Annotated in this window: 84 protein-coding genes and 4 tRNA genes (2 of these 88 running past the window's edge); 30 read left to right on the top strand and 58 right to left on the bottom strand. The window is 52.2% G+C overall.

The genetic code is table 11. The features are described from left to right. The 5 genes from PLF13_06960 to PLF13_06980 form a co-directional block, all read left to right on the top strand. Window positions 1-1295 carry the 3' portion of a C1 family peptidase gene (locus PLF13_06960; GenBank protein HOP07014.1) on the top strand. Its footprint begins 253 nt before the window's first position, so 1295 of the gene's 1548 nt are visible here — the last part of the coding sequence; the start codon falls outside the window, past its left edge; it ends in the stop codon at window positions 1293-1295. Between the two features lie 15 nt (window positions 1296-1310). Continuing rightward, window positions 1311-2678 (top strand): FAD-binding oxidoreductase, encoded by a 1368-nt coding sequence (locus PLF13_06965; GenBank protein HOP07015.1) that lies wholly within the window; start codon window positions 1311-1313, stop codon window positions 2676-2678. A gap of 142 nt (window positions 2679-2820) precedes the next feature. Beyond that, the gene (locus tag PLF13_06970) at window positions 2821-3531 is read left to right on the top strand and encodes a DUF1573 domain-containing protein (protein HOP07016.1); all 711 of its coding nucleotides are present in this window, start codon (window positions 2821-2823) and stop codon (window positions 3529-3531) included. Between the two features lie 48 nt (window positions 3532-3579). Then, window positions 3580-3783 carry a hypothetical protein gene (locus PLF13_06975; GenBank protein ID HOP07017.1) on the top strand — a complete coding sequence of 68 codons (204 nt, stop codon included), beginning with the start codon at window positions 3580-3582 and terminating at the stop codon, window positions 3781-3783. Between the two features lie 96 nt (window positions 3784-3879). Then, on the top strand, window positions 3880-4323 hold the full coding sequence (locus PLF13_06980) for a hypothetical protein (protein ID HOP07018.1): 444 nt from the start codon (window positions 3880-3882) through the stop codon (window positions 4321-4323). 80 nt (window positions 4324-4403) lie between these two features. Here the strand turns inward: PLF13_06980 and PLF13_06985 are convergent, their stop codons facing one another. The 9 genes from PLF13_06985 to PLF13_07025 all read right to left on the bottom strand — a co-directional run bounded on the left by PLF13_06985 (window position 4404) and on the right by PLF13_07025 (window position 17329). Further along, the gene (locus tag PLF13_06985) at window positions 4404-5822 is read right to left on the bottom strand and encodes a GWxTD domain-containing protein (GenBank protein ID HOP07019.1); all 1419 of its coding nucleotides are present in this window, start codon (window positions 5820-5822) and stop codon (window positions 4404-4406) included. 25 nt (window positions 5823-5847) lie between these two features. Then, window positions 5848-7194 (bottom strand): GWxTD domain-containing protein, encoded by a 1347-nt coding sequence (locus PLF13_06990; protein ID HOP07020.1) that lies wholly within the window; start codon window positions 7192-7194, stop codon window positions 5848-5850. Window positions 7195-7287: 93 nt separating this feature from the next. Further along, the gene (locus tag PLF13_06995) at window positions 7288-8541 is read right to left on the bottom strand and encodes an ABC transporter permease (protein HOP07021.1); all 1254 of its coding nucleotides are present in this window, start codon (window positions 8539-8541) and stop codon (window positions 7288-7290) included. 10 nt (window positions 8542-8551) lie between these two features. Further along, a complete protein-coding gene (locus PLF13_07000; GenBank protein HOP07022.1) occupies window positions 8552-9775 on the bottom strand; it encodes an ABC transporter permease in 1224 nt (407 codons plus the stop codon). A gap of 6 nt (window positions 9776-9781) precedes the next feature. Then, the gene (locus tag PLF13_07005; protein HOP07023.1) at window positions 9782-10483 is read right to left on the bottom strand and encodes an ABC transporter ATP-binding protein; all 702 of its coding nucleotides are present in this window, start codon (window positions 10481-10483) and stop codon (window positions 9782-9784) included. Further along, complete coding sequence (locus tag PLF13_07010) at window positions 10483-11814, bottom strand: efflux RND transporter periplasmic adaptor subunit (GenBank protein HOP07024.1); 1332 nt, start codon at window positions 11812-11814, stop codon at window positions 10483-10485. Before PLF13_07010 ends, PLF13_07005 begins: the two co-directional genes overlap by 1 nt. A 50-nt stretch (window positions 11815-11864) precedes the next feature. Next, the gene (locus PLF13_07015) at window positions 11865-13277 is read right to left on the bottom strand and encodes a TolC family protein (protein ID HOP07025.1); all 1413 of its coding nucleotides are present in this window, start codon (window positions 13275-13277) and stop codon (window positions 11865-11867) included. Between the two features lie 440 nt (window positions 13278-13717). Beyond that, entirely contained in the window at window positions 13718-15715 is a 1998-nt protein-coding gene (locus PLF13_07020; protein HOP07026.1) for a sodium-translocating pyrophosphatase, read from the bottom strand. Between the two features lie 186 nt (window positions 15716-15901). Continuing rightward, a complete protein-coding gene (locus tag PLF13_07025) occupies window positions 15902-17329 on the bottom strand; it encodes an anti-sigma factor (GenBank protein ID HOP07027.1) in 1428 nt (475 codons plus the stop codon). Between the two features lie 226 nt (window positions 17330-17555). Here PLF13_07025 and PLF13_07030 point away from each other — a divergent pair, with 226 nt between their 5' ends. From PLF13_07030 to PLF13_07045, 4 genes are all read left to right on the top strand, one after another. Beyond that, window positions 17556-19655 (top strand): tetratricopeptide repeat protein, encoded by a 2100-nt coding sequence (locus PLF13_07030; GenBank protein HOP07028.1) that lies wholly within the window; start codon window positions 17556-17558, stop codon window positions 19653-19655. An 11-nt stretch (window positions 19656-19666) separates the two neighbouring features. Then, window positions 19667-20008: a hypothetical protein gene (locus PLF13_07035; GenBank protein HOP07029.1), complete on the top strand. Its 342-nt coding sequence runs from the start codon at window positions 19667-19669 to the stop codon at window positions 20006-20008. Between the two features lie 148 nt (window positions 20009-20156). Continuing rightward, on the top strand, window positions 20157-22124 hold the full coding sequence (locus PLF13_07040) for a S9 family peptidase (GenBank protein ID HOP07030.1): 1968 nt from the start codon (window positions 20157-20159) through the stop codon (window positions 22122-22124). Between the two features lie 236 nt (window positions 22125-22360). Continuing rightward, entirely contained in the window at window positions 22361-22705 is a 345-nt protein-coding gene (locus PLF13_07045) for a PilZ domain-containing protein (protein HOP07031.1), read from the top strand. 138 nt (window positions 22706-22843) lie between these two features. Here PLF13_07045 and PLF13_07050 read toward each other — a convergent pair whose 3' ends face one another. Further along, a complete protein-coding gene (locus tag PLF13_07050; protein ID HOP07032.1) occupies window positions 22844-23317 on the bottom strand; it encodes an SPOR domain-containing protein in 474 nt (157 codons plus the stop codon). 198 nt (window positions 23318-23515) lie between these two features. Between PLF13_07050 and PLF13_07055 the strand changes: the two genes are divergently transcribed. After that, the gene (locus PLF13_07055; protein HOP07033.1) at window positions 23516-24502 is read left to right on the top strand and encodes a cysteine synthase family protein; all 987 of its coding nucleotides are present in this window, start codon (window positions 23516-23518) and stop codon (window positions 24500-24502) included. After that, entirely contained in the window at window positions 24499-25200 is a 702-nt protein-coding gene (locus PLF13_07060; protein ID HOP07034.1) for a DUF1573 domain-containing protein, read from the top strand. Before PLF13_07055 ends, PLF13_07060 begins: the two co-directional genes overlap by 4 nt. A 248-nt stretch (window positions 25201-25448) precedes the next feature. On the opposite strand, the gene PLF13_07065 is transcribed toward PLF13_07060, so the two are convergent. The 14 genes from PLF13_07065 to PLF13_07130 all read right to left on the bottom strand — a co-directional run bounded on the left by PLF13_07065 (window position 25449) and on the right by PLF13_07130 (window position 48322). Next, complete coding sequence (locus tag PLF13_07065; protein HOP07035.1) at window positions 25449-25637, bottom strand: 4Fe-4S binding protein; 189 nt, start codon at window positions 25635-25637, stop codon at window positions 25449-25451. A gap of 232 nt (window positions 25638-25869) precedes the next feature. Then, window positions 25870-30486, bottom strand: coding sequence for a dockerin type I domain-containing protein (locus PLF13_07070; protein HOP07036.1), 4617 nt, complete (start codon window positions 30484-30486; stop codon window positions 25870-25872). A gap of 260 nt (window positions 30487-30746) precedes the next feature. Beyond that, on the bottom strand, window positions 30747-32825 hold the full coding sequence (locus tag PLF13_07075) for a dockerin type I repeat-containing protein (protein HOP07037.1): 2079 nt from the start codon (window positions 32823-32825) through the stop codon (window positions 30747-30749). A 469-nt stretch (window positions 32826-33294) separates the two neighbouring features. Then, window positions 33295-35673, bottom strand: coding sequence for a T9SS type A sorting domain-containing protein (locus PLF13_07080; protein HOP07038.1), 2379 nt, complete (start codon window positions 35671-35673; stop codon window positions 33295-33297). Between the two features lie 165 nt (window positions 35674-35838). Continuing rightward, on the bottom strand, window positions 35839-38022 hold the full coding sequence (locus PLF13_07085; GenBank protein ID HOP07039.1) for a S8 family serine peptidase: 2184 nt from the start codon (window positions 38020-38022) through the stop codon (window positions 35839-35841). Next, window positions 38015-40732, bottom strand: coding sequence for a CHAT domain-containing protein (locus tag PLF13_07090; protein HOP07040.1), 2718 nt, complete (start codon window positions 40730-40732; stop codon window positions 38015-38017). The genes PLF13_07085 and PLF13_07090 overlap by 8 nt, the downstream gene beginning before the upstream one ends. Then, the gene (locus tag PLF13_07095) at window positions 40732-41319 is read right to left on the bottom strand and encodes a hypothetical protein (protein HOP07041.1); all 588 of its coding nucleotides are present in this window, start codon (window positions 41317-41319) and stop codon (window positions 40732-40734) included. Before PLF13_07095 ends, PLF13_07090 begins: the two co-directional genes overlap by 1 nt. Before the next feature lie 114 nt (window positions 41320-41433). Continuing rightward, window positions 41434-41979 (bottom strand): sigma-70 family RNA polymerase sigma factor, encoded by a 546-nt coding sequence (locus tag PLF13_07100; protein ID HOP07042.1) that lies wholly within the window; start codon window positions 41977-41979, stop codon window positions 41434-41436. Between the two features lie 299 nt (window positions 41980-42278). Next, window positions 42279-42350: transfer RNA gene (locus PLF13_07105), tRNA-Cys, on the bottom strand. Window positions 42351-42361: 11 nt separating this feature from the next. Beyond that, a tRNA-Gly gene (locus PLF13_07110) sits at window positions 42362-42434 on the bottom strand. A 118-nt stretch (window positions 42435-42552) separates the two neighbouring features. Further along, window positions 42553-44454, bottom strand: a complete 1902-nt coding sequence (locus PLF13_07115) for a hypothetical protein (protein HOP07043.1) — start codon at window positions 44452-44454, stop codon at window positions 42553-42555. Beyond that, window positions 44451-45911 (bottom strand): glycogen synthase GlgA, encoded by a 1461-nt coding sequence (glgA, locus tag PLF13_07120; protein ID HOP07044.1) that lies wholly within the window; start codon window positions 45909-45911, stop codon window positions 44451-44453. Before glgA ends, PLF13_07115 begins: the two co-directional genes overlap by 4 nt. After that, on the bottom strand, window positions 45911-46960 hold the full coding sequence (galT, locus tag PLF13_07125; protein HOP07045.1) for a galactose-1-phosphate uridylyltransferase: 1050 nt from the start codon (window positions 46958-46960) through the stop codon (window positions 45911-45913). The genes glgA and galT overlap by 1 nt, the downstream gene beginning before the upstream one ends. A 93-nt stretch (window positions 46961-47053) precedes the next feature. After that, window positions 47054-48322: a putative sugar nucleotidyl transferase gene (locus PLF13_07130; protein HOP07046.1), complete on the bottom strand. Its 1269-nt coding sequence runs from the start codon at window positions 48320-48322 to the stop codon at window positions 47054-47056. A 498-nt stretch (window positions 48323-48820) separates the two neighbouring features. Between PLF13_07130 and PLF13_07135 the strand changes: the two genes are divergently transcribed. Together PLF13_07135 and PLF13_07140 are read left to right on the top strand one after the other, a co-directional pair. After that, a complete protein-coding gene (locus PLF13_07135; GenBank protein ID HOP07047.1) occupies window positions 48821-49033 on the top strand; it encodes a hypothetical protein in 213 nt (70 codons plus the stop codon). A gap of 234 nt (window positions 49034-49267) precedes the next feature. Further along, complete coding sequence (locus PLF13_07140) at window positions 49268-50590, top strand: serpin family protein (protein ID HOP07048.1); 1323 nt, start codon at window positions 49268-49270, stop codon at window positions 50588-50590. A gap of 83 nt (window positions 50591-50673) precedes the next feature. Here the strand turns inward: PLF13_07140 and PLF13_07145 are convergent, their stop codons facing one another. After that, complete coding sequence (locus PLF13_07145) at window positions 50674-51531, bottom strand: SPFH domain-containing protein (GenBank protein ID HOP07049.1); 858 nt, start codon at window positions 51529-51531, stop codon at window positions 50674-50676. 303 nt (window positions 51532-51834) lie between these two features. On the opposite strand from PLF13_07145, the gene gdhA reads away from it, so the two are divergent. Together gdhA and PLF13_07155 are read left to right on the top strand one after the other, a co-directional pair. Next, window positions 51835-53175, top strand: a complete 1341-nt coding sequence (gene gdhA, locus PLF13_07150) for an NADP-specific glutamate dehydrogenase (GenBank protein HOP07050.1) — start codon at window positions 51835-51837, stop codon at window positions 53173-53175. Between the two features lie 118 nt (window positions 53176-53293). Then, the gene (locus PLF13_07155; GenBank protein ID HOP07051.1) at window positions 53294-56257 is read left to right on the top strand and encodes a PEP/pyruvate-binding domain-containing protein; all 2964 of its coding nucleotides are present in this window, start codon (window positions 53294-53296) and stop codon (window positions 56255-56257) included. A 58-nt stretch (window positions 56258-56315) separates the two neighbouring features. On the opposite strand, the gene PLF13_07160 is transcribed toward PLF13_07155, so the two are convergent. Then, window positions 56316-57833, bottom strand: a complete 1518-nt coding sequence (locus tag PLF13_07160; GenBank protein HOP07052.1) for a hypothetical protein — start codon at window positions 57831-57833, stop codon at window positions 56316-56318. Window positions 57834-58009: 176 nt separating this feature from the next. On the opposite strand from PLF13_07160, the gene PLF13_07165 reads away from it, so the two are divergent. Continuing rightward, window positions 58010-58897, top strand: coding sequence for a sulfite exporter TauE/SafE family protein (locus PLF13_07165; GenBank protein HOP07053.1), 888 nt, complete (start codon window positions 58010-58012; stop codon window positions 58895-58897). A gap of 64 nt (window positions 58898-58961) precedes the next feature. Here the strand turns inward: PLF13_07165 and PLF13_07170 are convergent, their stop codons facing one another. From PLF13_07170 to PLF13_07185, 4 genes are all read right to left on the bottom strand, one after another. Beyond that, entirely contained in the window at window positions 58962-59951 is a 990-nt protein-coding gene (locus PLF13_07170) for a PorV/PorQ family protein (GenBank protein ID HOP07054.1), read from the bottom strand. An 18-nt stretch (window positions 59952-59969) separates the two neighbouring features. Further along, the gene (locus PLF13_07175; protein HOP07055.1) at window positions 59970-62849 is read right to left on the bottom strand and encodes a hypothetical protein; all 2880 of its coding nucleotides are present in this window, start codon (window positions 62847-62849) and stop codon (window positions 59970-59972) included. Between the two features lie 112 nt (window positions 62850-62961). After that, window positions 62962-65928: a TonB-dependent receptor gene (locus PLF13_07180; GenBank protein HOP07056.1), complete on the bottom strand. Its 2967-nt coding sequence runs from the start codon at window positions 65926-65928 to the stop codon at window positions 62962-62964. Window positions 65929-66793: 865 nt separating this feature from the next. Continuing rightward, window positions 66794-66867, bottom strand: a tRNA-His gene (locus PLF13_07185). 166 nt (window positions 66868-67033) lie between these two features. On the opposite strand from PLF13_07185, the gene PLF13_07190 reads away from it, so the two are divergent. Next, window positions 67034-67684 carry a protein-L-isoaspartate(D-aspartate) O-methyltransferase gene (locus tag PLF13_07190; protein ID HOP07057.1) on the top strand — a complete coding sequence of 217 codons (651 nt, stop codon included), beginning with the start codon at window positions 67034-67036 and terminating at the stop codon, window positions 67682-67684. A gap of 3 nt (window positions 67685-67687) precedes the next feature. Here the strand turns inward: PLF13_07190 and PLF13_07195 are convergent, their stop codons facing one another. Both PLF13_07195 and PLF13_07200 read right to left on the bottom strand, forming a co-directional pair. Next, window positions 67688-68167, bottom strand: a complete 480-nt coding sequence (locus PLF13_07195; GenBank protein HOP07058.1) for an EVE domain-containing protein — start codon at window positions 68165-68167, stop codon at window positions 67688-67690. A gap of 7 nt (window positions 68168-68174) precedes the next feature. After that, on the bottom strand, window positions 68175-69416 hold the full coding sequence (locus PLF13_07200; protein HOP07059.1) for a DUF819 family protein: 1242 nt from the start codon (window positions 69414-69416) through the stop codon (window positions 68175-68177). A gap of 46 nt (window positions 69417-69462) precedes the next feature. On the opposite strand from PLF13_07200, the gene PLF13_07205 reads away from it, so the two are divergent. From PLF13_07205 to PLF13_07215, 3 genes are all read left to right on the top strand, one after another. Beyond that, window positions 69463-69969, top strand: coding sequence for a DUF2250 domain-containing protein (locus tag PLF13_07205; protein ID HOP07060.1), 507 nt, complete (start codon window positions 69463-69465; stop codon window positions 69967-69969). Between the two features lie 100 nt (window positions 69970-70069). Beyond that, window positions 70070-72760: a zinc-dependent metalloprotease gene (locus PLF13_07210; GenBank protein ID HOP07061.1), complete on the top strand. Its 2691-nt coding sequence runs from the start codon at window positions 70070-70072 to the stop codon at window positions 72758-72760. A gap of 99 nt (window positions 72761-72859) precedes the next feature. Further along, window positions 72860-73636, top strand: a complete 777-nt coding sequence (locus PLF13_07215; protein HOP07062.1) for a nitroreductase family protein — start codon at window positions 72860-72862, stop codon at window positions 73634-73636. Here PLF13_07215 and PLF13_07220 read toward each other — a convergent pair. Together PLF13_07220 and PLF13_07225 are read right to left on the bottom strand one after the other, a co-directional pair. Continuing rightward, complete coding sequence (locus PLF13_07220; GenBank protein HOP07063.1) at window positions 73607-74518, bottom strand: TIGR00730 family Rossman fold protein; 912 nt, start codon at window positions 74516-74518, stop codon at window positions 73607-73609. The genes PLF13_07215 and PLF13_07220 overlap by 30 nt on opposite strands. 39 nt (window positions 74519-74557) lie before the next feature. After that, on the bottom strand, window positions 74558-75706 hold the full coding sequence (locus PLF13_07225; protein HOP07064.1) for an ATP-dependent 6-phosphofructokinase: 1149 nt from the start codon (window positions 75704-75706) through the stop codon (window positions 74558-74560). 233 nt (window positions 75707-75939) lie between these two features. Between PLF13_07225 and glgP the strand changes: the two genes are divergently transcribed. From glgP to PLF13_07245, 4 genes are all read left to right on the top strand, one after another. Continuing rightward, window positions 75940-78504 (top strand): alpha-glucan family phosphorylase, encoded by a 2565-nt coding sequence (glgP, locus tag PLF13_07230; GenBank protein HOP07065.1) that lies wholly within the window; start codon window positions 75940-75942, stop codon window positions 78502-78504. Between the two features lie 231 nt (window positions 78505-78735). Continuing rightward, entirely contained in the window at window positions 78736-80241 is a 1506-nt protein-coding gene (locus PLF13_07235) for a pitrilysin family protein (protein ID HOP07066.1), read from the top strand. Window positions 80242-80261: 20 nt separating this feature from the next. Next, complete coding sequence (locus PLF13_07240; GenBank protein ID HOP07067.1) at window positions 80262-82400, top strand: pitrilysin family protein; 2139 nt, start codon at window positions 80262-80264, stop codon at window positions 82398-82400. A gap of 211 nt (window positions 82401-82611) precedes the next feature. After that, complete coding sequence (locus tag PLF13_07245; GenBank protein ID HOP07068.1) at window positions 82612-85002, top strand: S8 family serine peptidase; 2391 nt, start codon at window positions 82612-82614, stop codon at window positions 85000-85002. Window positions 85003-85099: 97 nt separating this feature from the next. On the opposite strand, the gene PLF13_07250 is transcribed toward PLF13_07245, so the two are convergent. Continuing rightward, the gene (locus PLF13_07250) at window positions 85100-85357 is read right to left on the bottom strand and encodes a hypothetical protein (GenBank protein HOP07069.1); all 258 of its coding nucleotides are present in this window, start codon (window positions 85355-85357) and stop codon (window positions 85100-85102) included. 235 nt (window positions 85358-85592) lie between these two features. Here PLF13_07250 and PLF13_07255 point away from each other — a divergent pair, with 235 nt between their 5' ends. Both PLF13_07255 and PLF13_07260 read left to right on the top strand, forming a co-directional pair. Then, window positions 85593-88187, top strand: coding sequence for a hypothetical protein (locus tag PLF13_07255; GenBank protein HOP07070.1), 2595 nt, complete (start codon window positions 85593-85595; stop codon window positions 88185-88187). A gap of 174 nt (window positions 88188-88361) precedes the next feature. Beyond that, complete coding sequence (locus tag PLF13_07260; protein HOP07071.1) at window positions 88362-91004, top strand: hypothetical protein; 2643 nt, start codon at window positions 88362-88364, stop codon at window positions 91002-91004. Here PLF13_07260 and PLF13_07265 read toward each other — a convergent pair. The 4 genes from PLF13_07265 to PLF13_07280 form a co-directional block, all read right to left on the bottom strand. After that, a complete protein-coding gene (locus tag PLF13_07265) occupies window positions 90991-92232 on the bottom strand; it encodes an MFS transporter (protein ID HOP07072.1) in 1242 nt (413 codons plus the stop codon). The genes PLF13_07260 and PLF13_07265 overlap by 14 nt on opposite strands. 64 nt (window positions 92233-92296) lie before the next feature. Beyond that, the gene (locus tag PLF13_07270; GenBank protein HOP07073.1) at window positions 92297-93466 is read right to left on the bottom strand and encodes a hypothetical protein; all 1170 of its coding nucleotides are present in this window, start codon (window positions 93464-93466) and stop codon (window positions 92297-92299) included. A gap of 183 nt (window positions 93467-93649) precedes the next feature. Continuing rightward, complete coding sequence (locus tag PLF13_07275; protein HOP07074.1) at window positions 93650-94147, bottom strand: chemotaxis protein CheW; 498 nt, start codon at window positions 94145-94147, stop codon at window positions 93650-93652. Window positions 94148-94413: 266 nt separating this feature from the next. Beyond that, entirely contained in the window at window positions 94414-95175 is a 762-nt protein-coding gene (locus tag PLF13_07280) for a DUF72 domain-containing protein (protein ID HOP07075.1), read from the bottom strand. Window positions 95176-95333: 158 nt separating this feature from the next. On the opposite strand from PLF13_07280, the gene PLF13_07285 reads away from it, so the two are divergent. Both PLF13_07285 and PLF13_07290 read left to right on the top strand, forming a co-directional pair. Then, on the top strand, window positions 95334-96470 hold the full coding sequence (locus PLF13_07285) for an aminopeptidase (GenBank protein ID HOP07076.1): 1137 nt from the start codon (window positions 95334-95336) through the stop codon (window positions 96468-96470). 23 nt (window positions 96471-96493) lie between these two features. Continuing rightward, a complete protein-coding gene (locus tag PLF13_07290; protein HOP07077.1) occupies window positions 96494-97030 on the top strand; it encodes a ferritin family protein in 537 nt (178 codons plus the stop codon). 16 nt (window positions 97031-97046) lie between these two features. On the opposite strand, the gene PLF13_07295 is transcribed toward PLF13_07290, so the two are convergent. From PLF13_07295 to PLF13_07360, 14 genes are all read right to left on the bottom strand, one after another. Next, on the bottom strand, window positions 97047-97973 hold the full coding sequence (locus PLF13_07295; GenBank protein ID HOP07078.1) for an EamA family transporter: 927 nt from the start codon (window positions 97971-97973) through the stop codon (window positions 97047-97049). Window positions 97974-98153: 180 nt separating this feature from the next. Next, window positions 98154-98933, bottom strand: coding sequence for an SDR family oxidoreductase (locus PLF13_07300; GenBank protein HOP07079.1), 780 nt, complete (start codon window positions 98931-98933; stop codon window positions 98154-98156). Continuing rightward, window positions 98933-100303, bottom strand: coding sequence for a dipeptidase (locus PLF13_07305; GenBank protein ID HOP07080.1), 1371 nt, complete (start codon window positions 100301-100303; stop codon window positions 98933-98935). The genes PLF13_07300 and PLF13_07305 overlap by 1 nt, the downstream gene beginning before the upstream one ends. Window positions 100304-100927: 624 nt before the next feature. Next, window positions 100928-101713, bottom strand: a complete 786-nt coding sequence (locus PLF13_07310) for an ABC transporter permease subunit (GenBank protein ID HOP07081.1) — start codon at window positions 101711-101713, stop codon at window positions 100928-100930. Next, a complete protein-coding gene (locus PLF13_07315; GenBank protein ID HOP07082.1) occupies window positions 101710-102645 on the bottom strand; it encodes an ABC transporter ATP-binding protein in 936 nt (311 codons plus the stop codon). Before PLF13_07315 ends, PLF13_07310 begins: the two co-directional genes overlap by 4 nt. Before the next feature lie 135 nt (window positions 102646-102780). Then, window positions 102781-102853: transfer RNA gene (locus PLF13_07320), tRNA-Thr, on the bottom strand. Window positions 102854-102910: 57 nt separating this feature from the next. Next, a complete protein-coding gene (gene cysS / locus PLF13_07325; GenBank protein ID HOP07083.1) occupies window positions 102911-104305 on the bottom strand; it encodes a cysteine--tRNA ligase in 1395 nt (464 codons plus the stop codon). A gap of 6 nt (window positions 104306-104311) precedes the next feature. Continuing rightward, entirely contained in the window at window positions 104312-105388 is a 1077-nt protein-coding gene (locus PLF13_07330) for a M42 family metallopeptidase (protein HOP07084.1), read from the bottom strand. Between the two features lie 121 nt (window positions 105389-105509). Continuing rightward, window positions 105510-106247, bottom strand: coding sequence for an HAD family hydrolase (locus PLF13_07335; GenBank protein HOP07085.1), 738 nt, complete (start codon window positions 106245-106247; stop codon window positions 105510-105512). 1 nt (window position 106248) lies between these two features. Beyond that, a complete protein-coding gene (locus PLF13_07340; GenBank protein ID HOP07086.1) occupies window positions 106249-107274 on the bottom strand; it encodes a D-alanine--D-alanine ligase in 1026 nt (341 codons plus the stop codon). After that, window positions 107271-107903 carry a DedA family protein gene (locus PLF13_07345; protein ID HOP07087.1) on the bottom strand — a complete coding sequence of 211 codons (633 nt, stop codon included), beginning with the start codon at window positions 107901-107903 and terminating at the stop codon, window positions 107271-107273. The genes PLF13_07340 and PLF13_07345 overlap by 4 nt, the downstream gene beginning before the upstream one ends. A gap of 10 nt (window positions 107904-107913) precedes the next feature. Beyond that, entirely contained in the window at window positions 107914-108402 is a 489-nt protein-coding gene (ispF, locus tag PLF13_07350; protein HOP07088.1) for a 2-C-methyl-D-erythritol 2,4-cyclodiphosphate synthase, read from the bottom strand. Next, complete coding sequence (ispD, locus tag PLF13_07355; protein ID HOP07089.1) at window positions 108395-109090, bottom strand: 2-C-methyl-D-erythritol 4-phosphate cytidylyltransferase; 696 nt, start codon at window positions 109088-109090, stop codon at window positions 108395-108397. Before ispD ends, ispF begins: the two co-directional genes overlap by 8 nt. A gap of 65 nt (window positions 109091-109155) precedes the next feature. Further along, entirely contained in the window at window positions 109156-109740 is a 585-nt protein-coding gene (locus PLF13_07360; GenBank protein ID HOP07090.1) for a heme NO-binding domain-containing protein, read from the bottom strand. A 713-nt stretch (window positions 109741-110453) separates the two neighbouring features. On the opposite strand from PLF13_07360, the gene PLF13_07365 reads away from it, so the two are divergent. Both PLF13_07365 and PLF13_07370 read left to right on the top strand, forming a co-directional pair. Beyond that, window positions 110454-111344: a DMT family transporter gene (locus PLF13_07365; GenBank protein HOP07091.1), complete on the top strand. Its 891-nt coding sequence runs from the start codon at window positions 110454-110456 to the stop codon at window positions 111342-111344. A gap of 527 nt (window positions 111345-111871) precedes the next feature. Beyond that, a complete protein-coding gene (locus tag PLF13_07370) occupies window positions 111872-112177 on the top strand; it encodes a hypothetical protein (GenBank protein ID HOP07092.1) in 306 nt (101 codons plus the stop codon). 127 nt (window positions 112178-112304) lie between these two features. On the opposite strand, the gene queA is transcribed toward PLF13_07370, so the two are convergent. The 5 genes in view from queA to PLF13_07395 are tightly spaced (at most 37 nt apart) and all read right to left on the bottom strand, a layout consistent with a single transcriptional unit that may run on beyond the window. Beyond that, the gene (gene queA, locus PLF13_07375; protein HOP07093.1) at window positions 112305-113342 is read right to left on the bottom strand and encodes a tRNA preQ1(34) S-adenosylmethionine ribosyltransferase-isomerase QueA; all 1038 of its coding nucleotides are present in this window, start codon (window positions 113340-113342) and stop codon (window positions 112305-112307) included. A gap of 37 nt (window positions 113343-113379) precedes the next feature. After that, a complete protein-coding gene (locus PLF13_07380; GenBank protein HOP07094.1) occupies window positions 113380-113661 on the bottom strand; it encodes a hypothetical protein in 282 nt (93 codons plus the stop codon). Window positions 113662-113663: 2 nt separating this feature from the next. Continuing rightward, window positions 113664-113900 (bottom strand): hypothetical protein, encoded by a 237-nt coding sequence (locus PLF13_07385; protein HOP07095.1) that lies wholly within the window; start codon window positions 113898-113900, stop codon window positions 113664-113666. 20 nt (window positions 113901-113920) lie between these two features. Further along, complete coding sequence (gene ruvB / locus PLF13_07390) at window positions 113921-114946, bottom strand: Holliday junction branch migration DNA helicase RuvB (protein HOP07096.1); 1026 nt, start codon at window positions 114944-114946, stop codon at window positions 113921-113923. Continuing rightward, window positions 114946-115343 carry the 3' portion of a helix-hairpin-helix domain-containing protein gene (locus tag PLF13_07395; protein HOP07097.1) on the bottom strand. It continues 247 nt past the right edge of the window, so 398 of the gene's 645 nt are visible here — the last part of the coding sequence; its start codon lies off the right edge, out of view; the stop codon is at window positions 114946-114948. The genes ruvB and PLF13_07395 overlap by 1 nt, the downstream gene beginning before the upstream one ends.

Consider the following 115343-nt stretch of genomic DNA (forward strand, 5'->3'; position numbering starts at 1 on the left):
TCACCAATCAGCAAGCCTCGGGTCGCTGCTGGATGTTCGCCGGACTTAACGTTATTACCCCTCCGATCCTCGATAAGCTCGACATCGAATCGTTCGAGCTTTCACAACCGTACCTCTCGTTCTACGATAAGCTCGAAAAGGCCAACTATTACCTTGAAGAGATTATCCGCCTGCGTGACCGGTCTTTGGATGATCGCGAGTTATCTCTCGATTTGGAGTATGCCTTTGGCGACGGTGGCTGGTTTCCAAATTTCTCAGGATTAATAAAGAAGTACGGGATCGTACCGCTTTCAGCCATGCCGGAAACGAAACAATCCTCCTCCACCGGAAGACTAAACGCCCTGACTACCTCTCTTCTGCGCGGTTTCGCTTCGGAACTTCGCCGGATGAACACCGAAGGTAAAAACGAGAAGCAACTCCGCTCCCGCAAAGAAGAAATGCTGGCTGATGTTTATAAGATGCTCGTTCTCAATTATGGTCAACCACCGGAGGAATTCGTTTTCCGCTACAAACAACCGGACCCCAAAAAGGATGATAAAAACGGAGAAGACGCTGAGGATACCGATTCCGTGACAGTCGAGGAGAGCAACGATACCGAAGCTGAAGGAGACGAAGAGACCACAGAGGACAAAGACGACAAAAAGGATGAGGATAAGAAGGATGTATACATCTCTGAAACTCATACCCCGCAGTCGTTCTACGACAAATATGTCGCGGAATCCATAAAAGACTATATTCTGATCTCCAACTGTCCCACCCAGGACTATGAACGGCTGTTTCTGCTTGAAGGAAGCCGTAATATCTGGGACGACAGTGACGTTACGGTTTTAAACATGCCGATCGAAAAACTCATGGATTACACCCATAAATCTCTTCTGGACAGCCAGGCAGTTTGGTTCGCCTGCGATGTCGACAAAGATAATTACGGCGACAGCGGCATTTTCAGAGCCGGCATCTATAACTATAACGATGTTTTTGATCTGGATTTCTCGCTGACTAAAGCCGAAATGATCGACTTCTGGGACATCTCCCCCAACCACGCCATGACCTTCATGGGCTTCGACACCTCCGACACCGAACAACCCACCAAATGGCTTGTCGAAAACAGTTGGGGCGCCAAAGCCGGACAAGGAGGCAATTGGTATATGTACAACGACTGGTTCAAGGAGTACGTCTTGATAGTCGTCATCGACAAGGCCCTCCTTTCCGATGAGGACCGCGCCCTGCTGGATCAGAAACCGATCCGGATCAAACCTTGGGAACCATTCTTTTTGTCCGCAAGAAATCTGGACTAGAGAGCCATATTAGCTATGACCGAAGATTTACTGAAACAACTTGAAGATATTTATGCCCCCGATCAGCGTTCGACTCGGGCCGACCAGTTAGAGGTTGTCTCTCATGATGAATCCACCCTCGCTCCCGTAAAGCCGTTGGTGGTAGTCTGGCCGAGCAATCCCGAACAGATTCAACGTACGATCCTCCTTTGCCGGGAATATAAAATCCCGGTCACCACCCGTGGAGCCGGATCTGCCCTGGAGGGTTCTACGATCCCCTCCGAAGGTGGCCTTGTGCTTGATGTCAGTCGCATGACAGAGATCGAGCAACTATGGCCTGACGATTTACAAGTCGCTGTACAACCGGGCATTATCTACGATGACTTAAACCGTATGTTGAAGAACGACGCCTTATTCTTCCCCCCTGCTCCAGGTGGTTCAGGCGATGTTGCCACGATCGGCGGCATGATCTCCACTAATGCTTCCGGTATTTACTCGGTCAAATACGGCGGTACTCGTGACTACATCCTGAAACTCAAAGTAGTCACCGGCGCCGGTGATATCATGGATATTGGTAGCCGGGCGATCAAACGATCCTCCGGCTATAATCTAGTTGACCTGATCTGCGGCTCGGAAGGAACCCTGGGGGTTGTCTGTTCGGCTACTCTGCGCCTGGCCGGCCTCCCGGAGGGCCGCCTTCAGACTGCATTCAGCTTCGAAAATGATGTCGCAGCCGCCAGAGCGGTTTCGGAAATGTGTCGGTACGGACTTGATTTAGCAGCCGTCGAGTTCTTAGACAGAGCACTTGTTCAAGCCCTCAACGCATTAAAAGATTATAACTTAGAAGAAAAACCTTGTCTGTTCCTTGAATTCCACGGGCCCGACGCCACGCTCACCGCGAACAACGAACTTGCAGCCGAGGTCTGCGCCGAACAGGGTGGTCAGCCGCTCACTCTTGGAGAGAGGCAGAATCCGTGGGAAATCAGACACTACGCGACCGATGCCATCAAACATCGGCGTCCGGGCTACTCGATCGTGCGTAACGATGTTGCCTTCCCTATCTCCTGTTTACCGGAAATGGTCGAATTCTGCCACCATTTAGGGGAGGAAGCAGGTCTGTTAATCCATACTTTTGGTCATGTCGGAATGGGACTCCTGCATGCGTTGATCCTGGCCAGATCCGACAACAACGAGGAATGGAAAAAAGCTCACGAGTTGAGCGACAGAATCATCCGACGTACGGTTGAACTGGACGGCACTGTTTCGGGAGAACACGGCATAGGCCTTGGGCACAAAAACCTGTTCGGTCTTGAACACGGCGAGTCGGTTAAGCTCATGCGCCGGATTAAGGCTCAGTTTGACCCCGATAATATCCTTAATCCCGGTAAAATTTTCGATATGTAGCCCATAACCGGACTTACCTCCTGAGCGTCCTTATATTGATATGGAGTAATAAGATGGCCTCTGCCTTGACGGGTTACGTTTTGATGGCTATATTATCCAATTAGACTGGAACGTAATTTCGACCGGAGAAATATAAGCCATTATGAAACTTGCTTTAGCCGTCACCTTGTTATTGCTCCTGGCAACATCGGTCCTGGCCGGTCCGGAGTTTGAGATAGCGAATAAAATTTTCGATTTCGGGACGGTATCACAGAATTCGCATGTTGTGCACTACTTTTGGTTCAAGTCGACCGGAGACGATACGGTGAAGATTGAGCGAATTGTAACCGGCTGTCATTGTACTCTGGCGGATTACGATCATGATGTCCTCCCCCCCGGTGATTCCATGCTGGTTGGAATTTCATGGGATCTTGATCGTCGTATCGGCTTTACAAGTCAGTACCCCCGCGTTTACCATAACGCTCCCCATAGTCCGACATCAATGACCATTAAAGCCCTTGCGGTACAAGCCGCTGACACGGCCCGACCGGTATCGGCTAAACCCTATAAAGCAGAATTATCCGTGGCAGAACCCATTGTAGTCGATTCGGTCATGATAAAACTACACAATTACCTCGACCATCTCCTGACAGTAACACAGATTTCCAGGGATGTCGCCTGGTGTTATGTAGATCTGCCGGATACCATCCCTGCCAATGGCGATGCCTGGATCAAGGTCAAGGTCAAGCCGGAGTATGCCGAAGAGGATTTTGTGGCCTCGGTAACATTCTCCATGGCGAAGGTGAAATCTAGCTCGGACAAGGATAAACCGACCATTATGACCATTCCGATACGGAGAAAGCATTATAACTAATTGGATAACAGGAATACCCACATATTACCGAAGGGATATTTTCATCCTATGAAACAGCTTGTTACTGCTATGGCCCTGACCCTCGTCCTGCTTCTGCTCGTGGGCCAGGTGCAGGCAGGTCCGTTGCTGACAGTTCCTGAGAAGTCGTTCGATTTCGGATATGTCCCCCAGAACGCCAAGATTTCTCATACATTCTGGTTGCACTCTTCCGGAGACGACACGCTTAAAATTGTCAGCGTTAAACCTGGCTGAGGCTGCACCCAAGCGCCTCTTGAAAAAGATGTGCTTGCTGTCGGTGACAGCACTCGGTTAGAAATTATCTTTAGTACCAAGACCTATCGGACCAGGGTGACCAAGCGCCCGCGCATCACCACCAACGAAGGTCAGGAAGCCAGCTTCGTAGAGATCACGGCCCAGGTTACGCCGCGTCCGGATTCGACGTATCCGATAATCATCGGTCCGTACAAGCTGGACCTCTCGCAATATACCGACAAGGTGATAAGCGAGAAGGAGTTCGAACTGCACAATATCTCCGACCAGGAGTTGCAGATTAAACTCATCGACTGGGCTCATGAGTATTTCAAAGTCGATATGCCCGAATCGATTAAACCGGATCAGACAGTGCGCGGCAAGATCGTTCTCAAAGACGCCGCCCTGGAGGAGAACTTCACCAAATCTCTGACTTTCGAAGTCAACGATCAGAAGAACACCCGGTATACGATTCCTGTAAAACGTACGGTGCGTAACGTCAATGTACCGGATAATAACGCCAGTACGAGTTCGCACCAATAAAGCATCTTGTTAGCAGTAACGCAGAAGAGGCCGCCCGATCAGGCGGCCTCTTTTTTTATTCCGATATTTGGCGTGCCCGTTCAATAACCCTGGACGTCAATTGTTCCTTCGCTGATCCATTGCTCCCATTCATCGCTATGTACCTCGGTAGTTACATTGGAATGAACGAGCTTGTAGTCTCCATCGCCGTAGGGATCTTCGAAAATGAAATAATGTCCTTGCTCGATATCGTAGTAATACCAGATCTGATAAGGATCAGCTACCTGGGGAGCCTGGACATCGACCAGATCATCATACTGGCCATAAATCATGTAAATTCTCCCCCGGCTCGACAACCAGCCGTCATCCATCTCCGGATTGGTTGAGAAGTACTGATTGCAGTATAAATAGCGCTCGGCCATCTGCTCTCGCATCGGCATTTCATCCGGTCCCTGACCACGTTCCCGTTCGGTCCAGAATTGGTCCATAAAATTCCGTTTGCCTACCCAGGAAAGATTGTTCAAAGTTCTTTTCTGATCCGGTGTCAACAGATAATTAGCCGATCTAATCCGTTCCTCGGGCAGCAGACGATCATAAGCACCGAAGCTTGGCTCCTCATTGTAAGCGGCCAGGAGTTTCTCGGGCGACACGATACGGAATGGTGAAACAGTGGTATCAGCCCGGTTGTTATCCATATCGAGTACACTCAAGCGAAGCCAGTACAGGGCATCGGGCCAGTCGGAGATATCAATCGGTTCGGTGATAACCAGAGAAGCACCCGGCTTAGCACCGGACCGCCCTCCCAACTCACGGTAAACCTCACGATCCTCGTCCAGAACGGTTAACTGCAGCAAATAACGACCGGAATCCGCTTCAGGGACGGTCAAACCGTAAACTTCAGCGTAGACATAAGCAGTAGTATCGTCCGTACCGTAAATCGACTTCGGATTGGGTATCACTTCATAACCATTCTTAATCAGGCGCGGATTGAGATTCGAGGTGGAATCCCCAACGTAATGAATACTGTAAGCCCATTGCGGTCCCCCGATAGTCACCGTGGTCTTCGGCGGGGGGACATAGATATAGTCAATCAGGTAGTCGCCTTTACGTCGGCTGACGGCGTCAATCACGGTTACTCTGGCGGAGTAGGTCCCCGGTGGAAGCAGCATGTTGATCTTATTGAACAGACGAATTCCTTCTATCTTCGCCTCTTCCGTGCTGTTCACGCGAACCGAGAAGTAAGTATACGCGGAATCTATTGCCTGCCCCATGGGATTGGCGATTCTAACCAGTGCCAGAACCCTTGATTCCAGTTGGTCCTTATCCTCTTCCGTGTGGAAAAACTCCAACTCGTGCCGCTTGATCGAGAAAGGGAACTCAACCAACACCACCGAATCCAGATTGGGATTGGGATAGGCTGTAGCTCCCGCATAAACAGTCATCTTGTTGGGATCATCTTCAGCCATAACCGCCATCGTAGTCATCACGCCGATCACGACAGCCAACCAAATGTATCGCATAAACTGCATCTTAATTTTGCTACTCCTAAAAATCCGGTTCCTGATTCAACCCGTCATAGGGATAAACGAGCCGGTAGTCACCGTCTCCGTTTCGATCGACAAATGTGAACTTCAGATATTGATTTCCTCGATAATAGTGCCATTCCTGATAAGGCATTCGGGACGGCATAAGCGGATAGTCATCGACCTGGTCCGGTTCTCCGTGTTTTACGTAAATGATTCCACGGTCGGTGGCCCAGCCCGGTTGCCCCATAAAGGCGAAATTACGGTTGGCTACCTGGATGCGTCGGAAGAACTCCAGTTTAATCTCATTTTCAGCCGTCCCCGGAGTCGGATCTCGCCCTTTCCAGAACTTGTCCATCAAACGAGCACGCTCTTCGTATGTACTCGCCTTTTCCAGTGAGTCCAACTCATGTGGTTCGGATATGAGTTCCAACAGACGCACGGCTTCTTTTATATCGTTACGCAGAAGACTCGCGAGCGACCAAACGACGTAGAAACTATGTTCCTCACTGTCAAGCTCACGATTCTTCTTCGTTGTATCCCTCAGACGGATTTCTACCGCGTATTCACCGGGGGTTAAATCGGCGATGGAAACTTCGCGCACCTGGCGCAGAAACGACTCGTCTACTTTCTCCGTGGCTGAGTCACGATACAACAACGCTCCATAACGGCGCCTGATAGCCGTCTCTACCAGTACTTCCTTGTGCTCTTCCTTTTCACCGGCGTACACCTCGAAGTAGAACAACACTCGGCTGTTTCCTTCATCACCGAATTCTCTGGTAAGAGATGGAATAATCGTAAATCGCCCCTTATCGAACGGCAACGGATTCTCCCCCGCCTGGCCGATAGCGGTAATCAATTCAATATCTGAAATTCTGGGGCGATTTAGTTTATACTCCCGGAGATTGACCTTCATCTCCTGCTTATGCGAGACATCCGCAATTTGGTCATGCAGGATCAGGTCTATTTCGTACTTGCCCTTCGGTAGGATGAAATTTACCTGGTTGGTGCGAAAATCCGATCCGGAACGAGTTCGTCTTTTGTTTTCAGCCGTTAGCTGCTTCTCTTCGGTAAATTCCTGAACCTGACGACCGTCATCGTCCTTAACCCGAATAGTTATATCGAACTCAGCTCGGTACTGACCGGCATACTCCTCCCAGGACAGAAGGTAGTTATAGTATTGGTAGTATACCTCGAGACGCAGCGTGTCAGGATGTCCGGCCATGAAACTACAGTAATCCATGAGCAAGCCCACTCTGGACGGCGCTTCAAGGCGATCGAACGAATCGACCTGTGCGTTGCCGGTCGTGATGAAAAAGCAACCGACCAACAAAGCGATAAGGATTATTTGTGACTTAATGAACCGCATGCTGTAATTTATAACCTGTTGCTACTTCAAACGTTTCAACTTAGGGGAATGTTTAGAGGAGGGCAAGAAAAAAGGGCCCTCAGGCCCTTTGTATCATTCGTAGCGAAGGGCTTCGATGGGATCCAGTCGAGCCGCCTTAAAGGCCGGATACACTCCTGATACCAAACCGACCGAGACTGATACCACAAAGCCGGTTACGATCCAGAAAAGCGACACCGAGATCGGGAAACCGGCCCAGGCGTTAATGCTCAGTCCCAGGATAATACCAAACAGTATCCCGATTACTCCACCGGCGCCGGACAACGTCATGGCCTCGGTCAAAAATTGCAACAGGATGTTGGAGCGCTTGGCTCCGATAGCTTTACGGACACCGATCTCGCGAGTACGCTCGGTTACCGATACCAGCATGATGTTCATTACCCCGATACCACCCACCATCAGACCGACCGAAGTAATCACAATCATGGCTATGTAAATGTACTTCGTTATGTTCTCAATCTGCTCTTTGAAAGTATCCTGCGTTGAAAGAGCGAAGTTGTTGTCCTTGTTGAAAGGTACGCTTCGATAGATTCGCAGTGCGCTGATGATCTGCTCTTTAGCTTCCTCAATCTGTTCTCGCGAAGCGGCCTTAACCGTCAGCGTCAGGGCTTCATCCCAGGGGTGAATTTTTTCGAAGGTACTGAGCGGTATGATCATCACATTGTTCTGGCTGTCTTCATCGAAATTCGACTCGACATGTTCCAGGACACCGATTACCTGGAACGGATTGCTGTTGATACGAACCTCTTTACCTACGGGAGCTTCATCTTCGAAGAGGTTCTGCGCCACTTTGTCACCCAACACGACCACTGATGCCCGGAATTCAATATCAACTTCAGAGATAAAGCGACCGGATTGTATTGACCTGTCCAAAACCCGCTGATAATCGGGCCAGGTTCCCAGATAGCGGGTGTTGGAAACCTTCTGGTTCTTGTATTTGATTACATTGCCGCCCGAAGCCCAGTAGTGGTTCTGAGGGGCGACACCGTCCACCGCGGGACAGGCTTCTTTTATCATTTTCGCTTCACCGGCCGTGAGAAAAGGTCGGTTGCGCTCTTCTTCGGTAAGATCATCCCAGTCGGTCCCCGGTGCGAAGCGATCGATGTAAATAATCGTAGTCGAGCCCATCGACTCGATCTCTTCTTCCATAGCGCCGTTCAATCCGTCAATGATCGAAGCAAGCCCGATAACCGATGCGACTCCGATCATAACACCCAGGATAGTTAATCCCGAGCGCAATTTGTTCATCCGCAGAGAGTCGAGCGCCATCTCGATTGCATCTTTTATCTCGGTTGGAGTCAGCAGCATATTCTTATACTCACTCGTAACTCAGAGCTTTGATAGGATCCAGCTTGGCCGCTCGCCAGGCCGGATAGATACCGAAAACCAGACCGATGCCGGTCGATATCACCAGTCCAAGCGTAATGGCTAGCCCCGACGGCGAAATGTCCATATCGATCATACTCACCAGGGACCGCGCTGCGAGGAAGCCGGCGACAATACCGACAATACCTCCCGACAAAGTCGTTACTAATGCCTCGAAAAGAAACTGCAGCAGAATGTGTCGACGTCTGGCGCCGATTGCTTTTCGGATACCTATCTCTCGAGTTCGCTCAGTAACTGAAACCATCATGATATTCATTACCACGATACCGCCGACCACTACCGATATGGATGAAATCCCTATGAGGCCGAAACGAAATATCTTCGTGAAAGCGTTCAGCGTCTCCAGAATGTTGTCGGCGGTATATATCTCGAAATCATCCGGTTTGTCGTAAGGGACATGGCGAATTGATCGCAAGACCTGACGAACCTGATCCATGGCATCGGGCAATGCCTCGACCGATACCGCTTTCACCGCGAACCGTAACCGCCAGTCGGGATTTCCGAACTGCTTGACATGAGCACTGAACGGAATAACTACGAAGTTGTCCTGGCTTTCTCCGAATAACGTCCCCTGTCGTTCGGCTACTCCGATAACCGTATATTTAACTCCATCGATACGGATATCTTTGCCGATCGGATCGTTGGGGCCGAACAGCTTCTCACGGATCAGGTCGCCGATGAACACTACCTGGCGACGATAAAGGTCATCCTCGGCAGAATGAAAACGACCTTGCGCCACTTCCATATCGACAATCTCGATCATTTCATGCGAAGCACCGGCAATCGCAACATCACGTACTCGCTCGCTGCCTCTACGAACTTCGGCCGATGAACTGGTGCGGGTCGACATCTTATCGCACAGTTCACAGCCGTCCCTGATTTCATCCGCCATATCAATAGTGAACGGCTTGCGTTTGATCATCTCGAGCCATTGTTCATGGGAAGTAATAACCCCACCGACACGAGTCACGATGAAGGTCGAGGGACCGAGCGAGGCCAGATCCTCTTCGATAGCCCCCATCATCCCCTCCAATGCCGAGATAATCGTCATCACCGAGGTAAATCCAACGACTACTCCGAGAAACGTCAATCCGGAACGCAGCTTATTGGCCCAGATGGCTTCGAAGGCTATTTTGAGAATCGAAATACCTATCATGGTAACTTACGCACTGACTCGGTGCGCTCCGTTGCGGATATCACTGTCAATTTCACCGTCGAGAATCGAGAGAACACGATGGGCATGATCGGCGATATCCCGCTCGTGCGTTACGAGAATTATGGTATTCCCCTGATTATGCAGGTCATTGAACAGCTTCATTATTTCCAAAGACGTCTTCGAATCAAGATTGCCGGTCGGTTCATCGGCAAGCAACAGCGAAGGTTTATTGACCAGGGCGCGAGCAACGGCAACACGCTGACGTTGTCCGCCCGAAAGCTCGTTCGGTTTATGCAGCATGCGGTCCCTCAGCTCCACCATCGCAAGAGCTTCCTCCGCCAGGCGCTGACGATCCCCCGCATTCGTGCCGTTGTAAATCAGGGGTAACTCGACATTATGTAAAGCGGTCGCTCGGGGCAGCAGGTTAAAAGTCTGAAAAACGAATCCTATCTCACGGTTTCGAATCGCCGCCAGGTCATCGTCGTTCATAGCGCTGACCGGTTTTCCGTTGAGAATGTATTCACCGGAAGTCGGAGTATCCAGACAGCCGATCAGATTCATCAGGGTCGATTTGCCCGAGCCGGACGGTCCCATGATCGCTACATATTCGCCCTTCTCGATGGTAATGGACACCCCCTTCAGGGCATGCACTTCCTCATTACCCATCTGGTAAGTTTTCCAAAGATCCCGGGTTTCGATCAGTGCCATCAGTCCTTGCCTTCCTCACCGGCACTAACTTCACCGACACGTGTTACCTTGACCTCATCGCCGTCCTTAATCGTTCTTAAAATCCGATAAGGACCGGTGACAACCGTATCAGACTCCGTCAGACCGTGCAGAATTTGAATGCGTCGTTTGTCTGCAATACCGGTTTCTATTGGAACGAATTTAGCCTGATTGTTGCACACCACGAAAACACCCTTGACTTCCTTACGCGTTTCATCACCCTTGCCGTGGTTCGTGGAATCATCCTGCGTTTCGATCTCAGCAGCATGTACGGCGTTGTCGGAAGTCTCCTTACTGAGGGGATCCTGCTCGTGAGCCTTCTGCAAAGAATCCATATCGTAATTGCGCATTACAACGGCGCTGTATGACACGGCCAGTACATTCTCTCCCGTAGCTGTCGTTATATCCACAGTAGCCGACATCCCGGGACGCAGCTTGACAACCGGATCGGTGAACACTACTCGGACAAGAAAATTGGTCGACTGGCTCTCCGTGCCGGAGTTCGACTGAATAGCCGTGTTGCCTATTTCGACTACCGTGCCGGCGAACACCGTATCGGGGAAAGCATCCACCTCAATATCAACCGGTTGATTCAACTCAACCTTGTTGATCTCGGTCTCGTCCACATCGACTTCCACCTCATAGATGTCGAGATCGGCAATCGTCATAAGTGTTTTGCCGGTCGTGTATCCTGTTTGAGCCGGGGCAATTTCTCCCACTTCACAATCGAGATAGGTAACCACACCGCTCATCGGCGCCACGATCTTAGCCTTGCTGAGATTATCGAGCTCCTGATCGAGACGAGCCCCGTACTGCTTCGCCTGAGCAAGACTCGCATCATAAGAGGACTTGGCGTTTTGATAAGCATACATCGCCGAATTATGCTCATTCTCAGAAGCAAGACCGGATGCAAAAAGACGCTTCATTCGCTCGAAATCTTCCGAGGCCTGATCCAGACTGGACTTATAACCCTCCAGACGAGCGTTGATCTCGCTCAGCATATAGCGGGCCTGATCGACATCGGCGCGCAACTGAACCGTGTCGAGAATCAACAACGGATCATTCAACATTACCCGGTCGCCTTCACGAACGAACAGGGCCCTTATCTCACCGGTCACCTCGGCCGTGATATCAACCTTGGTAGCCGGCTGGACGCGCCCTGAGGCCGACACGATCTCCGTCAAATCGCGGCGTTGCACGGTATCCGCTTGAACATCAACACCGGAACTGCGAGACAGACCGAGATTCAACCCGACCAACGTCGCGACAACAACCACCGCGAGCACGATAATTAGTAGTTTCTTCTTGGACATACTCTGGCTACCCCATACTCCTCAAATCTTCTTCTCTGCCTAATTGTCTCCTACATTTTGCCGGTAGCGTGCTCCAGGGCGGCCACCGCCAGATTGTAGTCGAACTCCGAACTTATCTTGGACATCTGGGCCTCCTTCAACGACACCTGAGCATCGAGCAAATCCAGAATCGTCGCTGCTCCCAGATTGTACTTTTCCTGTGTTATCTTCAGATCCTCTTCCGCCGCGGCTACATTCTCCTCGTTAACCTTCACCTGCTCGGAGGTCTTTTCGATCTCCAGGTACGCCTGCTTGATTTGCAGCGAAACGAGATGTTTCTCCTCGGTCAAAGCCGCCCGGGCATTATTCCTCGCGATCTTGGCACTGGCCACATTCCGCTCACGCGAAAAACCATCGAAGATGTTCATGCTTAAACCGAAGCCGAGCGTCCACGAGTTTGATTTACTGTTATACAAAACCGTATCACCGCTGGAGCCATCGGACCAGTTCAGATTGCCGTACGCTGAAAACGACGGGAGATAACTCATATGAGCGGCCCGCAGATCATGGCCGGTTTCGACTTCATATTTCTTCGCCGAAAGAAGAGTCGGTTGGTTATCCAGACCGTACTGAATGGCTTCATCCATCGTTCCGTCATACGAGCGTTGCATATAATCAGTGCTGAACTCTACGTCAGAGTGGGGATCAAGACCTACCGTATAAGCCAAATCAGCCTTGGAACTGGTTACCGAATTTTTCGCCTCAAGGAGACTCAGGCGGTCGTTGCCGTATTGCACCTTCTGTTTGAGAACATCGGACTTGGCCGCCGAACCGAGTTCGAAACGTGATTCGATCAGCTTTAACTGTTCCTTGCTGCGCTCGACGGCATCCTCCTGGACCGAGACATTCTCAACTGCCGCGAGATAAGCATAAAAAGCGCCCTTAACCTCATAGATAAGATCCTGCTCGGATGCGATCACGTTAAGACTGGCTCGCTGTGCGGCGGTTCGGGCTGAAAAGTAATCGAAGAAAGTCGCACCGCTGAGTGAGAGATTGGCGCTGAGACCGTATCCCTTGCTCGTACGCGACTGATCCGGCTGTTCCGAAACCATATCAACTAAATACAGAGAGTCGGTCGCCCGCTGTGCCAGCACTGGGAATTGTGTACCATCGACCTCAATCGTATCAACGAAATACTCGTAATCCGTGTATTCGTATGCATTATAGGGAACGCGAACTTCCTGATCTCGAGTTTCTCCTTTAGAATAGCTGTAAGAAGCACTCACATTAGGCAGGAACGATCCCAACGCCGCCAGGCGATTGGCCTTAGCCAGATCCTCACTGCCGCGCGCCGAGATAATCGATGAACGGTGCCTCAGGGCAAGTTCTATGCAATCGTCTAATGTCAACTTATCGGCCCCGAAAGCCGCCGCCCACGGGAGCAGGATTGCCACAACCATAGCTTTTACTAGTACCGATTTCATCTAGCAACTCCGTTATGTTCCATTGAATCTAACACCCGACGATTCACCCTCAATAGACCGGTAAATCGATCAGATGTTGCTTTGTTCATTCCGTTTTTCATTATTTGATATTACCGGGAATGCGATGGTTCTGATAAATACGACCGATAAATCGTTGTCTCTTTTCCTCTGCTTAGCTCCAAATCATCCATACCAGAACTAACGAAGGCTCAACACAAAAGTTTCATCAGCATAATCGTGATGAGTACCTTCCCGGCCTCGAATTATTCACCTTTATAGACAAAAAGGCAAGCTTGCGATTTTTTAAGGCGGTCGTATCATCACATATCAAGACCGCTCCCCGACAATGTAAGATTAATGACACGACTTCGATACAAAAAGAAACCGGGGTGACCGGTTGGCGATCACCCCGAAATCAACAAATTCTAAAAACTATATATCTAGTTAAACAGCGCCGGACCAACGACCAGCGAAACAATCGCCATCAGCTTGATCAGGATGTTCATCGACGGACCCGAGGTATCCTTGAAAGGATCGCCTACGGTGTCACCGACTACGGCCGCTTTATGGGCATCGGATCCCTTGCCTCCAAGCGCACCGGCTTCGATATACTTCTTGGCATTGTCCCAGGCGCCGCCGGCGTTGGCCATCATGAGAGCCATCATAACACCGGACATAGTGGCGCCGCCAAGGAAACCACCGAGAGCTTCCGGGCCAAGAATCAAGCCAACGATAATCGGAGCCAGAACGGCCGTGAGACCCGGAACCACCATCTGCTGTAAAGCGCCGGTAGTTGCAATGTGAACGCAGGTCTTGGTATCGGGCTTGGCTTTTCCTTCCATGAGACCCTTGATCTCACGGAACTGACGGCGGACTTCCTCTACCATCTTCTGGGCTGCTTTACCCACAGCAGTCATGGTCATAGCAGCGATAAAGAACGGCAACACACCACCGAGGAAGAAACCGAGAACGACACGAACGTTAAGCATGTTAATGCCGTTCAATCCGACCGCGGCGGAATAAGCGGAGAACAGCGCCAAAGCGGTCAAAGCCGCCGAACCAATGGCGAAACCTTTACCGATGGCCGCAGTAGTGTTTCCAAGAGAATCGAGACGGTCGGTAATCTTGCGAACTTCCGGACCAAGGCCGGACATTTCCGAGATACCACCGGCGTTGTCGGCGATCGGACCATAGGCGTCAACCGACATCGTAACACCGATCGTACCCAGCATACCGACACCGGCAATACCGATACCGTACAGGCCGGCGAAGCTGTAGCCAACGTAAATGGCGCCACAGATCACGATGATCGGCATCAGGCAGGATTCCATACCAACAGCCAGACCGTTGATGATATTGGTCGCCGCGCCCGTCTTCGAAGCTTCCGCAATTTTGCGGACAGGACCGGCCGCGGTGTAATATTCCGTCAGCAAACCCAGGATAATTCCAGCTACATTACCTCCGATAATAGCCCAGAATACATTGTGATCGATTCCGAGTTTATCAATGATAATCCAGGCAGCTACCAGCATAGCCACGGCGCCAACGTAGGTGACGAGGCGGAGAGTTGCGGCCGGATTCATCTTGGAGAATAAACGGACCGAGAGAACACCGAGCATCGAAGCCAAAGCTCCAAAAGCGGCGATCATGATCGGTAGTTGCATATAAGCGTCGCGCGCTTCGGCAATCTTGGCCTCGATACCGACACCGGTAATCGTTGCAGCGATTGCCATCGTGGCAATGATGGAGCCGACATAAGACTCAAACAAGTCCGCTCCCATACCGGCGGTGTCACCGACGTTGTCGCCGACGTTGTCGGCAATCACGGCGGGATTGCGCGGATCGTCTTCAGGAATACCGGCCTCTACCTTACCGACCAGGTCGGCGCCGACGTCGGCAGCCTTGGTATAGATACCGCCGCCGACACGAGCGAACAACGCGATCGATGACGCACCCATCGCGAAGCCGTTGATGATCGACTGTGATTCGGGATCACCGAAAAAGAAATAGGCGATACCCACACCGATAAGACCGAGTGAGGCAACCGACATACCCATCACCGCACCACCCGAGAAGGCTATCGAGAGAGCTGCCGGCTGACCTAGATCCTTGGCCGCCGCACAGGTACGGACGTTGGCTCGAGTTGCGGCTTTCATCCCGATAAAACCGGCCAGCATCGAACAAATCGCACCGCCTAAAAACGCATAAGCTGTCTTTGGCTGAACCTTCCAGGCCAGCAAAGCGAACACGATAACGATGAAAATGACCAGAATCGAGTACTCACGTTTCAGGAAAACCATGGCGCCGTCGTGAATAACCTCAGAAATCTCCTTCATGAGGTCGGTGCCGGTCGGTTTGCTCCTGATCCAGAAGAACAGCGCCAGAGCGAAAATAAACCCTACCACTCCGATCAGCGCTGCTAACAAACCAGTATCCATGAACAGTTACTCCTGTTTATGTATATGTGACCGTTAAAGTTAGTTGCTAATCTCAATGCCTCTGCAAATCTCGCTGAATATATCGGCTCCCCCACACGTTGGCAAGTGAAATCTTTCACCAGCCCTATCAACCAAGAAAAAGGCCGACCCCCACCGGGGTCGGCCAAAAGCAGGATAATAATCCGTTTAATATCTCTCTATCTCTACCTTAATCCTTGGCATGCCCGTCAGGTCTGACTCAACCTGTTTGAACATGTTCGTCATCGCAAAACTCTGGGTATCGTTTTGAACCTGATTGATAGAATCCGGCAGAGCCGCAATCATCGCTATGAGCGGGAAGTTAGTAGTACCCGAAACACGGTTGTTCGGTTCCAGCGAAATGAACACGGTACCGTGCGGGCCATTATTATCAGGCACCAGTGTCAACGGAGCGGTAGCGGCGTTAGGCAGATTCTGCAGGAAATCCTCACCCGGATACGGCGGAACATGGTTGTTCAATGAATACGGATTACTTTCATCGGGCAAGAAGACATCGGTAAACCGGCCGGTGCTGATCAATCCGCCGTCAATTCCGTGAATAAGGGAATCATAGGGATTGTTGTAGCTCAACCAGGCCGGGCGAGTGAAGGTGCCCAGTGAGGCTTGTCCAACCGATGAAGCCAGGACCCAGCCCTCATACTTCCAACCATAAGCGCTCATATCATAGAGCATCTGGGCTATTTGAATATGGTCAAAGTAAATGATCGGACGATAATTAGCCGTTTCGAAATCAATTTCCAGTCGTGTAGTCAGCCAATAGGCCTTGTTCGTATTAGGATCAATCGAGTCGGGACTATTAGCATAAGCTATATGCTCTTCCGGATCATAAAGGACTCGGACCTGCTGCATGGAATCCAAACCAAAGTGACGGTAGATTGTATCCGGCCGTATGTTGTAGATGTTGGTAACCGACGTACGCATGGCATCATCACCCAACGTGTCAAGATACACTGTGTCGATAGTAAAATCCTGAATCGATAAAGTGTCCTCAATCTCCGAAGAGTCACGGTATACCGAGTTAAACCAGAGAGCGCTGCCCTGATATTCAGTCGGTTGTGAACCGATATCGGACGTAACCATCATGTGATAATAAGTTACGGCCGATCCTGAGGTATCGCCGGTTGAATGTGGGAAACTCAGAATAATCGGATCATACCAGACATCCTGAATCGTGTCCATCAGCATGACCGGTCCCATATCATCGTCGGTCCCATCGGTACGCTGTACCGTAACTGCAAGGACAGCATAGTTATAAATATCGTCGTCAATAACGAACCGGTTGGACTCTTCCCTGACAGCGCCCGAGGCATCGTAGTAGGTCCCGGTCGCAAAGTCGTAGCCAAACTGCTCGATGCTATGACCGCCGGAGAGACCCTCGCTGCTGGACTCATCGACTACCCACAATTCATAGATCATCCCGTCCGGGTTGGTGGGCAGACGTTCTGCATCAAGGTAAAGAACCGTCTGAGTTTTCTCCAGCATGATGTCGTCGGGCTGGCTGCAGCCCCACCAGAGAGTAATTCCTACACAGATGACAACAGCCACAAACAGAGCTTTTATCGGGCGCTTCAACATTAACTTAATCCTCCTGCCATTTTCCTATGCGGCACCAATGCTCAAAATCACAAGTGCCAAATATAGCGACCCTTTTCCGGGGGTGTCAAGCCTTTTCAAGCCATTATTTCGTAGCTAATTACAACCACTTACCAGACGTCTCCAGCCCCCCGCCTGTCTAAAGAAAAAAGCTCATAACGTCGATATCATAGATAAAATAGTCATAACCTGAAACGGGAAAACTACCTTGCATATATGCCAGTACTGCAACGCCGAAATAGCGGATGAAGATGCCCGATTTTGCCCTAACTGCGGGCAAGCTCTGCATCAATCCGCGACCAACAGCGATGAACAGGCAGACGACCTGGATTTCGTTGTCAGCGAGGCCCCGATGAGCGATCCCACTTTTGTGGGAAGTGAACCATCGAAGCCGTCATTTGAGGAAGACCTCGGCATTGAGTCGAATTCCAATCTGATGGAGCAGGAAGCTGCTTCCCTGGCCGGAGAGAATGACCTGGGAGCAACTTCTAATAACTTCATGGAGCCGATCGGTGAATCCGAGCCACCTCTCCCCCCGCCCCCGGAGCCAATCGAAGAACCGAAAGCCATAGAACAGGTGGAGCAACCGCAATCCGTAAAAGAAGAAACGGGTAACTATCTCAGTGCCGACGAGAAAGAACAACTGATTAAGAAGTTGGCTGAAGGCACCTTGCCGACACCACCTCTCGCTCCCAAACCTGTAGCCGAGCCCATGACTGCAACGGCATCCGGGCAATCGACTCAGTCAAATGAGGTCGACATTAATCCTCTTCCTGATTCAGTGGCTGACCTGCCGGCACCGCAGATATCAGAACGTGGACGTGGGGTTGCCTATTTTTACCGGAACTATGTTCAGATAATCGGAAGCCAGACCATTCATGCCGGTGATGATATAACCCTGGCGGACCGCACTTATGAATTGAAACCGAAGAAAATAGACAGCAAGGTATTGATCGGATCGGCCGCCGGTGTCCTGGCCCTTTTGCTGATTGTCATTATTTCTCAGTTTGTGGCCGTAGATACCGGACAGGGACAAATTTTCGGTGTTGTCCTGGATGATGCCGGGCGACCGTATGTCCAGGGAGCAACCGTCCGCCTGGCCGAACTCGGGAAATCCATCAGAACGAATCCACAGGGTGTGTTCATATTCGAAGACGTACCAGCCGGTACTCATCAACTCGAATACCGAGTCGACGGTGCGGTAGTTGGGACTGACTATGCTACCGTAGTTAACAACGAGTCATCTTTGCTGGTCCTCCATCCGACCGAGGAAACCGTAGAGATGCCGTCCGAAGAAACCAGGCCCCAAGCTCAAATACCGTCATCCGAGAACCGGGCTGATATGTCTGCTCCCCAAAGCAGTCAGCCCAAATCAAGCAACCAATCATCGAGTGACTCCGGCCGGAAAAAATCCAAATCGAAGACCGACACCTATGCCAAGCTAAGTCTCCAGACCAACGTCGAAGGAGCTCGGTTGAAACTTAACGGCGACATCATCGGAGCCGGCAATATGACCTTCTCGAAACTCAGTCCCGGGACCTACAGCTACGTCGTGGATGCTCAGGGCTACAATCCCTCGACAGGGACAATCACCCTTAAAGCAGGTCAGACCGAAGCTTTGATTCTCGATTTACAGACAATGTCCCAGGAACAGCTTCGCAACAATTACACGGCACAGGATTTCTATGTTGCCGGCCAGAACGCGGCGCGAGAAGGCAATTTTACCCAGGCAGTCACCGACTTCAGCAACGCCGTCACCAAGGACGCTAATTTTGCCGATGCTTACAAGGCTCGGGCCGGCCTGCAGCAGAAACAGGGGAATAATCAGCAGGCATATAATGACTACGTACGAGCCGGGAAGTGTTATCTGGCTCAGCGTAATGCAAATGATGCAATCTCGGCCTACAACAGCGCCATAGAAATCGATCCCGGTTCAATCGACGCTTATCTCGGTCGCGGTGATGTATACCTCGCAATGGGGCAGCAAATCGCCGCCTTGGCCGATTTCGATATGGCCGTGGATATCAACGATGACAATCCTCGAGGACATTATGGTCTGGGGCGCGCCAGGTTCGATCAGGGAAATTACAAAAAAGCAGCCAAGCATTTCGATAAAGCACGAGATCTGGATCCCTCGAATGCGTACGTTTATCAATACCTGATGCTCTCCTATGCGGCCATGGATGATGAAAAGAAAGTCAAGAAAAGCTTCGAGAAGTTCCGTGAGATCGCAACCAACGAACAGATCGAAGAAATTCTGACCAGTAGCGAATATAGTTCGGTATCGGAAATTATACAGAACAACTGATGAGGTTATCGATGACCACCAAGCTCAACTGTTGGGAGTTCAAGAATTGTGGACGGGAAAAGGGCGGGCTGTTGGTGGATTTATTAGGTGAATGCCCGGTCGCTTCGGCTATGAAATACGATGGACAGAACGGCGGCATCGGCGGCGGTCGAACCTGCTGGATGGCCGGCGGTAACGCCTGCCACGAACAAATTGGCAGCGCCGGGTCCACCACCAAATGTCAGAACTGCGACTTTTACCTGCGAGTAGTTTACGAGGAACAGGAGCAGATCTGTCATCGTTTCTTCGGAAGATCGAAACCGGTAGTCCCATCACGGGAATACCGACGCAAGCTCACGACGGTTATGCGTTGACGAGCTTCAAGATCATCATATATCTATCAATGACTTACGACCACCGCGCAGGCGACGACAGACTTTTGTCGCTTGCGCGGTGAACCTTTTCGGCCTATTTTCGTCAATTACTACTGAGAGAGTTAATACACCTGCCATAGGAGGCTTCATGATTCCTCGTAAGTCACATTTATTGTTATGTCTGATCATTATCGCACTGATGCCTACAATCCTCAGTTGCGGCCACCGTGCCGACCAGTCAACCAGCGATGAACCGGGAACGGTTGCTTCGCTCCTCACGGAAGCAGAATACATTCCCGATATCGCCACCTTCCTGCAAATCGGCGGCAACTCTCCGGCCGGTTTAAGCTGGGACGGCAGGGATGTTTATATACGGAATTCAATGTCCGGAGCAAGCCAGATTTACCGTATTAATGAGCACGGCTGGCCCTACCAGTTAACCACCTTTGAAGACGGTGTCGACTTTTTCGTTCTCTCACACGGCGGGCAACTGGCTATCGTCGGCGCCTCCGTGGGTGGCAGCGAGCAATCACAGCTTTATCTCATGGATACCCGCACCGGGCGTATAAAGCAAATCACCTTCTTCGAGAAGGTACAAATTGGTTCGGTGATCTGGACTCCCGACGATAAAGCGATCTACTACCGCTCCAACGAAGAAAATAAACGCGACTTCTTCATCTACAAAATGGACATCATATCCGGCGAATCCAATCTGGTTTTCAGCGATACCACACTAGGCAGCGGCTACAACTACGTAGTGGACCTTTCGCAGGATGGAACCAGAATGATCCTGGGCAAGGCCCTTGGCAACTTCAAGAATCACCTCTTCCTGCTCGATCTCACCTCCGGCGAATACGAACAAATCACTCATGGTGACGACAGTGTTACTTATTACGGTGCGGTTATCCTTCCGGACGACGAGACAATCTGGCTGACTTGTAACGATAACGAAGACGGCATGCACCGCCTCGCCACGATGAAGCTCGGTGAAGAGAATATCCACTGGGTGGATGAATCCTGGAACGAGCCCAAATGGGAAGTGGAATCGTTCGGATTTTCTCGCGATTTCAAATACCTCCTCGTGACCTGGAACATGGACGGATATGTCAAACCCAAGCTGATCGAATTCGAGACTCGTAAAGAACTCCCGACACCCGATCTTGAAGGCATATTCAGCGGCGGCTATATGGATCGGCACGGCGATGTTGTCTTTTCTTATTCGGGACCGACCTACGCCCCCGATGTCTGGCGCTGGAATCCATTTTCGAAAGAACTCACACAGTTGACCTATTCCATCTACGCCGGAATCGATCGCACGATATTCACCGATCCGGAGTTGATTCATTATAAGAGCTTTGATGAACTCGAAATCCCGGCGTTCCTTTATTTACCGCCGAATTATAAAAAGGGTTCACCGATCCCGTTCATCGTCAATGCGCACGGTGGTCCGGAAGGCCAATACCAGCCATATTTCCAGCGCAACATTCAGTATTTCCTGCTTAACGGTTATGGCATTTTCGCCCCCAATCCACGCGGTTCTTCGGGCTACGGCAAGGAATACATGAACCTTGACAATTATAAGCTGCGCAAGAACTCTCTTAAGGACTACAAAGCCGGAGTTGACTGGCTCATTAAGAACGGCTACACCAAACAGGGGATGATCGGCATTCGAGGCGGATCCTACGGCGGTTATGTCGTAGCCGGTATGATTACCGAATATCCGAAACTATTCAATGCCGCGGTCGATGATGTCGGAATCGTTAATTTCGAAACATTTCTCGAAAACACCAGTGATTATCGACGGGCGCTGCGCGAAGCCGAATACGGCCCCTTGACCGATCGAGAATTCCTGCGTTCCATTTCCCCTATTCACAAGGCACACCTGATTGAGACACCGCTGCTCGTCATACACGGCACCAACGATCCCCGCGTCCCGATCGGTGAGGCTCGCCAGATCATCGCCGCCATCCAAAAACGCGGCGGCGAAGTCGATTCTCTGATTTTCCAAAACGAGGGACACGGCACCGGCAAACGCGACAATACTATTATTGAATACCGGAAACAGGTAGAGTTCTTTGACAAGTACCTGAAAGACGGTAAAACCGTTAAAGATTGATTATCATCGAAGAGAACATTCAGGCGGGAGCCGTAATCGGCTTCCGCCTTTTTCCTGGCAATATGACCCTCCCAACTACCCTCAGGCGGGTCTTCTTAACACAGTTATTTTTCGTCACGGCTAGATAAGCGAACTTCACGGTCAACCTCCGCCACTGGCTTTAGCCGCGATCTTTCCGATATATTAAATAGGGACATTTTCGATCCGCTGATGCGGATTGTAAAAGGAGGACTTATATGCAAAACTCTCGCAGCCGTCGTCGCCGGCACCCTTTGACCTATTTCCCGGTAACGGACGTACAGTCCGGTGAGGTTCTGGGACGGGTGGTAGATTTCACCACCGAAGGTTTCCGGCTGTTGTGCAATGAGGTTATTGACCCGGACCGAAGATTTGATCTGAGAATGGAATTGCCCATATCAGTGCAGGGAGCTTCGGAAGTAGTCTGCCGGGCTCAATCAATCTGGTGCGGGCGGGATATCAACCCGGAATACTTCGCAGCCGGATTCGCCATAGAACCGTTGTCGCTGCCGGATCGTCGCCGTTTGGAGCATTTACAACTCTGCCATTGCTTTCAGGACTGAGAAGCTCTTCTCTGCGATATTCGTACGGTCGCATTCATACCGAAATACATCAAAATATAAAGGCCGAGCTTATTATGCCCGGCCTTGACATGTATCTTTTTGACTTCAGAAGTTATTACTTCTTACCGAGACTTCCGATTACTCACCCAAATTGCCTACCCACGCCGGTACTGAGTACTTATCGATAACTTCTTCCTGAAGTGCTTTCGCCTGAGAATAACCGTCGAACTTGCCCAGACGCACCCGATAATACGTCTGGCCATCCAACATAAATGTGGTCACAAACGCTTCATACCCACGGCTCGTGTACTTCTTCTTCAGGTATTGAGCATAAGTCATGTCTTCGCACGAGGCTACCTGAACGGTATAACCGGTTCCGGTAACGATATCGGCCTGATAGGTCGTTTCCTCTTCCGGAGTTGCGGAATAGTCCATAGCCGGTTTGGGGCTGGTCGTATCGGAAACCACCTCCTGAACCGGAGTGGTATCAACCGGTTGTTCCTGAGCCATCATTTCTTGCTCAAGTTTCTCGGCTTCTTCCTTTTTATCGGCGCAGGCCAATGTCAGGGCAAGCAACGCAAAGACGACTATTATTGTCTTCCAGAAATACATTCAACCTCCAAGCTCGCTGTCTCCACGCCCTCCGGAGTCACACACCGTGCCGACGGGAGAATCCAACCATAACTCTTTGTGTTTTTATAACCGAACCGGCGATAAAGTGTCAACATAAAATCTACCGAACCTTATCCGAACAAAAACGTTGAAAAGCTGCGAATGATTGCGTACAATGCGGCTTTACGAGGAGCACCTATGGCAATGTACGAGAATGTCTTGGATCTGGTTGGTCATACCCCCCTGGTTCGACTGAGAACAGGCATACCTGAAAACGGTCCCCGGGCTTATGTGAAACTGGAATTTTACAACCCTACCGGTTCGGTTAAAGATCGCATGACTGCTTATGTTTTGCAAAAAGCTGTCCGGGAAGGTAAAATCAAACCGGGCGATACCGTCATCGACAATACCTCGGGTAACACCGGTTCGGCCCTGGCGATGGCCGCCAGCGTGCTCGGGGTACACGCGATAGTCACGACACCGATTAAAACCTCCAAAGAAAAAATAGATCTGATGAGATCATTCGGCGCCGAGGTCATCGTTACCCCGGAAGCGCCACACGATGATCCGCACAGTTTCTATGCCGTCGCACGCCGTATGGCTCGTGAGCACGGCTATTTTGATCTGGATCAATACGACAGTCAGGATAACGTTGAAGCACATTACTATCTTACCGGCCCGGAATTATGGAACGACACCGGCGGTAAGATCACTCACTTCGTATGCGGTATCGGTACCGGCGGTACTTTTTCAGGCGCGGCGCGATATCTCAAAGAGCAAAATCCTGAGGTGGTGGCCGTAGCGGTAGACCCTGAAGGATCGGTATTCGCCGGGATGTATCACGGCGATACGAATCCACCGTCGGAACCGTATAAAATAGAAGGAATCGGTTCCGATGTCCCGACTAAGGCTATGCACATGAAATATGTAGATCGCCTGATCACGGTTTCGGATGCGGATGCTTTCAATCGTGCTCGACGCATTAGCAGTGAAGAGGGAATCTCCGGTGGCGGATCTTCGGGAGCCGTAGCCTGCGCTATGGAACAGATTGCGGCAGAAGTCGGACCGGAAGCGCTTATTATCGGGATATTCGCAGACGGAGGTATTAAATACCTCAGCAAATGCTATAATGACGAATGGATGAGAGAAATGGGTTTTCTGCCCCAAGAGGAGTTTAGCAAGTGAGCGGAATCAGACAGAGAGCCGTTGGGGCCGCAATGATCCTGCTGATGACAGCAGCCACGTTAACGGCTCAAGACGCCGGTCGCCTGACCTATAGTGAGCAGGTATTTGATTTTGGCCATGTAGCCATTGAATTTCGAATTTTCCGCACCTATTCGCTGGTTAACGAAACCGATAAAGAAATCCGAATCACGAGTGTCGATGCTTCATGCGATTGCTCCGCAGTAGGATTATCCGATTCAACCGTAGCACCGGGTGATACCGTCTACTTCTATCTGGATTTTAATACCCGAGATGCTTACGGACCGGTAACCAGGTCATTTACGGTATTTCTTGACAATGCCCCCCGCCCTGAGTTCAAGTTCTACTACGTAAGCGATATCGGCGTTTGGCTTAAAGGCATCAAACCGGATCCGGTGTCGGTCTTCTTTCTCCCCGGTCGTACAGAGCAGGAGGTTGTCATAGCCAATCCGCTTTACCAAAAATTGTCAGTTCAGTTGACCGAACAAGCATCGGATTTCTTCGATGTGGATATTACCAAAGATGTTGCAAAACGGGGTGAGAACCTCAGGATAAAGGTGTATCCACAAGCGGATCTGAAACCCGGGACACACTACAGCAGCTTCACCTTGTCGGTTTCCGGTGAAGGTCTGCAAAAGCCGGTTCCCCTGACTATTCCCGTGAAAATAGTTAAGTACTGATCAACTTTCGCGCAGATCTGCCGATAAGATAAAAAGCTTGACAAGACAATACTTGTTAGGTTAAGTGAACCGATAACGAGGGTGACTCTCTGCTGTCCCTGGGTAGTTTCCTAGCCCCCTCTACCCAACCAGACGAGCACCCTCTTTTTTACCCCCCACAAGACTGCTAACCGATTCACTGAAAATGATATATAAAATGAAAAGGCCACCCCGTCAGGAGTGGCCTTTATTATCATTTTCGACTGTTCTTAGTCGGCTTTCTCAATGCAATCTACCGGGCAAACTTCCTGGCAGTGTGAACCATTCGGCTGATCCTCACACTCGTTGCAGGTATCCGGGTTGATCGTATAGATGTCGCCTTCTTCGATAGAAGAAGTCGGGCACTCCGGCAGACAAAGTCCGCAGGCTGTGCATTCATCGGTAATCTTCATCGCCATGTTATTGTCTCCTCAATATAACGGTTATCACATCCGTTTGGTTTGCCAATATATACGTTTGAACTAATTGCACAAGAGAATAATTATCTCAAAACAGATTCCAATCATGCGAGATAACCCTCTACCCGATCATCACTTAAAAGGCAAACCAGTTCGGTTTTTTCACCCGGCCGCCTTATGAAGGATAAGGCAGCCGGGTTTGAGGTATTGAGGAACAATCCCTGGTCAGGTGCTACGGACACGGAACAGGAGCCGGTCCATTCTGGAACATGTAGGATACCAGCCAGACCAGGTCACTTATATCAGGCACGTCGCTCCCCGCCGAGCCGTTAATGTTAGCTTCAGCCATACAGGGCGGCGGCGGACCTCCCTGGAACATATAGGTCACCAGGTAAACCAGATCGGCTATATCGGGGCCGCTCCCACTATGGTTAATATCACCACGGATTTGACAGCAGTCCGGTGGTTCGATAATGGTGGATATGATATCGGCGCGGACACCATCGACGTGATAGGCAACAACTGTCCCGGAGTCGACGCCATCGATCCATTCCAGATCAATCCAGTCGCACGAATCGATATATCCGTTACCGTTGTCTATCCAGCCGACGATCGTCATGCGGTTCAACTGGCTCGGATAGACCTGGAACCACCAACTTCCAATTGGAGAATTCAGGTAGTTGTACATCGGACTCACTCGCATGTAGTCAAACAGCAGAGTGTCGGTTCCGTCGAACAATTCGATCGTGGTGGTGGCATCCTCGATATGCTTCCAGATCGTCGAATCGGTCATATCGATACCGCGCATCATGATCGTGTCGCAATAGTCAAGAATGCCGGTGCCGTTGTCGCGCCACTCCTCGATCCGCCAGAGATCGTCGAGATTCGGCCAGAGTTCCTTCCATTCCGAACCGACCGGATCGGAGCCCAACTCCCAATCATTGAGGTTATGGTCGTATTCATCCCCCACAACCGGAAGCGGAGTGGAAACAACGTCCGTATCGACTCCTGTTACCTGCCAACTTACGGCCGTGCCGGACGGCAGACTCTGCATCAGAATGTTGTCGCCAACCGCAACCGGACCGGCTCCCGTTCCCGAGGTATAAACCAGGCAGTATTTCTCACAATAGGTCGGATAGACCTCGTGCCAGAACGTACCAATGGCATCCGTGGCACTCAACGTGTCGATCCGGTCAACATACATAGTTGCCGCCTGCACGGCATTGTACAGAGTCAGCGTGGTCGTTACCCGCTCCACGTGCTCGATGCTGTGGAAATACGGCGCCGACAGATATGAAAAATCAACCGTATCGCACCAACTCAAAGTTCCGTCACTGTTGTCAATCCAGTTGATGATCGACCAGTTTTGACAGTAATCCGGCCACAGCTCGTGCCATTGTGTGCCGGTCGGATCACCGCCTGAATATCCGTCCGTATTATGGCGAACCACTCCCAGGGTATGATCGGGCGCTGCCGGAATACAAACCGGCGGATTGACACAAGTACACGACACCGGCGCCGGCCCGCCTGAGTACAGGTTGTCGATCAGGTACAAAACATCGCGGTAGTCGATGCAACAATCACCGTTCACATCGGCGTTGGCCGGTGTCGGCGGAGCCGAACCACCCAGGTAGAGATAGTTAACCAGGAAGGTGATGTCGGAGATATCGATCGCGCCACTTCCATTGACATCCCCCGGCATTTGATAATCGCAGGTATCGCACGGATTCGGCATACAACTCGTTCCGGATCCCTGGAAATCGTGACCGGCATTGACGCAGGTCAGTGAATCGGTTTCATAACAGGCTCCCGTAGTCGGATCACAGCAAGCGCCGGTTTCGGAACCGGAGGAATCGGGACAAATGATCACGGCATACTCGATGATCGTATGAATCGTCCCGCCCTGCGGTGGTATCGGATCGATTGATGGATCAAAGGGATTCAGTCCATAAAACACCGGCACATTACCCGAGTTGACGGGATAACCGGCCAGTTCCGTAACGAATACCAGGCCGGTCACCGGCTGGCAGGTATTGGTCACTACTTGATAGCGGTCGTGGTAAATAGTGCCGTGCGGTCCGGAAATGTAATAAGCATCATTATGAACACTGGAACCGTGCGCTGATCCGGCCGGGGGTTCGCCCTCGTGCATATCGAAATATGGGTCGCTGATACAGAGGAACGAGTCGGCGATATCGGAACAAGTCCCTGCTACGGTCACATAGTGTCCGCCTATGCGCTCGCAAGATCCCGGCGATATTTCTTCCCAGAAACCAAGCAGCAGGATTACATCCTGACTGATCAGAACTTCCTCTCGGATCTGGTCGAAACCGAACTCAGGATCAATCGGCATCACCCGGATATTGTAACGCCCCGTAAGACCGGTGCTGTCGATCCAGTCCTGGGCTCCTTGCGCCAGATCGAATACATTCGTGCCCGATCCGGAAGTATTGGTCCGGCAATAGATAGCCAGTGAGTCAACGAACGGAATGACATTATTGGTGTCATGGTCGTCCCAACCACCGGTTGGATCATAACTCACAACCAACGGATAGCCGTCGTTGGCGGCGGGATTGCCCGGTCCCGGCCAGAACGGACGCGGATCAACCGGACTCGGCTCAAATTTCGAATCGAACCACCAGAGGCAATTAGCCAAAGCGACCGGTCCGCAATGACTCCATCCACCGTATGTCGGATCGGTCCATGAATTCTGTTTCTGATCGAAATCGGGCATGCCGTTCGGAGCGTAGTCTCCATACGGTGATTTGTAATAGTCACAGGTATCGATCACCGTGTCGGGACATATCACGAAAGCATACTCAATAATCGTCCACACCGTTCCGCCGCTCCAGGGAGCCCAGTCGCGGACGTTGTTCATACCTCCGAAGTTGGTCAACATCGTGGAAGTGGTCGGGTAGTTCAGGACTTCCACCGCCTGGGTGAAACCCGGGAACAAGGTACTGGTGCAATAGTAAGGATCGTGCTGAATTTGCCCGTGCGGCCCGCTGATGTTGTCGGCATCGTTGTGAATCGTACCGCCGTGGGCCGATCCTGCCGGAGGTTCGCCTTCTAGCGCATCCATCCACGGATCGGAGATGCAAATCTGAGTTTGGGTCGTGCATACTCCGGCCGTTGTTATATAATGCCAGCCGATCGGATTCAGATTTGCCCCAAAGTCCTCGTAGAAACCGAGCAGCAGAATAACGTCCTGACAGTCGAGCACCTCTTTCTTGATGTAGTCAAAGGTAGGCGCAACTACGATTGTATCCCGGAACTTACCGGTCAGCCCCTTGGCCGCCAGGTAGGTTCGCAAGCCGTTCTGCATATCCCACAGAGCCGTGCCGCCGATGCCGCCGTTGCCGTTGGTGTTAACGTAGTTGGCGGCCAGATCGTTTATCAACCACCAGACGTTGTTGGTGTCATGGTCATCCCAATTGAGGGAAGGATCGTACGAGTTGACCAACGGGTAGTTGTCGTTGTGGATGTGACTCGAAGCCGGCCAGAACGGTCGCGGGTCCACCGGTAACGGTTCGAATTTGGAATCGAACCACCAGAGGCAGTTGGCCAAGGCAGCCGGACCGTCATGGGACCAATTCCCTTGTCCATCGATGAAACCGTTTTGCTTCATGTCGAAATCCGGCATCCCCTGCGGCGCGTAATCACCGTAAGGTGACTTGTAGTATTCACAGGTATCACCACCGCCGGTTATGACGAAGGACAGGTCAAGTGAGATCGGGTCACGGGTCGCGCAAATGTGAGTAATCTCTCCGAAGGGAATGTCGAAGTTATATCCCCGAACATCGACCGAGACCCAAACCGGATTATACTCGAGTATCTCCCAGGGAAACTCGTAATGTCCCGCCTCTACCATACCGGCGTAGACAATCGCTCGTCCGATGAAAGGATCAGCTCCCGGCAAAGGAGGTTCTTCCTCGTTCGGCCAGGTTTCCAGCGACCAGTTTATCGCCACCTCAATGTAACTCTCCTGCCCAGGGTCCATGGGGACGATATCGTACATCAGGAAAATCTCTTTCCAGCGCAACGTGTCGAGAGGATGATCATAGAACCAGACATTCCACCATTCTTCCTCCGGATAGTAATACCAACCGTTGCCGTAAGCTCCCCCGCCATAGCCTTGAATGAACTGGCCGGTAGGGTCAATGGTGATCTGAAAGGGATTTATGGTGGTATCGGCCGTAGCCGGCTCATACATATCAACCCAGCTCAGATCACCCCATTCAGCCCAAACCGCATCATCATTCCAGTGGTTCAGGGTTGATTTCCATCCCCACCAGGTGGAAGTTGGGTCCTGAACGACGGCTGATATATTCAACCAGTAGATCGTTCCGGAATCCTGATGGAACCAGTCCTCACGCGGGAGAATCACATTGTATTGATAGTAGGCGACATGATCCTCAGAGATAACTACACCCGTCAACGGATCATACCAGCCCTCGGCGGTCGGTGGGTCGATCGGGACTATCGCCCATTCATAGATCTCCCATTCGCGTAAGGTCTCCCCCGGCATGCTGTAACCGTCCGGATTCTGTTCGGCCGGAATATCGGCATGAAGACTCAAGACGAAATGATCGATCACTCCCTCCTGACCTCCCATCCAGGCTCCCCAGAAATGAACATCCTTGATCCAGCCGGTTTCTGAGCACATGAAATCATCGGCCAGAATCAACGGTTGTGTCGCATTCACTGCCCAGCCGGTTTCATCCGGCAGTTGCGGGTAGTGCATTTTGTGGCTATCCCCCGGTTGCCAATCGGCCAGCACTGTTGCCATAGCCAGAATTACTACGGCGCCTGCGACGACAGCCCCACACACAGAGATTCTCCTGAACATGAGCATACTCCTCCTGCTCCCCAGGGTTAGTTATTCAAATGTCATAATAAAAAAACTCCATCAGCCGATCTGGCAGGGAGTTAATCAAGGGTGCTTCGGCCGAAGTTCTCAGCGCTTTAATAATGTCTCGATTAGGACTATAAAAATATACCAACCGACCTTAAGCAGGTCAAGAAGTTTTGTATCAATCATATTAAATGAGCCGCATTGCCGGGCAATGCGACTCCTCTGAATAGATTATTCCGAAGCAGACAATAGAACTACCACGGGCACGAGCATGGCGGTGGTGGTGCGAAGCCCTGGAACATGTAACCCACTAGATAAACCAGGTCGGAGATATCGATTCCTTCTCCTCCCCCGATGCCCCATGCTTCCTCCATGCACGGCGGTTCCGGACCACCGTTAAACATATAATTGACCAGATATACTAAATCGGCAATATCCGGTCCGGTTCCGGAATGATTAACATCACCGACCAAAACGCAACAGGAGGGACTCTCCTCGTCCTGGACAAGCGCTCCGGTATCAAGCGTAAGAACTCGTAATTCTCTGACTCCCAACGAGTCCGGGCCATCCAGGTGCTGCATGAGAACCCGTTGTCCTACAGCAAAGAAGGTTATTGGGAAATCATACCAGTAAACCAACTCATAGGTCGGGCCACTCTCGGGGAATGCTTCAACCCACAATGATCCCCATGGATTAAAAATGCTGTAAACGTTGCCATGTGTGCTGCCGTATGCTGACATATACACCGTGTCACCACTCCCGACATCTTCAAACACAGCGGCCGTCCGCATCTGCACCACTTTATGATGAGACATCCGCAGCATGGGATCGAGCACGCTGATCGTATCGAGAGCGCTCAGATTCCCATCTCCGTCCTGATCCACAAAGCATTGTATCGTATAGTAGAGCTTAATGGCATCACCCCAATCGTCCCAAACGGTGCCGATCGGATTGCCGTCACCGGGCTGATAGGTGCCAATATTGCACCAGACATCCCCCGCTCCACTGGGAACCGGGTCCGTGAAACAGATTTGAGGCTCCTGGCAGGTACATTCAACCAACGATTGCGGGAGATCATAATAGAGATATTGCCAGATCATGAACAAGTCGTACGAATCGATGCAACAGTCACCGCTGGCGTCGGCGTTGGCCATGTTTTCCGGCTCCGAACCGTCCAGGTACAAATACTGCGCCAGATAGGTTACATCGCCGATGTCGATCGAGCCGTCGTTGTCAACATCGCCGGGATATTGCCACAGGCAGGTGTCGCACGGATTTGGATCGCAGGAAACACCGGCCCCGGCGAAAGTACCCCCGGCGGCCACACAATCATCCCCCGTAGCCTGATAGCATAGATAGGTCTCCGCCTCACAGCAAGCCCCTAACTCAGGACCGTACGGACTGCCGTTTATGACAAAAGCCACATTGAGCGATTGCCCTTCTGATTTTGGCGGATAGTCGGGACAGGTATTCCAGGGATAATATCCCTGCCAGCACGACAGGTCTATCGCATTGATAACACAGTCACCGTTGCAATCGGCACAAGGGTAAAACAGGGGATCGGTACCGGGTACGGGATCACATTCCGGCGCCGGCCCGCCATACTCATACCAACTCGCGAAGTAAACTACATCCGAGATATTGACTGTGCCGTCTCCGTTCATATCTCCATGCATATAGTCCCAGATCGCCGGCGGCTCGTAAATATCCTGCCAATACGTAGGCAAGTCTATCGGCCAGACGGCATCGTCGTTCCAATGATTTTCAGTAGATACCCACCCCCATTGATACGTATCGTTCTGATCGACCCAAACCGAGACTACGAGCCAGTAGACAGTCCCTTCTTCCTGCCAATACCAGTCGGCCTGATCGAAGAAGAAGTTATATTGAAAATACCCGATATGATCGTCGGCATAATACGCGGCGGAAACAGGATCGTACCAGCCCTGAGCATTCGTCAGGTCTTCGATCTCAGCCACGATAAACGTAGCGGTGGTCTTCGACCATAGCAGATTGCCCGGCATACTGAATCCGGTCGGGCTCTCTTCGGCGGGGATATCATCGTAGATACTCAGGGTAAACGAATCAATCGTCGTCTCCAGTCCACCCATCCAGGCGCCCCATAAATGAATGTCCTTCACATACCCCGACTCAGAGCACATCCAGTCGTCGGCGATGGCATTAGGTGAGGTGGCATTGACTGCCCAACCTGTTTCGTTCGGCAGTTGCGGATAGTGCATCTTGTGGCCATCCTCCGGAACCCAGTCCGCCCGGAGCGATGCGCCCGTCAAGAGCATCAATGCCAGTGCTATTGTTGCAAACCTGTTAAACATCCTAATCCTCCTTGACCTTGCGGCCGCCATTCCGTTCGTCCTCTACGTATCACATCAAACCACTCACTATGCTCCCTCCAAAGGCTGTCCATGCCCGTTCTTTCGTATGAGCACAGCATGCCTGAAACGTGTTCTTATACGTAACCGTAAAAAGGCTTGTAATACGACCGTGAATTTAACCGAAAAAACGTAGAGTTAGTGGCTACAGTTAGAAGATAACATTCTCCCCTCGAAGCGTCAAGTCATAACTGTTCAATCGCTTACGAAAGGCATGTCGGCTCACTAATGAGGATATTGAAAATTTCCACCAAGGGAGATAAGCTCCCTCTTCTCGCTATACCAACCACACATAATCTTCCAGAGATTTCTTTGTTCGGTTGAGCTAATGTAAACGAATGTACGCATACCTAACAAAAAGGACAGGTCGGAGAACCGACCTGTCCTTCAAGGAAGAGGGATGTCATCACAGCTATTTCATGAGGACCATTTTTCGCGTTTGCGTAAAGCTGTCGGTGCTCAGGCGATAGAAGTAGATGCCACTGGCATAACCGTCACCATCGAATTGGACGTCGTGCGTACCCGCATCGAGCACCTCGTTAACCAACACTTCAACCGACTGCCCCAGAATGTTGACCACTTCGAGTTTGACATGTGAACTCTGAGGCAGCGAGAAGGGAATCGATGTGACCGGGTTGAACGGGTTCGGATAGTTCTGAGAAAGCCCGAAACCCTCCGGAACCGGAGCACCCTTAGCCGCCAGTGTCACCTGATTGGTAACACGATGCTCATCGCAAGCCAGGGCATCGACAATTTCACATTCACCGGGAATAGTCAGGATCTCATGGGTCCCGGCATCGATTACTTCTGAACCGTCAAGGTCGGCCAACCCCAGACTGTAGAGCCCGCGACCGGTCCCACCCAGGACATCGAGACCGGCATTGACCAACAAACGGGCCGAAGCCTGATCGCCGCCGACCAAATCAAGCTGAAGACCGCGAATCGCCACATCGGACGACATCGTGATAATTGTCTGCTCGCCGTCGAACTCGGACGAAAGGGTTACCTCTCCCTGACGCACTTTGGCCGCACCGGAAACGGCACATGCGAACTCCAACTCAGGACCACCATTGAAGAAATAATCCACCATGTGAATCAGGTCGGAGATATCCACGTCGGCACAATCACCGTTGACATCACAAGCGGAGATATATGCCGGGGCGATACCGTCCTGGAACATATACGTTACCATAAAGACAACATCAGCGATATCCAGCCGGCCGCTGTTGTCAATATCGCCCGGCGTGTACATACGCTGACCGATTGTGAAGCTGTACGGGCCACCCCATCCGGGTACGACCGGCGTATGGCCGTCAAAGAACATCCGGGTACTGCCGGCCTGACCGAACACACCGTTGTCGAGTACGATGGTCTTCCCCACATCGGCGGCATCGAACGGTCCCACCGTCAACGCCCAGGCGCCGCCGGTATAATCAGGCGGTAAAGCACCATTCTGAGTGGTCATGGAAAAACACCCAAAGCGATCAGGCCAGGTCTGTTCCGTCTGAGCCAACGGCCAGAAGCCATGAACGTCGGACAAATCACCGATGATATTCACGGAAACGGTATCGGGAATCGTTGCACCGTCAGGTGAGGTAACCGAAAAACCGGCTGCCATCATCAGGAAATTGCCGCTGGTGTTGTTGGTCACACCGATGTAGAACGTTACCGGTTCACCGGTGGCGACCGTATTGGGATCGATCAAACCATGCGCACTGTCCAGTTGCAGGAAACCACCCGTACCGATCTGGTCGAGCCCATCGTACTCGCACGGCTGGGGACCACCCTCGAAAATGTAATCCCACATATAAGCGAGGTCACCGACATCGACTCCCGCATACTGATCCACATCGGCCGCTTGCGGCTGCGTAAGGGTCGCGCCGGGTACGTGTACGTAATTGGTAAACTGAACAATATCGGTGATATTCGTAGTACCGTCTCCGTTGACGTCACCGCACACCCATTCCGGTTCAAGAGCCGGGTCTACGATCTCGAATACTCTGTCTAATCCGAAGACAATCGGGGCGTACGGCAATACGAAGGAGCTGCTGTAAGCATAGTAGGCGTTCTGACCCAACTCACCGAACTCCGTCTGCTCGATGTAGAACGTTTTTCCGACATCTTCAGATCCGAACGGGCCGATGGTGAAACTGGCCACAGTGTAGTTGCCGTCGTATTCGATACCGTCAGTGGGATTGCACTGAAAACGACCGGTCACTCCGAACATATTGCCGTCAGCAAGAACATCGACTCCCAGACAGGCGTCCGCGAACGGCGCCCCGAAAGCGGTATAGGCAGTCGGATTATTTACGGTCACGGTAAGGCCGTTATCGCTGACTAAATCCAAACCGACAGCGAATCCGAAAATGTTTCTCTCGATGTTGGTGTTCCAGACATTTACGGTTACGGTAATCTCGGTATTTATCGGCAGCTTCACACCGTATCCGGGCAGAATATCGGAAACACCCAACATGATCACGCCCTGAGAGAATAAAGTGTCACCGTACGATGAACCATAACAGGGGGCCCAGGTCCCCATATTGACATAACGATACAGATGCAGATAATCACCGTAGTCGACACCGGTACGGTGGTCCACCGCCGCGGCATCGAGCCATGCCTGTGAAGGAGCAGGCATCACCCCGGTTACATAGTCGTACACAGCGGCGACGTCCTGATCGTTGACGATGCCGTTGTTGTCCACATCACCGCACATCTGCGACCATACTGAGGCTCCCCCCAGCAGTACCAGGGTTAGCAGAACGGCGGTCCAGCTCCGTGCTTGTCTCATACTTCTTCTCCTTACTTCTGTCTCTTCGCGGCGGCGTGTCGCACTCACATTGCGACTCTCAGCAAAGCGACGAACTTAATGACTGTCGGTTGTCTGCCATTAAGTGACCAGGAGCCGATCATAAGTACCTGACCGGCTCTTTATATTGGAGAAGATTAATGATTTTCAGGGAGAGACTACCTGTGAACAGCCGTAAACCGGCTCCGGGCCATCACCGAAGAAATACTGCACCAGGAAGGTCAGGTCGGCGATGTCTATCGGACCACAGGATCCGTTCACATCGCACGATTGTACGTTAACCGGAAGCGGACCACCGTGAAACATGTACTGCACCAGGTATAAGATATCGTCTATGGTTAACTCACTATCACCATTGACATCACCGGGAGTGTATGACGTCTCTCCGATCACAAACACATACGGTCCCGGCCAACGGGGCGAAAAACGGTTCGTGCCGTTTGCGGTCCATTCCCAGGTCCCGGCATTTCCGAACGAACTGGAATCGAGGATTATCGTCTTGCCCACATCGTTCTCGTCGAACGCTCCAATCATAATCTCGTATATATCACCTGACGTGCCGGACGGTGTTACGGGAAAAGCCCAACTGAACGCCCCCATGGTTTCGAGCGTGTCGTATGAAGCTCCGATGCAAGACAACTCGTGCGCCGTTGCGAACTCACGATCGATGCCAAAGAACGCCCGGTTAGCCGGAACGTCGTAAACCGTGCCGTTGTAAGTAGCCTGCCTGGCACTCCAGGTGGCGCCGTCGGGGGACCACAGATGGAATCCGTTTGAGAAATACCTGACACCATCCGCCTGGTCAATACTGGCCCTGATCCGGAAGGTGACAGGTACTCCGACGGCGAGAGTGCAAGGACGGAGTTGCCCTTCGACCTCATTCAACCAAACGTCACCGCTGACCTCGAATACGGGCGCTTCGGGTCGATCACAAGGCGGTATCCCGCCCTCGAACATGTACTGCCAGAGATGGGCTACATCGTTGGACGTAATACCGGGGTCGCTGTCGACATCGGCCGCGGATAAATATAACGGCGTGATCTGTTCCTGGCTGGTGTCGTAAAAACAGATGTAGGACATCAACGAAACCACATCGGCGATATCACATCCGCCGTCGCCGTCGACATCACCGCACACGACCGGATCGTAAACCAGTGAGGCCGCGATGTCGATCAGACCCGAGCCAAGCATACCGGCCAGGCCGGGATTGAGATCGTCGATATTGACCGCACTGGCGTTAATCGCTGTCGCCACATGATACGAACTCAGGTCGGGTCTGGCCGCAATTATCAGGGCCGCCTGCCCCGCCACCACCGGCGCAGCAAAACTGGTACCGGACCAACGAGCGTAGAGATCGTCGTTAAATGTCGAGATCAGATCTACTCCCGGCGCACATACGGAGATATAACTGCCGTAACAGGAAAAGTCAGCCTTGACAAAATTGGAATCCACCGCCGCTACCGCTACCGTGCCGTAATCGTAAGCAGGATAGTGTCGCCGACTGTCACCGCCGTTCCCGGCTGCGACGATTGTCACACAGCCAACTCGCAAACAATACGCCACAGCATTTCTGATGGCGGTATGATAACCGGTCATAACCTGACTGAGATTGATTACCCGGCAGCCGTCGTCGGCCGCTTGTTTCATCGCTTCGGCTACTACATAACCATTGCTCAGCCCGTGAATATCGGATACTCGGTAAGCATAAATCTGTGCCCCCGGAGCCACGCAATGAATCACTCCGGCGATAAATGTACCGTGACCGGAGTTTTCACCTCCCGGCTCATCGAACGCCACAGAATCAGCGTCAACATAATCATAAACCGATACTACGGAGCCTTCCAGTCCGGGATGTGTGAAATCCACCCCACCGTCGATCACGGCCACTTTCACTCCTGCTCCGGTAGAAACAGTATGCACCCCGGACAGATCGAGACTCGAAAGAGGGCCTTGTGTTATGTACAACTCCTGATCGATGTCGTCCGAGACCGGCAACGATCCCTGTACCGCCTGCATCGGATCGGTCATGTAGTTGGGATGACAGGTTCGGACACCGGTCCGGGATTCGATTTCCGACGAAAGAACGAGCAGATCGGAACCGGCGGGCGCATTGACCAGGTACATATTGAGATTCGGCAAATACTGAGCCGTGGAAGTACCGTAGGCATCGTGAATGCACCCGATATCATAGCCGTCGTACATCTCGATTACCAGATGCTCCGGATCATACAACTGGGCCGATATCGGCGTCGCCCACAACACTAACAGAAGTATCAGCAACCCGGCCGAGAGCAACGTTCTATGATTTCGTTTCACTCTGGCTTCAGTCATTATCATTATCTCCTCTGCAAGCACCAAATATACCAAACGCCGCCCAATGATAAGCCGACCGAAATCGTCGGCGCGTAGCCCGGCGGGCCGATCTCACCGCCTCGAGAATCGACTCGCCTGTAAAAAGACGACTGTAGAATTCCTTCATCCAAAATCCCGTTGAACGATCATCAACCGCCCAGAGACCGGCCAGCACGTTTCGGGCCCCCATCTCGAGCAATGACCGCACCAATCCCGAGGATTCTTCCCCCGGTAAATACGACTGCACGCCGGTACGACAGGCCGCCAGGGTAACCAGGTCAACCCGGTGATTGAACAATCTGAAATCGGCCGCAAAGAGAGGACCGTCATCGAGCAGCAACGATGAATAGAACGGATTATCGCGTCGTAAACGGGCATGACCACTGTAATGTAAAATTCGACTTTCTCCTTCAGCGGGCCAGTCAGTCCGGTGCGCTGGATTGTACACCTTCAGATTGTTACCGGCCAGTTTCCTGAGGACCGCGATATCTTCATCCACACCGAGGAGATCATCCGCACGACCTACCAGCACTTCAACTCGTTCCGAGTCGACCTGTAATCGCGCGGCACGCCGGTGATGACGAAGGCTCGGGGCGAGAACCAGGTGATATCGCTCCGATAATACTTCCCCCCCGATTCTTATCGCCGGCCACGGCAAATCGGCCAACTGACCGGTCGGGAGAATCAACACCGATCCGGTATTTTTAGGAATCTCCAACGGCTCCCATAACCAGCCGCCGAGAGCATCAAACAGTTCATCTTCTTCCCGGTACGATTTACGATTCGAATCGAATAATTGTTGCGACAACAAAGTTTGCCACCAACCGACATATTCACCCAGGCGACGGCGTCCCATTACATAGCGGTGAACCGCTACTTCTCCATTGTGATGTACGAACGCTATCAGGTCATCCAGATCAAGATGAAACTGGACGATCGTCATGTATCGTGATTCTGATCGGAAAAGTTCGATCAGCCGCTCTATGCTTTCACCCTGGGTTAAAGGTCGAGATTCTATCTCCGCCAGGTTCCGTCGCACCTCTCGCTCCAGGTTGATCAAAGCTCTGTCGCTCTCAATCGTGCCGAGAACACGCTGTCCTGAGCCTCGTTCGATAACCGAGGCCAGGGCGGTTACCTGCTGCGCCAGATCGGTTAGTTTTTCGCGAGCCCGATCTCGCAATTCAAGGGCTTCAGAATTTCCGGCCAGCGGCGCCCAAAGACCGGCGGTATTGAAACGCTCCGACCAGGCGGAAGCCGCGGCAGGATTCTTGTCAATAGAGTTAACGACCAATCGCTGATACGGCTCGGTCCGCCCCTTCAGAAAAGCCGCTCTCATCTCTACCGGCGGCAACATGGCTCTGACCTCGTCCAGAACATCGGCGGCTCGCGTCCAGTGAGATCGAGCCTGCGACCAGTGATTGCGACGCGCCTCCCGATCACCCAGCGCTGTCTCCCAATGAGCCATCAGATAGGGGATCGTTCTGACTGAAGCGTTTTTCCTGAGTCTCCGACAGGCTGCCTCCTCATGCTCCGGATAAATCATAAGCGTTAGATCACAAACAGCCTCCCAGACAGGCAGTTGCGTAAGGCGGAACTGATCACGAGCCCGAGCCAGACACCGAACTTTATCAACCCCTTGCACCATTAGCGCCTCAGTGAATTGGGTAGTCGCTGTAAAGGGTCGATTATTTTCATGGCGGAATCCCTTGGTCGCTCGCTTCAAAGCCGTTCGTGCCGTCCGCGTATGACCGGTTGCATAGGCGGCTTTAGCCAGGAATAAAGCAGCCTTAGCTGCTTCATAAGTCATTTTCAAACGGGTTGCACAACGCTCGGCCTTTTCGGCGGCATCGCGGGCATCGGTCATGAGATTAAGACCTATAAATGCCTCCGCTCGGTCCAGATCGCACAAGACTCGTCCTCGCGGTTGACCGTGCCGACGATAAGCATCATCACACTCAGCCAATAATTTAAGCGAACCATGATAATCACCACGCAGCATCGCCAGCCAGGCTCTGCCGTAACGGGCTTCATTCGCATAAAGATCGTAAGTCAGATCAATAAATATCTTCTCGGCCGACTCGTAGAGGCTTTGCGCCCGGTCGAACTCGATCAGTTGTACCAGCGTGTTCGCCTCGTTGTATTGACAGAGCCCCAGCACCAGCTTTTCCCCCACCCTGGCCATATGTTCACCGGCCCGATGATAATGGTGTTGCGCCTGGCGATGCTTGTCCTGGCGATGCAGCAAATTGGCGAAATTAACCCGCGTTTTCTCCATTTCCGTGATCGCCCCATGACGGCGGAATGTCGCCATTGAAAGACGGCTGTATCGGCGGGCCTGCTCGAAATCACCTAAATACATGTAGATGTCGATAAGAATGCGATCAATCCCCGCCCGGATCAACGGCTTGTTGTATGCCAGTCGGCGAGCCTGAAGATAAGCCCTCAGAGCATCGGTTGTTCGGGTTGCCACATGCAGCGCCCAACCGAGTGCTCGATAAGCGGCTAGTTGCACCGGTTGATCCTGCTTTTCGGCAATCTGTACGAACCGGCGTGCGATTTTTATCGCCTCCCTTGTCGACCGCTGCACGACCGCATGCACTTCCTTGCGACAAGCTTCCGCCAGTTCGGCCGGATCACAACCATCCGGAATCTTACCGGTACGCAGGAATTTTGCTGCTTCTTCCTTCATTATCTCACAGCGCCTCTCCAACTAATCGCCGGACATCGATAACGCTCTCCCGGTGTGATCAATTCGATGGAACGCGGTGGCTGAAGATCGCTCCAGACGAACATGCAATGTTCACCTGAGGCGATTTTACGCCGTCCCACTCTGAGAATATACGCCGTCCGGTCGAACTCTTCTCCCCCGAACAGACGAGCGGACATCTGCCAGCCTTCGGTATAACGTTGAGCCACCAGTTCGAGTGTGAACGTACCGAACGACAACCGCAACCGTCGCTCGCCGCCCTGGTCGATATCGCGCAGGGCCATCGCCGAGACCTCGGACCAGGAGTCATGGGCAATCCGACCGCGCTTGACGGGAAGCCCCACTGTCGGTTGCTCCAGTGCCGGGATCGCCGCACAACGGGCGACCAGATCACCATCGGCCGGTTCCTGAACCAGCTCCCGGTAAGGCTTCGTTTCCTGCAGCAGTTCGTACAATTCACGACACTCGGGACAGGATTTCAGGTGCTTACTTAATTTATTACTACCGGAACGAGCAGCACGAATCAAGTCGTCACGATCGGGGTGGCTGTTATTTTTCTTCTCTTTCATTACATCTCCGGGATGCCGGTTCCCAAGGCAACCATAAACAAGTTTTCCAAACCGCCTGATTCTATCGATAACCACCTCTGTATTAGGTGGCCGAAGACGTCTCTCAAGTACGCGCTATATTTCATAATCCTCCAGTATCATCCTGAGTTTTTCGAGACACCGGGAGCGGGTCGGTCCCAGGCTGTTGAGCGGAATGCCCAGGCGCTCGGCAATATCACGGTAGGATATTTCATCCGACTCGAAAAACAGCGCCCACATCAGGTCTCGACAGCGTCGATCCAGATTCTCAATCGCCAGTCTAACCTGTCCGGCTCGCTGGAGTCTCTCGATATCAAGATCAGGGGATGGAGTCTCTTCCGGCTGGCGGCATTCACGCCAACGCCGTTCTTCGGCGGCAGTGGATTTGAGCATTCGTTGTGATCGTCGTACCGCCACTCTGATCAACCAGCCCGGCAGCGCGATCGGCTCCTTCAACGACTCCCTCTGACGATAGAGCGATAACCAGGTGTATTGAACACAATCCTCGGCATCGGCCTGATCCAGGCCGTTGCGACGAGCCACCGCCATAACCAGCGGCGTGAGTAACTCGACGAGTTGCCGCCAGGCATCACGGTCACCGTCTAAAACACGGATCCAAAGATGCTCAAGATTGTCGTTCAATGGCTCTCCAAAGTAACTCAATCTCTTCCTTCTGATAACTCAGAGAGCATAGTATGGCGATCAGAGTTCGGCTTTCGTCGACCCCTAATAATTAATTTAAGGGTTTTGGTATTTTTCGCAACTCTTTATACGGCAACAAAATAAATAGTGCAATTTCTCGCCTCCGGATGTACTTAAGAACAACTCAGGTGGCACTTAAATTCAAGAGGGAGTATCTTCCGAACAATATCCGATTACTCTTCCCATGGGAAAAACGCCGCTTGACGGTTAGAATTATGCAGGAGGCGGGCATAAAAAAAAGGCGGCTTCCGGATTCGAACCGGAGAATGGAGGTTTTGCAGACCTCTGCCTTACCACTTGGCTAAGCCGCCTACGAAAAAAAAGCGGGAAACGAGACTCGAACTCGCGACAGCCACCTTGGCAAGGTGGTGCTCTACCAACTGAGCTATTCCCGCTTTTTCAAATGCAAAGCGCGGGTATTATATGTCGCCGCCCTGAGTTTGTCAACTCGTTATTTACACAAATGTTATCGGACGATTACGGTGCTAACTTGAAAGCTTCAATTGGCTTGCGTCAGTACCCGCCTATCCGCTCAAGGAAGCGTTGGCGCATGACTCTGGCGTCTTCATGAACCTTGGGAACCAGCCAGGGAACCAGCTTATTCAACCAGCGATCATGAATCGCAGCTCTTGCCGTGTCCCCTTGAACGTAGGTTATCAGATACATGTCACGGTGTGCTTCGTAAACCAGAGAATCACGAGCGATGATTCCGTTCAGCGCCGCGACCGCTTGTTCGGTCTGATTGGTTCGGATCAAACTGAAAGCCCGTTGGTAAAGCAGGTATATGTACGGCGGGGGGGGCGATATTTCAATCGCACGATCGTACTCTTCGATTGCCTTGGAATCCTGTCCGGCCACATAATAATCCAGCCCCTTCTTGTAGTGCTGGACATATTCGACCGGGTAAGTCGGCCGCAACTCCCCTTCTATCGGGCGAACCTTTTTAAACACAGCCGACAGTGATCCGAGACGGTCTTCATCGCTTGCCCGATAAAACCATCCCACGGAACGGTACGAATCGAGAAACTGCGGATAGAGACAAAGCGCTCTTTCAGCCGGCGCCGAGGGCTTGATACCGGTCGAGAAAAGAATATAATCGGGTGCTCTTTCGAGGATGTATTTCGAATTATGATTACGTTCCTTCCAGGTGGTGGTCATGCCCGGGATGGGTTCCTCGGCATGGCGGGCGATGGTCGAGTCGGTCAGACCAACCATATCTATTATATCATGACCCAGGAGCTTATAACCGAAGATCCCGATCGTCGGAAGCGCTACCGAGAAATTGGTCGAATCGGCGGCGGCCATATTGTCGGCCATGAAGTTCATTTTACGCGTGAATTTCTTCTCATAATAAGCGAACTGATGAACCGTCGCCCGGGGCATGTAAACCGTCAGGCCGATCAATACCACAGTCATTACGAAGACAACAAGTAAACGGGTGTTGCGTGCCAGGTCGACCGTAAACTCGGCAATGATCAAAACCGTCAGCAGGGCATATACCCCGAATAGCGGCAGGAAGAACCGATGCACTTTAAGCACGTCGCCTCCGACCAGAGCGATGTACAGCGTATATAGCACCGCGAACAACCATACGACCCGGGCTGAGGCAGATAATCGCTTATAGAGTAACAGGGGGGCCAGCAAAGTGAGTCCAAAGAATCCATAATGCTTCAGGAATTCCCAGACATATTCGAAACCGCTGACAAAATTCTCAATACGGAATCCCGTCTTGGCATAAAACGGATTCGGCAGGATCGAGCCGTAGTAAGCCAGCTTAAAACCTACGAACGGCAACGAGAGCACGAGAGCGACAAGAGCACAAAGCCCGGTGAAGCGCGGCAAACGGCGAGTGCCTATTACTTCCACCAGGATAAGCAAGCCGGTCACCAGAGCGCCTTCCGGCCGGAGCCATACGGCCAAAGTCAACGTCCAGATAAGCAGCCAATTGCGCGTCAGATAGAAATACAGCGAGAGCATCGCCATAAACGCGAACGCGGCCGTTTCCAATCCGGCCGGCGACCAATAAGCCAGGGACATATTGGCTCCGACCAACAACGTTGCCAGCGCCGCATACCAGTTATTGTCTTCGTCAACCACCCGCCGGGTAATGGCAAAGGTCAATCCGATGATCCCCGCTCCGAACAAAAGACCGGTCAGGCGCGATGCGAGAATGTACCCCTCATGGAGAAATCCCCAAAGCGCCATGTAGATCACCCAGCCGAAATTGGTAATCCCCTCCACCCTCTCGCCTATATTAAACACCAGCCCATGGCCGTTCAGCAGATTGGCCACATAGCGATAGGAGATATAGGCGTCATCCTGGATGAAGTCGATCGAGTGAGCAAAATAAAGATAGATCGCCACGGCCGGTAATACCGGCCACCACTCGATTATGGCTGCGTGATTTTTCCTCACTGATCTTTTAGCGAGCGAAACAGCTCAATATACCCCGCAACCGCCCGGCCCCAGGAATAATCCTGGCGCATGCCGTTCTTCATCAGACCGGTCCACAGTCGGCGTCGTGAATAGGTGTGGACCATCTTTTCAATCGCCTCCAGCATCGCTTCCGGAGATTCTTCATTGAAGATAAAACCGGTACCGGTGCCTCTCTCAGGATTGAACGGTTCGATTGTATCGGCCAGGCCGCCGACGTGATTGACAATTGGCACCGTGCCGTATTTGAGTGAATACATTTGATTCAATCCACAGGGCTCGAACAACGACGGCATCAGGAAAGCATCGGCGCCGGCTTCGATCTGATGAGCGATTTTCTCATCGTGCTTCAGATATACCCGGACTTTATCCGGATATTGCTCCTGAAGCATCGTCAGCAGTTTATGATATTTCTCTTCTCCGGTGCCAAGAGCAATAAACTGAATATCCATAGCCATCATACGGTCGGCGGCTTCGGCGATAAGGTCCAAACCTTTCTGCTGAACCAGACGGGCGATCATGCCGATTAACGGCGCATACTCCCGAACCGGCAAACCGGCGGCGTTGAGAAGTTCGACTTTCGTCATTCGCTTGCCGGCCAGATTGTTGATATGATAGCGATATGGGATATTCTTATCCCGAGACGGTGACCAAACGGAATAGTCTACCCCGTTAAGGATCCCCGACAGGTCATCCTTGCGATTTACCAGCACACCTTCGAGACCGCAACCAAATTTACCGGTTTGAATCTCTTCGGCATAGCGCCTGGAGACTGTCGTAATTTTATCCGCGAAACTTATCCCGGCCTTCAGGAAATTAACCTGACCGTAAAACTCAACCGCCTCTCCTGCGCCAAAAAGCCTGTCAGGTAATTTCAACAACCGGAACCGCTCACCCGGGAATTGTCCCTGATGCGCCAGATTGTGAATCGTCAGCACCGAATGAGCGCCGGAAAAAACCTCATCGTTGGCATAAAGGGTTTTTAGATATACCGGGAGCAACGCGGCCTGCCAGTCGTGGGCATGGATAATATCAGGCCGGAGTCCGATCGCCCGGCACGCTTCCAGCACCGCGCGATTGAAAAGAATAAACCGCTCGTCGTTGTCGGCATAATCCTTGCCGGTCTCAGGATCGATATAGAGAGAAGCTCGTTTGAAATAGTGATCGCATCCAATCAGGATTATTTCTAATCCGCGTTGTCGGTCCTTGACAACATTCAGTGTTACCTCGTGCGCCGTCCCGCCGACATCTATGCTCAGATTGCTGCCGATGCGTGTTACCTTACGCTCGGACAAATCGATTGACGAATAGTGCGGCAGAAACATTCTAACATCATGTCCCTCCCGAGCCATAGCCCTCGGGAGAGCCCCCAGCACATCCCCCAGACCGCCGGTCTTGGCCAGCGGCGCCATTTCGGAGGCAGCCACTACGATACGCATCAGGTGTCATTCCTTATAACATTTGGTTCATCTACTCGATTGCCGTGGGCATCCAGCTCCAGGCTTCGCAAATATGCAGCGGACTCTTCCGGCGTAGTCGGATTGATATAAAATCCCGCCCCCCACTCGAAACCGGCTACTTTGGTCAGTTTCGGAATAATCTCTATATGCCAGTGGTAATACTCATGGTATTCCCGTGATACCGGACGGGTATGAAGCATGAAATTGAACGCCGGATCGTTCAGGGCTATCTTAAGTCGCGCCAGCACATCCTTAACCGACCGGGCCAGGATCATCACCTCGGCGTCACTCAACTCCAGATAGCTGGATTGGTGGGTTTTGGGGATCAACCAGGTCTCGAACGGGAAACGGGCGGCGAACGGCTCGATAGCGATGAAAGCATCGTAATCGTTGACTATTCGTTCCTTGTCGGTCAACTCCTGTCTTACGATATCGCAAAAGATACAGCGTTCCTTGAACTCGAAATACCGTTTGGCTCCCTTGATCTCCTCGAACACTCGCTTGGGAATAATCGGCGTAGCGATTAACTGACTGTGTGAATGTTCGAGTGAGGCTCCGGCGGCTTCACCGTGGTTTTTGAAAATGAGAATGTACTGAAATCGCCGGTCACGTTCGAGGTCCATCATCCGCTCTCGATAAGCCCAGAAAACATCACGGACTTCCTCATCGGTCATCTGCACCATATCCTTGGCGTGATCGGCCGTCTCTACTATCACCTCGTGAGCGCCGATACCGTTCATCTTATCGTAGATACCGTGCGGTTCGCGATTAAGCGCCCCTTCTATTTTCAGAGCCGGGTACTTGTTGGGCATTACCCGAAGTCTCCAGCCGGGTTTATTCGGCTCCGTGTTAGGCTGACGATAGGCTAAAATCTCCCGCGGTGTGTTCTCTTCATGACCCGGACAGAACGGACACAACCGGGCATCGCTCCGCTTCGGCACCGAAGAAAACGATGTCGGACGCTTGCCGCGCTCCGTACTAATGATCACCCAGCGGCCGGTGATCGGATCTTTTCGCAATTCTGGCAACCTAATTCTCCGTTGTACTTGGTTAACGGCTACCCCGCAATCTGATATTCTGCCTCGGGGATTTACCTTTATCGATAGCGTTTTACGCCTCGTTTACAAATCCAGATACCCTTCCGTCGGTTCTTCTCCCGCAGCCAGTTTTTGCAACACCTCGATTTCGGATGGGCTAAGCAGTTTCATACGTCTCTCGGTCGTACGTTGAGCCGTTTCAAGTGCTTTCCCGATCGTATATTTATGCCAGGGGATCATGCCCCCCCAGCTAAATGAGGGGACTTCCTTGTCGACAATCAATGTCCCCCCGAAGATATTGCAGCAAACGCCGATATTGATCCCGGTATTGAGTAACGTACCTATTCCGAATTTGGTATGATCGCCGATAAACGATCCCACCTTAATCGAACCGGTATCGATCATCTGCCCGTTAACACTACTGCGTATATTCGAATAGTTATTCTTCAGATCGGAATTAGTGGTCATCGCACCGAAATTCACCCAGGAGCCGACGTAACTGTGTCCGATGAAGCCGGCGTGATACTTGTTAACATAGCCCTGCAGCACCGACTCCTCCAGTTCACCGCCGACTCGGCAGGTCGGGCCGATACACGAGGCTTGTATTTTACCGGCAACGATCACGGAATTTGGTCCCACGTAGGTTGGACCGTAAATCGCCGCCTGAGATTCAACCCGCGTCCCCCGGTCGATAAAAATCGGACCGTGAGAGGCGTCCAGCAATGCCCCGGGACATACCTCCACGTTTTCAGCCAGATAGATGTCGGAGTCATTGACTAAAAACGCTCGCGGATCGAGCTTGACCGGCGCTGGTCCCAAGTTGGGACGATGCAGACGAAAATCTTCCGTCACGCGATGCTCGACATCCCCCACGATATCCCAGAGATGATTGTAAAGGGTTGCCGTTGTCATTTGCGGCGTCACCTGCTCACCTTCATTCTCAACCACAGCCGCAAATTGATCCGGAGTGCCGATTGGCGGGGCATCCTTTAGAGCAACCATCGTGAGAAAAACAGCGGCTACTTCATCCCCGGCGAAAAAGCGCGTGGATACTCGGGCTTCCTTCACTAACTGTGGTAAGTTGCCGTAACTGCGAAGACGACCGTTGAGGAGCAATAAGTCACCATCGCCGCGTTTGATTATATTGACCGGGTAATCTCTCTGTTCATCGGCTACTAACGGGGCCAGATGATTGCGACAGGCCAGAGCCAGTCCGTCGGCTTTGAACTTCGTCAGTGCCCGCTCGAAAAGCTGGCCTATACCCGCTCGCAGGCAAAAGACCGGCCGTGTATGAGCGATTGGGTTAAACTGGGCAAACTTGGAATCTTCGTATACGCATAGTTGAAGGGACATTATGAGTCCTGTTAATAGGGTGTGTTTAGTCTTTTTGTATGGTCGGTCACCTCAGCCACCTTCATTAGGACTACTAAAATGTTAACTACTTGTGCCAGTTGCAAGTTTTATGTTCATTACACATGGATTTCGAATTAAAAAGGTTCTCAATAATAGTATAAGAAGGGGGCAAAAATTCCTTTTTCGGATCGTTTCCCGGGATCAAAACATCGCCTATCCTGTTGTAAGGCATGAGAAAAGTTGTACGTAATCGGATCAGCGAAAAGATCACTAGCAACCCGACAGCATAGCAGAACCAAAAATGGCTTTTTTTTGAATCGTTTTCGCCTATCTTCCGATCTAACGAAGAAAATAATAATAGAGACGAAAGGACCATTATAAATGCTGCAAGTCTCCGACAGCGCCAGCGCTGAACTCCAAAAAGTACTCGAGGCGCCACAGTACAAAGACAAAAAATTGATCATCTACTTCCAGGGCGTTGGCTGAAGCGGCCCCTCTATGGGGATGGCTCTGGACGAGTCGACGGAAAATCTGGAAAAGCTGGAATCGAACGGTATTGAGGCTTATATCGACCCCAAGGTCAACGAGTACCTCAAACAGTTCGGTGATATTAAGATCGATCACATAACTCGTCCCGAAGGAGCCGGTTATATGATCACGGTGGGAGAACCAAAATCTGATTGTTCGGGTGGCTGTTCTGGCTGCGGATGATCGGACGATTATAGATGCGTTACCTTAAGGCCGACTCCATCGAGTCGGCCTTTTCAGTTTATAACGAAAACTAACTAGATGAATCGCAGCGATGTGACCTGGCGTTCTCCCCTTAGTTTCCTTTCGATTTAACAATTGACACCGTTACCTCGTCCCTTATCTTGAGAATAGAAAAACATACTGACTTTATTTAATTTCAGGGCTGAGTTCTTTAATACTAATAGGGAGGCATTGATGAAATATATTATGCCGTTTCTATTGATTGTGTTCATGATGTTGCTTCCAGGCTGTTCGGATGATCCGGTAGACTCAACCAGTCCCGATCCGACACCATCGGTTGTCCGCACCACCGCCGAAATGACGGCCGAGGAATTAACCGTGCTTGAGTCCTCCAACAAGTTCGGGATCAAAGCCTTCAAAGCGCTCATCGCCGAGGCCGGCGCAACCGACAACGTCTTCTTCTCTCCCCTCTCGGCCTCGTACGCCCTGAGCCTGTGCTACAACGGAGCCGACGGCACGACGCGCGAAGCCATTGGTTCGACTCTGGAACTGGCCAACCTGTCGCTTGAGGAACTAAACCAGGCTTATCAGACTGCGACCGAGATTCTCATCGAGGCCGACGAAGCGGTTGACTTTCGCGTCGCCAACTCCCTCTGGTCGCGCCAGGGCAAGGAGATCGAGCCGGAGTTCATACGACTCGCTCAAACCTACCATGACGCCCGCGTCGAAGAGATCGATTTCCAGGCAGCCGGGGCAGCCGATACGATCAACGCCTGGGTCAATGGGGCTACCAACGGTCTGATTACCCAGATGGTGCAACCACCGATCGACCCGTTCACAGCGGCCATACTATTCAACGCCATCTATTTCAAGGGCGGCTGGTCCATCAAATTCGATACCGCCCACACCAAACAGGAATCTTTTTATTTGGCTGACGGCTCCAACACCGAATGCGATATGATGCATCTCGGCTCGGATGATTTCCTGGTCGAGTATCCAGGGGAGGAATATCCACTCATGGATACCAACGTCACGAGCTACATGGACGACGACGTGCTTGTCCTTGGCCTTCCCTACGGCAACGGCGATTTCCGAATGACGCTCGTGCTGCCCGCCAGTTCCGGCTATGGAGAGGAACCGGATCATACCATAGACGATATTATCGCCGAACTCACCCCGGAGATGTGGTCAAGCTGGCAGGGTCGTCACATGGCTTACGAAATGTATCTGAGCCTTCCGAAATTCAAATTCGGTTGCGATCTGCCTCTCAACGAACTGCTGAAATCCATGGGAATGGCAATCGCTTTCACCGAAGCAGCGGATTTCTCAAATCTTTTCACCGACGGAGTCGGCTGGATAGACGACGTCAAACAGAAAACTTTCATTCAGCTTGACGAGGAAGGAACTGAGGCGGCCGCCGTCACTCAGGTGACTTTCGTCGACGCCCTTCCCCCCTCATTCATCTTCAACCGCCCCTTCCTCGCCGTGATTCACGAGGATAACTCCGGCGCAATCCTGTTCATGGGACGCATTTCCAATCCGGTCTGGGAAGACTGAACGAAAACTAAACTCAAGAAAACGGCCGACTAAGTTTTAGTCGGCCGTCTTTTTTTTGCCATTCTATTCGTAAAAGGATGTTGTTACACCGATATATTACCCGTGTTGATCACCGGCTGAGTCGAGGTTTCACCGCACAATACAACCAGCAGATTCGAAACCATGGCCGCTTTGCGCTGTGGATCCAATTCTATTATCTGTTTATTGCGAAGTTCCTCCAGCGCCATTTCAACCATCCCGACCGCTCCCTCAACGATCAACTGACGCGCCGCCACGATCGCACCCGCCTGCTGCCGACGTAACATCGCCTCGGCAATCTCGGGCGAATAAGCCAGATGACTGATCCGAGCCTCGATCACCTCGACGCCGGCCTGATCCAGACGATCCTGAATCTCATTGCGTAACTGCTCGGAGATCGTGTCGGTATCTCCGCGAAGCGATACCCTGCCATGATCGGAAGTATCGTAGGGATGATGCGTGGCCAGATTTCGCACTGCCGCCTCGGATTGAATCGCGACGAACTCGACATAGTTATCGACCACGAAACAGGCCTCAGCCGTGTCGACCACTTTCCAAACCACGATCGATGCAATTTCAATCGGATTGCCGTCAATGTCGTTCACCTTCATCCTGCCCGTTTCGAAATTCCTGACACGAAGTGATATCCGCTTCTTGGTATAAAACGGATTGGCCCAACGGAGACCTTCCTGCCTGGTCGTTCCGATATACTTGCCGAATAACTGCACCACCCGCGCTTCGTTTGGATTTACGAAGAACAGCCCGAAGAACAGAAGCAGGTTAAAAGGGATCCAGATTAGGGCTATTACTTTGGCTACCGGCGGAAGAAAAACAACGACACCGAAAGCCATCAACAGGAGAATCAGGAGTAAAAAGAGCATCCCTATCCCGGAGCCCATCTTGATTTCACGTTCCTTTATCATGAGTACTTCTCCTTTAACTAATCCTCTCGAAAAGGATACCCGTCTTTTGATCGTTTATTCGGCATATATAGCCATTATCTACGGCTTTCTCCAGGCAGTAAAGACAGCTAAGTTGTTAGAATTACGTTAGGTTAACCTATCGTAAAAAAAATCAAAAAAAGTTTCCTTTTCGATTGAAAACGTCTTGACAAAGGGCTCTCCACGTGTAATTTAGCGCTTTAATATGTGAAATGTTTCACGAAAGACGTTTGGAAACATTAAGTAATTGAACCATATTAACTTGTAATGTCTTAGGAGATGGTCATGTCGAATTACGCTGATACCATCATGGGCATCGTGAAAGCCAAGGATCCGGCACAGCCGGAGTTCCATCAGGCAGTTCATGAAGTCGTCGAGTCCCTTGAGCCGGTGTTCGAGAAGCATCCGGAATACAAGGAAGCCAAAATAATGGAACGGATCATTGAGCCGGAACGCGCTTTCCAGTTCCGGGTGCCGTGGATTGATGACAAGGGTCAGGTCCATGTCAACCGTGGTTTCCGCGTTGAATTCAACAGCGCCATCGGTCCGTACAAGGGCGGTCTTCGTTTCCACCCGAGTGTTAACCTTGGCATTCTGAAGTTCTTGGGCTTCGAGCAGGTCTTTAAGAATTCCCTCACCACGCTGCCGATGGGCGGTGGCAAGGGTGGTTCGGACTTCGATCCGAAGGGTAAGTCCGACACCGAAGTTATGCGTTTCTGCCAGAGCTTCATGAGCGAGCTGTTCCGCCACATCGGTCCGAACACTGACGTTCCGGCCGGTGACATCGGCGTTGGCGGCCGTGAGATCGGTTTCCTCTTCGGCCAGTACAAGAAGCTCCGCAATGCTTTCGAAGGCGTCCTGACCGGTAAAGGTCTCAACTGGGGCGGTTCTCTGATTCGTCCGGAAGCGACCGGTTATGGCCAGGTCTACTTCGCTCAGGAAATGCTGAAGACTCGCGGTAAGTCATTTGATGGCCTCACCTGCTCCGTTTCCGGTTCCGGTAACGTGGCTCAGTACGCCACCGAGAAAGTCAACCAGCTTGGTGGTAAAGTCGTGACGATGTCCGACTCTTCCGGCTGGATTCATGATCCCGACGGTATCTCCGGTGATAAGTGGGACTTCATCATGAACCTGAAGAACGTCAAGCGCGGCCGCATTAAAGAGTACGCTGACAAGTTCGGTTGCAAGTACCACGAAGGTACCGGCGTATGGACCGTCCCGGTCGACGTCGCTCTGCCGTCAGCCACTCAGAACGAGGTCAACGGCGAAGATGCCAAGACGCTCGTCAAGAACGGTTGCTTCTGCGTTTCCGAAGGCGCCAACATGCCGTCCACCCCGGAAGCCATCAAGGTCTTCCAGGATGCCAAGATTCTCTACGGTCTGGGTAAAGCAGCCAACGCCGGTGGCGTGGCTACCTCCGGTCTGGAGATGTCTCAGAACTCGCTGCGTCTGTCCTGGACCCGCGAGGAAGTGGACCAGCGCCTGCACGGTATCATGAAGAGCATCCACACTGCCGCTATCGAGGCCGCCGAGAAATACGGTCACCCCGGTAACTACGTGATGGGCGCCAACATCGCCGGCTTCATCAAGGTCGCCGATGCCATGATGGATCAGGGTGTTGTCTGATCTCTTTTAGTTCGATCTTCCAAGGCGGAGCAGCCCGGCTGCTCCGCCTTTTTTCGTTGACCCTCATTGTCCCCTCCGATATATTGGCCGTCTAAACTATTTTGACAGGCAATCCACAATGAGCGACAAACCGATCATACATGAAGTCAATCCGCTAAATCGTAAATTCGACGATCTGATGCAATTCCGGGTAAAGCACGTACTCCTGGTTTCCAGCCCCTACGATTCCTACGTGCTTGAAGAAGACGGTATGATTACCGATCTGATTTACAACGAGTTCCTGGAACTCAATCTGACCGTCTCTCCTCATGTTCGTCGCGCCGACAATGCCGAGCAAGCCTTGAAGATCATCAAGGAACAGGATATCGACCTGGTAATCGTGTTTAAGAGGGTCTCCGATATCGACGTTATCCAGTTTGGCCTCCAGGTTAAACAGATCAATCCCAAAATGCCGGTGGTTCTGTTGGCCTATCATCAACGCGAGTTGACCATCATGGAAGACCCCGGTTATCATAACGCTATCGATCATGTCTTCATCTGGACCGGCGACGTCCGCATCATGTTGTCTATCATCAAGTTAATCGAGGATAAACGCAACATCGACGCCGACACGGCTCTGATCGGGGTACGTGTCATCATCGTTGTTGAAGACAACGTGAAATTCTATTCCTCCTTCCTCCCTCTCCTCTATACCGGGATAATGCAACAGACGCATGCCCTGATGGAAGAAGGAATGAACATATCGGATAAGATGTTGCGCATGCGAACACGTCCGAAAATTCTGCTTGCCACCGATTTCGAACAGGGTTGCGAGATTTTCGACCGTTACGAAGACTTCACCCTGGCCGTGATTTCAGACGTTCGCTATAAAGTCGGCGGTGTTAAAGACAACGAAGCCGGTATCAAACTAGCCAAACGCGTCCGCGCCCGAGTACCGGATATGCCCATTTTATTACAGTCCTCTGATCTGGACAACGCCAAACTGGCCTTCGCCAACGACGTCGGTTTCATTTTCAAGCGCTCGCCCACCCTGCATCAGGATATTCGCCGGTTCATCACCAGTTATTTCGGTTTTGGAGATTTCGTTTTCACTCTCCCGGACGGCACCGAAGTCGCCAAAGCAGCCGACTTCCAGGAAATGGAAGCCGTATTGGCTAATGTAGACGAACGCGCCCTTCTCTTTCATGCCGGCCGTAACCATTTTTCGAACTGGTTGATGGCTCGCACCGAGTTCGACCTGGCGCGCCGTCTTCGTCCCAAAAAAGCCAGCGAGTTTAAGAGTTCCACGGAACTGCGTCGTTATCTGATAAACACCTTCAAGAATTTCCGTCACGAACGTCAATTGGGCGTGGTCAGCGATTTTTCACGTCGGCGGTTCGATCTCCAATCTGATTTTGTCCGCGTCGGGGGTGGCTCGCTCGGAGGCAAAGGCCGGGGTCTGGCTTTCGTGAATGCATTATTGAGCCAGCGCGACCACAGCGGGATGTTCGACAACGTTCGGATAAAAGTGCCGCGCTCGGTGATCATCGGAACCGATATTTTCGACGCCTTCGTTGACACCAACGATCTGGTATCATGTGCCCTGGGCATATACAGCGATGAGGAAATAACCGACAAGTTCCTCAAGGCCAAGTTCCCCCGCCCGATCAAGAGTGATCTGCGGGCCCTGCTTGAGGTTGTCAAACACCCTCTGGCGGTAAGGTCTTCGTCGATGCTCGAGGATTCGCACCTCGAACCGGCGGCTGGTGTTTACGACACCCACATGCTGCCCAACTGCCATGAAGACCCGAAAATACGCCTGCGTCAACTCGTACGGGCCATCAAGCTGACCTGGGCTTCGACCTTTTTCTCCAACGCTCGCGTCTACCATGAGTCGGTAGGCAATCGCGTCGAGGAAGAGAAAATGGCCGTTATCGTGCAACAGGCAATCGGCCTTCAGCATGAAGAGACCTTTTATCCGTCGTTCTCAGGTGTCGCGCTGTCTTACAACTACTATTCCACCGAGGGAATTCTCCCCGAAGACGGTGTCATCTACACCGCTCTCGGTCTCGGGAAAACGATTGTCGACGGCATGAATTGCCTTCGCTTCTCCCCCACTTATCCGGAGCGACTGCCGCAATTCGCGACCACCAAAGACATGCTCAGGAATTCTCAACGGGCCTTCTACGCCATCGACCTGGCCAACAGCCGGGTGATGCCCGAACCCGGCGGTGAGAAAGGGCTTATCCGACTCGACCTGGATGATGCCGAACGTCACGGCACCCTGACCTCCATCGCCTCCACCTATGTGGCCGAAAACGATCGCGTCTACGATGGCGTGGGACGAGAGGGAACTCGGATAATCTCGTTTGCTCCGATTTTGAAACATCATCGTTTCCCACTTCCGGAGATAGCTCGATACCTGCTTAATCTGGGCAGCCATGGTCTCAACTGCCCGGTTGAAATCGAGTTTGCCGTGAAACTGTCTGACGATAAAAGCAAACCCGATGATTTCTATTTCCTGCAGGTGCGCCCCATGGTCAAGGACGCCGTCTTCGAAACGGTGTCGTTGGACGATGTCGACCGTTCCCGTGTGATCGGGAAAAGCGATAACGCTCTCGGCAATATGCGCCTGACGGCGATATCCGATATTCTTCTGGTTGATCCGGATAAATTCGACCGCGGCAAAACGGTCGAGATCGCCGAACAAGTGGGACAATTCAACTCCGTCTTGAAAGAAGCGGGGCATCCTTATCTCCTGCTCGGACCGGGGCGTTGGGGCACTTCCGAACGCTGGCTCGGAGTACCGGCCAACTGGAATCAGATATCCGGAGCAAAGGTAATTATTGAGGCCGCCTACGGCGATTTCGCCCCGGACCCATCATTCGGAACTCACTTCTTCCAGAATCTGATTTCTATGCAGGTTGGTTATATGACGATCAATCCGACCGCCGGAAACGGCTTCCTCGACTGGCCCTGGTTGATGGAACAACGCGTCGAGGCCTCATCGGATTTCGTCCGTCATATCGTGCTGGAAAAGCCGATGGAGATTCTGATCGACGGGCGCGCCGGAGGCGGCTTACTTCTTAAGCCTGAGCAATAGAATTAAGGATTCTTGATGGACCGCCTGTCATGATTGACCGGCGGTCTTTCTTTGCGGTTCAGTCCGAACGATTCGACCCCAGCACATACCCCTGTTTGAAGAGCATCAAGGTCACGAATAAAAGCCCCAGAACGGTGGTCGGCATCAGCAGGTACATAACCTCGACACTGACAACACGATTCTGAACGAAAACCGGCAGATAATGCAGAATCGTATTAAATCCAATCAGGCAGGCCAGACAGATTTTCCAGCCTCGGCTCTCAGTCCCGGCGGCAATTAAATATCCTAACAAAGCTCCCCCGGTAACGTGATAGAGAATCGTGAAACCGCGTTCGAGAAGATGCCAGCCAAACACCTGCCCCGACACCGCGAAAGATGCCAGATAACAGGCCTCGACCAGTCCGAAGCCGGCGCCGATTGCCGCCGCCAGGTGGCGCGGTTTGACCGCTTTGGCCATAGCCATGCGCAGCAGCCCGATCAGAATAGCCACTTTGAGCAGTTCCTGAATCAAACCGGCGGCTAATGCAGGCAGGATTGCCCATAGATATCCCGAATCTCCCGCTTGAACACGCGGCAGGAGAATCTTTTCGAACAACCAGTCTTGAATCGGCATCTGAATCAGAATCACGACGATTACAGCCAGACACCCCAGAAGAAACGCCAGAAATGTGACCGGATGACGGTAGCTGCGTCCGATAAAAAACGACCAGGCCACCAGACTGATTATAAGATAGAGCACCATGCGCGACATCTTCTTACCCGAGTCCGATGCCGGCACCGGGGCAATCTTTTCGGTTGTCGCTTCTGCAACAGCCGGTTGCGTCTGGCGCACCACATCCAGGTAAGCCTGGAAGCGCTGTCCCGGAACATCCATCTTAACCAGGCGCTTGTCCGGAGTGAAATAAGCGGTGCCCACAAACGGCATAAGATAGCGAATTACATAAACCGAATCGAACACTTCGTTATAAAGACGTTCGTATCCGAATCGTTCCACAACTGCTTGAATTGGACCGGTGAGCACTATCTGCGGAACGAACACCGTATCCAGCAGCGTGTCGCCGACCACCAAATCGTGCATCGCCAGATATAACTCATGCTGGTCGATAAAGAGATTATCCGCTGCAAAGCCACCTCGGTCGAAACGAAACTCGCGTTCACGCTCCTTCCCCGGTTGGCCAATCTTTCCACGAATAAACTCACCGTTCCGCTTTAGATCGATCACATTCTCCCCGCCGTTGACCTTCAGGTTGATAAGATCACCGAGATATGATCCATCCAGAGCAACGTAATGATCCCCTTCGATTTCATAAAGGAGGTCCTGTCCTACCTTGTTATAATCGAGCCTGAGCGTTTCATTGAACACGACACCGGCAACACCGTCAATCTCGGTCTTCTCACTAACGAACGAAGCCAATCGCCCGGAGGTCGTATCTTTGAGCTCGAAGGTCCAGACGCGTACTTCTCCCAGACTGCGGTAGTCGGTGACGGTGCTCGAGGCCTCCAGTTTCGGGGCATCGGCATAGACGAAGTCAGCCAGAACGGCGACTAATAGACAAATAATCGTGGACAATTTCATACGGGGGAAATAATCCGCCGGAAGGCCGTGAGTCAACTCTAAACAGCGTTAGGAGACGATTAGATAACCGTTTACACAGAACTCGCGAACATTGGGTCGCCAAAAAACAACTGGCATAAACCAACGACAACGGTATTATTCTTCATTCGATGAACGGACAAAAGGCAAGTGAATAGATGTTTGAATTCCCGATAAGCGGCGTCGAGACTTATTGGTGGCTGCCTCCGCTGGTTGCTTTCGTTGTTTCGGCTTTATCCTCGATCGCGGGACTGTCCGGAGCATTTCTCCTTCTCCCCTTTCAGGTATCGTTTCTGGGCTATGTCGGCCCCGGCGTCAGCCCCACCAATCTCCTTTACAACATTGTCGCCATCCCCAGCGGAGTATATCGCTATTTGCGTGAGCGGCGTATGGTCTGGTCGCTGGCCTGGGCTACCGCTGTCGGAACACTTCCCGGTGTTATCATCGGCGGTCTGATCCGCATCTACTGGCTGCCCGATCCGGCTCATTTCAAGCCTTTCGCCGGTGCGGTTTTGCTCTATATCGGCCTGCGCCTGGTCAAAACGATCGTGAAACCGTCCGCAAAAGGCTCACATGCCGGTACGTTTCGCGTTACCAATCAAATCTTCACGCTCAGAACGACCGAGTACGACTTTGAGGGAGATCACTATCGGACTTCCACCCCGGCCATCATGGCGTTGAGTTTCATCGTAGGGATCGTAGGCGGTACTTACGGCATTGGCGGCGGCGCCATCATCGCCCCGTTTTTCGTCTCAATCTTCGGCCTTCCGGTCTACACAATCGCCGGGGCAGCTCTCTTCGGCACCTTCCTGACTTCAGTCGTAGGGGTGCTGTTTTATTGGTTATACGGCCTCGTTATCTCGGAAACCGCCAATGTCGGTCCGGACTGGCTCCTTGGTTTCATGCTCGGTATCGGCGGCGCTGTCGGAACGTATGTGGGCGCTCGCATGCAGCGTTATCTGCCGGAGCGATTGATAAAAATCGTCCTGACCGGCTTGTTGTTGTTTGCCGCCGTCCGTTATCTCCTCCCGCTTATTACCAACTGACTCAAACAAAAGGGTCGGTTGCCAGGCAACCGACCCTTGAATCCTCCACCTTGTCGATGGTCTTTTAGAAGAGCATCTTAAAGGTGAAGTACTGATTGTCGTCGAACACATCGGTTTCCGTCCAGGAATACTCGACTGACATCTGCGTCGAACCGAGTTCGAACAAAATCCCGGCTCCGACCGAAGCACCGTACAGATAGTTGTCGTCTTCCGTGAAGTTATAACCGCCGCGGATCGAGTACTTACCGTCGTAGACATACTCGAAACCGGTCGAATAAACGTCTTCATAGAAGTTGTTGGAACGGAAGTTCCCGGATATCGAAGCGAAGTTCGGACCGTTATCCAGGAAATCGTACGAAACCGCCATATTGATCGATGACGGCAACTCGAAGTCCTTGGACTTACCGGCCACGGTGATACCGTCTACCGTGTAGTAGAATCCATCACCGGTGAACTTCATTGTCGGGCCGTAGTTCTTGATCGCCACACCGAACGAAACACCCTTCCAGCGCGGATCGTACTTGAAGCCCACATCGAAAGCCAGACCGGTCGCCTGCGCTTCGAAGATCTTCTCATGGATGAACATAGCCGTAGCACCAAACGACACATTGGCCGTCAGGATCTTGGCGTATGACATCGACAACACCGAAAGAGTCGGATTGAACTTACGCCCGGTTCCTTCGGTTTCGTCATAAGTGGTCTCTTCCATGTCGCCGATTGAGACGATCTTGGCCGAGGCGCCGATGGTGCCGAAACCGTATATCCGGGTTGCGAGACCGAAGTAGTTCACATCGATGTCAGCCAGATACGGCTGATGCGTGAACATCACTTCGGTTCCATCCAGCTCCGCCAAACCGGCCGGATTCCAGAAGATCGACTCCACGCCCACGACGTTGGAGACGACTGCGCCGCCCATCGCCGTTCCGCGGGAACCGACTGGTATCAGGAGTTCAGCGGCGCCTGCTGTTCCGATTCGCCGCGAGTTCCCAGCGTAAACCGAGCTGAGACTTACGGCGAGGAGAACCAACACTAAAATAATGTATTTTGATTTCATTGCGTTGTTTCCTTTCGCCTAGTAAGTCGACAGGACTTCTTCTTGCATGAAGACCGCGGTTTTGCCGATCTTCTGACCGATGCCAGGCGCATCAACGACATAGATATAGATTCCTGAAGCAACCGGCAGGTTGTTTTCAGTCCTCAAATCCCAGGATGCAATACTCGTGGTGGCATCGTTCTTCTCGATCTCACGAATGAACTCACCGGCCAGGTTGTAGATAGTTATCGTACACTGGGTCGGCAGATTCTGGAACTTCAACTGGTAGTTACCCACAGCCGGATCGTACGGACCGTTCAGATAGAACGGGTTCGGTACGGTCTTGATGTTGTTGAGAACATCTTCGTTCCTTACTGATTGACCTTCTGTAGCGACGAATTGGAAAACGTCATCGGAAGTATTCACCTTGGCAGTTGTGAAACGAATAATCGTACCCACAGCCGGTGCCGTAGTTGTTTCGGAATAGTCGGTTATAACAATTCGTCCGATACGGAAATCGTCCGGCCAAGTATAATCCATAGCCTCCGGCAATGGCTCGTAGTATTCACGCTCAGAGACATAGATGCGGTCGCCATAAGACCAACCACCGCTTTCGTCATCATCAAGAATAGCGATCTGGACTCTGATATCGTCAGAAGCGTCATCAGGTGTTCCAATACCGATATTCCAGATTTCAAATGGGGCATTATGATCGTACTTGGTTTCGGTGTTCCAATCATAATACTCAGAGCCATCCTCTGTAAACCGGATCTCCCAGTCATAGGTACCAATGATACCACGATAGTTCAGCCGGCTCCAGTTGGTACCTCCGTCAGCTGTTATATACCACTCTCTAGTCGAGTTAAGAGAATACATAACATTGTCAGGAGAAATCGTGCCGGTGGCATTGGCCACTTCTTGAATGGCGACAACGCCGAAGTCCGGTCCCGCTACTTTCACCAGCATACCATCCACAATCGGGTACAATTCGTCACCCGACTGGTTGGTTTCGTATGAGTAAAGACGAGTTACGGGAGTAGAAGTAATATCATCCAGATGCCAGGCGATATCAGCAGTTGTGCCGTCACCTATATCGATCAGCGTGTCCTCAAACGATACCTGGTAAGTATGGCCATTGAGAGCCGCATGATCTACGACAATCGGAGTTATGACTCCGTTGGAACCACCGGCTGTGTGGGTCACTGGAAGGGTATCGCCTATGATATATTCAAAGTCGATATCTGTCACAGGACGTTGTGGACGCACAGACACAACCTTTTCAGAGTTCAGCGTGAGAAAGCCCGGGTCAGAACTAGCATCGTATGAATAAGCGCTGACCTTGAAGAAATACTGTGTGACGTTGTTAAGATCGCCACCAAGGAGTTTATCTTCATCGATGAAAATGTAGCGCTGAACACCGAGGTCTTCACCCGGCCAGAGAAGACGACGCTCCTGCTGACCTGTAACGGGATCAAACACCTCATCCTGAATAGCTACAACACCATCCTGAATATCATAGGCCTTTATCGCCGTCCAGTCACCATCGGAGGTTTCTCCTTGCCAAACCACATAACCCTGGAACGGGTAGGTACCGTGATCTGTTTCAGAGACGTCAGTCCATGAAAGCGCAATACCTTCGTCTTTCCATTGCGCTGTAACAACTGGTGTGGCCGGAGGAGAGTCCAGCACGAAATCGGCATCGTAGGCTCTCTGGGCTTCGACATCGTAGTTCTTCATCAGAGAAATCGAGGTCAGGCGGTTCGTCGACCGACCTACAACAATACCGAGAACAATCTCAACTGAATCACCGGGTTCGAAGGTGATCGGGCCGGTGGTCTGCATCCAACGACGGTCGGCGGGATCGGAATCGAGATCGCCCGAACCAGTCACAGGATCACCGGCGTGCATGAACCGAGTCACTTCGCCGTTGTAGGTGTAGTCACCACCACCGGCATCGAGTCCACGCATATAGTTATAGGTTTCATTGTAGGAGTTGGGATCGGTGCCGTTGATGTACTTATTGAACGAGGTCATGCCCATGTTGGTATAACCTGGCCAAAGCTCACCCCAAGCCTTGGCAGTATCAGCCAGGTCACCGGTTTCAATCAATGGACCCTGGAAGTAATCAAATCCAACTGCCGGTGGAGTAGCGCCATAGTGATTGGCGTCGTCGTTGTCGGCATTGTATACATAACCGATGGACAGCGAAGTATCGCAACCGACCAAATCGTCGGTATACTCACCCAGGTCAGGATCGGCCCATGAGGACAAATAACATTCCTCAATTGTATTCCCACCCTTGTTGAACACCTGGTAGCGCACAAAAATACACTGACCAAGAGCGCCACTGCGATTGTACGCCCAGGTCGTCTGCCGCACCTCAAGTCCGAGCGGTTCCGTTTCACCGGCATTGTTCAGGTGCTGATCCGGATCGGCATCGTTGTAAACCGCCCAGAGCATTTGGTCACCCATCATCGCCGGAGCACCGTACTCATCTACGGGCGCACCTTCGTCAGCAGGCCAGTCCAAATAATCCTGGTTCGGATTATCGGCCAGACTGTCGGAGTACAGCTTGTAGACACGGTATCCTGCATCCGATCCGTTATCAGGATCGAAAGTCCATACCCCAGGTGATACCTGTACGTTCATCGGACCGGGGACGTACTCATCGTCATACTCTGAGATGATCACCCGTACCTCATCATCAACCATACCTCCGACCCAGAGACCGGCTGCATAGACGATGTAGTTGCCTAAAGAACCATCCAGAATCGACTCGTTGTCGACGTATGGGAAGAAAGTACCGGCGTCATAGCCGAACACGCCGGACAAATCACGAGCGAAACTTCCGTGGTTGGTTACGAACATCAGGATCTTGTTGGCGTTGATGTACGTCGCGTTGTCAATCACCTGTGACATCGGACGATCCATCCTCGCATGGTAAGGCGGTGCCGCTGAAAGGGGCAGTGCCACCAACAAGACCAAGGCTATTGTAAGCAGCTTAGTTTTCATAATCTATTACCCCACTTTCCTATAGTGACACTCTGACGCCAAAGAACACCTGGCGCGGGTTCGACCAGTTCGTCGCGTTGTACTCTTTCAACAGATAGCGACTCTCGTAGTCGGTGCCCTCGGCCTCGGAATCGGCAATCGTAGTCTGCGCAGCGTCGGTGTTGAGATAACCGCTCGTTCCCGGTTCACCGGTGCTCTCGTAAACGCCAATGACGTTGTCACGATCGAGCAGGTTGCGAATCAGGATGAACGGCTTCACATCGACTCCGGAGAAGGTGAACTTGCGCTCCAAACGAACGTCGATATTGAAGTACCACGGCTTGTTGGCCGAGTTCACGGCAGCCCGAGGATTCGGACGAACCGCCAGTTCGGTGACTTCGTCGTAGAAGTTGGCAGGAGTGTACGGAGTTCCACTGCCGGCGTAGAGAATCGCATTTAACGACAGATCCTCGAGCGGGAAGATATCGCCGAAACGCGGACCTTCCTGCTTGCCGTAGCGCAGATCGAACAGAGCGGAAATGTTGTGGCGCTGATCGTAATCCAGCGGATTGGTGGTCTTGGGATCACCTTCCGGGTTCGACCAGTTGATCACATACGCCGTATTGGCATACGAGCCGGTACCGGTAGCATAGCTAAGCGTGTACTTCAACTCAAGACGCATGTTCTTGGTGCGCCGCATGTTGAGTGAGAAATCAACGCCCTTGATGGTACCGAAATCGATATTGTCATAGATCGAGTAAATCGTGATTGTCGAGGCAGTCTGGTTAATCGTCTCGATCTGAACCAGATCCTGCACATCCTTATAGTAGGCATTAATCGAGAAGGCAACATTTTCACCCAACTGGTGCGTAATACCTACTTCGTACTGAGTCGTCTTCTCCGGCTCGAGGTTAGGACTCGAGAACGGGTAATACGATCCGGCCGTAATACGGGCTTCGTAGAAATCATAGCCGGTATACAGACGGATAAGGTCCGGACGCTGCCAGAATTTACCGAAGTTGATATGCATCTGGGTTTTGTCGGAAACCGGGAACGAGATACCGAGACGCGGCGAGACACGAGCGAACACCTTGCTGTCTTCAAGATCGCTCTCGTCGAGTGTTCCGTTGGCGCCGAGCGGATCGTAAGTGCTCTTGAGACTCTCCGTGTTGTAGTCAAAATAATCAAGGCGCAAACCGGCATTGACGACAACTCCACGCCATTCAAACCGATCCTGCAGGAAAGCTCCGAGATTGAACGGGTGTTTCGTACTGTTCCAGAAACCGTCAGGATCCTCCTCCTCGGCATACACGTCGTAACCGTACCGGTTGACACGGTTCACGCTGTAGCCCTGGGTAGCATCCAGATTGCGGAAATACCGCAACGTATGGCGTTGTAAGTCAAAACCGAATTTAAGCGTATGATATTCACCGACCTGAGTGCTCATATCACCCTTCAGGCCGAGATAAGAAGATTTACGCTTTTCGAATGACGGATAGTACGAAGCCGGACTCAGAACCACCGTATCACGAGTGCTGCTGATCGCAGAGTCCGTATAAACCCAGCTACTGCCCTCTCCAGTTGAATCAGTGTAGTACCAGGTGGTATCGGCAGTGGTAATCGTCTGCTCCTCTGACTCCTGCCAGAAGAGATTGAACTCATCGTACTCGGGATTGGTCACATCCTCAACATTACCATTTTCGAATGTGTAGGTACGATCATATGCTTCATAGTCGTCAAAAATCTGAGCGTCGCCGCGTGTCCGGGACGTCATAAAGTAGGATGCGCTCAAATTATAGAACGTATTGGCATTAAGCGTATGGGTGATCTTGGCGTTCAGACCAAGGTTCTCATCTTCGTAACGAGGACCGTGGTCGGGATTGAGCAGCCATTCCTGACGATACTCACGCCAACTATCCCACGAACCGTTGCCGGAAAGTTGCATCTTCAGGTTCGGATTGAACTCGTAGTCGATCTTGCCCTGGTAGGACCAGCCGCTCAGGCTGTTCTGCGGCAAGCGCTGCGGGTCATCGCCATACAGCGTGTCCAAACCGTAAGCCGCGCCGTAATTCGTGATCATCTCTTCGGTTTTTGACGAAGGCGTACGATCACGCAGGAAGCGGCGCTCCCCGGAGAAGAAGAAATAGCCGTTATCGAGTCCAGGTATCGGGCCACCGAAATCAGCCGCGTAGAAATTCTGATCCCAGTTTTCGTTCAGCACATTGTCCGTCTGGAGTTCGAGATTACCGGCATACTCATCACCACCGGAGTTCGTAATCACATTAACGATACCGGAAGCTACCAGACCGTACTCGGCCGAGAAAGCGCCCGAGGTTACGGAAACTTCCTGAATCGCATTGTTATTGATGTTAGCCGTTGACACACCGGTCAACGCGTCCTGCTGTGAGAAGCCGTCAACATAATAGGCGACTTCATTCGGACGACCGCCGCGCAGGTTCAATTCCTGGTTGGACGCCGTTGCGGTACGACCGCCACGCTGACGCTGGCCGAAAGCACCGGCATTCATGCGAACCACTGAGTTCTGAATACCAACGAGCTGCTCGAAACCGCGCGTCGGCATCGCCAGCAGGTCCTCACGCTTGACGATATCGATGGTCGTCGTCTTGTCCTTGACAACCATCTGATCTTCAGCGACGACCTTGATAGTCGTGCCCAGATCGGTTGCCTTGGAACTCATTTCCGCGTCATGATAACTGGCCAGATCGGCCGAGACGTGGACGTTGCTTATTTCCACGGTGGCATATCCAACCGCCGAGAGGGTCAGTACATAATCCCCCACAGGAACGTTGAGGATTCTGTAATAACCGTCAGCGTCGGTCATGCCTCCCATAGTTGTCCCCTTCACGGCGACAGACACACCGACGATCGGATCTCCGGTTTGCATGTCGGTCACCTGCCCGACGATTTTTCCGACCACTGAGCCCAGTGCCGTGCCAGCCATAAGACATAACAGCACCAGAAGGATCGGCAAAAGTTTCAGCCTCATACTAAAACCTCCTTACTGTTTCTCGCAGTTTCTACGCGTGTCTTCCATAACTTGTAAGCAATCTGAATTACGTCCTCTCGGACGTACGTCGGCCCTCACTCCTTTCCCTGACTTCAATTACGTTCCGGTGTCAATTTCCTGTTTATTACTCTTATTCTCATGCTTTTAACAAAAAAAACGGCCTTAATGCGAGTTCAAGTCAACATAAAAAACAATGCTATTTCACTCCTGAACCAACTCGCAGAATAAGTTAGATATGTTTCCCAAATGGATGAACTTGGCGGTAGGTATTATCATCCGGTAGCACAAAAGGCCGTAACTCCTATTCTTCCTCTTTGCGCCATAGCCGAGTCCGCTCAGCTGTAATCCATCAAACAGCCTTATTGACGCGGTCGGTGTATCGCAGCAACGTACATGAGTCGTAGTCGAACTGATCGACTCGACCTATCTTGATTATCGGCAGTAACTCATTCGAGTTTAGTGTTTAATGCGACAAGAATGCGACTTCACATCGCATCAGAGATATCCCCCTTCTCGCATTCCAACTCTCAACGTCTCCCTTTTTACCCGACAACATCATCCTCTGAGTTGTCACCTTCCAATGTCATTTATCGATATTATCCGCCGGACAAAATGCATCGACAGAGTCCAATCGCTACCGTATCTAATTGGCAGTGTATAATTTATCAATTTCGAAACACAATGCGGACACTAACACTTCCTGTAGCATTGGCAAACGGGTATCACAACTGAAATCAGAATTATCAGAGCGTTGTATATTTCCTCAGAGTCAAGGATGAAACTATAACACCTCTGAGGAAATAGTATGATTCACATGGACGGGGGATTTTATACAAAAATAAAGTACTGGGGGACGGACTCGAACCGTCGACCTCCTGATCCACAATCAGGCGTTCTAACCAACTGAACTACCCCAGCACAACAAAGCCGTTCTACGGCAGCCCCTTATATATACTTCGGCAACAATAATGTCAAGAAAAACGGGCTGCTCAGGCCAAACGGCGCACCCGAAAAGCTTTTTTGTTGGGAATTAATCCTCTCACGGACTTACATTGGTAAAGACATGAAGAAGCCATACCATAACATGGACGCAAAACAGACTCGTCGGCGCACCGAAATGGTCGAGCAACAACTCAAGGGTCGTGATATTCACGACTCGGCAGTTCTCAAAGCTATGGGGACGGTCCCCCGCCATCGTTTCGTTTCGCTTAAACGTCAGGAGATGGCCTACCATGACGGCCCCCTGCCCATCGGATGTGACCAGACTATTTCGCAGCCCTATATTGTCGCTTCTATGACCCAGGAACTGCGACTGAAAGCCTCCTCACGTGTGCTGGAAATAGGCACCGGCTGCGGCTATCAGGCCGCGGTCCTGGCCGAAATCGCCCGTGAGGTCTTCTCCATTGAGTATGTACCGGAGCTGTTGGAACGAGCCCGTAAGGTGCTGAAAGACCTGCAGTATCGAAATATCCACCTCCGCGACGGTGATGGCTCCCACGGCTGGCCCGAACGAGCACCGTACGACGGCATTCTTGTCACCGCTGCTGCCCCGCAAATGCCCGAAGGACTAATCAATCAGTTGAAAATCGGTGGGAAAATGGTACTGCCGCTTGCGACCGACGAATGGGGTCGACAGTTTCTTTATCGGGTCACTCGCCATGCGTCCGGATACGATTCGGAAAAGCTCTACGAGGTCCGCTTCGTGCCGATGATTGGAGAAATCGAAGGGAAATAGCCCCTACAATCCCTTCTTCTGAGCCAAACCGAGAATTATTTTCCACTCCTCAGCCGACACTGGTTGCACCGACAAGCGACTCCCCTTCTGGAGTAAAACCATCCCCTCAAGCCCCGGGACACCGCGCAGGTCCTTCATTGGCAAAACCTCGGCGAATTTCCGCTTGAACTTCACATCTACCATGTACCAGATCGGATTCGATTTGGTATGCTTCGGGTCCGGATGCTGGCTGTTGGGGTTTTCGGCTGTATGATCCGGATAGCCGGAACGGGCAATTTCGACCACTCCTGCGATTCCGATCACCTTGGTGTTGCTGTTATAGAAGAACGCTTCGTCACCCTTCTTGATTTCATCGCGAAGCATGTTCCGCGCCTGATAGTTGCGGACGCCGTCCCAATGGTCAGTCTGTTTCGGCGCGCCGGCCAGATCATCAATCGAAAAACAATCAGGCTCTGATTTCAGTAGCCAGTATTTCTTGCTCATGTTCTCCTCAACTCACCAACCGGCATAAAGTTCCGGCGATCCAGGCGGCCGGATTGCCGATCGCATACCCCAGCAGTGCCATCAGAATTGAAATCGGCACCAAAACCGGATTATGGTATGCCGCCACGATCGGGGCCGAAGCCGCCCCGCCGATGTTCGCCGCCGAGGCAATCGCCACCGTGTGAATGTCCACCTTGAACAGCCGCGCCGCTCCGATCAGAAACGCCCCGTGAATGAATATCCAGATGAACGTCCCCAACAAAAACCAAAACACCGAAGCATCCAACGATGACAGGTCCGCCCGCGCTCCCATCCTAGCTACGAACAAGTAGACCAGCGCCATCGCCAGGCCGTGCGAGCCCGGAATCTTACTGGCTCCGGTGAACGACAGCGCGATACCGATAAATGTCACCAGCAGAATTTTATAAGTCGAGGCCGACAGAATCGGCTCCACCGGCGGCAGCATCTCCGCAATCCAGGCCGCGAACGAAGTCGCCGCAAATCCGAGAAAAATGAGGTACAGATAATGCCGCATCTCCGGTTTGCCTTTATCGGCGGTCAATTCTGCTGCCGCGGCTTCCAGATTCTCAACTCGGTCAGCCGACATCTTTGTAAATCGACCAAACCAACCCGCGAAATTCTTCGAAGCCAGCATCAAAGGCAACCAGACCAGGTATACCCCGTTGTCGGCGATTACGGCATAACCGAAATCAAGCGAAGTCTCATCCAGGTTAAACGCCACCGCCATCGCCGCCATGTTCCCGGTCCCGCCGATCCAGCTTCCGGCCAGTGCGGCGAATCCCTTCCAGGCCTCCGGGTCGAGACCGTTTTTGACAATGAAATATCCGATTGGCGCACCGACCACTACCCCCAGCGTACCCAGCAGCATCACGAACACCCCGCGCCCCATCACTCGCACGGTGGCCAGGATATCCACATCGAGCAGCATAATCACGAGAAACATGGGCAGGATATTGGATCCCATAAAATCATAGACCGGTGAGGCATTGGGAATAAATCCGTTATTGGACAACGCCACCGGAACTAGATAAATGAAGATCAGAGGAGGAAAATAATTCCAGAATTTCCAGCCGGTCTTTTTTTCGAGAAAAAAGAACAGTGAAGTCACCGCCGCTAGTGTGGCAATCACACCGGCCGGCGATGAGATCAGGGCATCGTTCATGTCGGTCCTCTCGTTGATAATGTCTTTGCCTGCGAAAGTACCACAATACGATGCGAAACGCAACAACGTAACCCTCTGGCGCAATAGGGCTTGATCTGTTATATTCTCTCGCATGAGCGATGAAATCCGCCTTAAGGAGCCCTATCTTCTAGCTAATTGCTGCTCCCCCACCCCTGACAACTCCATTACCGGCTATTATTCACACGACGGTATCCAGATCAAGGTCCACCGCTCCGATTGCTCTAACCTGAAAAAAGCCGACCAGGCTCGGCTTGTCTCTCTCTCCTGGAACGATATTCTCGACCAACCGGACTTCCTCCCCGGAGATGACTACGCCGATTTAACTGAAACCGATTGGCGTGTCCTGGAACTGCATCGACAGGTCGGGGTAGATTACTCCCTCAAGATAGCTCACCTCCTCCATATCGAGAAACAGGTGGCTTTTGATTCACACAAGAAACTTCGCGAGTTGGGCCTGCTGGAGCGAGTAGAGCCGTTGATTATCCAATATCGCAAGGGAATCGTTGACAACAAGTGGATCAAACACCGCAATCACACCTATTACGACCTGACCGCCAAAGGCCGTAGCTATCTCAATTATCGAGAAAAAAACGAATGAATTGGTAGATCATTAATCACTTTCTCCGATGAACATTCCCCAGTAAATTGCGTTTCAAAACTATATTCAGAATTAACAGCGTCTCACATAAGGAGATACCATGCACTTAAGGAACTGGATGCCGATCGGCCTGGCGCTTTTACTCGTCCTGTCGATCTCGGGCAACTCACAGGCGGGTCGCCGAGTGCGCATGTACAACGAGCACACGAAATCAGAAAAGGACAAGGATAAACCCAAGGCCAAGAACGGCGATGAGAAACCTTTTGATGAACTGATCAAAGATCGCGTGGTTATCGAAGGTCTTTTCACGTTCTATCTCGACACCCTCAAAGATGACCTGCTCATGGCCATCAAACCGGAGCAACTGGGGACAGTTTATCTTTGCGGTGAAACCCGATCACAGGCATCGGGTGCTTTTTCCGACAACGGTGCGATGGGCAGTACCTATCCCTTCTTTTTCAAACAGGTAGGAAAAGACATCCAGATGATGGAGAAAAATCTCCGTCTGAGGGCCGACTCCAGTTCCGCTCTGTCCCGGGCAATCAAGGCCGGCATGAGTGATCAACTTATCGCTTCGACCAAAGTCATGTCTCAACCACAGGACAGCACCAGGGCCATCCTGGTATCTCCCGATGATTTCTTCGTTCGTGATGTGGAGAATCTCGGCTTTTTCCTTAATCAGGGAAATCGCACCGGCCTCAGGCTGGATAAGAACAACAGCCATTACGAAACGATCAAATCATTCCCGGAAAACAGTGAGATCGACGTTCGCCTGCATTACACCACCGACAAACCGATCAACGGCGTCACGATGCAGAATCAATACTCGGTCTACCACCTTATGCATTTTTCGATCTCTTCATTGCCCGAAACCGATTATGTGCCGCGCCTGGCCGATGATCGTATCGGGCATTTCATGACCATGTACCAGGATTTCACCAATCTCAAGAACGAAACTGCGTACGTCCGTTTCATCAATCGCTGGGACCTGAAGAAGAAGTACCCGGACTCCGCTTTGTCCGAACCGGTCGAACCGATTGTCTACTGGGTTGAGAACACCGTACCGGAAGAATATCGCGAGGACGTTAAAGAAGCGATCGAATGGTGGAATCCGGCCTTTGAGAAGGTTGGTTTCAAGAACGCTATCGTGGCCAAACAGATGCCCGACACCGCCGACTGGGATCCGGCTGACACCCGCTATAACGTCGTTCGCTGGATTGTCAATCCGGGACAATCGTACGCTGTCGGCCCGAGCCGCGCCAATCCCTTTACCGGCCAGATATACGATGCCGACGTTCGCTTCTGTGTCGACTGGATCCGGTACATATATGGTTCCATTGACTACTACAATGATCCCCTCGCATTCGATGGCTCCCTGCCGGAAGAACATGACTGGTACCGGCCGGAATTCGAAACCGACAACCTTTATGAACCGCACCTGCTTTGCAACTACGGTGCCGAAGCCGCTCTTGAAGGCGCTTTCAACATGGCTGTACTGACTACCGCCACCGATGATCTCGCCGATTTGGATTCCCTGCAGCGAGCTTACGTGCATTCTTACCTGATTGAGATTTTGGCGCATGAAGTCGGTCACACTCTCGGTTTCCGTCACAATTTCAAGGCTTCGACCATTTACTCGCTGGAGCAAATTAACGACAAGTCCTTCACCGCCGACCATGCCCTCATCGGCACGATCATGGATTACTCCTCGGCCAACATTGCCGGTCCTGATCAGCCGCAGGGTGATTTCTACTCTCGCGTCCCCGGCCCGTTCGACGACTGGATGATCGAATACGCTTACACCGACTTTGGAGCTAAGAATCCGCTCGACGAAGTCGACCAACTCGAACGCATCGCCTCCAAGGCGGGACAACCGGATCTGATCTACGGCACCGATGAGGACGCTTTCGGCTGGAGCACTCGCTCCATCGATCCGTACTGCAACCTGCATGATATCGGTTCCGATCCGCTGGCGTTCGTGGGACGAAAAATCAAGCAGACCAAACATCTTTGGGCCAATGCCATCGATAATTTCGAAAAAGACGGCAATCGCTATCAAAAAATCTATACGGCCTTCCAGTACGGCTGGCGGGGGTATCGTGAACTGGCTCTGATCGCCCCGAAATTCGTAGGGGGACTCGTTCACAGCAACGCTCATGTCGGTGATCCCGGTGCCGGGCTTCCCTTTCAGGTTGTTCCGGCCGAAGATCAGCGTCGTGCCGTGGCTATGCTTCGCGATGAGCTGTTCGCTCCCGATGCCTTCAACCTGCCGGCGTCGCTGCTGAATCGCCTCCAACCGGAGCGATTTTATGATTTCACCGGTCAGGTTTTCAATTCACAGGTTGATTATCCGTTACACCAGGCCGTGCTCAATACCCAACAAGTCGCTCTGTCGCGCCTTTACAGCCCGGATGTCCTCGGCCGTCTGCTCAACAATGTCGAGCGGTTCGGCCCCAACGATCCCACGTACACTATGTACGACATGTTCACCGACGTCCGCCGCGCTATTTGGAGTGAGATTGTCCAGCCGGAAAACGTAAACAGTTTTCGCCGCCAACTGCAATTAGCCCACTTGCAGACAATTATCACTATTTTCCTTGGACCGAGCAGCCGCTATCCGGCCGATGCTCGCTCCCTTGCCGGCAATGACCTTAACATCCTCGAAGCTGCTGCCAGGAAAGCAATCAACAACACCGTTATCGACGATATGACCGTAGCACATTTTAAAGAAGTCATTCGTCAGATAGAAGCGGCCAAGAACGCTCAGCGTAGTTTCCTCCCCGGCTTCTGATCCGGCTTTCTTTGAATCTTCAACAGGCGAGACTTGATGTCTCGCCTGTTTTTCTTTATGCATTCATAAGTAAAACGAAGAATCAGCAGGAGAAAACCAGTGAATGATATTCTCGAATTCCTGAACAGCCATGCCTCGGTTCGTAATTTTACGGATGATCCCATATCAGAGGAACAGGAACATATCATATTAACCACAGCGGAACGTTCTCCTACCTCCTCCAACCTTCACGCCTACTCGATTATTTCAGTACGTGATCGATCCACGAAAAAGTCACTATCGGAATTGTCCGGAGGACAGCAACATGTGGCAGATTCGGCTCTGTTCCTAATTTTCTGCGCTGACCTATACCGCCTGAGTCGGTTGACCGAAGACCGAGGTTACCCTTTCTCGGGAGAATATACCGAATCATTTATCATCGCCACGGTCGATGCGGCTCTTGCCGGTGGACGCGCTCTGCAGGCGGCTCAGGCACTCGGTCTCGGCGGTGTTATGGTCGGTGGAATTCGCAATGAACCGAAGGCCGTCTCCAACCTGCTTAAACTGCCCAGGCTGGTTTACCCGGTGTTTGGCATGTCTTTGGGCAAACCGGTCCGACAACCGACGATTAAACCGAGACTTCCCCTGGCCGGACTCTGCTTTAAAGAGAGATATGACGATAGCGCCTTTGAAAGCGCCGTCGCAGAATACGATCGTACAATCGATGAGGTCGGATACTTAAAAGGACATCAGGTCGAAGCGGAATTATACCCGAACTTCAAAGGCCTTTATTCCTGGTCGGAGCACTCCGCCCGGCGTATGGCGAGCAAAAAAAGGGCGGTCGTGAGACCGCACCTTTTGTCGTTCTTAAATGGTCGAGGATTCCTCCGTAAATAGGTCGACCGTCCCCCGGGCGTTCGGGGTACTGTAAAAATACTTGATGTAGTTCCAGGCATCGATTGCTTTGTCGGCATAGACGAACAACTCACGATCCTCCGGCGCGATCGTTCCCTCGTCCACCAGGAAATCGAAGTTGATCAGTTTCCGCCAGAACGCCTCACCGAACAGCACGATCGGCAAGGGGCGGACTTTGAACGTCTGTACCAACGTCAGCGCCTCGAACAACTCATCCATCGTACCGAAGCCACCCGGAAAAGCCACCAGAGCTCTGGCTCGCAACAGGAAATGCATCTTACGAATGGCGAAATAATGGAAGTTGAAACATAGCTCGGGAGAAATATACGGATTCGGTTCCTGCTCCATCGGAAGGGTGATGTTCATCCCGATAGAGCTCGCCCCCTCCTCATAAGCACCACGATTGGCGGCCTCCATGATACCGGGTCCGCCGCCTGTCGTGATGACAAACTCATGTCCGTCGAAATCGGCGCAATCGGTTGAAACCAATCGTCCGAATTCGAGCGCTTCGTCATAATAATGCGATTTGCGAAGTATTGATCGGGCTACTCGCAACTGACGTTTCAATTCTTTGTCGTTGGGTTTCCGATCCAGCTTTTTACGAAGGCTCTCCACCCTTGCCTTGGCCTTGGCCGGTTCGATAATCCGTGTGCCTCCGAAAACGACAATGGTCGAGCGGATTCGATTGCGACGTAACAACACCTCCGGCTTCATCAACTCCAACTGGAGACGATAAGGCCGCGCAATGCCCAAATCCATAAATTCAAGATCTTTATAGGCAACCCGATACGCCTTGGATTTCTTAAGGCGTTCGGTCATTTGTCTGAGTTCTTTTTCTGTAGGCTTCTTTGGTTTCCTGCTCATCGTCACTTCCATTTGAGATGATTGAATACGGAGCTACGGCTACGCTCTGGCGGCAGCGGCTTCCTCGGCATATTCCTTCAGATTGACATCGGCCGGTACGCCAAGCCCGATATCAAGCGCCAGGGCCACCTTCATAAGCGGGCAATCAGGAGTTACAAGCCTTAATTTCCCCGCTACATCCGTTATTGGAACCGAGCTCATTTTGCTGTCACGAAGAGCGACCATCCGCCCCGACTCACCTTTTACTGCAAGATGAACGGCCTCACAACCAAAACGGGTAGCGAGCAGACGATCATGAGCGCTAGGGGATCCGCCGCGCAGGAGATGACCGAGAATCGTCACACGACATTCGATGTTGGTTAGTCCTTCGATCTGAGCTGCGATCTGATTGCTGACGCCCCCCAGACGAATGGCATCGGGAGAATTCTCGATTCGCCGGTTGACCACCATGTCTCCTCCGAACGGTTTGGCTCCTTCGCCAACCACCACGATTGAGAAATTCTTCCCCTTGGCGTTACGAGACTTGATGACCTGACAAATAGCATCGATATCATACGGGAACTCCGGCATCAAAATGATGTCGCCACCTCCGGCAAGACCACTGGCCAGCGCCAACCAGCCCGCATAGCGCCCCATCACCTCAACGATCATGACCCGGTGATGAGATTGAGCCGTGGTATGAATCTTGTCGATAGCCTCGGTTCCGGTAGTTACGGCCGAATCGAATCCGAAAGTTACATCGGTTCCCCATAGATCGTTGTCAATCGTCTTCGGAACGCCGATGATCGGGATACCCTTCTCAATCATGCCGGCCGAGGCCGCCATAGTTCCGTCTCCCCCGATGGCAATCAGTACATCGAGTCCCAGTGCTTCGAAATTCCTCACGGCTTGACTCGAACGATCCAGATAGATGTAATCCTCTCCTTGCAACACGGGGAAATGAAAAGGATCGGCACGGTTCGATGTGCCCAGAATCGTCCCGCCCTGAGACAAGATACCCGAGGCATCACGATTGGTTAACACCCGATGACGTCCCTCGATCAGTCCCTCGTAGCCATCCAGGAAACCGATCACTTCCATGTCATAAAGATTATCTGCGGTCTTCACGATCGCTCGGATAACCGCATTGAGCCCCGGACAGTCGCCGCCGCCGGTAAGCACACCGATTCTCTTGATTTGTTTAGGCATAGCCTTAATGTAGATTTCTCCCTTGCAAAAGAAAACCAAAAAAAGTGAGGCACCCGACATCTCTGTCGTTTAATCAGCATTATCGGCATTTCCTGCATATACTTGATTCCCCGACAACAACTTGCCTCAAACAACAAGCAACCCTGCCACCGACGTTAAATTATTGTTGATTTACCCGATAATAAAAAATAAGTAGAGGGGTTCATTAACAATGGTGCTAGCCAAAGGGAATTATGCAAGTTAAACAATTTCTTGTCCTCCCCAAACTCCCGGAACGAATTAGCGTTCTGCAGGAATTGGCCCAAAACGTTTGGTATTCCTGGAACTGGGAACTGGTCAGACTCTTCATCCGACTCGATCCCGACATGTGGGAAGCGTGCTATCAAAATCCGGTTAAGATGTTAGCTCGTCTGCCACAAGAGACATTGGAGCGAGCTGCAGATGATGACGGATTTGTTGCTTCTCTGGAACGAGTCGAGCGCAGATTCCGTGAATATCTACAAGTCAAAAAATGGTATGAACATAACTACCAGCAAAACGGCAGACGAGATCGCGTCGCTTATTTCTCACTGGAATACGGCCTTGATACGGGTTTGCCGGTTTATTCGGGTGGTCTGGGCGTGCTGTCAGGCGATACCCTGAAATCCGCCTCGGACATGGGGCTTCCGGTAGTAGCGATCGGCCTGATGTATCGCTACGGTTATTTTCGTCAGTTCCTGTCCAGCGACGGCTGGCAACAGGAACGATATGAAGAAAATGACTGGTATCACATGCCGGTACAACAGGTAAAGGATAAGGATGGACGGCCGTTGCGCGTTTCAGTCGAACTTGACGGAACTCCCGTTCAACTTCAGGTCTGGAAAGTGCCTGTAGGCGTCATTCCCCTCTACCTTCTTGACGCCAATATCCCCGAAAACTCCACCAAGAGCCGTGAGATCACCTCAGTGCTATACGGCGGCGACAAAGATATGCGTATCCGCCAGGAAATCGTACTGGGAATTGGTGGCGTACGAGCTTTGAAGGCGATGGGGCACGAGCCTGAGGTTTACCACCTCAATGAAGGTCATTCCTGGTTTCTGACTCTTGAACGAATCAAAAACCTGATGCAGGAACAACACCTGTCGTTCTCCGAGGCTTCACAGTTTGTCTGGTCGACCACCGTATTCACTACCCACACCCCGGTCCCGGCCGGCAACGAGCGTTTCGATCCGGTTCTCTGCCATCGCTACCTGGCTGGTCTGATTTCCGAATTGGGTATATCCTGGAAAGATTTCCTTGCCCTCGGGCGCATTATCCCCGACGACGAAAAAGAAACCTTCTGCATGACCGTGGCCGCGCTTAAAATGTCCGCTTTTAGCAACGGTGTCTCGCAACTGCACGGCCAGGTTTCACGTGATATGTGGCATAACATTTGGCCCAATCTGCCGCGCGATGAAGTGCCTATAAAGGCTATTACCAACGGGGTCCATACCTCGAGCTGGCTCTCACACGACATTAAGGAACTGATGGAATCGTATTTCGGCGCATCCTACTCCAGCCCCACCAGTACCGTAAACGTCTGGGATCAAATTCATAAAATACCTGACGCCGAACTCTGGCGAATTCACAATCGACGCCGGGAACGCCTGGTGTTTTTCGCCCGTAAGAGACTTCGCCAGCAATTGATTCGTCGGGGAGCTTCACAAATGGTGATTCAGCAAGCGGACCAGTTACTGGACCCGCAGGTGCTCACCATCGGTTTCGCCCGTCGTTTTTCGACTTACAAACGCGGCAACCTGCTCTTCAGCGATGTCGAGCGCCTCTCCCGCATTATCAACGATTCGCGCCGTCCCGTCCAGATCATCATTTCGGGCAAAGCCCACCCTCTGGACAATCCCGGCAAAGAAATCATCAAGGAATTGATCGGACGGGCGACCCAGGAAGAATTCCGTAATCGGGTTATCTTCCTCGAAGATTACGACATTAATGTTGCCCGCTATTTAGTCCAGGGCGCTGATGTCTGGCTCAACAACCCTCGCCGCCCACAGGAAGCCTCCGGGACCTCGGGGATGAAGGCCGCCATGAACGGTGTTCTCAATTTGTCCATTCTCGATGGCTGGTGGGTTGAGGGGTACAGTGATGAGACCGGCTTCAAAATCGGCAACGGTGAAGAATACGACAATATCGAAACCCAGGACCACCTCGAGTCTGAGATGCTCTACAGCACCATTGAGCGAGAGATTGTCCCGGTGTTTTACGATCGCAATGAAATCGGTTTGCCTACCCGGTGGATCGCCAAGATGAAGGCCTCAATCAAAATGGCCGGATCACGCTTCTCCACCCAGCGTATGATGGTCGACTATGTCCGGGATACCTATCGTCCCGCCATCGAGGCTGCGGAGAGAATGCGGGCCAACGATTTTATTCTGACTCGCGAGGTAACCAAGTGGCTTGACAAGTTAAACGCCAACTGGGATAAGATCAATATCGTCGATGTCTCCGTCCCTGAAGTGGGCGGGACCCTTTTCGTCGGTCAGCGCTTCCCCCTGACGATCAAGGTTCGGCTGGGAGAAATTGCCCCGAGCGACGTACAGATACAGATCGTTTCCGGTCGACTCAATTCTCAGGAACAAATCCTGCATAGTCAGCCGATCCGCGCGACTCTCGATGAATCAGCCGGCTCTTCCGACGGCGTTTATGCCTTTACCGGCGAAGTGATCTGTCGTGAATCCGGGAGATTCGGCATTACCGCCCGTATCGTTCCTGAAAATCCCAATCTACCCCATACGATTAAACCCAAGTTGATCCAATGGTGGTAAATCCCGGGAACTGACAACGAGACTTAAGAAAGCAGCCGAGCATCGGCTGCTTTTTTTTGCAACTCTTCATCGCATAACACGTTAAAGCTAACTAAAGTCGGCTTGACCGACCTGGTTGCAGTATTACCATATTTTTAGTATTTGGGGTCAACTCTTGACTTATGTATCGGCCAAGTCTTTATTCGACCAATAATTATGGAAGTAACTAGATAACCGCTATGGAGGCTTTCAATGCGTAATGCGACCGTACGACTGGCAGTATTAACTGCCGTGCTGTTCGTTTTGTCGACCGCCACCGCGTTCAGCTTCGATTTCAGCAAGCTGGAGGAATCGGTCTCCGAAACGACGCTTGACAACGGACTTAAGATCATCGTGATGGAACGCCACGATGCTCCCGTCGTTTCGTGTGTGACTTATGCCAACGTGGGTGGAGTCGATGATCCCAAGGAATATACCGGCATCGCTCACATGCTCGAGCACATGGCTTTCAAAGGTACCACCACAACCGGTACTACCGACATCGACAAAGAACTCGCGGCGATGAAAATCGAGGACTCCATCTGGCTTCTCCTGAGGGCTGAACGCAAAATGGGGCTTCGTGCCGACTCGGCCAAACTGCAGGAACTGGAAGCAGCCTTTGCCGAAGCACAGGAGAATGCCAAGCAGTACGTCAAGGATGATGCCTGGCACGGTCTCATGGAGGAACAAGGCGCGGTCGGTATCAATGCCGGTACCGGTAAGGATCAGACCAGCTATATTATGAACCTTCCCTCCAATAAACTTGAGCTTTGGATGGCCATGGAGTCCGATCGTTTCATTAATCCGGTCTTCCGCGAGATGTACCAGGAACGCAACGTCGTGGCCGAAGAACGCCGCCAGAGCCTCGAAAACAACCCGGTCATGCGGGCTATCGATGCTATGGTTTCAACCGCCTTCAGCGCTCATCCATACGGCGTCACTATCATCGGCCACATGTCCGATATCCAGAATTACAGCCGTCAGGCCGTTGAGGATTATTTCCATAAATACTATGTCGCTTCGAACTTGATTGTTGCCATCGTAGGCGATGTGAAACCCAAGGAAGTATTCAAGCTGGCCGAAAAATACTGGGGTAAACTGCCTAACCGTCCCGCCCCGGAGCGCGTTGCCACGATCGAACCGGAGCAAAAAGGCGAAAAGATCGTCACTCTCCAGGATCCGGCTCAGCCGTTGTTCGGTGTTGCCTGGCACGTACCGGAATATATCCATCCGGACTGGCCCGCCCTTGAAGCCGCCGTTGACTATCTCGGTCAGGGACGGACATCGCTCCTGTACAAGAGCCTCGTGAAAGACAACAAAGCCGCCTCTTCCGCAGGTGTTTTCCTCGGTTGGCCCGGCAATAAATATCCCTGCCTGGCTTTCGCCTACGGTTTCCCGAATCCCGGTGTCAGCCCCGATAGCTGTGTCGATCTTACCCTCATTGAAGTGGAACGTCTGAAAAACGAATTGCTCGCTCCGGAAGAAGTCGAGGCGATAAAAACACGCGCCAAAGCTCAATTCGTTAACCAGCTCACCTCCAACCTGGGCATGGCTCAAAACCTGGCCAGTTATCAGAACGACTGGGGTGACTGGCACATGCTCTTTAAAGAGCTCGATCGCATCAACGGCGTCACGGCCGAAGATATCCAGCGGGTCGCTCAGAAATACTTCACTAAAGAGAATCGTACTGTAGCCAAGCTCTACACCACAGAGAGCTGACCAGGAGTTGGGAGAAGGATATGAATAAGAAGAGTTTCGTTTTAATCCTTAGCCTCCTGTTTGCGGCCATCCTGGTCGGGCAGGCAGGCGCTGTGGATGTTGATGCTATGAAGTTTCCCAAACTCAATAAAGTCAACATCCCCGATATCGAGAAGATCACCCTGGACAACGGTCTCCGGCTGTATCTGCTCGATGATCCCTCGTTGCCGCTTTTCCACGTCGCAGTCCGCATGAACCTCGGCAGCTATCTTGAACCGGCCGAGAAGGTTGGACTGGCCGAGATGTGTGGATCACTGATTCGCAGCGGTGGTACTTCCAAATGGACCGGCGATGAGATCGATCAGATGCTGGAAGATGTCGGCGGTATGGTGGAGACATCGATAGATGTTACTTCGGGTCAGGCCCGAGTTAACATGCTCAGCGACTACTCCGACATGGGACTTGAAGTCCTCGCCGACGTACTACTCCATCCGGTTTTTGCCGAAGATAAAATCGATCTGGCCCGGGTACAAGCCACCAGTGCTATTTCCCGCCGTAACGACGACATCATGACCCTGACTCGTCACGAGTGGATCAAACTCGTCTACGGCCCGGCTTCCCCCTACGCTCGCCAGCCGGAGTATGCCACCATTAACGCCATCACCCGCGAGGATTTGGTTAATTACCACGATCAATGGTTCCATCCCGAGAATATGCAGATCGCTATCTGGGGCGACATCGATCGCGATGAGATCATTGCCAAAGTGAAGGAATTGTTTGGCAATTGGCAGCGTGGCGACATAACCGTTCCATCGCTTCCGCCGGTTGACTTCAAAGCCAAACCGGGTGTCTATTATGCTCCCAAACTGGACGCTGCTCAGTCAACCGTCCGCATGGGTCACCTCGGCGGGCTTTACACCGATCCGGACTATGCCCAGACATTGGTTATCAACAGCATCCTCAACGGTACTTTCGGTAGCCGCATCACCGACAACGTTCGCACACGTCTGGGATTGGCTTATTCAGCCGCGGGTAATATCATCACCAACTACACTTATCCCGGTTATTTCTTTTGTTATGCCTCCACTAAACCACAAAGTACGGTTCAGGCTGCCCGTGAAATGATCAAGCAGATCCGGTCGATGCAAACCGATCCCCCGACCGATAAAGAGATGCGCAAGGGTAAGGATGGTTATCTCAACAGCTTCGTGTTTAAATTCGACAGGAAAGATGAAGTAATCCAGCGTCTTATGACCTACGATTTCTACGGCATTAGCGATGACTTCCTGGATAAAGAGAAACAGGGAGTCGAAAATGCTACCGCCGAATCCGTACTTGAAGCCTCAAAAACATTTCTTAAACCTGAGGATATGGTCATCCTGATCGTCGGCAAAGGCACTGAGTTTGACGAACCGCTGGAGAACCTCGACTATGGACCGGTTGATACCGTGGACATCACCATTCCGGCTCCGGTTGACAACTCGGAACTGGCTATCACACCGGAGAATATCGAGGTCGGCACCGGCCTCTTGAACGAAGCGGTTGCCGCCGCCGGCGGCGTTGAAGCCTTTAAAAACATCGAGAATATGACTATCAAAGGCAAACTGGTTTTTCACATGGGCCCGCAGAGCATGCCGGGTACTGTTGAAGAGATCACCTTGCTTCCCGACAAATCAAAGTCGGTTGTTCACCTCGGTCCTTACGAAATAGTGTCTATCCGCGACGGTGCTGTCGGCTGGAAAAAGAACCCGCCGGCCGGCGCCGTAGAGGACTTTACCGAAGATGACATCAAGGATTCCGACGAAGAATTGCTTCGTACCACTTCGGTCATCTTTGCCCATCTCGATCAGCCTTATTATCGGGCTGTTTATGAAGCGGATGAGGACATTGACGGCGAGCCGATTCAGTGGATCGCTCTGGTCGGTGATGACGACAACGTCATCTGCCGCCTGGGCCTCGACACTGACAAGAACGTTCGTTGTGTCAAATACTGGGGCCAAACCATGACCGGTGAAGGCATGTTGCTGCGCAAAATCGAGACCTTCGGAACGGTCAACGGCATGACCTTCCCCATCAAGTCGGTTACCTCCCAGGCGGGTCAGGTAATTCAGGAGGTTGAAATCACCGAACGCCTGATTAACACCGATATCCCCGCCGGAACATTCGCCAAACCGGAATAAGTCTTTTCATCACAGAGCCGATCTAAGTTAGTATCGGCTCCGATAAAGGCTAAAGGCCGCCCCTCGGGGCGGCCTTATTTATTATGGATTATGAAATCCGGGCACAACGGGTTAATCAAACACGTTGTATAATTAGATGTTTTTTGTATCTTTTTTAAGGCATAGACTTTGGTACCAATCCGACCTTGTTCTTTTTAGAGAGGACACAAGCATGACCACCGCGCGCAAGATTCTCCCGTCAATGTTACTGACGATTACCACCCTTATCCTCACTGCCCTGACCTCAGCGGTTGCCGTTGCTGGACCGGCTCCACTCAAGCGTCAGGTAATGCCCAAACCGAAATACGAAAAACTTACCGCCAATATCAACTCGGACTATATTGTCCTCAAACTGGCCGAGGGAATCGGTCAACCCAACCTCAACGGCCGGCAGTTCGACCGCACCGGGACGGAATGGAACAAACTCAACGCGATCATCGCCTCCTCCGACAAAGCTGCCGCTATTCGCCCGCACTTCTCGTTGGACCGCAACATCTTGAATAATCTCCGCGCTCGTGGTTCGGCCCGCATCGGCACACCGCTTCCCGATCTTAGCCTTTATTATCGGTTGGAACTGACGCATGCACTCGACAATCCCGGCAAGATAAAGATAATCGAGGAGCTGAACACCCTCGGGATCGTCGAGATAGCTTATTTTCCGCCGGTGCCGGAACCGGCATCGGTTGATGATGTCAAGCTCACCCCTATGTGGGAATCACAGCAGTATTATCTGCAACCTGCTCCGACCGGGCTGGATGCTTATTACGCCTGGTCGCTTGGCAACAAAGGCGCCGGGGTTAAAGTAATCGACATCGAAGGGAACTGGATTCAGACCCATGAAGACCTTCACGGCGGCACGGACAATTTCCATATCGCCGGGACCAAGATCAACGACGCGGACTGGTGGAACCACGGCACCGCCGTCCTGGGTGAAATCGCCGCCGATTCGAACAGCTTCGGCATGACCGGAATCGCTTTTAACGTCGACCTCGGTACTATCTCAGTAGGCTCCATGAGTACCGCCGATGCGCTCACCACCGCTATCAACAACTCCGATTCCGGAGATGTCTTTCTGATCGAGCTGCATGCGGCCGGACCGCATTACAATTTCGAAACGGTCAGCGGCCAGGATGGTTATGTCGCCATGGAATACTGGCAGGACACTTTCGACGCTATCCTCTACGCTTCTTCGCTGGGAAGGATCGTGTGTGAAGCAGCCGGTAACGGCAAGGAGGACTACGACGATACCAGTATCTACGGCTATCTGTTCGATCCTTCCTATCGCTGGTCCGGAGCGGTTATGATTGGAGCTTCCGACAGCGATCACTGGCCCGCCTCATTCACCAACTACGGGCAGCGTGTCGATGTCCATGCCTTTGGGACCTGGGATGTCTACACCCTTGGCTACGGCGACCTCTACGGTACGAGCGATAATGATTACTACACCGGGACTTTCGCGGGCACTTCCAGCGCTTCGCCGATCATTACCGGCGCGGTGGCTTTATTGCAGGAACTGCATAAAACCACCCACGGTCGCATCCTCTATGAGGATGAAATGCACACTCTCCTGACCGATTATTCCACCCCGCAACAAACCTCCTCTAAACATATCGGACCGCTCCCGGACCTGCGGGGCTCGACCGACCAGATTCTGGGGGTAGCCTTCACCGCCGACACCACTATCGGCTGGGCGCCGTTCGATGTCTCTTTTGAAGCCACTTCCGGCCTTAGCGTTGACACCTGGTCCTGGAGTTTCGGCGACGGCAGCGCTGCCGCCACTCAGAATGCCGCCCACCAATACACCGAACGCGGGCGGTACGATGTCTCTATCCAGATCGATGCCGGCGGCGATATCCGCACCGCCAATCGTCTGAAATATATCACCGTGTTGGCCGACTCTCTATGGGCCGATACGGTTGATATCAACGAACTGTCCGGACCGGTCGTGATTACCGTTTACGCCGCCAACAGCGTTCCGTTGACCGACATTAAGGTGCCGGTCGAGTATTTCGGTGATATCCTGTTGGATTATGACTCGATTTCCACCGTCGGCTGCCGCACCGATTATTTCGAGGAAGCCTATCAGAGCAACTTCACCGGCGACGGTCGCATGACTTTCCGGCTGATTTCATCGCTCAGCCATACTTCCCCCGAACTGGAACCGGGGGTGGGACCGATCTTGAAAATCTACTTCACCCTGGGCGGCACTCCCTCGACAAACCAGACAACACCGATCGTCCTGGACGGCTACGGCACCAACTATATGCCGACTTTCGAGGGAAGTCTCGTAGATTTCCAACCCTGGACATTCGACGGCGCTGTAATTCTGCCAAGCTGTTGTCAGGGGATCCGGGGGAACATCAACGATGACCCGGATGAGATTATTGACATTACGGATTTGGTTTATCTCGTGCAGTATATGTTCCAGAGCGGACCGGTACCGCCTTGTATGAAAGAAGCCAACGTTAACGGCGACATTTTCGAAGAGATCGCGATTGACGATCTTATCTACCTCGTGACTTACATGTTCAACGATGGTCCCGAACCGGCGATCTGCTTCTGATCCTTTCGGTTACACTGATACACACACGCGGCCTGTCCAATCCGGGCCGCGTTTTTATATAATTAAACGGCAGATATAGGCCGTGCGTGTTTATTCATCACTTCCACTCCCGCTTGACAATGTAGAGCACCTTGTCCGATAAGAGTGCGAGCGTCGAACCGTCCGGAGAGAGAGCAGAAGCACCGCAGTTGGCGAGAGATACCGCTGAGTCGACATACCTGAACTCCCCGGTCTCGAGATCAAGCGACACGGTGAAATCAAGAGATGTCTCCCCCTCCGAGGACTCGCACACGCGGTCGAGAATGACTTCATTGTCCAAAGAAACAAGTGAAAGACGACGTTTCCCGTAGCACATTCAGTGGTTGTTCGCAGCCTTTGCCAACCTCGGTTAGTGTATTATTTCACCCAACCAGATACTCCTAAGCTCAACCGACTCCGATCGTTCAAGTGAAATCACTTGCTCGAACCAGAGCAGTTTTGTAATCTTTAGGTTTGTGCTTCAGACCCGTTCGCATTGGGCGGTCAGTGTCTGAAATTACTAAAAGCATGATAAAAGAACAGCCCGTTTAACATACAGGTATGTATATTATATGAAGCGTAATCTTCTCACCTCAACGCTTGTATTGCTTTTTATCACCGGCCTGGCTGGTGTCACAATTGCCCGATTTGCTCCGGGACTGGAACTAAAATCCGATAATCGAGATCAGTCCAGCTTCACACCGGCCCACTGCTGTGCGGAACACAATGTCGGGAAAATCGTCTTGCAAGTTAACAACAACGGCACCCTGGGCAGTGGATTTGACCGGTGTAACGCTGTTGATTGTTTCACCGGAAAGGGGATTAACTCCTGCGAGTACCCCAAATACTCGGGCGCGGATTATCTATTCGCCGCCTCATTCTGGATCGGCGCCGTAGTCGGAAACGATACAACTGTTTCCCTGGGATGCGATGGCTGGTCACTTACTACTGAGATGTTCCCCGATGAATCCCCTTTCGGCGAGATGCAATTCCGATCTATTATCGATCCGTCTCAACCCGAATACGAGGATGCTGTCTCTGAACAGGACTATATCGCCGTATATACCGACACGATTACAGAAGGGATCGACCCGGATTATTTCGGCAAACCTCATTCACCTCTATATATTGAGGTGACTCAGAACTCATACGCCTGGTCCTACGCCTATGCCGAGGATTTCGTTCTCTTTGACTATCGCATCGAAAACATCGGCTCGGACATCCTTCAAGACGTCTACATGGGTATATACGTAGACGGCGATGTTGGCACTGTAGGCAGCGATCAGCGTGCGCAAGACGATATTTGCGGCTTCCTGCAATCATGGACGAACGATTACGGCGGTTGTTCCTTTATCGACACTACCTTCATTGCATGGATAGCCGACGCCGACGGTGATTTCGCAGAAGTCGAAACCGGACCGGCCCTTGGTGTCACGGGAACGCGCATTGTCAGAACACCTGCCGAGAGTTTACAGGTATCTTTTAACTGGTGGATCAGCGATGCTGCCGCGTGGGACTTCGGGCCACGACACCGGGAAAACTTCCGAGACTATCGCACCGGTGGGCTAGGCACTCCCATGGGAGATGTCAATAAGTACGCCATGATGAAAAATGGAGAGTTCGACTACGATCAGGTATTCACATTGACAATAGGTCCCCTTGACTCTATCTGGCTTTACCCTATTCAGGAGGTGGCTAGTCGCACCGCCAAGGGTGACGACACTCGCTATCTCCTGTCCTTTGGACCCTTCCAGATTCATCCCGGCCAAAGTCTGCCAATTTCATTTGCTTACGTCGGTGGCGAGAATTTCCATCAGGATCCCAATAACGCCAAACAATTCCTTCCTGACGATCCGGAGAGCTATTACGCCAATCTGAACTTCGAGGACCTGGCCACCAACTCTACCTGGGCCTCCTGGATTTACGACAATCCCGGCGTAGATACCGACGGCGACGGCGACTCCGGTAAGTTCCATATCTGCTGTAACGATTCCTCGATCAGTCGCATAGATACCTTGAGCGAAGACCCGCTGGTTACCGACACCCTCTGGGACAACGCCGTTTGCGACACCTTCTGGTACGAAGGAGACGGCGTACCGGATTTCTTAGGCGCCTCCCCGCCTCCCGCACCGACACTATGGGTTTACCCCGAAGAAGGTAAGCTTCGCATTCGCTGGAACGGTTTCCGCTCCGAAACCACGCGCGATGTTTTCTCCAAACTGGAAGACTTTGAAGGATATCGCGTTTATCTCGGTCGTGACATACGTGCTGCCAGCTACAGCATGATCGCTTCATACGACATCGAAGATTATAACCGTTACGTCTGGAATCCCGATCATCGCCCTTATGCCGATTTCGATTTGATTGATATTCCTTTTACCATTGACTCACTGCGTATATTATACGGCGACACCGCCAACGATATGGCCTTCGAGCCGCTGGCTTACACACGCAACCACCCCTTCGTACATCCGGACTTCCCCGACGATTCGATTTTCTACTTCGAGATTATGGACTACAATGTCAACCAGCTCGGCGGCAATAATCCGATCCGTAAAATCTACCCGCTTGACACCATTCCGCCTACCGCTTCCAGCCCGGAATTTGCCGAGGACTCCGAATTGACCGAGGACGGCTATTTCAAATACTATGAATACGAGTGCACGATCGACAACCTGCAGCCCTCCGTCCCCTACTACGTCAACGTCACCGCCTTTGATTTCGGCTCACCGGAATCGGGTTTAGCTTCGTTGGAGACCTCGGTTACGGTCGGTTATAAAACAACTTTCGCTCAGGCAAATTGGGATGAGATTCAACGACAGGATCTCAAAGTATACTGCTATCCCAATCCTTATCGCATCGACGCAAACTATCGGGAACGCGGACTTGAAGGCCGCGAGGAACAGGATCGTCCCTCCGACCGCACCCGCGAGCTTCATTTTGCTAATTTACCGCCCAAATGCACGATTCGTTTATACACGCTCGACGGCGACCTGGTCCGCGAGTTCGAACACGATAAAGAACCGTCCGAAGACGGCACACACATGCACGATAGCTGGAATTTGATTACGCGCAACACGCAGCGGATCGTCTCCGGCCTTTACTACTGGACGGTTGAAACTCCGAGCGGCGAGGTACAAATAGGCAAGTTTGTAGTTCTTATGTAAGGGACTGTTGAAAAAGTCATACATTCGGATATTCAATAAAACACGACTGTAATGCGGGCGACACAAGGCCGCCCGCTACGCGAGGTTAGAGTCCTTTAACGCGTAGCGGCGGGGCTTGTCTCAGCCGCAAAAGAGGTTTTTCAACACGCCCGTAATTAAGAGGGATATATCAGAATGGCGAAAACGGGTCGATGCAGCTCAAGGTTCGGATTCGGTCTCTGGCTGCTGACGGCGGTTATAATTTTATCGGTCGCGCAAATTTCATGGTCGCGCGACAGCATCAATCTCAAGACAGGTCTGCCGAATCAACGAATCGGATCGGCGCCGTTGTCGACATCGACACCGTACGTTGATTATACCGCCCATAACCGCGGTAATATCCAACTGGCTATCGCCAATAACGGAACTTTCGGCACCCTTGGAGCAGGCATTGCCGATCCCTTTACCGGCGATCCTATTCCCTCTTGTATCTATCCTCGCAACTCCAACCTGGTTTTCCTCTATGTGGCGGCTATCTGGATCGGTGCCGTGGTCGGACACGACACTCTCGTTTCGGTAGGCGATGAAGACTTCTATGTTACCCGAGAATTCTGGGCCGATGAAATACCGCTGGATGCCCCCTCGAACAGCAATTTCGCTTATTATTCGATCGATCCCTACTCGTCCTTTTACTCCGAATCCGCCCGTTCCGAAGAAGACATCTATTGCAGCTATACCGACACTATCACCGACCCGAAGGTAGTCAACTCCGATCCATTTACCAACACGCCCCACCAGCCGCTGGGGATCAGGATAGAACAGACATCGATGGCCTGGAGTTACGACTATTCCGACGATTTTATCCTCTTCGATTACCAGGTTGAAAACATCGGTTCAAAAACCCTCAACGACGTCTACATGGGTATCTGGGTCGATGGTGATGCCTGGCATACCTCTCGCAGCTCCTCTGATGGTTGGGACGACGATATTGTCGGTTTTTATCATACGCACCCGGCCCCCGAGGGTTATGGGCTGGTGGACACCGTCAATATCGCCTATCATGCCGACAACGACGGCGATCCCGTTGGCGAAGCCTGGGATTATCGCTCCATTCCCCATGTAGTCGGAATACGAGTGGTGCGGACTCCGTCGGATTCATTGCAATACTCCTTCAACTGGTGGATCACGAATTATACCAGCTCCGCCGCCGATTTCGGACCACGGCGCACCGGAACCGATGAAGATCCGTTTCGACCTTTTAGTTCCTGTCTGGGCACACCCGAGGGAGATCGCAACAAATACTATATCATGCGGCACCAGGAATTCGACTATGATCAGCTTTTCACCGCTCTCGATCATTCTCAGGACGGCTGGCTTCGTCCCCCCGATAATGCGGCCACTTTCGCCGCCGGTTACGATTGCCGCTATCTCCTGTCGTTCGGTCCGTTCACGATTCACCCCGGTCAGAAGTTACCAATCTCGTTCGCCTGGGTCGGAGGTGAGGATTTCCACACGCACCCCGGCGATTTCGCCAACCTGTTCGATCCGTATAATCCCAGTTTGTTCTATGGAACCCTGGATTTTTCACACCTTGCCGCCAACGCTCGCTGGGCCTCCTGGGTCTACGACAATCCCGGCGTAGACACCGACGGCGATGGTGACTCCGGCAAAGCCTGGATTATTTGCGCCGATACGTTAACGACCGAGGTCGATACCATCATCAACGGCGAGGATACCACAATCACCCTCTACACGCTGGAAAACTGCGATACCATCTGGTACGAAGGGGACGCCGTTCCCGATTTCTGCGGTGCCGGTCCTCCCCCACCGCCGGAGTTCTGGGTTTACCCCGAAGAGGGCAAGCTCCGCATCCGCTTCAACGGACTAAAATCGGAAACGACCCGTGATATCTTCTCCCGTGAAGTAGACTTCGAGGGATACCGTATCTATCTGGGACGAGATGAACGCGAACAATCGTTCACCATGATTTCTTCCTACGATCGCGAAAACTACAACAAGCTGGTTTACCAGGACGGCTCGTATGTTCTGGAGGACAGTCCGTTTTTACTCGAAGAACTCCGTTGTCTTTACGCCGACTCGTGCGAAGATGAATCCTGGTATCCGCTCGATTACACACGGACACGGCCTTATCAACATCCTGATTTTCCCGAATCCACTTTCATCTTTGAAGCTCAGGATTATAACGTCTCTACCCTCGGGGGTGAACGTTCCATACGTAAAATCTACGAGACGGCCGAGGAACCGAACATCCTCAATCCTGAAACCGCCGATTCCAGCCTGTTAACCGAAGATGGTTATTTCAAATACTACGAATACGAGTTCGAGATCGAAGACCTTCAGCCTTCAGTCGAATACTATGTCAACGTTACGGCGTTCGACTACGGTTCGCCTAAGTCCGGTCTTCAATCGCTGGAATCATCCGTCTCATACGGCGCCAAACGTGTCTATGCCCAACCCACCCCGGACGAAGTAGCCGCTCGCCGACTTGAGCCTTACGTCTACCCCAATCCGTATCGTATCGACGACGATTACAGCGGCCGAGGATTCGAAAACCGAGAGTCTGATCTTGCCGAAGAACGAGCCCGCCTGTTGCACTTCGCCAATTTACCCGCTCGTTGCACGATCAGTATATTTTCGCTCGATGGCGATCTTGTCCGAAAACTCGAGCATGACGTTCCGGCCGATGATCCCACCGCTTCGCACGAAACATGGAACCTGATCACGCGCAACACTCAGGCGGTTGTCAGTGGATTGTATTACTATGTCGTGGAAGCTGAGGATTTTTCTTACATCGGTAAAGTCGTCATTCTGAAATAGGCGTTGTCTCTGGCTCGACTCGATCGAGAGAGACAAATTTATGCCTCGACAGGAGATAACCGATACCCGACACCAACGCCAGCGAAGATATCAGAGCCCAGGCCAGGGCCGGGCTTTGGCCGAAATGATCGAGAATATACCCACCGAAAAGCGGGCCGAACGACCAGCCCGACGCCACGAAAAATCCATATATCCCCATGTAACGCCCCATCCTGCCTTCGGGAGCAAGACGTGAGGTCAACGTCAGAGAAGGCGGCGACATAACGATTTCACCGAAAGTTACGATGATGATCGCAAACATGAAGTATTCGAAACCTACCAGCACACCGATCATGCCGTATCCTACGGCATATAAAAACGCTCCATAAGCCAATTGGACGCTCAGCGAAAACCGCGATAAAAGGCGCGTCATCGGAAGTTGGAGAGCTACCACCATCAGCCCGTTAAGAGTATATAAATAACCGAGTTGGTTTTCCTCTATCCCGACCATCTCCACACTGTACAAAGAAAACGGCACGATTAACTGCGCCACGACAAGATACAGTAGAAAAATAAGCAACGAATGCCGCGCGAGCAATTTATCGTCCTTGACCGCGATGACATCGCGAATATGAAACCGATCGGACGGGAGGCGATTATCCGGCGCTTTGAGGAAAAAGAGAAAAATCGCCGCTGATACGAACGTCACCACGGCTGAAATGACGAACAGCATCGAATAGGACGAACTAGCCATGAAGCCACCCACCGCCGGTCCTGCTGCCCAGCCAAGATTACCGGCGGCACGGGTGATCGCATAGCCGTCCAGACGTTGCTCCTGAGGAAGAATGTCTGACACCATCGCATTGGCCGTGGGCTGAAAGATCGCGCCGAACGCCGACATGATGAACAGAAACACAGCCAGCCACCAGAAACCCCAATCCCAGTAAATAGCACAGGCCATCAGAAAAAAACTTATCCCACGATAAACCTGGGTATGTATCATCAATCCCTGACGTGAGAAACGATCCGACAGCTCTCCGCCGATCCCCTGAAAGGCGGAACGAACCACGGCCATCACCCCATAGAAAATCCCGATATCGGTAGGACTCATACCGTATTTGGAATGGAAGTAAATAGCGATGAACGGTAAAGACACCGCGAACCCGGAGGCCGAAATAAACCAACCAGCCGCGAGAATCCACAGATTACGATCGTACTGTCGCAGGTTGCCAAGATTTCGCGGTAACATATCGTTCAATATAGACGGTTGTGATCAATAGGCAAATTAAGACTTGAAAGCATGCCTGCGGCCATCATGAATAATGCTGATCCAGCCATTCCGCAATAGAAGAGAAACCGTTGATATCGTGGCGTTGCCAGCCGGCCTCAGCCATGGCCGCCAGGACCGAGGATTTATGCAATCGACGTAGTTTCTCACCTAACGACTCGGCCTTGAGTCTGGTGCCGACTTCCAGCGCCACCCCTCGATCCAGCAGTAAACGACGATTCAGAGGAGCAAAAGATCCTATATCGGGTCCAATGATCACCATCGGCAAGCCCAATCCCATGCCCCAGTTGCTCCGTTCGTGGGCGGGAGCGACAACGAAATCAAACCAGGAGAAAAGCCGGGCGGTGAGAGCATATTCCTCGCGACGGTTTTGGTACAACAGCAAAGTGGCTCGGGGTATTTCACCTTCAATCGGTGTCTCGGGCGTAACCACGAGAAAATCCGCACCGATACGGCCAAAACGCTGAATCGTCTGTGCCGCCAGCAATCCACCCGTTCGAGCGAACACCAAAACCCGATGACCGGCCGTTACGGTCGACCAGGCGACTTCAATCAGGCGCTCGACGTGAACCTTAGGCTCCGCCCCGGAGGAATAAAAGGCCCCCGTTAAAACTCCCCGCCCTTCCAGTCGTTTCCGCCGGAGTTCAAAAGATTCGGTTGCCTGCCTCACAAGAGCCGGTTCAATACACAAACCGGACACATGAATTCGTTCACGATCGTACCCGGCTTCGAGGAATGCTTGCGCTACAGCTTTTGTCGGGACAATCAAACGCTCCGCTCCCAGGACAAGCGACTCGTGCGGCGCCGACATTTCCCCATGCTGGTAGATCAAATTTCGGCGTCCTCTCAAGGCTGCCACCAACACCGGGTGTGCGACCAGCAGCGGTGACTCTTCCGCCATGAATTGAGACCTTATGTCTCGCGCAAGAAAGTGTAATCCCCAATTCCCGTGATTGTAGTTCGCTTTCTTCCTCAGCCTCGCATAAAACAAACCGATCGGGTTTCTCGGAGAGCTGTGCCGGTACAACCAGCGTGCCGTCTTCCAGGCCAGACGGGATAATCCGTGACTCAGATCGAAAACATTCGTCTGACGCCGCACCAGACGCACCCGAGCCGAGCGGATCAGAGCATCCACGATGCCGTCCAGATAATACGGATGTCCCCGACCGATTTCGGTGTACAGCAGTTCCAGCATTCTCGATTCCGGCACAACCGGCCGAGGTTCATCGGGAATCACGAAGTTTCCTCACGAATAACGTTTTTTCGGAAATCATGATAAGCGACACCGGGAGCGGCGTCAACGCCCGCGACGGGCAAAAATAAATGCGGCCGGGTTGGCTTCCGGCCGCATCAGACAATAGCTAACGAAGTAACTAGATCATTCGGAGACTTCGGCCATCTCGCGAAGGTCGACCACTTTCGATAGATCCAGAAACATAAGAAGGCGATCCTCAAGTTTGGCGACACCCTGGACATACTCCTGATCGATTCGGGTCACCAGTTCCGGCGGCGGCTCAATGGCGCTGCCCGGAATACGCAATACCTCGGACACGGCATCGACGATCAGACCGATCGTTCGTCCCTGAACATCCGCCACGACTATCCGGGTCGATTTGTCGTACTCGGCGGCATCCAGATCGAGTCGTTTCCTTAAGTCGATTACCGGAATCACTTTACCGCGAAGATTAATCACTCCCTCGACATAATCCGGTACCTTCGGTACTCGGGTTATCTCGGTCATCCTATTGATCTCCTGCACATTCAGGATATCCACACCAAATTCTTCGGCGCCGATCCGGAACGAAACCAACTGGATCAAATCATCGGTCCGATCCGCTTGCAGGTCGGTCAACATTTCGGTTTGGGTGGCGGTCATCAGCTTTTCCTTAACAATTCAATCCCCGGCCGGGCCGGAGACAGTCCCAAGTATCGCTATCAACTGTATCGGCAGGACCGCCGGGATATTAAGCAACTGGAAACACAAGTCTGGAGCTCTTTATCGCGTAGCGGTGGGATTTATCTCCGCCGCTGAAGATTTTTTTTCAATACTCCAGAGAATAAAAGCGACATAAAGCCGCCCGCTAAAGAAGGTTGGTTTGCATAAGCGGATTACCTGTTCAAATTTTGAGCAGGAGAGCCGGATCAATCCGACTCGGATAGAAGGGTCATCATCCGGGCGGCAGTCGATGGACTATGTCCCGAATAATGGTTGTTGAAAAAGGCAAACAAATCCTGGTCAACCCGGACTATTTTCTTGATCGTCTGGCGCCACCAGTGGAGGTCGGACTCCCGGTCGTCGCGGAGATATGAGAAGTCCTCCCTGATTTTACTGCGGTCTCCCAGAAAACGCAGGTAATGGAAGTCGGCGGTCGCTATATCCATACGAGGCATCCGGGGATGCTCGATCAGACACAGGGCGATATTCTTCTCACGCAACAGGTCGAACAACGCCGGAACTTCAAGCCAGGCTTGTTTGCGCAATTCAATCGAATAACGCGGACCGGACGGAAGCGCTTCGATCAAACGAATCAGGAGATCGAACCGCTCAGGCCCGAAACCAGCGGCGAATTGCAATAGAAGCGGCCCTTGTTTGTCCCCCAGCCCTTTCATGACTTCGATAAAACGACGAGCAACAACGAGACGTTCCTCGATTGTCCCCTCGTGTGTTACGGCCTTCGGAAACTTGGCGGAAAAAACGAAATCATCCGGAGTATTTTTACACCAGCGTTCAACCACCGCCGCTGAAGGAATTCGATAGAACGTGGCATCGATCTCAACCGCGTTGAACCGCGATGAATAAAACCGCAAAAAATCCGCCTGCGGGCAAAACTGCGGGTAGAAATTACCCAGCCAGTCCTTATAGCTGAAGCCCGATGTCCCTATCCTGTATTTCCCTGTGCTCATGACAATCCTGTAACAGCCGTCATTCCCGGAAGTTCAAAACGAAAACAGCTCCAAGATGTGATCATTATCCTAAATCAGAGGATTTATTCCTGCCCGTTGCGCCCCGGCCCGAATTGTTGTATTATCTGCCACAATGACGGCAAACGAAAGGATGTCACATGAAAGACAAACGTAACGAAATACTCGCCAAGCAACTGCTCGAATACTCCGTAGAGCTGAAAAAAGGCGAGACGATCTACATAGAGATCAAGGGAAAAGAAGCCCTCGAACTGGGTAAAGAACTTATCGGTCATGCCACTCGTCTCGGCGCTACGCCGTTCTGGTTTTACAACGATGAATCATTGTTGCGCCAATGGGTCCAGCACGCCAGTGAAGAGCAATATAAACGGCAGACGGAATTGCATCTGGAGCTGATGCGCCAGTCCGATGCCTATATCGGCCTGCGCGGTTCCGACAATCCGTTCGATATGGCCGATATCGACTCTAAAAAGATGGAGATGCAGTCCAAGCTCTTTTATCGCCCGGTGCACCTCGACGAACGTGTCAAGCGGACCCGCTGGGTCGTCCTGCGCTACCCCAACAACGCCATGGCTCAACTGGCTGAGACCTCACAGGAAGCGTTCGAGACCTTCTACTATAACGTCTGCTGCGCCGACTATGCCAAGATGTCAAAGGCTCAGGACAAACTCAAAGCCCTCATGGAAGCGACCGACAAAGTCCATATCAAATCCCCCGGCACCGACCTGACTTTCTCTATGAAAGACATCTTGGTAGTCAAATGTGACGGTCATCGCAACATTCCCGACGGTGAGGTTTACACCGCCCCGGTGCGCGATTCGGTTAACGGCGTTATTACCTATAACACCCCGTCGCTGTATCAGGGGAATCTGTACGAAAACATCAGCTTCACCTTTGAAAAGGGTAAGATCGTCAAAGCGACTTGCTCGGGCAACGAGAAGAAGCTCAACGAGGTTCTCGACAGTGATGAAGGCGCTCGCTACGTCGGCGAGTTCGCCATCGGTGTCAATCCGTTCATCCTGCACCCGATGAAGGATACCCTGTTCGATGAAAAGATCGCCGGCTCGCTTCATTTCACCCCGGGTCAGTGTTACGATGAGGCCCCCAATGGCAACGATTCCTCGATCCACTGGGATCTGGTCCTGATCCAGCGTCCGGATTACGGCGGCGGCGAAATCTATTTCGACGACAAACTGATCCGCAAGGACGGCGTATTCGTCGATAAAGACCTCGAGAAGCAGTTCTCGGAGGAAAATCTCAAGGCCGAAGGGCTCTAGGCCTCTAAGTAGAGGAGGATACGATGCAATCGACCACTGAAGTTATCAAGTTCGCCATGCAAATGGAACTGGACGGTAAGGCCTTCTACGAGAAAGGGGCTGCGGTCGCCGTTGATCCGGCGATCAAGGACATTTTCAAAACTCTAGCCGAAGAAGAGGCCAAGCACTTCACCATCTTCAAGAGCATGCGTGACGGTGCTCTCGAAGAAGCCCGGGCCGGCATGGCTGCCCGAACCCAGACCCCGAAGCTGGCCAAAAACATCTTCAAACAACTCACCGAAGCCGGGCGCGATTCAATCGCTGCCGAGGGTGCTTTGGAAACGTGGCAGGAAGCGATGAGGGTCGAAGAGAAGTCCGAGAAGCTCTATCGCGATGCCGCCGATAAAGAGAACGACGCCGTCCTGAAAGGTCTCCTGAACACAATCGCCGATGAGGAGAAAAATCACATCTACCTGATCGAGAATATGATCCTGTTCATCAAAGATCCACAGGGCTATGCCGCTTCATCTAATTACGCCAGTTTCATGAGCTGGGAAGGACACTCCTCCGACGAACTGTAGTTCGAAATTGACCGAATCACTTCATCGGCCCCGCGGGTGCTTCGAGCGCTCGCGGGGTTCGTTGTATCTCGGATATTACAACACCGACCAGCACCGTCACGCCCCCCAGAATAAACATCGGTCCCAGCCCCTCCCCTAACCAGAAATAAGCTACGATACTGGCAATGATCGGCTGGACATTTTGATAAACCGCCGCTCGTGAGGCATCCAGATACTTGATCAACCAGAACCAGATAACATAGACGATCAATGAAAGACCGACAGCCATATAAGCCACAGCCCCCCATGCGCCCCAGTTGGTCTGACTGTAATCGAACTTGATTGCATGATAAACGCCAAACGGGAAATAGAGCACCGACCCGCAGGCGACCGAATAGGCGGTAAGACGCAACGCTCCATACTGCCGCACCATGGTTTTACCTAAAACGGTATAATATGCCCAGGCTACGACCGAGACTACGATAATCATATCCCCCATCAAATACTCCGTGCCCACCTTGATCGCTCCCACTGACATCACCATCACCGCGCCGATCAAAGCCAAAGCGATTCCGAAAACACGAAGCCACAGGAACTTCTCGTCAAGATGAATCATCGCCAGGATATAAACCCAGATCGGGGTAGTGGCAAACAACACCGCTCCATGACCGGCAGCGGTCAGCGATTGCCCGTACAAAAAGAGTGTCTGATTGAGAGGAATAATAAGGATACCCAGCAGCCAGATTTTTGGCCAGTCCCGGCGTGCGATCGGCGTGCCGTATTTTTTCGTGCGTGTCAGCCCGAGCAGAATCACCGAGGCCAGCACGAAACGATAAAATGCGAATGTAAAAGGCTCTATTATCGCCAGCCCGTACTTGGCGACCGGGTATGCGAACGACGCCACCGACTGCTGGACAGCTATTGCCGCCAGTAAAAGGCCGAATGACTTACTATTTTCGCTCACGCACCGCCGCCGCGCCAAATCCCTCTGGGAGTGTTGAAATACTTCTTCTACGGCGGAGACAAGCCCCGCCGCTACGCCTCAAAGAACCTTAACCTCGCGTAGCGGGCGGCCTTGCGTCGCCCGCATTACGATTGTAGTTTGCAGAATATCCGCACTTAGGATTTCTTCACCAAAGCCCTCTTACAGGAGCCCCCGATGATAACCGCCGTCGACCGGAATCGATGTCCCGGTAATATAAGCGGCTTTGTCACTGGATAGAAACGTGATCAACGCCGCCAGTTCTTCCGGTTGCCCCACCCGTCTCGCCGGGATGTTGGCCGCGATTCCATCAATAATCTCCTCGGGACTTTTCCCCGCTTTTTCGGCGCGGCTTTTCGCCAGGTTAATCAAGCGCTCCGTCGCCGTATACCCCGGGCAAACACAGTTGAACGTGATACCCTTATCGGCATACGTGTTGCTCAACGTCTTGCACAAGCCGGTAACCCCGGCGCGGGTGGCGTTGGATAACACCAACTCATCGACCGGTTGAAACACCCCGACTGAGGTTATGTAGATCACACGCCCCCAGCCCTTTTTGATCATGCCGTCAAGCACGCCGCGAGTCAGACCGACCGCTGAATGTAAAACCAGGTCGGTCGCATCACGCCAGGTTTCGGCCGTATGATCCAAAAACGCCCCCGGAGGCGGACCTCCGGCGTTGGCAACCAGAATATCAACTTCACCCGCTGAGGCCAGGATGTTGTTCACATCAACGATATTCGAAACATCTCCGGTCACCGTCTGTGGTTTGTGTCCGGTTGTTTTTTCTATCTTCTTAGCCGCCTCGTTGAGCCGGTCGCCATAACGACCGTTGATCGTTACCTCGACTCCTTCCATCGTAAGAGCAATCGCGGCCGCCATTCCCAGACCGGCTGAAGCACCGGTTACCAACGCCCGTTTGCCCTTGAGCCCCAGCTCCATTACCGCACGACTTCCACGATTTCGAACGGCAGCTCAGCCGCTGTTTTACAACCGCTCTGGAAATCGCAAACACGGAACCGTTCGTTCGGGGAATGGATATTGTCGTCCTGCTGACTGAGACCGATTAATAGCGTGTCGATACCTAGAATCTTCTTGAAATCACCCACGACCGGAATCGAACCGCCCTCCATGATCAAAACCGGCTCCTTACCGAATCCTTTTTTGATCGATTTCCGGGCCGCTTCGAGCCAGATACTATCGATCGGAACTTTTACCGCACCGGCTCCGCCGTGCTTGTCTACCTTTACCGTGACCGATGCCGGGGCAATCTTTTTGAGATATTTCTCGATCTTGTTGCAGATATCCATCGGCTTCTGGTTGGCCACCAGACGCATCGTAATCTTGGCCGAAGCCCAGGCCGGAATGATCGTCTTGGCGCCTTCGCCCTGGTAACCGCCGGTAATGCCGTTGACATCACAAGTCGGCCGAGCCCAGGAACGTTCGTAAACGGAATACCCTTTTTCACCCTGGACCGCCTTCGCTCCGGTTTCCTTGAGGTACCCTTTCTCGGAGTACGGCAGCTTCTTGAACTCTTTGCGTTCCGCGGGGGTCAGCGGCTTGACGTCGGCATAGAAACCCGGAATGGCAACCTTGCCGTTTTTGTCATGCAGCTTGCTGATCATATCACAAAGGATATTGACCGGATTGCCGACCGCACCGCCGTAAGAACCGGAATGCAGATCGTGGCTGGGGCCATGCACGAACACCTCAACCGAGGCAATCCCGCGCAGGCCGTATGTTACCGCCGGATGAGTCCGGTCAAACTGGCTCGTATCGGATATCACACAGACATCCGACGCCAACATTTCTCTGTGCTCCTTAAGGAATCGCGGCAGATTGGCCGAATGGCATTCCTCTTCTCCCTCGATCAACATTTTGACGTTGATCGGCAGCGTGCCGTCGGTTTTCAAAATGGCTTCGAGGCCTTTGATTTGTGCGAATACCTGTCCTTTGTCGTCGGCCGAACCGCGCGCCAGGATATATCCGCCTTTGATGACCGGCTTGAACGGGGGGGAATTCCAGAGATTAAAAGGCTCTGCCGGCTGAACATCGTAATGGCCGTAGTACAGCACCGTGGGAAGCGACTTATCAACCTTGTATTCGGCGAACAACAGTGGGTGTCCTTTGGTCGACATAACCCGAGCCTTGAAACCGATTTCCGTGAGATGATTCTTAAGCCATGTGGCGCACTTGTGCATGTCCTTTTTGTGTTCTGACTTGGCCGAAACCGAAGGAAAGCGCAACAGTTCGAACAACTCGTTGAGCGCCTTTTTTTCATTTTTCTTCAGATATTGAATTGCGGTCATCATCTATCTCCTGTGTCTTTGATCCCAGATTTGAGGCAGAATATAGCGTTGCTGTTGTCGGCTGTAAAGCGTTTCTATCGGTGATGTTGGTGGGCGGCAGACTTTGTGTCTTACCCTTTGCAACCGCGGAATCTGTCCTCTCTGAATCCTGCAAAATAACTCGCGAATAATCCAACCGTGTTGGTGGGCGGCAGACGTCTCGTCTGCCTCTTCAGCAGCACACCCTGGAGAACGCCTTTCCCGCGAAAGCGCGAATCCATCTTCGTCTTTTCAGTGCCCCACCCATTGGTCGGGACCTTCGAATCAAAACGAGATCCCCCACTCAACGTCACCCCGGCGGAGGGGTCTGTTGAAAAAGTCATACGCTCGGATATTCAGTAAAACACAACTGTAATGCGGGCGACACAAGGCCGCCCGCTACGCGAGGTTAGAGCTCTTCAATATGACTTGTCCTTACGTTCTCATCTTATAGAAAACGTAATCTTGAGCAGATCAGATTGAAAACAACCTGACCAACCATCAATGATTGGTGGGTTCTAATACGGACTCACCTTACGCGACGACCTTGGCAGGTCTCGGGGGAACCTTCTCTACTTCGCGATAATGATTCTGTTGCAGGTGTGAGAGCTAGTAATCCTTGCGACGGAAAATAAACACCGCCAGCACTGTCATGGCGGCGGCGAAAATCAACGACGAGTACAGCGGCATCCATTCGGCACCACCCTTCATCACCGCTGATTCGACCATATCGGAGATTTGAATTGTCTTTGGCCAGATGTAATACAAACCGCTGATTGCGTTCCGGAGAATGCTGTTGTCGATGAACGATCCGATTTCCTCATGGAAAACCAAAATCTGCTGCAGAACCCAGGTAACGAAAGCGGCCATGATGCTCAAAGCATTGGAACCGGTAACCATTCCGATTGTGATAGTGATGGAAAGCCAGATCAAAAGCGACAGCACATGAAGCATCAGCAACATCCACAGCTTGGCGCCGAACACCCCCACAACCGCTCCGGTTACGACCCAGATCACCAACACGCATGCGGTTACCAACAAAGAATAAACAAGCCAGATGCTGAGCATCTTCGAAATCAGCAGCGATCCGCGGGAGATCGGTTTTGACAGGAAATAATCCGCTCGGCCCTTTACCATCATCTTAGGGAAAATGCCCGCCGTTGCCAGCACCGAGAGAAACACCAACACATAAGCGAAGCGGTTGATACCCACCATGATCGGCCCGGCAACTTCCTCTCCCATTGTCTTAAGGTCAAGTTCCTGACCGTTGAAGTTCAGAGCCGCCGAGTTCGCCGCGATCACGATCAGAATCCCGATCACGGTCACTGCGGCGTAAATCCAGATAATCTTGCGATCCAGCATTTCGGCCAGGCTGTCGTGGAGGATTCCTCTCATTGAGCCGCTCCTTCCGGATGACTCGACACTGCCTCCATGAATGACTGCTCCAGCGTCACCGTAACCGGTTTGACCGATTTGATCTTTATTTTGTTCATACGGATATCGTCGATCACATCGTTGATTCGTTCGGGATCGGTCAACTCGACAATCATCAAACGGGATGCCATCGAGACTACTTTCCCCACCTCTTCCGGCAGCTTGATGATCTTATTCCCGAAATCAGCTTCGACCTCGTATTGACTGGCCCGCGAGGTCAACTCCGTCACCGTGGCGACCTTTATCAGACGTCCCCGGGAAAGAATCGCCACGCGATCGGCCACCGATTCTACTTCCGACAAAAGATGACTATTCAGAACGATCGATTTCCCCTCGGACCTGATTCGTTTCATAACTTCACGAATCTCGGTGCGGCCTACCGGATCAACCCCGTCGGTCGGCTCATCCAGGAAAAGCACATCGGGATCCGGCATCATGGCCTGGGCCAGACCGATACGTTGCAGCATCCCCTTGGAGAACTTGCGAATCTTGACACTGGCCCATCGTTCCATCCCTACCAGCTTGAGCAGTTCATCAGATCGTTCATCCATTTGCTTCTGACTCATGCCGTGCAACCGACCGGTCAACTCCATCAGACCCAGCCCGGTCAAATGGTCGGGAAAACGGTGGTTCTCCGGAAGATACCCGACCTTAACCCGCGACCGAGGATTACCGGGAGGGAAACCGTCGATCGTAGCTGTACCGGAAGTAATCGAGGTAATACCCAGCAGCACTTTAAGCATCGTCGTCTTACCGGCGCCGTTGGGACCGAGCAGGCCGAATATCTCTCCCTCGGAAATCGAGAGACTGACACTGTCCAGCGCCACGATATCTCCCTTCCGCATCCCGGTGGAGTAAACTTTGGTCAGATCCTGTACGTCAACAATCGTCATAGGCTTTTCTACGAACTAACTCCGGTAAGGTTGCCTGGGGGGGAACGCCCCCCGGTTCCCTGGATTAATATCTCAGACTTTGAAGCAGTCTATCCTCCGCGATATATCTCCGCAAGTTTGTATTTGGAGAAAAAAAGCCGACGCCCGGAATCGAACCGAGGACAGGCTGATTACAAATCAGCTACTCTACCAACTGAGTTACGTCGGCTTTGCAAAGATTCGTCGTCAAATAAGGCTTTATCGGACGCTTGTCAAGTACGACCTGCTAGGCCTTACGTTTCCAGCGCACGCCTTGCGGAGTATCCTCCAGAACAATCCCCTGGGCCAGAAGTTCATCACGGATTTGGTCCGCTTTGGCGAAATCCTTTGCCTTGCGAGCCTGTTGACGCTGCTCGATCAATCCTTCGATCTCGTCGTCAATCGACGCCGCTTTGGCGGTCAGATTGAGCACGCTGTCGAAGCGAGCCATCAGCTTCAGCGCCCGATCTCGTTCTTCGACCGAAAGTTTACCGGCTGCCTCAGTGCGGTTGATATCGCGAATAAATTCGAACACCGCCGCCAGCGCCGGTGAAATGTTGAGATCATCGTCCAGAGCTGTCTCGAACGCCTCGGCAGCTTGCTTCATATAACCGTCGGCGGAACCATCCGACTCACCGCCCGCGTACGCTTTGAGGTTGGTCAGGAAATCGTTATAACGCTCCACCGCCTTCGCGGCCGCATCGAGGCCGTCGAACGAAAAATTGAGCTGCTGGCGATAATGCGTCGCCAGGAGCAAATACCGAATCGCCAGCGGGGCGTATCCCTTTTCGAGAATGTCGCGCAGGGTGAAGAAATTCCCGAACGACTTGGACATCTTTCGTCCCTCGACGATCAGGAATTCGGCGTGGAGCCAGTAGTTGACGAACTTCTGCCTGAACGCTCCTTCGGACTGAGCGATTTCATTCTCGTGGTGCGGGAACATGTTATCGACCCCGCCGGTGTGAATGTCAAACGTCTTGCCCAGATATTTGACACTCATCGCGGAACATTCGATATGCCAGCCGGGACGACCTTTGCCCAACTCGGTTTCCCAATAGACGTCGCCGTCCGCTTCGTCCCACGCCTTCCAGAGCGCGAAATCCGACACCGAATCTTTCTCGTATTCATCGGCCGCCACCCGGGCGCCGTGCTTCAACCCGGCCATATCGAGATTGGCCAGCTTACCGTAATCGGGAAATCCTGATATCTTGTAATACCAGTTGCCGTCCACTTCGTAAGCCAGCCCGTTCTCTTTGAGCAACTTGATGATCTCGACCATCTCGTTGATGTGATCGGTCGCGGCTGGGTAATACTCCGCCCGTTCGATCCCGAGCGTATCCAGATCCTCGAAAAAGGCGTCGACAAACTGCTTCGTCCAATCGTTGAGGGCCACACCGTGGGCTTGAGAATCACGGATGGTCTTGTCGTCGATATCCGTCAGGTTCATCACCTGGACTACTTCGTAGCCTTTGTATTCAAGATACCGGCGCAGCAGGTCCTCGAAGATGTAGGAACGGAAGTTGCCGATATGGGCGAAATTGTAGACGGTCGGGCCACAGGTGTACATCCGGACCTTTCCCGCCTCGATCGGCTTGAACTCTTCCACCTGTCGGGTCAGACTGTTTTTGAACCTGAGCGCCATGGTCGTCTATACCTCCGTAAATGATTTAACCGTCTTCTTGTCGAGCTTTTTGATCACCTCGACAACAAGCTTTACCGTATTATCATAATCGGTACGATTCATGATTGCATTATGGGTATGAATGTACCGCGTCGGCGGGCCGATGTAGATCGTCGGCACACCCAGCTGGGACTTGTGAATCGAGCCGCCGTCGCCGCCGCCCCGAGCCATATAGGACAAGTTGTACGGTATTTTTTTCTCTTCGGCAGTGTCGATAATCAGATCGCGGAACCGCCGATTCGGTACCATCGAGGCATCATAGATAAAAATCGAGGGCCCCCCGCCCAACTTCTCGACTTTCTTATAATCCTTTGGCGGGACATCCTGCGCCACACCGACGTCGATCGTGAAACAAACATCCGGATCGACCAGATGCGCCAGCGTCATGGCGCCGCGCAATCCGACCTCTTCCTGAGCCGAGCCGCCGGCGTAGATCGTGTTCGGATGTTTGACCTTGCCGAAAGATTTGACTACATCGAGCGCCACCATACAACCCATGCGGTTGTCGAACGCTTTGGCCAGGTAGTTTTTCTTGTTGCCGAGAATCGTGAATTGGCTGTCCGGTGTAATCGGATCGCCTACCCGTACCCCCAACTTCTTGGTGATATCGTAATCTTCCATCGTGCCGACATCGATAAACATATCCTCGATCCCGAGCACCTTCTCGCGCTCTTTCGGATCAAGAAGATGCGGCGGCGTCGAACCTACTACACCGATCACCATCCCCTTGGAAGTATGCACCCGCATCCGTTGCCCGAGCGCCACATGTCCCCACCAGCCGCCCAGCGGCAGGAACTTGATAAAACCTTCCTTGGTGATTTCTTTCACCATGAATCCGATTTCATCCATATGTCCCTCGACCAGCACCCGAGGCTCATCGCTGGTGCCTTTCTTGCGGCCGACGGTCGAACCCATTTTGTCATGAAGAATCTCGTCGACATTACCTTTTAACTCGCGAACCATTATTTTACGAATGTCGTCTTCGAAACCGGGGACACCATCGGCCTCGGTCATTTCCTTAAATAGCTTTTCGGTTTGGTCCATAACCCGTCCTATCGTGAAATGATTCATCTTCTGCGGCGGTTCCAACAGGCTCTAAGTATAAAACGACCGGCGGTTCAGGTAAACGGAAAAATAGCCCCCCCGATCGTGGAATCATATTGTCTTAAAATTCGAAATGGCTGTCCAGTTCCGGCAGGTTGTTGATCTTTCGGATGTTATAAGACATATCCGGCGGATATTCTCGATCCTTGTGAACCTTAAGAATAGCAGGCATTCCGATTTCGGTCGGTCCCTGGACATCCTCAAGATAACGATCGCCGATATAAACACACTCCCCCGGAGCGAAACCGGCGAGATTGGCCGCCTCGTAGAAAATCGCCGGGTGTGGTTTTCGCACTCCAAACGTCGAGCTGAAAATCTTGAAATCGAAAAAACCGGCTAAGCCGAACCGCTCCATCTCGGCAATATGTGCCCGGGGAGGAAACACTGTGTTCGACACCAATCCGACCACAGCATACCGGGATCGAATTTTCTCCAGTACTTCTACGACATCATCCACTGCATACAGATATTTGGCGATATTTTCGTAATAAGCGTCGAAGAATTCGTCAATAAAGGCCTCGTCGTACTCCACACCGAACTCGTCCAACACTCGCCCGGCCACCTGGGGTACAGTCCACTCGACCAGACTTCTCGCCGCCGTATCCTGCAACGATTCCCGAATTGCCTGAAATTTACCGTAATAAGTGGCTTCATCCGGGATTTCACGGCCTTGCTTGATCAACCATAATCGGGTGTTCTCGACACACTCGACATTGACTTCCTCCCAGGTAGTCGACGGATATTCTACCAGCGTCGACCCGAAATCGAAAATGATTGCCTTGGGTGTCAGTTTATCCAAATCAGTCTTCTTTCTTTCCTACCGCAGCATCCAGCAACATCTGTATCAATCGGTCGAACTCTATCCCGGCCGCCCTGGCCGCCATCGGAGCCAGTGAAAGATCGGTCATGCCGGGTAAGGTGTTCAACTCCAGGCAATAAAAATCGCGGTTTTCCTGAAGGATAAAATCGACTCGGGCCAGTCCGGTCGCACCGATTACTTCATACGCCTTGCAGGCGGCATCCTGGAGCCGCTCGGCGATTTCCGAGTCTATCTCGGCCGGAGCCATATAACTCGTCATCCCCTTGGTATACTTGGCTTCATAATCATAAAGCCCGGACTTGGGGATAATTTCCACCACCGGAAGCGGCTTGCCGTTCAACACCGCGACGGTCATCTCACGGCCCTTAATATATTCTTCGATGAGGATATTGCGCGACTCCTCGGCTGCCGTCACGATGGCCGGGTGCAAATCCTCGACATTGTCAACTTTCGTCAATCCAACCGTGGAGCCGCTGTCGTTCGGCTTGACGATCAACGGCAACGGCATCGTTTCCGCTATCTCGCGTACCACTCCATAAGGGACAAATTCATCCTGGAGTCGGTAAAGACGATACTCCGGCGTCTTAATTCCCACCGACTGAAACAACCGTTTGGATATAGCCTTGTCCATCGCTACCGCTGAAGCGGTCATTTTGGAACCGATAAAGGGCACTCCGGCCAACTGCAACAGAGCCTGAATCGATCCGTTTTCTCCGGCGCCGCCGTGCAGGGCGATAAACACACATTCGATGTTGGGAAAGTCGGGACGATGCAGGACATCGGTCAACGACATCGTAATCGATCGGGTAGGAATCGGCCCTGTTTCTCCGGTTTTCACATGGCTGATAAACAGCGGTTCGGCTTCGAGCATCGACCGGCCCGATAATGGATCCATGACCAGGACATCGTGCCCCAGACGCTTGAGCGCCTTATACACCGACTCGCCCGAGGCCATCGAGACATCTCGTTCACTCGATTCACCACCGGCCAGCAGTAATACTTTCATCGAAGACTCTTCCTTCTGACAGATACTACCTTGGCAACTACCAGGCCGATCACCACGACCACCACTATCGGCCAGACGATCATATTGTACGTGCGGACATAATAAAGAATGCGATCGATATTCTCAACCAGTTTGATCGCGACATACATCAACAATGCAGTAAAAATGACATAGCTTATCGAAGAGAACAAAGCCATTCGCCCCGAGGGGTACTTCCCGATTCCGGCGGCAATCGCCAGCACCGACCGCATACCGACCACGAACCTTGAGGCCACTAAAATCAGCCAACCCCATCGAGCCAGTTTTTGCTCCACCACCACGACGTCTTCGGCTGAAAAGTACTTGTAATCGTGGCGGATAAAAAACTCCCGACCGGTTCGGCGTCCCAGCAGATACAGGATCATAACCGATCCCATTCCTCCCGCTATCACCGTTAGAAAAGCCGGTACCAGGCTCAGTCGCTCAATCGCCACCAGCCCCCCCGCAGCAAGAATGAACGTATCCCCCGGAAAAGGGGGAAAGAGATTTTCCACGAAACAAGCCAGAAATATCACACTGTAAACCAGCCACGGTCCGAATGAAAAGATATAGTCGAGAAACTCGTTAATTTGAGCCAGATCGTAGTGCATGGAGATCGCCTTAGTCAACCAGTTCTATCAGGCAGACCGCTGACGCTGCGATCCCCTCTTCGCGGCCGACAAATCCCAATTTCTCGGTGGTCGTGGCTTTGATATTGAGCCGCTTGACATCGAGCCCTATGATCGGAGCAAGACGTTCACGCATCGCCGGGATATGAGGCTTGAGTTTGGGGCGTTCCGCCATGACCGTCACATCGACATTGACTACCCGGACACAACCGGCCGCCGTTATTTTCTCCATGACCCGCGCCAGCAGATCGGTCGAGTCGGCATCGGCAAAGCGAACATCGGTCGGCGGGAAATGAAGACCGATATCTCCCAAACCCGCCGCTCCCAGGAGCGCATCCATAATTGCATGGGTCAGGACATCGGCATCGCTGTGCCCGGCCAGCCCTTTTTCGAACGCAATTTCAATCCCGCCTAAAATCAGCCTGCGCTCCGCTACCAGTTCGTGGACGTCGAATCCATGACCGACACATATTTCAGCCATCAATTTCTTCCTTCATTAGTGCTTCCACCAGCTTGAGATCGATCGGGGTAGTAACCTTGAAATTGGGGCCGCTCGGTTCCATCACTCGCACTTTGAATCCACCGGCTTCCAAAAGCGAGGCATCATCGGTGTATTTCTCCAGGCCTTCCTGCTCAGCCCGGCGATAAGCTTCCATGATCAGATCGTACTGGAAAACCTGCGGCGTTTGAGCCTGAAATATCTTTTGGCGATCCAGAGTAGCCAGGATGTAACCGTCCTTCACCCGCTTAATCGTGTCCGTAGCCGCAACGGCGATCATCGCCGCTCGCTCCCGATGAGCCAACTCAACCACGCGGTCGATATCCTGCGGAAGAATCAGCGGCCGGGCGCCGTCATGAATCGCTACATAACCGGTCGAGATCGGCAGCGATTTGAGTCCTCTCAACACCGATTCAGCCCGCGTCTCTCCGCCCACCACGATTTTGGTCACCTTGGAGAAAGAAAAGGGATCGATAATATGGTCGCCGATATGCAGGAGATATTCTTCGGGAGCAACGACTACGATATTGTCTATTGAGACTGCCTTTTCGAACCGGCTGACCGCCCACGACAACAGCGGTCGCCCTAAGACATGTCGAAACTGCTTGGGGACTTCACCGCCGAACCGAACCGACTTGCCCCCGGCTACGATAACTGCTGCCGTTTTCATGGCTCGCAATATAGTCGACCCAGGTCACTGTCGCAACGATGTTGATAGCTTCGTACAACCGGGGATTAGACGGTTGTTTCCTCGACCTTGGTTGACTCCGTTGCCGCCGATTTGGGTTCCTGATTCTCCGGCTGGAAAACAATCTGTACGATATTACGGCTGACAAGCGTCACCCCTAAAGACTCTCCGTAATACCGCCCCACTCCCTTGATCAAACCGACCATGAGGTCAATCAGCCCTCGATGAGATTTGTAGGTCATGTGGAGAGTACAATCGTCTTTCCATTCATAATCAAACCGCGGCGGCCGGGCATTGGCCATTGTCCGGGTCATATTGACATGGACATCATCCATTGCCAGAATAAACTGCCGGGCAGTACTATGTCTCTGGAAAAACTGCTTGTACATCACCTGGCTGTAGACATTGACCCAATAATCACCAAAGATATTTGAAATCTCCGCCAGGGATAATTTCTGCCGAGTGCATACTGCCGTGATAATAGCCAGGACGCTTTCGTCGTCGATATCCGATATAGGCATGAATATGGTATTCCGTCTGAGACCGGCGTCTTCGATCGCAGCCTTCCATTCTTCCTGACCGTACTTGTCTGTTACCAGGTCCTGAAGACATTTGATAATGGTTCCCTTCATCAGCCGAATCTCCTGTGTTAACGCTTCATCTGTAACGGAAGAAGTACACCACCCGATGTTACCACCGAGAATTTCAAATCCCTCCCTGCATTTTTACCATTCGGTAAGGCTCTCCATTCTCTCAAGAACGAGTCCACCAATCCACCCCACCTTTACTTATATTATCGGCAAATCAGGCTGTTTTTTTCACGAAGACCAGGTAAGCCAGGCTCCTTGTAACCTGACACGGTAGAACCTCCGTAGCGCGGGATCCCCGTGATCCCGCGCCGTAAGAGCCAACCGTCTATTTCGTGGGGCGGCAGACGTCTCGTCTGCCCCTGCAGCAGCCACCTCCCAGGGAACGTCTTCCCCGCGAAAGAATCCATCTTCGCAGGTCCGGCTCCTTGCAATCTGACACAAGCCCCTTAGCGCGGGATCCCCGTTGATCCGCTCCCTTTCCCTCGCAACGCCCCATTCTATAACACTTTTGTCTTGCAAAAATCCGACGTCAATCCGTTATTATTAGTACACAGGAAAGGAGGTGGTCGAGTGAAATATGACAAATGTGAGGTGGCTGCTACTTAGTCACGACCTCCAAGGTTCGTTGGGGTGTGATTAAGTAAATCCCAACAGATACACCGGCCCGGCGAGTCTTTTCGGATCCGCCGGGTTTTGTTTTCATCTCCCCCGTTTGATCTTGCTCCACCGCCGGAGCACCCTGTAGATTACGACCCATGAATAAAATAATCCTCCCCGCCTTCACCTCTCTCACCTTTGCCGGGAGTTTCATCGCCGGTAAATACACCAACATCGACCTAGGTCCGCTCACCACCACCCTGATTCGCTATCTGATCGCTTTTGTTTTCTTAGTCTCACTGATTCCGTACCACGGCCGTAAAAGCCTCAGAGTCGATCGGGGTGATCTTGTGAAACTGTTCCTGATAGGCCTTTTCGGGGTGGTGGGCTATCATTATTTCTTCTTTTCCAGCCTGCTTTACACCAAAGCCGCCAACAGCGCCATCATCAACGCCATGAATCCGCTCATAACCGGCACGGCGGCGGCGATTTTCCTCCGTGAAAGACTCGGCTGGTTTGGATATACCGGGGTAGTCATCGCCTTTATCGGGGAGTTGATTTTGCTGACTCGGGGTAATTTCCAGGCTCTTGTCCATCTTCAGTTCAATCAAGGGGAATTATTGATGCTCCTTGGCGTCCTCTGCTGGGTCGTCTACTCGCTGCTGATCAAAACCCTGATGAACCGCTATAGCGGCTTCTGCGTAACCTTCTACGCTGCCCTCTTCGGTATCGGTCAACTGCTGGTACTGGTCTGGACGGAACCGATCACTGCCTTAACCGGCATCTCCGGCGCTTCGATCCTGGCCCTGCTCTACATGGGCATCGGCGCTTCCGGAGTCGGCTATCTCTTGTTCAACCTCAGTATTGGTCGAATCGGCCCCACCCGGACTGCCTCATCGGTCTACAGCCTGTTGCCGGTTTTCGTGGCGATTCTGGCCCTGCTCTTTTTCGAGGAACCGATTACCCTGATCATGGCAGCCTCGACCCTGATGATTGTCATCGGTTTGAACTTCGCCCTGCGACAGCCTCAGAGAAAACCTATACCCTGAAGTTTTTCCGGATCCATCATTAGTCCCGTCCGGTAGTCCAATCCTACGCGGGATTGTTGACAAACCTCCATTGCAGCGGAGACAAGCCCCGCCGCTACGCGTAAAGAAACCTAACCTCGCGTAGCGGGCGGCCTTGTGTCGCCCGCATTACAAGTATTTCGTGGGCGGCAGACGTCTTGTGCAATGTCAAGACATAGGTTACATTTGTTCCGGGACATGGGTAACACTTTTCGTGGGCGGCAGACGTCTCGTCTGCCCCTGCAGCAGCCGCCTCCCAGAGAACGTCTTTCCCGCGAAAGAATCCATCTTCGCAGGTCCGGCCCCTTGCAACCTGACACAAGCCCCGTAGCGCGGGGCTCCCCGTGATCCCGCGCCGTAAGAGCCAACCGTTGGGCGATAAGACCCACGAGACCTGCCGATACTGTCCTAATTCTCTACAGCGATTTAGATAAAGCCCGCCCCTCAGACTGCCGTTATCAAGATCAGGCGGACTATAATAGTCACGCCATCCAATCAAAGGAGCTGTCATGGGTACAGTATTGCGACCGGTTAAGGGCAAAGGGTACACCGAGGTAATGCCGGAGAAATCAATCCTCGTTTCCAACGCCAAGATTGACCGGGATGGTGTCGGCTGGGAGCGTAAACCGATATGGTTGCGGCAGGAACTTCTTGGTAAACTTAAGGTCGTGTCTCATTTCGAGGGGAAAACGATTCACCAGTTGATCGATGAAGCCCTCGGGGCTTACGTTCAGGAAAAATGGGACAATACCCAGGCCAGGAAAAAGATGGTCTCGGCGCCGCCGCTCAAACAGGAGAAATCGGTCAAAGTCTGACCGCCTGCTATGCGCGTTTAGAGCTCTTTAACGCTTGATTATGGGGCTTGTCTCCGAGGCAAAAAAGGTTTTCCCCCTTAAATCAGAGCTACCAAACGCGTCTCCCTGTAATTGTGAACGTGAAAAATCAGAGAATCAGCATGGCGTCGCCATAGCTGTAGAAGCGCATTTGAGCCGCCACAGCCTCGCGGTATGCCTCCAACACCCGCTCCCGCCCGGCAAACGCCGCCACCAGGATTATCAGCGACGATTTTGGCAGATGGAAATTGGTAATCAGATGATCCACCACCCGGAACTCGTGTCCGGGCCGGATATAAAGATCGACCATCCCCTCAAATGGCTGGATTTTACCGTTCTTGATCGGCGCCGACTCCAGCGTTCGGACTGAAGTCGTCCCAACCGCCCAGATTTTACCGCCCCGTTCGCGTACTTTATTGATCGCTTTCGCCGCTGAAATATCCAGCTCAGCCATTTCCGGGTCGACCGTATGATCCTCAATCCGGTCCACACTTACCGGTTTGAACGTCCCCGGCCCGACATGAAGACATATCTCTATCCGCTCGATCCTCTTAGTTTCGAGCTTCTTCAGCAACGGACGGGTAAAATGAAATCCGGCTGTCGGCGCCGCCACCGCCCCTACTCGCTCGGCATCGGCAAAAACGGTCTGGTATCGTCGGATATCCGTCGGCAGGTCATCCCGGCGGATATAATGCGGCAACGGCACGTGCCCGCACCGACTGATGATCCTTCGACGCGAGCTGTCCGACCGGAATCGCACCCGCCAGCGCCCGTCGCCGTAATACTCGATCAACTCAACCCGGTCTTCATCGAACAACACCGACTCTCCCGGTTTCACCCGCCGTGAGGGCGACACCAGCGCCAGCCATTCCAGCGGATCACCGGTCGCATCGGGCCGGACCAGAAACAACTCCACTCTCGCCCCGGTGGCACGCCGACCATTCAGGCGAGCCTTGAACACTTTAGTGCGGTTGACTACCAGCCCGTCCCCCGGCTGAAGGAAATCAACCACCGCATTAAAATGAGTGATTTCGGTCTTACCGGTCGCACGATTTAGCACCAACAAACGCGACTGATCCCGCTTGCGACTCGGATACTGGGCGATCAATTCAGGAGGAAGATCATAATCGAACAATTCAATCTTCATTAAAGCATCACTTTAACTTATGACCACAAGACACAAATCACGAATCAGTATCACCCACACCATCCTGTAGTGCTTTAATCCAGACCTGTACCAGTTGTGATTGCGCCGGGGTAAGATCAGCCGGTTGTGGTTGTCCATCCAGAGCGGCCTGCAGCGCCTGCAAGGCTATCTTGACATCCCCCACGGTTAGCTTGCGTCCTTCTTCCCATTTCAACTGATCACGGTATTTTAGGGTGGAGTCGATCAACATCCGAAGAACCGGATTAGCCGCTTGTTGACCTAATGCAAACAAGTACTCTTTAAGTTCGTCCCGTTCCAAATCTACTCCCTGACCACCCGACCGCCGCCGGCTCCATCGGATTCCAGCCCCAGCAGTTCGTTAATTTTGCAGCGGGTCTCACCATCGGTCCGGCAATACCTCACCACGATTTTGTTGGAATCACGATGTCCCGGCTCAATTCCCAACAGACGGTCGATCCTGGCCCTCGTCTCGGCATCGCAGGTACGATAAAGCGGTCCGATAAACATATGCTCGACCGGATCAAGCTGTTGACTCATGGCTTATACCTGCTTTGGGGTCAGAATAGATCCTGTTGCGATTTACCGGGGCGCTTGATCCCGAGATGTTCCATCGCTGCCGGAGCAGCCATGCGCCCGCGCCGGGTTCGCTGAATGAAGCCTATTTTCAGCAAATAAGGCTCCACCATATCAACCAGGGTATCGACTTCCTCGTTGAGCGTTGCCGCCAGTGCCTCGATCCCGACTGGCCCCCCTTTGTAGTATTCGATAATGATCTGCAGCAGCTTCCGATCCAGATTATCCAATCCAAGCGAGTCTACCCCCTCGGCATCGAGTGCCTTTGCCGCCAGATCGGGAGTAATCACCCCGTCGGCCTTGACTGCGGCATAATCCCGCACCCGCCGCAACAAACGATTGGCAATACGGGGCGTCCCGCGTGAGCGCCGGGCTACGGTAAGAGCTGCCTCGTCATCAATAGATGCCTCTAAAAGTCCGGCCGACCGCTTGATAATCTCCGCCAGTTCTTCCGGTGGATAGAAATCCAGATGGTAATAAAGCCCGAACCGATCACGCAACGGTGCGGAGAGCATCCCGGCTCGGGTGGTTGCCCCAACCAAAGTGAACCGCTTCAACGGCACATTGATCACCTTCGCAAACGCTCCTTTGTCCACCACGAAATCGACTTTGAAATCCTCCATCGCCGGATACATGAACTCCTCAATGGTGGAACTCAGCCGGTGGATTTCATCGATGAACAGAATATCTCCCTCGTTCAGATTGGTCAGTATTCCCATCAGATCACCGGTGCGCTGCAGCGCCGGACCGGCCGTGGCGAATATGCGAGAGTCCATTTCACGTGCAATAATGTGAGCCAGGGTGGTCTTGCCGAGTCCCGGTGGACCATAAAACAGCACATGTTCGACCGGCTCCTTACGCTGTCGCGCAGCTTCAAGCGTTACTTTAAGTTTTCCGCACAACTGACCTTGTCCAATATATTCGGAGAGATTCTTAGGGCGCAGCGAAAGCTGTACTTTATCCTCTTCAGGAGTAACCTGGGAGCCGGAAACCAGTCGCTCACGAGCCATCAGACATCACTCTTTTCACTCTGACATTTGAAAATCAAATCCAGCAGTTCCTGGACATTGCGTGTCTTTTTCCTCTCGGCCATCGCCCGTTTGATCATCCTCTCCGCTTCCTGGCGGTTGTACTGAAGTTGCAGCAGCACATCCAGCGCTTCTTCCAAAAAGGGCTCCTGAGTCTTGTCGACCTTGGCCAACGGTTCGACCTTGCGCGACAGGGCATACTTGGCGGTCTTGCCGTGCAGTTCGGCAATAATCTTCTCAGCCAGTCGGCCTCCCACTCCCGGCAGTCGATTGAGCCGTGAGGCATCCTTGGTCTCTATCGCTGTGGCGATTTCCCGGATCGGCAGCACCAGCGACTTGAGTGCTTTCTTGACACCTAATCCCGGAACCTGGGTGAACA

The sequence above is a fragment of the Candidatus Zixiibacteriota bacterium genome, assembly GCA_035380245.1.
Classification (GTDB): domain Bacteria; phylum Zixibacteria; class MSB-5A5; order GN15; family FEB-12; genus DAOSXA01.

Excerpts from the sequence above, each read along its gene's own strand:
- PLF13_06965 (HOP07015.1), top strand. The coding sequence starts at position 1,311 with ATGACCGAAGATTTACTGAAACAACTTGAAGATATTTATGCCCCCGAT.
- PLF13_06970 (HOP07016.1), top strand. The coding sequence starts at position 2,821 with ATGAAACTTGCTTTAGCCGTCACCTTGTTATTGCTCCTGGCAACATCG.
- PLF13_06975 (HOP07017.1), top strand. The coding sequence starts at position 3,580 with ATGAAACAGCTTGTTACTGCTATGGCCCTGACCCTCGTCCTGCTTCTG.
- PLF13_06985 (HOP07019.1), bottom strand. The coding sequence starts at position 5,822 with ATGCGATACATTTGGTTGGCTGTCGTGATCGGCGTGATGACTACGATG.
- PLF13_06990 (HOP07020.1), bottom strand. The coding sequence starts at position 7,194 with ATGCGGTTCATTAAGTCACAAATAATCCTTATCGCTTTGTTGGTCGGT.
- PLF13_06995 (HOP07021.1), bottom strand. The coding sequence starts at position 8,541 with ATGCTGCTGACTCCAACCGAGATAAAAGATGCAATCGAGATGGCGCTC.
- PLF13_07000 (HOP07022.1), bottom strand. The coding sequence starts at position 9,775 with ATGATAGGTATTTCGATTCTCAAAATAGCCTTCGAAGCCATCTGGGCC.
- PLF13_07005 (HOP07023.1), bottom strand. The coding sequence starts at position 10,483 with ATGGCACTGATCGAAACCCGGGATCTTTGGAAAACTTACCAGATGGGT.
- PLF13_07010 (HOP07024.1), bottom strand. The coding sequence starts at position 11,814 with ATGTCCAAGAAGAAACTACTAATTATCGTGCTCGCGGTGGTTGTTGTC.
- PLF13_07015 (HOP07025.1), bottom strand. The coding sequence starts at position 13,277 with ATGAAATCGGTACTAGTAAAAGCTATGGTTGTGGCAATCCTGCTCCCG.
- PLF13_07020 (HOP07026.1), bottom strand. The coding sequence starts at position 15,715 with ATGGATACTGGTTTGTTAGCAGCGCTGATCGGAGTGGTAGGGTTTATT.
- PLF13_07025 (HOP07027.1), bottom strand. The coding sequence starts at position 17,329 with ATGTTGAAGCGCCCGATAAAAGCTCTGTTTGTGGCTGTTGTCATCTGT.
- PLF13_07035 (HOP07029.1), top strand. The coding sequence starts at position 19,667 with ATGACCACCAAGCTCAACTGTTGGGAGTTCAAGAATTGTGGACGGGAA.
- PLF13_07040 (HOP07030.1), top strand. The coding sequence starts at position 20,157 with ATGATTCCTCGTAAGTCACATTTATTGTTATGTCTGATCATTATCGCA.
- PLF13_07045 (HOP07031.1), top strand. The coding sequence starts at position 22,361 with ATGCAAAACTCTCGCAGCCGTCGTCGCCGGCACCCTTTGACCTATTTC.
- PLF13_07050 (HOP07032.1), bottom strand. The coding sequence starts at position 23,317 with ATGTATTTCTGGAAGACAATAATAGTCGTCTTTGCGTTGCTTGCCCTG.
- PLF13_07055 (HOP07033.1), top strand. The coding sequence starts at position 23,516 with ATGGCAATGTACGAGAATGTCTTGGATCTGGTTGGTCATACCCCCCTG.
- PLF13_07065 (HOP07035.1), bottom strand. The coding sequence starts at position 25,637 with ATGGCGATGAAGATTACCGATGAATGCACAGCCTGCGGACTTTGTCTG.
- PLF13_07070 (HOP07036.1), bottom strand. The coding sequence starts at position 30,486 with ATGTTCAGGAGAATCTCTGTGTGTGGGGCTGTCGTCGCAGGCGCCGTA.
- PLF13_07075 (HOP07037.1), bottom strand. The coding sequence starts at position 32,825 with ATGTTTAACAGGTTTGCAACAATAGCACTGGCATTGATGCTCTTGACG.
- PLF13_07080 (HOP07038.1), bottom strand. The coding sequence starts at position 35,673 with ATGAGACAAGCACGGAGCTGGACCGCCGTTCTGCTAACCCTGGTACTG.
- PLF13_07085 (HOP07039.1), bottom strand. The coding sequence starts at position 38,022 with ATGACTGAAGCCAGAGTGAAACGAAATCATAGAACGTTGCTCTCGGCC.
- PLF13_07090 (HOP07040.1), bottom strand. The coding sequence starts at position 40,732 with ATGAAGGAAGAAGCAGCAAAATTCCTGCGTACCGGTAAGATTCCGGAT.
- PLF13_07095 (HOP07041.1), bottom strand. The coding sequence starts at position 41,319 with ATGAAAGAGAAGAAAAATAACAGCCACCCCGATCGTGACGACTTGATT.
- glgA (HOP07044.1), bottom strand. The coding sequence starts at position 45,911 with ATGCGTATCGTAGTGGCTGCCTCCGAAATGGCGCCGCTGGCCAAGACC.
- PLF13_07130 (HOP07046.1), bottom strand. The coding sequence starts at position 48,322 with ATGTCCCTTCAACTATGCGTATACGAAGATTCCAAGTTTGCCCAGTTT.
- PLF13_07135 (HOP07047.1), top strand. The coding sequence starts at position 48,821 with ATGGGGATGGCTCTGGACGAGTCGACGGAAAATCTGGAAAAGCTGGAA.
- PLF13_07140 (HOP07048.1), top strand. The coding sequence starts at position 49,268 with ATGAAATATATTATGCCGTTTCTATTGATTGTGTTCATGATGTTGCTT.
- PLF13_07145 (HOP07049.1), bottom strand. The coding sequence starts at position 51,531 with ATGATAAAGGAACGTGAAATCAAGATGGGCTCCGGGATAGGGATGCTC.
- gdhA (HOP07050.1), top strand. The coding sequence starts at position 51,835 with ATGTCGAATTACGCTGATACCATCATGGGCATCGTGAAAGCCAAGGAT.
- PLF13_07155 (HOP07051.1), top strand. The coding sequence starts at position 53,294 with ATGAGCGACAAACCGATCATACATGAAGTCAATCCGCTAAATCGTAAA.
- PLF13_07160 (HOP07052.1), bottom strand. The coding sequence starts at position 57,833 with ATGAAATTGTCCACGATTATTTGTCTATTAGTCGCCGTTCTGGCTGAC.
- PLF13_07165 (HOP07053.1), top strand. The coding sequence starts at position 58,010 with ATGTTTGAATTCCCGATAAGCGGCGTCGAGACTTATTGGTGGCTGCCT.
- PLF13_07170 (HOP07054.1), bottom strand. The coding sequence starts at position 59,951 with ATGAAATCAAAATACATTATTTTAGTGTTGGTTCTCCTCGCCGTAAGT.
- PLF13_07175 (HOP07055.1), bottom strand. The coding sequence starts at position 62,849 with ATGTCACAGGTGATTGACAACGCGACGTACATCAACGCCAACAAGATC.
- PLF13_07180 (HOP07056.1), bottom strand. The coding sequence starts at position 65,928 with ATGAGGCTGAAACTTTTGCCGATCCTTCTGGTGCTGTTATGTCTTATG.
- PLF13_07190 (HOP07057.1), top strand. The coding sequence starts at position 67,034 with ATGGACGCAAAACAGACTCGTCGGCGCACCGAAATGGTCGAGCAACAA.
- PLF13_07195 (HOP07058.1), bottom strand. The coding sequence starts at position 68,167 with ATGAGCAAGAAATACTGGCTACTGAAATCAGAGCCTGATTGTTTTTCG.
- PLF13_07205 (HOP07060.1), top strand. The coding sequence starts at position 69,463 with ATGAGCGATGAAATCCGCCTTAAGGAGCCCTATCTTCTAGCTAATTGC.
- PLF13_07210 (HOP07061.1), top strand. The coding sequence starts at position 70,070 with ATGCACTTAAGGAACTGGATGCCGATCGGCCTGGCGCTTTTACTCGTC.
- PLF13_07220 (HOP07063.1), bottom strand. The coding sequence starts at position 74,518 with ATGAGCAGGAAACCAAAGAAGCCTACAGAAAAAGAACTCAGACAAATG.
- PLF13_07225 (HOP07064.1), bottom strand. The coding sequence starts at position 75,706 with ATGCCTAAACAAATCAAGAGAATCGGTGTGCTTACCGGCGGCGGCGAC.
- glgP (HOP07065.1), top strand. The coding sequence starts at position 75,940 with ATGCAAGTTAAACAATTTCTTGTCCTCCCCAAACTCCCGGAACGAATT.
- PLF13_07235 (HOP07066.1), top strand. The coding sequence starts at position 78,736 with ATGCGTAATGCGACCGTACGACTGGCAGTATTAACTGCCGTGCTGTTC.
- PLF13_07240 (HOP07067.1), top strand. The coding sequence starts at position 80,262 with ATGAATAAGAAGAGTTTCGTTTTAATCCTTAGCCTCCTGTTTGCGGCC.
- PLF13_07245 (HOP07068.1), top strand. The coding sequence starts at position 82,612 with ATGACCACCGCGCGCAAGATTCTCCCGTCAATGTTACTGACGATTACC.
- PLF13_07250 (HOP07069.1), bottom strand. The coding sequence starts at position 85,357 with ATGTGCTACGGGAAACGTCGTCTTTCACTTGTTTCTTTGGACAATGAA.
- PLF13_07255 (HOP07070.1), top strand. The coding sequence starts at position 85,593 with ATGAAGCGTAATCTTCTCACCTCAACGCTTGTATTGCTTTTTATCACC.
- PLF13_07260 (HOP07071.1), top strand. The coding sequence starts at position 88,362 with ATGGCGAAAACGGGTCGATGCAGCTCAAGGTTCGGATTCGGTCTCTGG.
- PLF13_07265 (HOP07072.1), bottom strand. The coding sequence starts at position 92,232 with ATGTTACCGCGAAATCTTGGCAACCTGCGACAGTACGATCGTAATCTG.
- PLF13_07270 (HOP07073.1), bottom strand. The coding sequence starts at position 93,466 with ATGCTGGAACTGCTGTACACCGAAATCGGTCGGGGACATCCGTATTAT.
- PLF13_07275 (HOP07074.1), bottom strand. The coding sequence starts at position 94,147 with ATGACCGCCACCCAAACCGAAATGTTGACCGACCTGCAAGCGGATCGG.
- PLF13_07280 (HOP07075.1), bottom strand. The coding sequence starts at position 95,175 with ATGAGCACAGGGAAATACAGGATAGGGACATCGGGCTTCAGCTATAAG.
- PLF13_07285 (HOP07076.1), top strand. The coding sequence starts at position 95,334 with ATGAAAGACAAACGTAACGAAATACTCGCCAAGCAACTGCTCGAATAC.
- PLF13_07290 (HOP07077.1), top strand. The coding sequence starts at position 96,494 with ATGCAATCGACCACTGAAGTTATCAAGTTCGCCATGCAAATGGAACTG.
- PLF13_07300 (HOP07079.1), bottom strand. The coding sequence starts at position 98,933 with ATGGAGCTGGGGCTCAAGGGCAAACGGGCGTTGGTAACCGGTGCTTCA.
- PLF13_07305 (HOP07080.1), bottom strand. The coding sequence starts at position 100,303 with ATGATGACCGCAATTCAATATCTGAAGAAAAATGAAAAAAAGGCGCTC.
- PLF13_07310 (HOP07081.1), bottom strand. The coding sequence starts at position 101,713 with ATGAGAGGAATCCTCCACGACAGCCTGGCCGAAATGCTGGATCGCAAG.
- PLF13_07315 (HOP07082.1), bottom strand. The coding sequence starts at position 102,645 with ATGACGATTGTTGACGTACAGGATCTGACCAAAGTTTACTCCACCGGG.
- cysS (HOP07083.1), bottom strand. The coding sequence starts at position 104,305 with ATGGCGCTCAGGTTCAAAAACAGTCTGACCCGACAGGTGGAAGAGTTC.
- PLF13_07330 (HOP07084.1), bottom strand. The coding sequence starts at position 105,388 with ATGGACCAAACCGAAAAGCTATTTAAGGAAATGACCGAGGCCGATGGT.
- PLF13_07340 (HOP07086.1), bottom strand. The coding sequence starts at position 107,274 with ATGAAAGTATTACTGCTGGCCGGTGGTGAATCGAGTGAACGAGATGTC.
- PLF13_07345 (HOP07087.1), bottom strand. The coding sequence starts at position 107,903 with ATGCACTACGATCTGGCTCAAATTAACGAGTTTCTCGACTATATCTTT.
- ispF (HOP07088.1), bottom strand. The coding sequence starts at position 108,402 with ATGGCTGAAATATGTGTCGGTCATGGATTCGACGTCCACGAACTGGTA.
- ispD (HOP07089.1), bottom strand. The coding sequence starts at position 109,090 with ATGAAAACGGCAGCAGTTATCGTAGCCGGGGGCAAGTCGGTTCGGTTC.
- PLF13_07360 (HOP07090.1), bottom strand. The coding sequence starts at position 109,740 with ATGAAGGGAACCATTATCAAATGTCTTCAGGACCTGGTAACAGACAAG.
- PLF13_07365 (HOP07091.1), top strand. The coding sequence starts at position 110,454 with ATGAATAAAATAATCCTCCCCGCCTTCACCTCTCTCACCTTTGCCGGG.
- PLF13_07370 (HOP07092.1), top strand. The coding sequence starts at position 111,872 with ATGGGTACAGTATTGCGACCGGTTAAGGGCAAAGGGTACACCGAGGTA.
- queA (HOP07093.1), bottom strand. The coding sequence starts at position 113,342 with ATGAAGATTGAATTGTTCGATTATGATCTTCCTCCTGAATTGATCGCC.
- PLF13_07385 (HOP07095.1), bottom strand. The coding sequence starts at position 113,900 with ATGAGTCAACAGCTTGATCCGGTCGAGCATATGTTTATCGGACCGCTT.
- ruvB (HOP07096.1), bottom strand. The coding sequence starts at position 114,946 with ATGGCTCGTGAGCGACTGGTTTCCGGCTCCCAGGTTACTCCTGAAGAG.